We start from the raw sequence: 115,343 nt of genomic DNA on the forward strand, positions 1-115,343 counted from the left end.
CTTCTTTAAAATACCATTTATTGAATGAGGCAATAAAATAGGATTTATTGGTCGCATATACAGCCGAAATTCCAGATAAAGATTTAGGAGAAATAGTATCTGTTTTGTCTAGCTTGAACATCATCATCGGGATTGCTCCAAACATAAAATCAAGAGTACGATTGTAGTTAAGATAAGGCATTACATTAAAATCAATATTCTTGTTTTTTTTCTTGGATGTTCCGCTACTGTCAGCACTTTTTGTTTGTGTCCACGCCAGCGAACAATTTAAAAATAATACTATGCACAGGAAAAGTATTTTCTTCATAATTTTACTTTTGAGGTATAAAACAAAGCTAGTACATCGATTAAAAACAATCCTTTAATTTAAGTAATCATACGTTGCATATTCTAAAATGAAACCATCTTTACATCTACTTGAATCTAAAATTATTGAATAACTTGTAATGAACTCAAAAAGTAATTTTTACATTTACAATTCTGCTTTTAATATTATGAATCAAAAGAACATTCCTTTTAATGTTTTAGAAAAATGGCTTAAAGCATGGTCATTATCAAGAGAATTACCATTGCCTGTAAAATACAAATCAGGACTTATGGTAGAAGTTGGTTATGAAGATCAAAAAAGACGTTATGTTTTTACCGAACTAAATATTGATTTTTTAGAATTATCAGAATCTATAAATCAGCCTGGGATTTTTCTAAAAGTTTGCGCTTCTGCTGATACATTAAAAAACAGAATCTCTCAAAAATGGAATATTCAGCCACAAGGTTATATGATGACTTGTTTTCAACCAATGAATATTCCAAATCACAGTTTAAACGATAATTATAAATTAGAATTTGAGCACTATAATAGTACTTATTTGGTTCGAATTGTTACTCTAGAAGGCGAATTAGCTTCGACAGGACGCATTATTCTTGTCGATGATTTAGCAGTTTATGATCGAATTTCGACCGAACCTCAACATAAAAGATTGGGGCTTGCTTCTATACTAATAAAAGAACTCGAGAAGATTGCTTTAGCAAATGGTATACGCAATAATTTTTTGGTTGCAACCGAAGAAGGCAAATTATTATATGAATCTCTTGGATGGGAAGTTTACTGTCCTTATACCTCTATTGTAATTCCTGACGAGAATTAAAGCTATTTTTTGAACTATTAAGAATAAAAAAAACCGTTTCAAATTTTACTCTGAAACGGCTTATTTATATTAAAATTAAAATTTCATTTTCTGAATTCTGACGGCATTTAATATCGCCAATAATGCAACGCCAACATCGGCAAAAACGGCTTCCCACATTGTGGCTAATCCACCGGCGCCAAGAATCAGTACAAAAGCTTTTACAACAAAAGCTAAAGTAATATTTTGCCAAACGATTTTTTTAGTCTGTTTCCCAATATTAATCGCCATTGGAATTTTACTTGGTCTATCGTCCTGAATTACAATATCGGCAGTTTCGATTGTGGCGTCACTTCCTAATCCTCCCATCGCAATTCCAACGGTACTTAAAGCGATAACAGGCGCATCATTTACACCATCGCCGACAAAAGCTACGGTTTCATTTTTCGCTTTTATTTCGTTTAGTTTATCGACTTTCCCTTCCGGAAGTAAATCTCCAAAAGCATTTGAAATCCCTAATTTATCGGCAACAAATTGCACAACATTCGTTTTATCTCCGCTTAACATTGTTACTTTTACACCCAAAGCCTTAAGTTTGTTTACAGCTTCCTGAGCATCCGCTTTTATTTCGTCTGCAATGGTCAAATATCCGGCAAATTTCTTGTCGTAAGCAATTGCAATCGTCGTGTAAACTACTGAATTTGGATCAATATCATATTTAATATTGAATTTATCCATTAATTTAAAATTCCCAACGTGCAGTTCTTTTCCGTTAATTTCTGCTTTTAATCCATGTCCCGAAATTTCTTCAACATTTTTTAATTCTATAGAAGCATCTATTTTCCCTACATGATTATGAATCGCCGTTGCAACGGGATGTGTACTTTGACTTTCTAAGACATTGACGAATTTTAAGATTTCTTCTTTATCGAAATTATCAGCAATAATAACTTCCTGAACTTTAAAAACACCTTCGGTCATTGTTCCGGTTTTGTCCATCACAACATTCTGAATCGTTGAAATACTATCCAAAAAATTACTGCCTTTAAATAGGATTCCATTTTTACTTGCAGCGCCAATTCCGCCAAAATAACCCAACGGAATACTAATAACCAAAGCACAAGGACATGAAATTACCAAGAAAACTAAAGCTCTGTACAACCAATCACTAAAAACATAATTGTCAACAAAAAGCCATGGTAATACACAAATGGCAATTGCCAAATAAACGACAATTGGTGTATAAATCTTGGCAAATTTTCTAATAAAAAGTTCGGCTGGTGCTTTTTTAGTCGTGGCATTTTGTACCATTTCTAAGATTTTAGAAAGCTTACTATCATTATATGCCGTTGTTACTTTTACAAGAGCGATTGTGTTTCCGTTAATCATTCCGGCAAGAACAGTTTCACCTTTAACCTTGGTATCAGGTTTACTTTCTCCGGTAAGTGCCGCCGTATTAAACGAAGCTGTATCTGATAACAATTCGCCATCTAGTCCTAATTTCTCGCCCGCTTTAAGCTGAATAATCGATCCTATTTTTGCATCAGCTGCTTTGACTTTTGTAGCAACATTATTTTCTAAAATACTAACCTCGTCAGGACGTTGATCTAATAAACTTTTGATATTTGATTTTGCACGGCTTACCGCCAATCCCTGAAAGTTTTCTCCAATGGTATAAAATAACATTACAGCAACTCCTTCAGGATATTGTCCAATTGCAAAAGCACCAATTGTAGCAATGCACATCAGGAAAAATTCTGAAAAAACATCACCTTTCATAATGCTTTCATAAGCTTCTCTCAAAACAGGAAGTCCAACCGGCAAATACGCAATTACATACCATGCAATTCTAACATAACCCGAAAACCAGTCTTGCGGAAAATAATTGTCTAAACCAATCCCAATAAGTAATAAAACAAATGAGATTATCGCGGGTAAAAACATCTTAAATAAACTTCCATCAGCGTTATGTTCGTGGTCGTGTCCGTCTCCATGATCATGTCCATCATTTTCAGAGTGAACAGGTTCGTCATGTGAACAACAGCAGGTAGATTGTTTTGGTTTCTTTTTTATTATTTTTTCTTCTGTATGTGTGTGTTCCATAAAATGAGTTTCAAGTTTTATTTGTTTAAAGTTTAAAGTTCAAACTTTGTCGAAATAGATTCTAAATTTACGGATTTTGTCGCAAATGTTTATCAGTTGGGTTATTTTAATCTCGCAAAGACGCGAAGTCGCAGAGTTTTTTAAGTTTCTTCTGATTTTCGATATTAAAACTTAAAAACATAATACCCGAAAACTTTGCGACTTCGCGACTTTGCGAGTAATTCTACACCAGCTAAAAAAACCTCAGCACCTCAATATCTCAGTAACTTAGCACCTTTAAAAAAAATCAATGCTCATGCTCTCCTCCGCCCTTTAATGCCGATAGCAAATAAAACGCTCCTTTGGTCACAATTTTAGCATCAGACGCAATTTTATCTACAAACTTAACTTCAGTAAAACCAAGATCTGTTGTACCCGGAACCACTTCAATTGCTTTAAAGTGGATTTCTTTTTCGTGTGGTGTTCCTTTTTCGGTTGCCTTTTCCTCGTGTTTATCAGCATGGTCTTCTTCCTGAACAAAAACAAAATACTTATCTGCATTTCGCACAACGGCATCTTTTGGTAAAGCCGGAACCGTCGTATTTGTAATGTTGATGTTTGCCGAAACGTACATTCCCGGGATTAATCCTTTGGCATCAGCCGGATCAATTTTGGCGTGAACAGCAACGGTTTTACTTTCGTTAGAAAATGATTTATTGATTCCGAATATCTTTCCTTTAATAGATTTATTAGACTGATTTGTCAATACAAAATCAATTACTTGCCCTACCGAAATCGAACCTAAATCTTTCTCATAAACATTCAAATCAAGATGCATCTGAGTATTATCAACCACTTCAAACAATGTTACTCCGCTTTGTGCGAACGCTCCTTTTGCAATTTTTATATTCCCAACATAACCGCTGATTGGCGCTACTATTGGCACTAACGAAGTACTGCCTTTTGTACTCACATTCAAAGCGTCTAATTTATTCTTTGCTGCTTGCGCTCTCGCTCTTTCTGCAGCCAATTTTGATTTTACTTCCTGAAAAACTTTTCTCGGATTCACATTCTCATCACTCAATGTCTTCTGACGATTGTACTCTAATTGCAAATATTCGATATTGGCTGTAGCCGAATGATAATCTTCCTGCATTTCGATTACTTCAAGATTCTGAATTGTCGCCAGAACTTTGCCTTTGTTTACAAAAGTGCCTTCCAAAACAAAAATATCTTTTACTGTTCCTCCTATTAAAGTAGAAACTTCGGCAGAATTTTGCGGCGGAACTGTTGTATAACCATTTGCTTTTATGATCTTGTTCAGGTTTCGGTCTTCTACAATTCCAGTTTCAATCCCAACGGTTTTATATTGAGATTCGTTTAATGCAACTTCTGTTTGCGATTTTTCTTCTTCCGGAGCTTCTTCGGTTTTCTTTTCATTGCAGGATGCGAAGGATATAACCGCAAGGCACGCAAAGGCAAAAAAGCGCAATGCACGCAAGGAAATTAAACTTTGCGTCCCGATAGCCATCGGGATTGCGTCCTTTGCGGTTAAGTTTTTAACTATATTTTTCATTTTTAATTGTTTTTGATGGTTGGGAATTGTACTTCAATAGCGCTTTGATTATAATTATGAGTGGCTTCTGTATATTGCTTTTTAATATCAATTGCCTGATTTAAAAAACTGATATACGACCAATAACTCATATCGCCATTTGCATAACTTTTTTGTGCTGTATTGATAATCTGATCTGCATATTGCAAACCTTCTTTCTCATAATAATCTAATGCTTTTTGCTGCTTTTTGAAATTATTTTCCAATTCTTGCTTTTGCAAATTCAGCGTTAGTTTATTTTTATCTAAAGCCAATTGTGATTGCGAAATACTAATTGCCGAAGCTTGTGCCTTTGCAGTATTTACACCTCCAAACAACGGAATTTGCAATCCTGCCGTAAAGCCCTGAAACAAAGATTCGGTATTAATCGTCTGAGCAAAATATCCCAAACCAACTTTAGGTGTTCGCATTGCTTTATATGTATTTGCTTCTTTTTGATATACCGAAATTTGCTGCTGATAATAATCTGTCATTAAACCTTCGGGATTCAAATTTCCTGCTTCTTTGATAACCGAATATTGCAAAGGTGTTTTCTCATCAGGAATAACATTTTCATCTGTTTCAATGAAAAATTGTAATTGCTTTTGGTAAATCGCCAAATCATATTCTAATTGTGCTTTTTGCGTTTCAATCTCTTTTACTTTCGCTTTAGCACTAATAACTTCAATATTTCCGCTTTCTCCGGTTTGAAATCTAAGTTCGGCATTCTTTAGAAATTTGGTGTAAATGTCATTTAATTCCGAGTTTAATTTCTGAATCGAAAGTCCGTACAAATATTGATAATAAGCCAATGTAACTGCTTTTTCTATTTCGTAAGAAGATAAAGCTTTTCGTTTTTCCGCCAGTTTTATCAATTCTTCTTGTAGTTGTCGATTAGCTTTTGTGATATTCCCAACCGGAAAAAACTGCTGAATTGAAACATTATGATCGAAATCGGCGCTATTGAATTGTCCGCCTTGGTATTGCACCTGAAGCGGTTCGGGCTGAAATGCTGTCTTTTTTAGAACCGTTTGTCTTTCTATTTCTTTATCAGCAATTTTTAATTCGATGTTATTTGATTTGGCAAGTTCGATTGCTTTTTCAAGACTTATTTTTTCTTGTGCTTGCGAAATTGTGCTAACCAATAAAAGTCCAATTAACCGCAAAGTTCGCAAAGGAAGATTCGCAAAGTTCGCAAAGGCGTTTGTGTTTAAATTATATCTTGTGTCTTTCATCTTGTCTCTTTTTAATCTTCATTGCGTTCTTCGCGTAAATCTTCGCGTCCTTTGCGGTTAATTCCACGTTCCAACAGTAAGTACAAAATCGGTAAGACAATTAGTGTCAATAATGTCGCTGAAACTAAACCTCCAATTACCACGGTTGCCAAAGGTTTCTGAACTTCTGCTCCGCCGCTTGTAGATAATGCCATTGGCAAAAATCCTAACGAAGCTACTGCTGCAGTCATCAAAACGGGGCGCAATCTGGTTTTGGTTCCGATTAAAACTCTTTGCAACGGATCTAGAATTCCTTCGGTTTTTAATTGATTGAAATACGAAATCAATACAATTCCGTTTAAAACTGCGATTCCGAATAAAGCTATAAAACCAATTCCTGCCGAAATACTAAAAGGCATTCCGCGTAGCCAAAGCGCAAAAACTCCACCAATTGCTGATAACGGAATTGCAGTAAAAATTAATCCTGCTTGTTTGAAACTTTTAAAGGTGAAATAAAGCAAAACCAATATTAATCCTAAAGCGATTGGCAATGCGATCGAAAGACGTTTTGTAGCTTCGATCAAATTCTCAAACTGACCGCCATAAGTCACATAATAACCTGCGGGAAGTTTAAAGTTTTTGTCTAGCTTTTGCTGAATTTCCTCAACAACGCTTTTAATATCTCGTCCGCGAACGTTTAGTCCAACGGTAATTCTACGTTTTCCATCTTCACGAACTACTTGCACCGGACCTTGCTCATAATCTACAGTCGCAACTTGCGAAAGCGGTACTTGTTGTCCGTTTGGCAACGGAATAAACAAATTGCTTACATCTGTAATTTCGGCACGATTGTTCTCATTCATTCGAACCACAACATCAAATCGTTTGCTTTCGTCATAGATTTTTCCGGCACTTTCTCCTGCAAACGACGAACGAATTATTCGATTAATATCTGAAATATTCAGTCCGTATAAAGCGATTTTATTGTAATCGTATTTAATCGTAATTTGAGGTAAACCAGTTACTTTATCAGCTTTTAAGTCACCAATTCCTTTGATATTTTTTATTTTCGAAATTAACTCGTTGGCTTTCGTGTCAAGAATTTCAAGATCGTCACCAAAAATTTTAATCGCAATATCGCTTCGGCTTCCGGTCATTAATTCATTAAAACGCATCTGAATAGGCTGCGAAATCTCAATATTAGCGCCTGGAATTACTTCCATTTCTTCTTTCATCGCATTGGCTAAATCTTCCCAATTATGATATTTTCCTTTCCATTCTTTTTTGTCTTTCAAAACAATAATCAAATCGCCACTTTCGATTGGCATTGGATCTGTAGGGATTTCACCGCTTCCAATTTTGGTTACAATGGTTTTGATCTCCGGGAATTTAGCTTTTAGAATTTGTTCGTATTTAGTGGCAGTTTCAACCATCTGCGTAAGCGAACTTCCGGTCATAATTGTGGCATTTATAGCCAAATCGCCTTCTTCGATCGTTGGAATAAATTCTCCTCCCATCGTATTAAAAACAAAGACTCCAAGCGCAAATAAACCTAAAGAAATTCCTAAAACAATCTTCTTAAATTGCAGCGCTTTTTTGAGAAATGGCGTATAAATCGATTCTAACCAAGCCATCATTCTATCACTGAAATTTTCTTTGTGTTCTGTTTTTTTAGATAAAAACAAAGCGCTCATCACAGGCACATAAGTCAACGAAAGAACAAAAGCTCCCGCGACGGCAAAACCAACGGTCATTGCCATAGGTCTGAACATTTTTCCTTCGGTTCCTATTAAAGCTAGAATTGGTAAATAAACAATCAGAATAATGATTTCTCCAAAAGCGGCGCTATTTCTAATTTTTGAAGCGGAGTTATAAACTTCAAGATCCATTTCGCTTTGCGATAATTCTTTTTTGCGCTTGAGTTGTTGCAGATGATGCATTGTAGCTTCAACAATAATTACGGCGCCATCGACAATTATTCCAAAATCGATCGCTCCCAAACTCATTAAATTTCCGCTTACGCCAAAGGCATTCATCAAAATAATAGCAAACAACATCGCTAACGGAATTACAGAAGCAACGATTAAACCTGCGCGAAGATTCCCCAGAAATATAATAAGGACAAAAATCACGATTAATGCTCCTTCTAATAAGTTTTTTGTAACGGTTCCTATCGCGTTATCAACCAATTTTCCTCGGTCAATAAAAGCTTCGGCAACAACGCCTTCGGGTAAACTTTTATTAATCTGAATCATTCTTTCGTGGATTCTGTTGACTACAGCGCTGGAGTTTTCGCCTTTGAGCATTAAAACCATTCCCGAAACAATTTCGCCTTTACCATCTTTTGTAGAAGCGCCGTAACGCAAAGCAACACCTTCACGAACCTCAGCAACATCACGGACTAAAACGGGCGAACCATTTCGGTTTTTGACCACGACATTTCCTAAATCTTTTGTGCCTTTTGCCATTCCAACGCCACGAATAAAATAGGCGTATTGATCTTTTTCGATATAAGCGCCTCCCGTATTTTGATTGTTTTTTTCTAAAGCTTCAAAAATTTCGGTAATCGTAACGCCCAGACTGTTTAGTGTATTTGGGTTTACGGCGATTTCATATTGTTTAAGTTTTCCGCCCCAGGCACTTACATCAGCAACACCTTTGATTCCCTGCAATTGCGGAATAATAATCCAATCCTGAATGGTTCTTAATTTTACTGCGTCATATTTGTTTTCATAGCCTTTTTTGGCATAAACATCATATTGATAAATTTCACCTAATCCGGTAGAAATTGGTGCTAATTCCGGTGAACCAGCATAGGCGGGAATATTTTCTTCGGCTTGTTTAAGACGCTGAAATATTTGCTCTCGTGCCCAATAAATATCTACGTCATCTTCAAAAACAACGGTTACAACTGATAATCCAAAACGGGAAATACTGCGAAGTTCTATAATATCCGGAACTGTTTTTACAGCTTGTTCCAGCGGATATGTGATTAATTGCTCGACTTCCTGACTTGCCAATGTTGGTGCTGTCGTGATGATCTGCACTTGATTATTGGTAATATCCGGCAAGGCATCAAGTGGCAATTGTTTGAGCGAATAGCTTCCCCAAGCTATTAAAACGAGGGTAAATAATAGTATAACAAACTTGTTCTTTATACTAAACTGTATGATTTTATCTAACATTTTAATGGTATAATGATATGAGAAATGAGGCAAAGTTTTGCCTATTTAAATACTGTGGAAAATCCACAACTCTCTAACCCAAATCCCATTTTACAGGGTTGGGCTTCATTATGCTATTTGAGGCGGTTGCCAGATACTTCCGTAGAAATTGGAAGCAAAAACAGAATTATAACTTGGTAATTGTATTGAAATGATTGCTGTTACTACCTGAAAATCAAAAACTGAAGCGGTTTGATAAGTTAAAACCTGTGCTCCACAACAATTACAGGCGCAAAACGGAGAACATAAATCATTGTCTTTATCGTGCGAATGATTTGCTTCTGATGAAAATTGGGCTGTTTTATGGGCGGCACTATTTACTTCCATATCTGCACAAGGCATATTTGAAAGTGCTAATAAATAAACCGACAATATTATTGTTATCCATTTCACAGCACAAAAATACTATTTATTTCTATTCAAAAATCCAAAAAATGAAAAATGCTATTCTGTTAGAACAACAAATGCCTTACAAATCCAATTGAAATATTTTCGTTTCAAATGCGCACTTTCTTAAAAAATATTGTAAATGGTAAGAAAATTTATTTAACTTTAACAATAATTAACATTTATACAAAAACAAAATACCGCTCCATTTTTAATCCAATATATTGAAATACAAAAGATAAGAAGACTTTTCACATAAGAATACATTAGTACATATTTATTTTACGCAGTCCTATATTAATTAATTTTATAATACTACAAAAACGATGAAATGTAATACACTAATATTAGCCTTATTATTACTCTTTAGCATACAGATTTTTGGACAGGTTTACACCGATAAAATCGTTGGACAAAAAAACCAACTCCTAAAAGACAGTCTTAAAATCGAAAACTACCCTTATGCTTTACCGATTTGGGGAGAAAAAGTAGCTCAAAAAGGATATAAATTACCTTATTCTGCAGGACTTTCTGTAAACTATTTTTGGCAGGATTCTCAAATTAATATCAAAGATTTAGAAGTAGGTTTTAATAATGGTCCAATGTATAACTTAGACGAAATTGTTCGTTTTGATAAATCTTCTGTCGAAGCCGGAGCTTTAACGATAAGACCTGATATCTGGCTGCTTCCTTTTTTGAATGTGTACGGAATTTTTGGAAAAGCAAATACGGCAACTAAAATCAATGCAGGAATCTGGGTTCCCGATGATGCTAATAATTGGTCACAAGTAGCAAGTTTTAGCACTAAGGCAAATTTCAATGCAACCACTTTTGGTCTTGGTCTGACGCCTACAATAGGTATTGGCGGCGGATGGTTTGCACTCGATATGAATATGTCGTGGACTGATATAAGCTCTTTAGATAAACCGGCTTTCTCTTATATTTTTGGGCCTCGATTGGGTAAAACGTTTAAATTTCATAAAGAAGATCAAAATATAGCGCTTTGGGTTGGTGGTTTCAGAGTTCATATTTCAGGAGATACAAACGGAAATATCGCAATGTCTGATATTTTTGATTTGAATAATGCACAAGCAAAAGTTGATGATGGATTGGCAAAAGTATCCGAAAATCAGACAAAAGTTAATAACTGGTGGGATGGTTTAACTCCTGCACAACAAGCAAATCCTATAAATGTTGCGAAACATAATACCGCAAACCGCGCACTGGAAAGAGCCGGAACTTTTTTAACAAGTTTAGACGGAGCTTTGAGTACAGCAGATAATTCATCTGTACAATATTCACTTCAGAAATCACCAAAAGACATGTGGAACTTTCTAATAGGGACTCAATTTCAATACAACAAACACGTTATGTTTCGTGCCGAAGTTGGATTCTTAGGCAGTCGTACGCAAGTGTTAGGCGGACTTCAATATCGTTTTGGACTTTAAACCAATTATATGAAAAAAGGTTTATTATTGCTTCTTGCACTGCTTTGCTTTGCTCCTGCTCATTCGCAAGTTTTAATTTCCTTGATTTTTGGAGATAAACTGAATTCACCATTTTTAGAATTTGGTTTAGAAGGTGGTGTAAACTTCTCTACGATTTCTAATCTCGATACTTCCGGAACAGAACCGGGATTTAATCTTGGTTTTTATTTTGATATTCGTTCTCATAAAAATCCCGCATGGATGATTAACACCGGAGTTATTGTAAAATCACCGATGGGCGCGCATGGTTTACCTGTATATTCGTTAAACGATGCAACTCTTGATAATACCTTTGCCAACGGAAGTGTCAATCGTGAAATACGTTATTTTAATGTACCAATATTGATTAAATATCAATTCAAAAACGGAATTTACTTTAAAACCGGACCTCAATTTGGTTTATTGGCCAAAGCTTTTGATGAATTCAAGCAAGAATATGATAAAGATGATGTTGTTTATAAAAAAAATATCAGAGATCAGATTCGTGTCATAGATGCCGGAGTGGCTCTAGGCGCGGGTTATCATATGAATGTTGGGAACGGTTTGAATTTTACGGTTCAATATTACTACGGTTTGGTTCCTGTAATGAAAGGTGACGGTCCAAATGTTTACAACAGATCTTTGTATGTAACAGCGGGAATCCCAATTGGTAAAGGAAAAGCAGCGCAAAAAAGAGCTGAAAAAGAAGCTGAACTCAACAAAATAGTTCTGCCATCAGATGAAGCTCCTCAACCTAAAAAGTAATTTTTACTCAGTTGAGTTTAAAATCACACTAGGAGCTCCCTAACTATTTTCGCCAATTTTTGTAGAATTACTAGTGTAATTTCTCCTCCGTCGAAATGACAATATTGTGTTTAAACTTTGCGTCTTAGCGCCTTTGCGCGATTAATTTTATTTTCTAAAGAAGCTTAACTTAATTACATTGCCCGAAGCGTCGGGATGTATTTATATAAAAGTGAAATACCTTTTTAAGTAAAGAAAAGCTATATTTCTATGTCTTAAAACAATTATGCTTAATCAATTTACTTTCTAAGTATTGATTGAAAGGATGAATTCCAATAATTCTTCATTATTTAAAATAAAGTCAGGAGTAGTCTTTTCAATTGCATTATTGGGCATAAAAGGCATTTCGGCAGAAAGTGGGTTCTGAACTACAATAGTTCCTCCCGAAGCTTTTATTCTTTTTAAACCAGCAGTTCCATCTGTATTTGAACCTGATAATAAAATCCCGACTAAAGCTTTTCCATAAACTTCTGCCGCTGATTCAAACGAGACATCAATACTTGGCCGACTATAGTTTACTTTTTCTGAAGTGTCCAAAGAAAGTGTTTCATTTTTTTCGAACAGTAAATGATAATTTGACGGTGCAACATAAATAAATCTGGTTACAAACGGCACTTTATCTTCAACGGGTTTCACGGCAACTTTTGCTTTTAAAGCGATAAGATCTTCGAGCGTCTGATCATCAGTACTTTTTCTATGAACTACAATTACAATCGCAAAATCATTTAATTGGGGCAATTCCGGTAGAATTTGCATTAAAGCGCTTAAACTTCCTGCAGATCCACCTATAATTACAACTTTACAGCCTGATATTATTTTACTTTCCTCCATATTTTATCTTTATCGAGCTGTTTGTATTTACCAGGAGCAATAGAATATTTTATAGTTTCCTTGGTTCCAAGAGCCAAAAATCCTAAAACAGCCAAACTTTCATCGAATAAATTAATGACTCTTTTTTGGAGCTCATTATCAAAATAAATTAAAACATTACGGCATAAAATCATATCAAACTCATTGAATGAATTATCTGAAACTAAATTATGCTGAGAGAAAACCATCTTTTCGGCAAGTTCTTCATTAAACTTGGCAATACCATAATTAGCAATATAGTAACTCGAAAAATCTTCTTGTCCGCCCGCAGCACGATAGTTCTCTGAGTATTCTTTCATCATTCTTAAAGGAAAAATACCTTTTTTGGCCGTTTCTAATACAGTTGCATTTATATCAGTTGCATAAATTATGGATTTGTGAAGTAAACCGGCTTCTTTGAGCATAATTGCCATCGAATAAACTTCTTCACCTGTAGAACAGCCTGCATGCCATAATCTTATAAAAGGTTTTGTACCTAATAAAGGTAAAATTTCATTGCGAACAACAGCATAAAAAGCAGGATCGCGAAACATCTCGGTCACATTAACCGTGATTTCGTCTACCATTCTTTTATAATATTCAGGATCTGACCGAACTTTTGAAAGAAATTCATGAAAATGCTTAAAGCCATCTAACTGAATTACTCTGGTAACACGCCTTTTTAATGAAGCTCTGGAATAGTTTCCAAAGTCAAAACCATAATATTCGTAAACGTCATTAATAAGCGTTTCTAACTCGATATCCTCAATCATAATCCCTTCAAATTTTACCCAAAATAAGCAATAATTTATCTACATCAACCGGTTTCGAAATATATTCGTCTGCTCCCGCTTCCAGACATTTTTCTTTATCACCAACCATTGCCTGCGCGGTTACTGCAACAATAAAAGTAGATTCTCTTGACGGAATCTTTTTTATTAACGGAATAGCGTCATAACCATCCATATCAGGCATCATCATATCAATTAAAACACCGTCTATGATTTCATCAGATTCTAATAATTTCAAAGCTTCTTCGGCACTTAAACAAGACAAACAATCGAATGATTTTGCACGTAAAGTGTTTTCTAAAGCAAATATATTTCTAGAATCATCATCAATAATTAAGAGTCTTTTTTTATTCATATTCATTCACTTTTATTTTTTATATCAAGTATTAAGTTTGTTTTTCTTGCCACGAATTACACAAATTGGCACGAATTAATTGTTTTATGTTTGTGTAAAATATTTTTCTTTTGCCACAGATTAAAAGGATTAAAAGGATTTTTCTAAAAAATAGCATCACAAACATCTTACATCTATAATCTATTCTCTATAATCTATTCTCAACAACCTCTAATCTTGCCTCTTTCATCTTTCATCTATACTCTTTCCTCTACAAATCCCTAAATCTTATCATAAAGCCAAACTCTCAACAACGACAACAACTGATCAATATCAACCGGTTTCGTAATATAATCTGAAGCTCCCGCTTTGATACATTTTTCACGGTCCCCCGTCATTGCTTTTGCCGTAACCGCAATTACAGGTAAGTTTAGGAATTTAGGCATACTGCGTATTTTTTCTGCCGTTTCGTAGCCGTCCATATTTGGCATCATCATATCAAGCAAAACAACATCAGTATCAGGATGTTCACTTAGAATTTTAATCGCCTCTTTACCATCAAAAGCAGTGATTACATTCATTTTAAAAACTTCGAGAGCTTTTGTCAACGAATAAATGTTACGAACATCATCATCTACAATCAGAACTTTTTTCTCATGTAGAATATTGTTTAGTAAATTTAGCTTTTTATAACTTTCCTTTTTGTCTTTTGCGTCTTTTTTATCTTCTACTAAATGAAGAAAAAGCGAAACCTCATCAAGCATTCTTTGGTACGAATGTGCTGTTTTTACGATAATAGAATCCGCATATTTCTTAATTTTAACCTCTTCTTTCAATGACAGACTTTTTCCTGTAAATACAATTACCGGAAGATTCTCCAAACCAGGACTTTTCTTAACGCCATCCAAAATCTCATAAGCGTGTTTGTCCGGAATTCCCATATCAAGAATTACGCAATCAACTTCAGTTTTATTTAAAGCTTGCAAACCTGCAGAAACTTCGCTTTTTATCTCTGAATTGATATTATAGGTTTCTAAGAAAAAAGCCAATGCTTTTGCATGTTTTGGATTGTCTTCGATGATTAAAACCTTCTGAGCTTCTTTATTTATAATATGTTCGATTCGCAAAAACACATCCGGAATTTTATCAAATGCAACCGGTTTGTCTAAGAAATCTACAGCACCTTTTAGCAAACTTTCCTGTTTTAATTTATGCGAAGACATAATATGAACCGGAATATGCTTCGTTCCAACATGATTTTTTAATTCTTCGAGCACTTCCCAACCACTTTTTATTGGCAATTCAATATCTAATAAAACACCAACAGGTTTGTAAAGCAATGTAAAATTCAAAGCATAATCGCCTCGCACGGAAACAACACCTTTATATCCTTTTTTTCTGGTGAAAGTCAAAAGTGATTTCGCAAAATTGATATCATCCTCAACTATCAAAATGACTTTATCACCATTTTTAATGTTATCTCTGTCATCTTCGATTTCATCAGGAATTGTTGCGCTTATATATTTCTTTTTGGTCTCCGTTTTTTCTTCTGTTTCTACTTCAGCAAATTCAGTTGGAGGGATTTTATCGATATTCAATTTAGAAATCGCCGTTCCGTAAACCGGAAGACATAAAGTAAACGTACTTCCTTCTTTGACTTTACTATGCAAAATGATTTCGCCTCGAAGCAGTTTTGCCAATTCTCTACTAATTGATAATCCTAAACCAGTTCCGCCATATTTACGTTTTGTAGAACCATCAGCTTGTTGAAAAGCCTCGAAAACCAAAGGTTGTTTGTCTAACGGAATTCCAATTCCGGTATCTTTTACAATAAAACAAATGATTTTATCATCGTCTGTATTAATTTTTATTTCTAAACTTACAGTTCCTTTTTCTGTGAATTTAATGGCGTTCGAAATCAGGTTTTTCAAAATTTGCTCCAAACGCATTTTGTCTGTTTTAATGACAATTGGCGCATCTTTAGAAATAATTTCAAACGTAATTCCCTTCTCTTTTGCCACTTGATTAAACAAATTCCATAAAGCATCTGTGATTTCTTTTGTCGAAACATCCAGGAATTCAAGCTCCATTTTTCCTGCTTCAATTTTAGATAAATCCAAAATTTCATCAATCAAGCCCAATAAACTGTTTCCGGAACTCTGAATTACTTTTGCAAATTCAATTTCCTCATCAACCATACTTTTGTTATTATTCTCAGAAAGTAAACGGCTTAAAAGTAAAATCGAATTCAAAGGTGTTCTTAATTCATGCGACATATTCGCCAAAAACTCCGATTTATAGCGTGTCGTAAGTTCTAACGCTTCTGATTTTTTCTGGATTTCATTGTTTTTTTCTTCCAATAAAACACTTCTCTCCGATAATTCCTCATTCGTTTGTTCTAATTCTTCCTGTTGCACTCTAAGTTCTTCTTCAGAAGCCTGAAGTTTCTCCGTTTGCGCTTCCAATTCAGCGTTAATAGCTTCCAATTCGCTGTGTTGTACCTGAAGTTCTTCTGATTGAGATTTGGTTTCTTCTAACAATTCCATCACTCTTTTTCTATTTTGAGTTGATTTAATTGCAATTCCGATATTATTCGAAACCGTTTTTAAAAACTCTAAATGCAAGTCTGAAAAACCATAAATACTTGCCAATTCTATTGCACCTTCAATTCTGTTATCAAACAATGGAACTGCTACAATATGTGTTGGTTTTATTTGTCCTAAAGCATAATTTATCTGAATATCATCCGGAGACAAAGTTTTTAATTCTAATATTTTTCCGGAAGTAATCGCCTGACCAATTAATCCTTCGCCTTTTTGAATGCGTTCTCTGTTTTTACTCGGAATATAACTGTATCCACCTGAAACAAAAAGTTCATTATCTTCCAGAATATACAAAACTCCAGCGCTGCTATTGGTATATTGACACACAAATTCGATAACGTCTTTTGATAATTTCTGCATGGTTTTATCGCCAAGCATTACATTATTAAGATTAGCGATTCCGGTTTGAAGCCATTCTTTTTGAGACAATAAATCGAAAGAGCTTTTTAGCGAAACTCCCATATTATTCAACGATTCACCAACACTGCCCAAAGCATCAGATTTAGTATCGTCTACGCGAATGTCATAATTTCCACTAGAAATATTACTCGCAATTGTACTGATTACATCAATTCTCTCCTGGGTTTCACGGTCTTTTTTCTGCAATTCGTTCTGAAGTAAAGCGCGCTCATTGAAATCTTTTAGAATGCGAATCAAAAAGACAATCGAAATCAAAAATGCGATTATAAAAGCGACAACAATCAAAATGATACTATAAGTCCCGTAACGTTCAGAGTTTTCGTTTCTTTCTTTTAGAAGGCTTTGTTCTGTGCTTTCAATTCTTCTAATATTCGCACGCAAATCATTCATCATATTACGTCCTTCATTGAGATCAAATACAACGTTGTCCTTGCCTAATCGCTTTTTTACGATTTGATTATTCAGATACTTAAAAAAATTAGCACGAAGTTGTCTTAATTCTTTTAGTTCGTTTTGTTGCGACGGATTATCGACAGTAAGTTCTGTTACTTTTTCAAAATATGCGCTTGATTTTACTTCAGCATCATTGTATCTTTCTACAAACTGCTCGTCTCCGGTTATCAAATAACCACGCATACTTGTTTGCGCCTCCGTAATGATCGCCGATCCTTCGTTCAGATTATAAATTACTTCCTGAGTATGGTTTACCCAAAAATTACTGTTTAATAAGCTTTTGATGCTAAAAAATGAAGCTGTCGAACTGATCATCAAAACCAGTAATGAAACCAGCGAGCTTATTAGTAAATTCCTTTTAAAATTACTCTTCATATATTTTTGTTTCAGGTGTGTTTTTTTGTTTTGTTTCAGGTTTTACACTTTGTGTGTTTTGAAATTTTTGAATCCTGTATATTTTTTTGCCACAGATTACGATGATTTTAAAGATTAAAAAAACAATCTGTCAAATCTGCGAGAAATTTTTCGTTATCAATTCACGAATAGTTTAAAAAACAATCTGTGTAAATCCGTTTAATCTGTTTCATCCGTGGGCTTCCTTGTTTACTCATATTTCAAAGGCAATATTATAATAAAGCTTGCGCCCTTGCCTATTTGACTTTTTGCTGTGATTAATCCGTTGTGTTTTTCGATTATTTTTTTGGCAATAGCCAGACCAATTCCCGTTCCTTCATAAGATTGGCGGTCGTTTAAACTCTGAAAAATGATAAATATTCGATCCAGATAAATTTCATCAAAACCAATTCCGTTATCTTTTACTATGATTCGGCAAAATTTCCCTTCCGGGGAAGTTGGACTGTCAAATGATTTGTTTGCAATCAATTCAGAAGTAATTTCGATCAAGGGATGTTCAGAATTTGTGGAGAATTTCAAGGCATTTCCAATTAAATTCTGGAAAACCTGTCTCAACTGACTCGGAATACTGTCTATTGTGGGCAATTCGCTGGTTTTTATCGTAGCGTTTTTTCGTTCGATTAGATAATCAAAATCCGAAAGTACTTCCTGTAGAACCACATTTAGGTCTGTAACTTCAGGTTTTACCTGCGATGATAATCTCGAATATGCCAGAAGATCTGTGATTAAAGTCTGCATTCTCTCAGCAGATTTAATTGTTCGATCTACATAATCAACCGCTTTTGCATCATCGGCGAGATAAAGTTCTTTGATTATTTTTATAAAGATTTGAATTTTTCGGATTGGTTCATTCAAATCGTGCGAAACTACCCAGGAAAATTGTTGTAGTTCATGATTCTTCATCTCTAATTCTTCGTTTTTCAAAACCAGTTCTTTGGTTCTTTCTGCAATTTTGATTTCGAGATTATCCTGAGCTTCTTTTCTAATTTTGATTTCTTTAGAAAGCAGGTCTTTCATAGCTTTTAGCTCGTTTTGCTGCTCGTAAATTTTGAGGAATGTTTTTACTTTTAAAATCAGTAAATCACTATCAACCGGTTTGGTAATATACTCGACTGCACCGGTTTCATATCCTTTAAAGATGTATTTTTTCTCGATATTTAGTGCCGAAAGAAAAATAACAGGAATATCTTTTGTTCTTTGGTTTCCCGAAAGAATTTTTACAACCTCAAAACCATCAAGTCCCGGCATTTGGACATCCATTATGATGAGGCAATAATTAGTCTTGAGAATTTTCTTCAGAGCTTCCTCTCCGGACTCGGCTGTATCTACATCGATATTATGCAGTTCTAATGTTTTTTTTAAAGCAATTATATTTGCCTTTATATCATCTACTATTAATACCATGCTGTTGTGGGGGTAATAAAGCATTAGGGTTAAAATTATTCTTGATTTGGAACTCGTTCCCGGAAAATGTTATTTAAAACATAGCTGATCCTATTTTTAAATAACGTCAGATAAACCCTCAAATTTATGCAAAAAAAAACTAGCCTTTTTTTATTCAGAGTAAAAATCGTTACATAATTCCCATGTATGCTTCTATTTTATCCATTCTGTTTTATTGCGCTAATCTTTAATTTTTATCAGTTAACCTTTTCCGAAGCCTTTATCTACTTTAGAAATAGATTATTATCTAAAATAAAGACCATGAAAAAGATAAAAACATTCCCCGAACAAAAACAAGAACTTCCGGGTCACGAATATAAAATGAATCCCGAACCTGAAATTATTAGAGAAAACTATATTGGAAGTGGAAAACTCTTAGGAAAAGTTGCTTTTATAACCGGCGGCGACAGCGGAATTGGCCGAAGTATTGCCGTACATTTTGCAAGAGAAGGCGCCAATATTGCGATTGTTTATCTAAAGGAAGATAAAGATGCCTTGAAAACAAAGGAATTAATAGAAAAAGAAGGTCAGCAATGCTTATTAATAAGCGGTGATTTAAAAGAGGAAAAATTCTGTAAAAGTGCGGTCAAAAAATGCCATACTTTCTTTAAAAAAATAAATATTCTGGTGAATAACGCTGCAGTACAATTTCCGCAAAACGAAATAGAAAAAATAACCGCCGCACAACTACATAAAACGTTCGAAACCAATATTTATCCGTATTTCTATATTACGAAAGCAGCATTGCCTTTTCTTAAAGAAGGCGACACGATTATCAATACAAGTTCAGTTACAGCATATCGTGGCAACGAACATCTAGCCGACTACGCAAGCACAAAAGGCGCAATTGTAAGTTTTACAAGATCATTATCGACTATGCTGGCAAAAAGGCAAATACGCGTAAATGGTGTTGCCCCGGGACCAATTTGGACTCCTTTGATTGTAGCCACTTTCGACAAATTATCTGATTTTGGAAAAAACAATCCAATGGAAAGAGCCGGGCAACCCTCAGAAGTTGCGCCCGCTTATGTATTTCTGGCTTGCGAAGACAGCAGTTATATTACCGGACAGTTTATACACATAAATGGCGGAGAATTGGTAGGTGGGTAATTTTTTTGTTTCACAATAATTCTTTAAAGTCGCAAAGTTTTGTCATTTCTGTAAAGGTTACTTATTTCGGTAACGGATTTATCATTTCGATTGGTTTCTTTCCATCAATACCTTGATGTGGTCTTTCATGATTATAATAATATAGATATTGCAATAATTCTTCTTTTAATTCTTCATGAGAATCAAAATCTGTATCTCTCAATAAATCATCTTCCAGAGTTCTCCAAAAGCGTTCAACTTTACCATTGGTTTGTGGTCTGTATGGTTTTGTATACCTGTGCACAATTCCTAGTTCCATTAGCATTCTCTCAAAAGGATGATTGTTTTTTACTTTGCTTGTTTTAGGTCCAAATTCAGCTCCATTATCAGATAATATCTCTTCAAATTTTATTTCATAATGATCACTTAGGATGTTTAAACATTTCAATGCCGCAAACATAACTGTTAAACTGGTGATATCAGAAACTAATTCAGCCCAGGCAATTCGACTGTAATCATCTATTACACAAACTAAATAGCGATTTTTATTTTCCCCTTTAATTATACTTTTGCTCAAATAATGACAATCAATATGACCAAGTTGTCCCATTCTTTCCTTGATTATTTTTTGATGATTCTTTTTAATCTTCGGAGTTAATCTATTTATTTTATTGCGTTTTAAAATATTATAAACTCCAGAATATGATGGTGTATGCTTTCCTAATTTGGGTCTTAAGATACTAACAATTTCATATTTGTTGTTTCCTTTTTCTCGTAATTCAATTACTTTTTGCTCTATAAAAGGCAAAGGACGTCTGGTTTTATATTTAGGCCCTCTTTTTTGGGGTAATAAATCAATGGATTTCCCACTTTGTTTAAAGCGATTATAATACTTTAAAAAACTCTTTCGGCACGTATTATTTGCTGCATAAAAATCCAGTGCTTTTTTATACAAAGGATGAGTTTTATTTTTTACCTGTTCATATTCTTTTATTAAAAAACGATACTTCTCTAAATAGTTCCGCTCTAAAGTGGAATCCTGACTATTATTTCTCATTGTAACAAAATTTATTAAAGTTAAATTTTGTTACCGAAATATCTAACATCTACAATTTCGACGAAAGGATAAGATTGAATATAAATCTCTATAAATATAAACCTTAGCAACTCAGAATCTCAGAACCTTAGAACCTCAAAAAAAATGAACTTCATAGATATCATCGGTCTTTTTGCAGGAACTTGCGTAACTATTTCTGTAATTCCTCAGATTTTGAAAGTCTGGAAAACCAAGAAAGTCAAAGAGATTTCACTCAAAACTTTCGGAATTCTGACTTTCGGGATTTTGATATGGATTATTTATGGCTTCTTAAAAAATGATTTACCCATAATAATCACTAATAGTGTTTCTCTATTTCTGAATCTGGTTATGATTTATTTTATTGTTTATTATGAAAAGGAATAGGTTCTGAGGTTCTGAGGTTCTGAGGTTCTGAGGTTCTGAGGTTCTGAGGTTCTGAGGTTCTGAGGTTCTGAGGTTCTGAGGTTCTGAGGTTCTGAGGTTCTGAGGTTCTGAGGTTCTGAGGTTCTGAGGTTCTGAGGTTCTGAGGTTCTGAGGTTCTGAGGTTCTGAGGTTCTGAGGTTCTGAGGTTCTGAGGTTCTGAGGTTCTGAGGTTCTGAGGTTCTGAGGTTCTACCTTTGTCAAAGTTTTAAACTTTGACAAAGGTTTTGACAATCTTTGGCGAGCTACTTGCTAAGATCCCTCGTTCCTCGGGATGACAAAAAAATTAAACTCTCTTCTTCTACTTTTGTCAAAGTTTTAAACTTTGACAAAAGTCTATGCGTAGAAAAAGAAAATCCGTTTTTAATCCGTGTTTTCGCTTTAGCGAATCCGCGTCATCCGCGTGCTATTACATCATTTCGAACTACTAAAAATAAAAAAACAGCTCGTTAAAGCTGTTTTTTTCGAAATAAAGAAGTGTATTTAATGCTTGTTAGCTAACTAATTTTTGATTGAATGGCTTGTATGATAAATGGTATTTTTCTTTGAAAATACGTGGCAGATAGTTTCGTCCGGCTAATCCTGCAGTATAAATTACTTCTGTAAGATTCATATTTGATATTCTTTTTATTTCGTTTATAGGTTTGATCGCTAAATTCAAAATTTGATCAAACGTTTTTAAGTAATTATAACTATGTTGAGCTATCTCTAACGCAACAATTTCTTTGAGAATCAATTTCTTTACTAAATTTCTAACAATTCCTTGTTGCGGAATCGTTTTTAGTTCCTGCCATTTTTCGGCAACCTTATTATTTTCAGAAGCTACATAAATGTAATTTCCGGTTTCGTTCATAAACCTTTTTTTCAGATCAGCGATTAATTCCAGGTTCTCTTCTGTTCCTAAATTTTCTGTTGGAACCCCTATTAATGAAAACTGAATGTGTTTGTGACTATCAAAAGATAAAAGGCTGTTTACTTTTGATGTGTTATTCAAAATACCGGTTTGGTTCTTTGATAGATTCTTTTTCTCTCCATTTATACCAAAACTATGTGTCAGGGTTCCTTTTTCGCAATACGCAAAAAATATCGGCGCAGACTGAAAAGATTCTATACTTAAACTTACGTCACAATTAAATACAAGATCAAAAGTCAGATGTGATATTCTGTTTTCAAGACAAACGCCAGTAATCGTTCCTTTTGCCCATTTTGACTTAATTGCCAAATTGTATTCGTTATTATTGGTCGTCAAATCACCATTAAAACTATCTTTAAGATCATTAAAAATAGTATCAAATCCTCCTGTATTTAAGTAAAGTTTTTTCATTTTGGTTCAGTTTAAATAAAGTGGTTAGTACTTATTTACGTACAAAAAACTACTTTGGTTTTTATTGTATTTCTATAATTCAAATTTCGTACATATTATAAATCAAACCCTTATACAATTTCAGAGAGATATTTCATAATTATTATTACTAATTAGATAATGTGACAATTAGAGAATGTGTCAATTAGATAATTTATAAAATGGGGAAATGGGATGAATTGTGAAATGTGAAAATGTGAAGTGTGAAGTGTGAAATGTGAAATGTGAAGAATCAAAATTTAAGCTGCAGCATATATTTTAATTTGCAGAATTTAAGCATTCAGTAAATTTTCTAATTGACTAATTATCTAATTGGCACATTTCCTACTTAGAACCTTGGCAACTCAGAACCTTAGGACCTTCAAAGAAAAAAAGCAGCTGCTCCAGATAAATCTGAAACAACTGCTCCCCAGCAAAATAAAAATACTTCTCTATTTTATCTTATGTAAGTTCGTTGATATCGGCGTTTTTAGCGTAATTCGCTTTTGGGATATCTTTAAAAAATTCGGCTTCTTCGAGATCTGCTGTTGGTCCGTATCCTATTAGATGTGTTCCTTTCTTTTGATCTTTTGTTTCTATTATATACAAGATCGACATATCATCCGGATCACTCATTCCTTCATATCGATGGTGCGCTACAATGAATATTTCTTCAGGCTGATAAGCATATTTAGTTTCAGAATCTAAAAGCGATCCATCTGCAAACAAATAATTAGTAGTATAGCCTTCGTCTTGGTACTTTTTTATATAGTCGGTTTCGTGTTTTTGCTCTCTTTTCATGATTTTATTCCTTTTAAGATTTCCTGAATCTATTGTTTATTCAAATTTCAGGATTGAATCCAAATAAAATTAACTCAATAGATTTAATTATTAGCTCATTCAAAAATTCACAGAAATTCATTAGTATATTTTACTAATTTTAACAATTATCTAATTTTTTAGAAAATCAAAATACTTTATCAAAACCAAAATACAACCATCAATGAGTACAAAAAATCACGATTTCCTGGCAAACGGAGGTGAAATGGGCGCATTAACACGTGCAAAAGACTGGAGCAAAACTCCGGTTGGAAGTGTTGATTCCTGGCCACAAAGTTTACGTACTACACTGGGAATTCTATTGAACTCAAAATTTCCGATGTTTTTGTTTTGGGGTCCGGATCATATTTGCTTTTATAATGATGCTTATCGCCCAAGTCTTGGAAACGATGGAAAACATCCTGCAATATTGGGTCAAAAAGGTGCCGAATTCTGGTCGGAAATTTGGGATTTTATAAAACCTTTGATCGATCAGGTTCTCACTCAAAGTGAAGCGACCTGGCACGAAGATCAACTTTTACCCATATATCGAAATGGAAAAATGGAGGATGTTTATTGGACTTTTAGCTATAGTCCGGTGAATAATGATGAGGGAAAAATTGGCGGCGTACTTGTTATCTGCAATGAAACGACTGATAAAGTAAATATTCTGAAAAGCTTAGAAAACAGTAACGAACGTTATCGAAACAACATTCTGCAGACGCCAAATGCGATGTGCATTTTTAGAGGAAAAGATTATGTTGTCGAAATTGCCAATGAATTGATGCTTGAAATCTGGGAGCGTAAATTAGATGACGTAATTAATAAACCCGTTTTTGAAGCCTTACCAGAAGTTACAGGCCAAGGGCTTGAAGATATTTTGGAAACGGTTTATACAACCGGCGAAAAATTTATGGCTTATGAACTTCCTGTAAAACTAAACCGAAAAGGTAAAGTCGTAAACACTTTTATCAATGTAGTTTATGAAGCTCTAAAAGAACCGGACGGAACGATTTCGGGCATTGTGGCAATTGCAAATGATGTCACACTTCAGGTTATTTCCAGAAATGCTGTAGAGGAAAGTGAGAAACGATTTAAAGATACGGTAAAACAGCTTCCGTTGGGAATTGCAATTCTTAGAGGCGCCGATTTAACTGTAGAAATGGCTAATGCAACATACTTGCAAATTATAGATAAAATCGAAGAAGAGGTTTTGGACAGACCAGTTTTCGACTCTGTTCCTGAAGCCAGAGACACGGTTTATCCGTTGCTTTCTAAGGTTTATCAGGATGGAATTCCGTATTATACTGATGAATTATCAGTGACTTTAAACCGTTATGGCCGACAAGAAAATTGTTATTTTAATCTTGTTTTTCATCCGTTAAGGGAAGAAGACGGCACAATATCCGGCGTTATAATTGTTTCGCATGAAGTTACAGAAGCTGTAAAAGCAAAATATCTTCTGACAGAAAGCGAAACTGCTTTTAGAAAACTGGTTATGGACTCTCCTATTGCAATGGCAATTTTTAGAGGAAAGGATCATAAGATTGAACTTGCCAACAATACGATGATGAAAACCCTGTGGCATAAAACAAAAAAAGAAACTATTGGTTTGCCATTACTCGAAGTTTTTCCGGAGCTTCAAGGTCAAAAATATCCAGAACTTCTTGATGAAGTCCTGCATGAAGGAAAAATTGTTAAAGAAAAAGAAGCACTTGCTTATGTTGATATCAAAGGAAAATTGCAGAAATTTTATCTTGATTATCAATATACACCTTTGTTCGAAAAAGAAGGCAAAATATCCGGCGTGATGGTTACGGTAAATGATGTAACAGATAAAGTCAAAGCACGAAAAAAAGTAGAAAATGCAGAACAAAGAGCGCGTCTTGCTGCCGAAATTGCAGAAATCGCAACTTGGGATTTGAATGTTCCAACTCAAAAAATAATGTATTCTGAGAATTTACCGTCCGTTTTTGGTTTTGATAAATCAATAAAACTAACACGTGCGCAAATTTTAGAGCAAATACATCCAGAAGATTTGTCTATTTTAGAAAAAGCATACACAATAGCTCTTAAATCAAGCATTTACAAATATGAATGCCGCATTATTAAACCCGATGATTCTATCGCTTGGATTAGAGCGCATGGAAAAATATTTTTTGATGAGAATAAAGAGCCGATAAAAATGATTGGAACCGTAATGGATATTACGGATGAAAAAGAAGGTCAGGAAGTTTTGATGAAAAGTGAGCAAAAGTTCAGACTTCTGGCCGATTCTATGCCTCAGTTTGTCTGGACAAGCGATGCAATGGGAAATCTGAATTATTTTAACCAATCTGTTTATAGCTTTTCGGGGCTGACTAAAGAAGAAATTGATAAACATGGCTGGCTCCAAATTGTTCATCCTGATGATCGGGAAGAAAACGTAAATACGTGGATGGAATCTATAAAAACCGGAAATGACTTTTTACTAGAACATCGCTTTCGTCGCTCTGATGGCGAATACAGATGGCAATTAAGCCGCGCCATTGCGCAGAAAGATGCCGAAGGAAAAATCCAGATGTGGGTTGGTACAAGTACCGATATTCAAGATCAGAAAGATTTTACCAATCAACTTGAGAAAGAAGTTCATGAACGAACAGAACAGCTTGAAATTAAAAACAGAGATCTGATTAATATGAATATTGAGCTTCAGTCTTTTGCTTATATTTCGAGTCATGATTTGCAGGAACCTCTTCGTAAAATTCAAACTTTTGCCAGTCGATTAGCGGATTTGGATGAGCAAAATATTTCGGCGAATGCTAAAACTTACTTAAGCCGAATTGAATTTGCAGCAAAAAGAATGCAGACTTTGATTCAGGATTTATTAACGTATTCTCGAACAAACTCGGCAGAACGCGTTTTTGTAACCGTAAATCTCGATGATATTGCTGAGGAAATTAAAAGTGATTTTTCGGAGCGTATTGAAGAAAAAAATGCTCAGGTTAATTTTCAGCCTTTGGGCGAAGTAACCGTAATTCCGTTTCAGTTTAGACAATTATTGCATAATTTGATCGGTAATGCATTAAAATTCTCTCGCAAGGACATTGTGCCAATTATAGAGATTAAAGCCGAGAGAATTAAAGGAAATAGCTTAAAACAGCTTGTTGATTTTCCGGATAAGATTTATTACCACCTGAAAATTTCAGATAACGGAATTGGCTTTGATGAAGAATACAAAGAACGCATCTTTGAAGTTTTCCAGCGTCTAAATACTGAAACTGAGTTTGCAGGAACCGGAATTGGTCTTGCAATCGTTAAAAAAATCGTTGAAAACCATAAAGGAATTATCACAGCAAATAGTGAGAAAGGCAAAGGTGCCACTTTTGATATTTATATTCCTGAATTGCAATAGTTTTACTATTCAAAAACAATTCCTAAAATTTGCTTAAACACATAAAAACTTAGTCCGGACCAATACAAAAACCTGTCGAGAAACATAAAATATTTTGTATTGATAATTATTTTAAACGCAAAGTTCGCAATCCCGATAGCTATCGGGATTCTGTTGATTTAGCTTTGCGAACTTTGTGTTTTTTTTATAAAATCCGATATCGATATGTAAAAACTTTGCGGTAAAATTCATCTTTCTTACCCAGCGAAATTGTTCGTTTATGACTTATAAACAAAATCTTTTTCGCCTGGATTGAATTTTTCCCAATCAATTTCAATAGCGTGTTCAATAGATCTTACGATATCTTTCATTAAGATTGGCTTGGTTATAAAGTAACTTGCGCCTAGATTTCGGCACTTTTCAATGATACTTGGTTCGTTTGAAGTAGAGAAAATAATAACCGGAATATCATTTTTTTCTTCCGAATTTTTAAGTTCCGTCAGAACATCAAAACCATTTTTTCCGGGCATATTCAAATCTAAGAATACAACATGAGGCGTTGGCGGTGGATTATAAATAGCATTCAACAGCTTTTCTCCTCCGGTATAAGTCTGAAGTTTTATTTTTTTAGGCAATGATTCGACAGCATCAGTAAAAATACTCAAATCGTCTTCATCATCATCGGTATAAAAAATAGTAAATTCAGTCATATAGTGTTGTATAAATTGGGTTGTTATATTCCTCAAATATAGTTATAATATTCTGTTTTAATTTCGAATTTAAAGAAATTTAAATTGAAATATAATAAGTTTTAAATCAAATTCTATAACCCGAAAAAATATAAATAAACCAACTTTACTATTCTTAAGTTTTAAATGAAGCTAATCATTATATACCTCAAAAAATGAGGTGTTTATAAAAATAATTTTAGCAAATAACTAACTAAAAATTATAAAGTCATGGGAGATCACAAAGACCTTACGAACGAGTTTGCTGTAGATAAAATAAAAGATCTTGCAGCAAATATAAAAACATGTATGTTTTGCACTTACAACGATTACAGACTGCTATCGCGTCCAATGTCAGTTCAGAAAATTGACGATTTAGGACAGCTTTGGTTTTTATCAGACCGAAACAGCAGTCACAATGCCGAAATCACACTGAATCCACAGGTCGAGATTTTCTTTTCGGAACCGCACGATAAATTCCTTACACTGCATGGAAAAGCAAGTATTTCGTACGATCGCGAAACAATTAAAGAACTGTGGGATCCAATTGTTAAAGTCTGGATGCCAGGCGGCGAAGACGATCCAAACTTAAGTGTTATAAAAGTTGTACCGGAAGACGGTTATTACTGGAATAATAAAAACGGAAAAATGACGGCAATTGCAAAAATGGCTGTCGCTTTAGTAACCGGTAAAACCATGGATGACGGAATTGAAGGGAACTTAAAATTGCAGAGTTAAGAGCTAATTTTTTTAACCGCAAAGGTCGCAAAGATTTACGCAAAGGTCGCAAGGTTTAATTTCTTTGTGTTCTTTGCGTTTTTTTTTCTTTGCGAACTTTGCGGTTAAACTTTTTATCTCATCATTTTCTGCAACTCCAAAGCATTCAGAATACCTGCTTCGCTTGCTGTATTATTAAAGTAAATAAACGCTGATTTTAAACTAGTTTCATCCTTTATATAAAGTAATTCTTCAAGTGAATAACTGGAATAAAACATCTTTGGTTTTCCGTGAAGTCTAATATAAATCAAAGGAAAATCTCTAAAAATTGTATCGGGTAATTGCGGATGACTGACGCTGCAAAACGTAATATTATTATCCCGAAAAGCGTCCCAAACTTCCTGATTCCACCAACTTTCATGACGAAATTCGACCACATTTTTGAATTCCTGATCCAAATTTCCAATAATCTGATGAAGTTTTTCAGAACTGAAGTGATAACTCGGCGGAAGCTGAAATAAAACGCATCCTAATTTGTCTTTTAAACCTGTTTTACAAACTTTATAAAAGTCAGAAATTAGCGTTTCGCAATCCGTAAATTTTCTGATATGAGTGATTTCTTTTGGCGCTTTTACCGAAAAAATAAAATTTTCCGGCGTTTTATTGTACCAATTTTCAAAAGTTTTTACCGTCGGAAACCTATAAAAGCTTCCGTTGAACTCATATGTACTAAAGTACTGGTAATAAAACTCAAAGAGCCTTGAACCAGACAAAGTGTCAGGGTAGAAAATTCCCTTCCAAAGCCGATTATTGTAACTTGAACACCCTATTAAAACTTCATTTTTCATAAATGTAATTTTTGACAGTTAGTGCAGAAAAAACTTCTGCGATTTCTCTTTCCCGTATGCTTTTTTTTCATCGAAAGATTGCATCTTAAACAAGTTGGTTTTGTGTATGCCAACCAATGTTTTTTCAATTCGTAATTTTTTTTCCAATGCAAAAATTCAAAACTATAAATCGAACATTCTTCAATAATTTGTTTCAGATTTTTCGTTGGAATTTTACCAACCAAAGATTCGGGATGAATTTTACAGCGATACAAAACTTCATTTTTAATGATATTCCCTACTCCTGCAAAAATATTCTGATCTAAAACAGCATCACAAATCATCTCGTTCGGAATTATATCCAGACTTTGTTTTGCTTTTTTAGGGTTCCACTTCTCGTTCATTACATCTTCTTCCCAATCATAAAGCGCGTTGATATCACCTTCGAGAATTTTAATAGAACAGGTATAAAAATTAAGTTCTCCGTTTTTAAAAACCAGACTGAGCCTTGGCTTGGTTTCCTTGCGTTCGTTAACGCGATAAGTTCCAAACATGAGCATATGAATTTTGACTGTAAAACCTTCAAAACAAATTAAAAAATGCTTTCCCCAGGTTTTAAACTCAAGAATTGTTTTACCGCTGAGCCTTTGAATATCAATGCTGCTATTTCCCGAAACTGAAATCACTTTCTGTCCCGTAAACTGCTGTACTTCTTCTTTTAAAATAACTATTGACGGACCTTCTGGCATAATACTTTTGTTTTATAAACTAAAAAAGTGCCACTGTAATAGTCGCACTTTCTTAGTTGTTATTCTGTAATTAATCTGCTTCTGCAGCTTCAAGATTTATGGCATCAACGGCAATTATCGTTAATTTTTTGTCGGCGCCTTTTTCTTCTTCAAGGGTTTGTTCTAACAAAGTAGCAACTTCGGCCCAACCAAGAGTTTCGGCAAATTGTCTTAAAGTTCCGTAAGTGGCAATTTCGTAATGTTCAATTTTTTGTGCGGCTGCGATAATACCTGCATCACGTACCACTCCAATTTCAGTTTCTTCAATAATTCCCTTCCCTTCTTCGATTAAACCAGCCATTGCATCGCATTTTTTGGCGACTGCTTTTTGATCAATAAGTTCAAAAACTTTCTCTAATCGGATTACATGTTCTTCGGTTTCGGTCAAATGCGCGTTTAAAGCCTCTATTAAGTCCGCTGACGTTGCGTTTTTGGTCATAAGAGGTATTGCCTTAGTTAAGGCTTTTTCCGCCCAGTAAATGTCTTTTAATCCATCTTCAAACAATTCGGTTAATCCTGATGCTGCATCTGACTTTGGTTTTGTGGCTCCTTTTTTTACTTCTTGTTTAGAAGTTGTTTCCTTCTTACTATCTGTAGTTTTCATGGTAATAATTTTTTATGATTAATATTTGATAAAATTAGTCTCTTGATTATCAGACCGGTTATATCATTATTAATTAAAATTGTATTCTAAACACCTGATTATTATACAACGACATCTTAAAATTCTGTAAGAGATTTTTTGGTTTTGTAAGATAGATTTGTAATGTTGAAATTTAAAAAACATACTAAAATGAAATCACATACTACAGATACTATTTATCAGGAAGCGATACTTTTTTTTCATAAACAATATCAAAAAGGGCATTTAGACGTAGACACTGCAATTCTTATTGATAATGCGATTGATAATTTGCTTAAAAAAGATAATATCACAAGAAACGAGAATATTCCAAATGAGGAACGAATTATAGACGAAGATGATTTTATCGAAAAAAAAGAGCAAGATGATGATTCTGTAATCGAACCCGATGATTTTGATGAAGAAGAACATATCGAAGACGAAGATCATTTTGATGACGATGATTTAGAAAGAAACGACAATTAATATTTTTGAATTAGTATTATAAAACACCTGAAAGACCGTTATTTATTTAACGGTCTTTTTTATTAATAAATCTCAATAACAATCTGTTAATTATACAATTAGGCGTTGTAATTCTATAATACAATCCTGCCGTTTCAGTAGTAGATTTGTATATATAACATTAAAATTAAAGATCATGGATACTACAGATAATAAATACAGCACGATTAAAGGAAATAAAGATCCCAGAAATCAGAATCAAAATAAGGACGATAGAAGCACTCTTATGAACGAAGAGCTATATGATATCGATGACATGAAAGAAAGCGATAATAACACTCGAGAAATCGCTGAGCGTGGTTATACAATTAGAAATGGTCACAACCCAAATAAACCAAATCCGGATCAAATCGCAGACGAAGAGGATTTAGACGATGATTTTCATACCGAAAAAGACCTAAAACACGACAGCGACGATTTATATCTGGAAAAACTGGATTTAAGCGGCAACAACATTGCTGATGAAGTCAACGACGAATTCGATAATCCGTCAGATGTTCTGGAAGATGATTTTAATGAAACCGAGGAAGATTTAGAAGATCTCGGCCAGGACGATGAGGAAGAAGAAGAATATATTGAAGAAGATGTTCAGGAAGAGAAAGACGCTGAGAGAATAGATTATAGAGAATAGATTATAGAGAATAGAATAAAGAGGCAAGATTATAGAAGCAAGATGTAAGACTTGGGATTTTGGAGATTAAATTAAAAAACTTTGTATTGTTATTGTTTTGAAACTTTGTTGCGTTAAAGAAAAAACCGTTAATTACTTAACGGTTTTTTTATATCGAAATCTTTTACTTCTCAAAAATCTGAATAATAATTGTGATTTCGATTGTGAATGATGGATTAAAATCCATCCCTACAATATATTTTGTTCCTCCGGAACGCTTTTATGAAATTCCTCAAGAATTCATTATTTTTAAAACTAGGATTTCGATCCCTAAAAAAAATTTTGCTTTTATCATAGAAATCGAAATGACAAGATTGTGTTCCGAAGGAACAAGACATTTTATAACCTCAACTCCTGTAAGTAAACTTTAGTCTATTTTCTATAATCTTGCCTTTTTCATCTATCCTCTTGCCTCTATTTTCTATAATCTATTCTCTCCTTTAATCCCCAATAATCTCCAAAACCGGAATATCATCCATTTTTTGAAGGCGTTCTACTAATCCGGCTCTGGCTTCGGTTAATTCTGTTTCGGCTTTGCCCAATTCTTTGTACCATTCTTCTTTTCCGGTATTCGAATTTTCAATTTTGCGCATGATTTCATAGATTTCAGCTTCTGCTTCCATTACTTTTAATCTTTTGTAATACGTGAGACTTTCGGTCATGTGTGCGAGTGCGATCATTGCGGTCAAAAACGGATGATTGTTGGTTACGTTGACATCTTTAATTTTTCCGTGTTCCAGTTCCACTTTTAAAGCAAAAGCAAATTCTTCCATGTTGAAAGCTTCATATTTACTTTTCGGATTTAAATAAGCCTTTATTGACTCGACATTATTCATTGTAGACAAATCAACATCGGTTTCTTTTTTATCGTTTAAATCTTTAAAAACTACGTTTGCAATTGCTCTTGCTTCGGCAATTGTTGGATCATTTTTAGGATTTTCGAAATCGCGTTTCGACCAATCCCAGTTTTGAGGATGCACAGGTTTCAAGTATTTTTCACAAAAATCCGTTACATCATTTTTTAAGCTTACCATTTCATCGTCCCTTTTAACGTAAACATCCTGGTAAGCACCGCTCTTTGTTGCCATAATTCTATTTTTTATATATTGAAAATACAAACGACACATTTACCGAGATATATGTGCCGTTTTTTTACTTTTTTTATTTGTCTGAGGCTAAACGCTTCTTCTTCCGCTAATTAGTGATATAATGAATAAAACTAAGAATATAAAGAATAAAACTTTAGCAATACTTGCTGCTCCGGCGGCGATTCCGCCAAAACCAAATATTCCGGCTATGATAGCGAGAATAATAAAGATAACTGTATAACGTAACATAAGCTTGTGATTTTAGTTGATAATGATTTTGTTTGTTACTCAAATTTCATGCTTTTTAAAGAGATGCATTAACTCAAAAAAATCTATTTTTAACACTATTAAATCTCTTTTAAGCCAAGTTGATTTGATAGTTTTGTATAAGTTCTGAAAAGGCAATTTCGCTATGCGAAAAATTAGCTTTATTGCTACGGCATTTTTTGGCACGATCAAAGTATTGCTCAATCGAGCCGTCTTCATAAGTCGAAACCAATAACGGATGAACGTAATAATTGCGGCATACATTTCTGGTATTTCCCAAAGCTTCCGCCGTGGTATCAAAAGCCGACAAAATGTTCTTTTTGATTTCTTTTTCGTCAGTTGTAACTCCAATTTCCATTAAAGTTTCAAAAAACACAATCGATGCCGCCCAGGTTCTAAAATCTTTGGCGCTAAAATATTCTCCCGAAATTTCATGAAGATATTCATTGACCATATGACTGTCCAAAACCTTTCTTTCTCCGTTTTTATCATAATATTTAAAAACTTCCCAACCCGGAATTTCCTCACAGCGACTCACCAGTTTTACCAATTGTTTGTTTCTGGTTGTGATCGTGTGTTTCTTTCCTTTTTTTCCGATGAATTCAAATTTCAGCGAATTTTTATTGATATTGATGTGGCGTTTTCTCAAAGTCGAAAGTCCGTATGATTTATTGTCTTTAGCGTATTTCTCATTTCCGATTCTGATATGCGTTTCTTCCATTAACCGAATCACCAAAGCGATTACTTTTTCTTTCGACCATTCTTTTTGCTCCAAATCTTCGTCGACTTGTTTTCTAATCAACGGCAATTTGGTTCCAAACTCTGCTATTTTGTAGAATTTAGTCTGATTTCGAATCAAATTCCATTTTGGATGATATCTATATTGTTTTCTGTTTTTATCGTCTAAACCAACGGCTTGTAAATGACCGTTTGGCAAATCCGAAATCTGAACATTTACCCAAGCCGGCGGAAGTACTAAACTGCTAAAGCGTTTCAATTCGCTTTTTTGTTTAATGAAGCGTCCGTTCTTTTTATACACAAAACCTTCCTCGCCTCCGCATCGTTCAATTGGCAACTTTTGATTGTTGATATAAACTAAATCCAATTTATCAAGTACCAAATGTGGCGTTTTGATAAGCTGATTCATTAGTTTTTCGGTTTTGGCTGCTGCATTCATGGTCGTTCAATTTATATATAGCCACTCCCGATAGCTATCGGGATTAAAAACTTTAAAGAGATTATTTCCGATATTCAACTTATATTTTCTCCCGCTAACTATCAGGAATGGCGTATTTTTTAGTAATTATTGCGCATTTCAATTATTTCGTAAGGACTGAATAAGATTCTTCTTTGACATATAAGATCGTCCTGGAATCCCTACTTTTCGTGCTTGCTGATACAATTCGGCTTTCGTCCATTCGTCATAAGGTTTTGCGCGTCCGCCTTTTTCGGCAGCATCTGGCGTATTGGCAATTCGAGCCGATTTTTCTTTACTATATCCTTTTTCTACAAGTGCTCGATATTGTTCTTCATTTTTAATTCTTGAATCTGGCATGACTTGAAAATTTAAGATTAATAATTCTGTCAATATGTTATTCCAAAATTCGTTTATAAATAAGCACAACTCGTTATAGAATTTCTGTAATATTTTTCATAATTAACTATATGTTAGATTTTTAAAATTCAGACATAAAAAAATCCCAATTCGATATGAATTGGGATTTCTTTTAAATTATGTAATTAGACCATTACGTTATCCTTGTAATACATTATAAGCTAACCTAATTGCAAAAATTCCATTTATAATAATCAAAGTGAATAAATATCCTTTTAAATAACGTTTCTTATAAGGCATATCTTTATTAATAAAAATTGTAGTAATGAATGCTAAAAACAGGCACAATACAGGAAAACTAATCACAAGTCCTGCAATCCCACTAATTATCATTGCAGTACTATTAGCTGAATTGTAAGTACCGTCTAAATTGTACGTACCCATTATTCTTGACATGAGAATCATAAAAATTGAATTTAGAATTATCAAACCCAAAGTAATAAAAAAGAGTTTTTGATTTGAAATATTAACAATCTTATCTTTTAGATTTTTTTCTGAAGTAATAGTTTCCATTGGCTATTTTAGTTCTTTAAAGTTATTTATCTATTTCTAATTTTATATTATGAGAAAGAATAAGCAAAAACATCAAAATCAGCATTATTAAATTTAAAGCTGCTTACTTTTTTAATTCCCATTTTTTCATGCGCTCTCAAAGAAGCTTCATTATCGCCTTTTATGAATAATACCCCTTCCCGATTAGGTTCCTTCTGCAAAAGTTCTTTAAACATTAGTTGCGCCAAACCTTTTCCGCGTTGTGTATTATTAACACATACAGGACCATAAATATACGAATCCGGATTAGCTTTGTATGAAGTAAACATTGCATCGACAATCGCCAAATTCCTCTTTTTATTCACATTTTGCGAAGTCGTCAATAAAAAACCAACCACCTCATCATCAACAATTGCAACAATTTGTGGCATATCGCTCATCATTTCCTGAATTTGTTCCGGCGTAAGTTCTGCTGATAAACTTCCGCCTTGAGCGATTTGATTCTCTTTCTGAAGTTTTACAATTCCTGGTAAATCTTTAAGTGTTGCGGTTCTTATGATGATCTCTGAATTTTTCATAAAACTAAGATAAGATTTTTTATTAATTTTCTAAAAGTGCAAAAATACATTGCTCCTGTAAGGTAATTTTATCATTATAATTTTCAGGAGCTATTTCCTGCTGTCCTTCCAATCTTTTGTTCCGAACACCGGAACAAAAGGATTTTCCCTCCCATCAGGGCTAGGGCTTTTGGTTTCATAATAAAATTTGTTTTTTATAGAGATCCATTTAATTTTCTATCTATCATTTTATTGATTACATTTTTTGTAACATTACATTAGAAAACCTGAAAACATTAGTAGTTATCGTATAAAATAGTAGCATTTGAATATTAAGCAGGATTTAATTTGTAAGAAAAAGATTAATTAAAGTATTTTTCCTTATATTTGTGTTTCCTGTAATTACGACTTTACGGCTAAACAAAATTTTCCCTTGTATTATGTGTTCGGTATCGGAAACGACCGAAAATGCTGTCGTAAGCATTAGGATCACTAAGATACAAGGGTTTTATTATTCCTAATTTTACGACATTATGAGTACAAGCACAATTTCAAAAGAAGCCGAAACAAGGCTAATGGATTTTTTCAACAATACAATTGAGCCAAATGATATGGCAAAAGCAATTAGGCAATTAAACTATATACTTGCTTTAGGAATTATGAGAGAAGACAAAACTCTTAAAAATGAAATAGTAAATCTGGAAAACAGCTTTTACTGGCTAAACGAACTAGCCGAAATTTTAAATCCTTACTTGGATTTAGAGTAGATTTTTACACTTAGATTTTAAAATTCGATAATAAACAGAAAAAAGCCTTGATCTTAAGAAATCAAGGCTTTTTTAGTTTTTAATTTTTTTTTATGCTATTTATAAAATCAAGAAACTTTCTAATAAAATTAACTATTTGTAATCTATATTTTTTTTATTTTTTGATAAGTGCCAATAAAATCTTGAACATTTCCAGAAAGCAATATATTATTATATGACAAATATTTTCTAATAAAATCTTCATCTTCAGTTTTAGCAACTAGAAAATGCTGAAACCAGAATAACGGCACATTAGGAGCTAAGCTTTTAGTTGATAATTTTTCTATAAATATTTTTATAAAATTCAAATAATCTTTACTGTTTTCAGTAATTAAAGTTTGTAGTTCTTTTATATTTAAAACATTTAAAAATTCAAATTTATCTATTATGTCTGAATAATCATTTAGCGCGTCAAATGTAACATCAAACTCCTTGATAATATATTCTCTTGCTTTTTCAAATGTCTGATTACTTTTAACTAATGCATCAAGTGAAGCTTGATTTATTGAAACATTTTCTGGATCAACAGCAATAAGTTCAGAAACTTTACTCTCATAATCCGTTAATTCCTTCTTTAGTCTGTCAAATTCTAAATCTGCGGACTCTAACAAAGCTGCAACTCTATTAAAACTTCTAACATAAGAATCTGGAATTGAAGATTTTCCTTTATATCCTAAATCATGTTCTATTTCAGCCCAAGCATGTTGCAATACTGAGCGAATTTGAATTTCAAATTTAAGCCCTTTATATATTTCATATTCGGTAAGCTTTAATCGTGATTCATCTAAAGAACCTACAATATGTAATGATCTATATCCGAATTGATCCGTTTGTAATTTTCTTTTATCAATAGAATTTTTTTCATCAATTTTAAATTCTTTACGTATTAATTTCTCTACATTATCAACTTCACTTTCCAAATATGTAATTATCCTTATTCCTACTATATCTGTAATTTCATTTAAATCAGTATATTTATTTTTCTTAATTATTTTATTAGAAATACTATCAAATGCTTTAGTTCTACTATTAATTTGATGAATATTTATATCAGCATGCATTATCAAATCTTCTAAAAGATTTACGATCCTTTTTCTAAATGATTCATATATTTCTCGATTAACTTTAAACAATTCGATTAATTCTTCATTCATACTAATATTTTTAATAAGGTTTATTTTTATGTAATGTTAGCTTTTCAAAAACTAAATATAAACATATTGATTATTTAAATTATGCATTCTTTAAGAGAAAAAAAATAAGATCAAAAGATAGATTATGTATATTATATCATTCGAAAATTTATTCTTCAACAATTATAGCAATAAATAAAATCCTAGCAACAGGTATTTATACCTTTTTTTTAAACAAATATCCAAATCCTGTAACATTATCCAAAAATGCTGTAAGACATTCCTTTACAATCTGAATAATTTTACACTATAACATTTAAACTATAAAATCATGAAAAGAATACTAATAGCCGGAAAAGCAATTTTAGGAGCAGGACTACTTATATTATTCCTTAATTCTTGCAAAAACGAAACTAAACAAGAAGATCCAAAAGAAGTTGCTGAAGATACAAACGAAGCCAAATTTGACTCTATTGCGGAGAAAAAAGATGATTCGGAGTTTTTAGTAGATATCGCAGAAGTGAATCTTGCTGAAATCGAAATCGGAAAACTGGCTCAAACAAAAAGTACCAATCCTGAGGTTAAGAAATTTGGAAAAATGCTTGTTGATGAGCATACCAAATCGGCTTCTGAAGTTAGTGCTTTAGCTAAAGCTAAAAACTTCACTTTACCTACTTCGATTACCGAAGACGGAAAAGAGGAATACAAAAAACTAAATGAAAAATCAGGTCTTGATTTTGATAAAAAGTTCGCTGATATGATGATCGACGGACATGAAAAAGCAATTAAAGAATTGCAAAAAGCAACTGAAGATGCAAAAGACCAAGATGTTAAACTTTGGGCTTCTAATAATATAGCACCTCTTACAGCTCATTTAGAGCATGCAAAATTGCTTAAACAAGATTTAGATAAAAAGTGATCTTTTTAAAAAAGGTACTGAGATACTAAGGAACTGAGGATCTAAGGTTTTTACTTAGAAACTCGACAAAATAATCGATTGTTATTTATTTTCCAAAACCCCTCGAGAGTTGAATTGCTTGAGGGGTTTTTCTTTTTTAAGGTTCTGAGATATTGAGGTTCTGAGGTCCTAAGGCTTTTTTTTTAAGGGACAAAGGTTCAAAGCGACAAAGGAACAAAGGCTGAATGCTTAATTTTGTCAAGCAGTTCCAGAGGAACAAGATATATTGTAGAAATGGATTTTAATCCATCATACGTAAATAAGCAAAGGTTCAAAGGTACAAAGGTACAAAGGTACAAAGGCTTAATACGTAATTTTGTCAAGCAGTTCCAGAGGAACAAGATATATTGTAGGGATGGATTTTAATCCATCATATGCAAAGGTTCAAAGGAACAAAGGAACAAAGGAACAAATGCTGAATACGCAATTTTGTCAAGCAGTTCCGGAGGAACAAGATATATTGTAGAGATGGATTTTAATCCATCATACGCAAAGGATGTTAAATAAATATACAATCAGTAACAATAAAAATATACCCGTTAAACACAAAAAAAGACGCACCGCTGTGCGTCTCTACAAAAATTTTGTATTTTTCAATTCGAATAAAAACACAAAGGCGCAAAGGTTTTAACCTCTGAACCTTTGTGTCTCTGCACCTTTGAACCTTTTTAAGATAAAGAAGCCATATCAATTACAAAACGGTATTTAATATCTCCTTTAAGCAATCTTTCGTAAGCATCGTTTACCTCATTAACGCCAATTAATTCGATATCTGCGGTAATATTGTGTTCTGCACAAAAATCCAGCATTTCCTGAGTTTCAGCGATTCCACCAATCATTGATCCTGCAAAACTTCTTCTTCCTAATAATAGACTAAACGAAGTTACCGGAAGCGGTTCCATTGGTGCACCAACCAAAGTTAGTGTTCCATCTACTTTTAGTAAGTTCAAATATGAATCTATATTATGTTCCGCAGATACGCAGTCTAAGATAAAGTTTAGCGTTTTGGCATATTTTGCCATTTGTTCAGCGTCTGTAGATAAAACCACTTCATCTGCTCCAAGGCGTTTTGCATCTTCGGTTTTAGACAATGAAGTTGTGAAAACTACGACATGAGCGCCCATTGCTTTTGCCAATTTGATTCCCATATGTCCTAAACCGCCAATACCAACGATTCCAACTTTTTGTCCAGGTCCAACTTTCCAGTGTTTTAATGGAGAATAAGTTGTAATTCCTGCGCAAAGTAAAGGTGCAACTCCAGCAAGATCCAGTTTGTCTGAAATATGCAATACATAATTTTCATCGACTGTAATACTTTGAGAATAACCTCCAAAAGTTTGTCCGCCTAAATGTTTGTCCGGAGAATTGAAAGTCAACGTACTTCCTTCATCACAAAATTGCTCTAAATCATTTTTGCAATGCTCACATTCTCTACAAGAATCAACCATACAACCAACTCCGGCAAGATCCCCAACTTTGAAATGTTTTACGTGATCTCCAACTTTTGTTACTCGTCCAACAATCTCGTGCCCAGGAACTATCGGATAAACCGTTCCATGCCATTCGTTTCTGGCAGAATGCAAATCTGAGTGACAGATTCCGCAATATAAAATTTCAATCTCTACGTCATGCGCTAAAACCGCTCTACGTTTAATGTCTAATGTTTGTAAAGGTGCTTCTGCAGCTTCTGTACCAAAGGCTTTTATGTTTTTTGTTTCCATTTTTGTTTTTTTGTTTAAAGTTTCAGGTTTTGTTTGTTTGAGGTTTGATAATTATTGTCTTAAATAAGTTTCACGCAGATTGTGTTGTTTATTACATAAAACAATCATAATCATTGTCGTTCCGGGAGATGCTCGACAAAAATTGGCGACAATATTAGACGCGGATTCGCTTTGCGAAAACACAGATTAAAACGGATTTTATCAGCTTAATCTTGTCATTTCGGAACGAGAGCCGAGCAATAGCAACAGACGAAGTAAATCTTGGCGAGTAGCTCGACAATGATTGACAATATACTTTATGGAGTTTCTTGCGGAGATCCCTCGTTCCTCGGGATGACAAAAATGCGCGCAATAGTATTGATAAAGTTTTAGAATTATCTAATTATCTAATTATCTAATTGACTAATTTTCTAATTGCCAAATTATCTAATTTACTTCCCAACAATCTTTTGTAAATGCTCCGGATAACGTGATCCTTCGATTTTTATTTTTGAAGCGGCGTCTTCGATTGCTTCCAAATCTTGTGCGGAAAGTTCTAAAGTTACTGCTCCAAGATTTTCTTCTAAACGATACAATTTTGTTGTTCCGGGAATTGGAACAATCCATGGTTTTTGAGCTAAAATCCACGCTAATGCAATTTGAGCGTTTGTTGCGCCTTTTTCTGTTGCAATTTTTGCTAATAAATCTACTAAAGTCTGATTTGCTTTGCGCGCTTCCGGTGTAAAACGTGGTACAATGTTTCTGAAATCTGTACTATCAAATTTAGTATTTTCATCGATTTTTCCCGTAAGGAAACCTCTTCCAAGCGGACTAAAAGGCACAAATCCGATTCCGAGTTCTTCTAAAGTTGGAAAAACTTCTTCCTCGGGAGTTCTCCACCAAAGCGAATATTCACTTTGCAAAGCAGTAACGGGCTGAACGGCATGCGCACGACGAATACTCTCTGCTCCTGCTTCTGAAAGTCCAAAATGTTTTACTTTTCCTTCCTGAATCAAATCTTTAATCGTTCCTGCAACATCTTCTATCGGGACATTTGGATCAACTCGATGTTGATAATACAAATCGATAACATCTGTATTTAATCTTTTTAGAGAATCTTCAATTCTTTGTTTTATATATTCCGGACGGCTGTTTAAGCCTTTTTTAGAATCACCGTCTTCAAAACCAAATTTTGTCGCAATCACAACTTTATCACGAAATGGCGCCAAAGCTTCTCCTAAAAGTGTTTCGTTCAAAAATGGTCCATAACATTCGGCAGTATCAAAAAAAGTGATTCCTTTTTCATACGCTGAACGCAATAAAGCGATCATTTCTTTTTTGTCATGAGCCGGTCCATATCCAAAACTCATTCCCATACAGCCTAATCCCATAGTTGAGACTTCAAGACCGCTGTTTCCAAGCATACGTTTTTTCATCGTTGTTTTTTAGTTTAAGTTAATTGTCACGAAGGAATTAATACAGAATGTTTTTTTTTAGTTTCACATAGATTGTAGTGTTCGAATAAAACAACTACAATCATTGTCATCCCGAGGAACGAGGGATCTCCATGAGTAGCTCGACAAAGATTGAAAATATACTTTACGGAGTTTCTTGCGGAGATCCCTCGTTCCTCGGGATGACAAAAAATGTGCGTATTAATATTGAATATAAATCTTTAAATTAAAATTCAGTATTTATAAAGTTTTGAAATTATCTAATTATCTAATTGACAAATTATCTAATTAACCTACTTTCCAAAACTAAAGTATTCTTCATCTGTAACGCTTTCCAGCCAGATTCCTTTTCCTTTGTCAATTTCTGTAATGATGCTAATGTGCGAAAATCGACTAAACGGAGTTGCGCCATACCAATGTTCTACGCCTGGTAAAATGGTAATAACTTCGTCTTTATGAAGTAAACGAATTGCGTTTCCTTTTTCCTGATAATATCCAATTCCGTCAGTTGCGATAAACAATTGTAAACTTGAATTAATGTGCCATTTACATCTTGCGCCCGGTTCAAAAGAAACCTCTTTAATCATGGTATTATCGGGATGAATATTGCTGGTTTGTTTTTTATAAGAAACATCACCAGTCATAAAAGTATTTGGGACTTTTCCCTCTTCAATAGCGGAAGTATAAAGTGTTGACATAAAATTGATTTTTGAGATTGATTTTTATTTAAAAAAGATCTAACAAAACCGTTAATTATCGTTAGATCAACCAACAACACTTTTACTTTAATTATTTAAAGCTATTATATTGTTCGTCTGTTACCGGTTCAAGCCAGTCTACGATACCTTTTTCTGTATTTGTACTGATTGCGATATGCGTAAATTCACCATCTGGAGAAGCTCCGTGCCAATGTTTAATTTCAGGCTGAATGTTTACAACATCACCTTCTTTTAATAATTGAATTGGTTTCCCGACTTCTTGGTAAAAACCTGTTCCTTGGGTAACTATAAGAATTTGACCTCCGGGATGTGTGTGCCAGTTGTTGCGTGCACCGGCTTCAAAAACCACATTACCTACGGCCGTATTTAAAATCGGATCATTTGGAACCAACATCTTCACCCATGCTTTTCCTGTAAAATAATCCGCTGAAGCTAAGTCTCCTTTTGGGAAAATAGATTCATTTAATTGATTTTCTGGTTCTTTCATAATTTTTTGTTTTTTAATATCAGTGCCGGAAACTAAATCAGAAAGCCAGAATGCGCTTTATAGAAGTTATATTTAGTCAGCTAAAAACCGATAAGGGGTTAATACTAATTATTACAGGGCAAAATTACTTTAGCAATGACAATTAGAAATAACAATAATCAAACAAAAAATTAAGAATTTGAAACAATTTATGTTCTTAATGATTTTGGAATTGTTCCTGTAAGTCTTTTAAAGTAATTATTAAAATAGCTCGGATATTCAAATCCAAGCGAATATCCAATGTCTGAGATACTCCAATCTGTGTGATGCAATAATGCTTTTGCTTCGCTGATAATCCTTTCGGTAATATGCGCCGTTGTTGGCTTTCCGGTAATTTCTTTTACAGAACGATTGAGGTGATTTACGTGAACCGCAAGACTTTGTGCATAATCCTGAGGTGTTTTTAATGCCAAAGGTTCATTTTTTGTCTCAATTGGGAATTGTCTTTCTAATAATTCCAGAAATAAAGAAGTGATTCTCGAAGAAGCATTTTTATGTTTAAAGAAATTTTCTGACGGCTGCATTTTCATCGATTCATGAAGAATCAGGTTGATATAATTTCGAATTAAATCATCTTTAAAAACATAATCAGTATCTTGTTCTTCAATCATTTTCTTAAACAACGAAGTTATAAAAACTTCTTGTTCAGTTGATAAAGAAAATATTGGTGTTCCGCCTATTTTAAACAAAGGTGATTCATGAAGACTTTCTGAGCGATCATTTGCTTTTAAAAATTCTTCGGTAAAAACACATGCATAACCGTTATAGGCAGGCGAAATAATCTCCCATGAATATGGAATATGTGGATTTCCAAAGAATAATATTGTTCCATCAGTTTCTATTCCGCGATCTGCATAATGAATAAGACTTTTACTGGTATTAATGCAAATTTTATAAAAATCTCTGCGGTTATACGTTGGAATTGCGCTTACATCGTTACTTACCTCATAAACTTTAAAACCTTTTAGCTTTAAGTCAGAAGTATTAAAATCGGCTGTTTTAGAAACTATTTGATCACTCATGCAGCAAAGTTATGAAAATCAAACAAAAATAGGGTTTTGAAAATGTTAAAGAATAGAAACGCTTTTCAGCCGATTACATAAATTGCAATTTCTCTTCTTCTAAATCCAAATAAAGCAAATGTCTGCGGATAATTTCTTCATCAAGAATTTCTTCCTGATTTTTATCCAAAAGCCATTTTCGTTGATGTTCAAGTAAATTTAAATACACAACCTTGGTTTCATCAGACATTAGAATATTATCTTCGTTATTTACATGAATATCTTCCCATTTACGAGCAATTTGCTGTAAAATGGGTTGTCTTTCTAATTCGTTGCTATAAGTGCTTTTCAGATGATTTAAAGCGTGATCTGCAAGTTCTCTTTTAATCTGATTGTATATTTCGTCTTCCGGTAATGTATAATCCGGATCTTTCATGTGGAACTTCTTAATTAAATAAGGCAATGTCAATCCTTGCAAAAGCAACGTTGTCAGGATTACCACAAATGTGATAAACAAGATCAAATTTCGTTGCGGAAACGGCGCTCCATCCAATTGCACCGGAATAGATAAGGCTGCAGCCAAAGAAACGACACCGCGCATTCCGGTCCAGCCAATTAAAATTGGACCTCTGAACCCCGGATGTCTAGCATCGGCAACTTTTATAAAATTTCTTGCAATAAGAGTAGTAAAAACAGCTCCAAAAGCACATAGAATTCTACCAACAATAAGTACCGCTGTAATCAATAATCCGTAACCAATTGCTGATGAAAGACTCACGCCTTCTAATCCCGAAACAATCTCAGGCAAATCAAGTCCGATAAACATAAATATTAAACCATTCAATATAAAACAGAAACTTTCCCAGACATTAACGCCGCGCAAACGCGAACTGCTGCTTAAAAACGAAAGTCTGAAATGTGATAATAATAAACCTCCGCTTACAACGGCAAGAACTCCTGAACTGTGCACTTCTTCAGCGGCAATATATATGATATAAGGTGTAACGAGAGAAAGTATTATATCTGAATTAGCGTCGGTTGGCAAGTATTTGTGTAATTTCATGGCAATAAAACCTATTCCAACTCCAATTCCAACTCCGCCAAATAACATCCATCCAAAACTTGTTATCGCATCTTGCCAGATAAATTGCCCTGTTCCAACTGTAATCAATGCAAATCTGAAAATAATCAATGAAGATGCATCGTTTAATAAACTTTCGCCTTCCAAAATAGAGGATAATCTTCGTGGTACTTTTACAAATTTTAGAATTGCCCCTGCGCTAACAGCATCTGGAGGAGAAATGATTCCGCCAAGTAAAAAGCCTAATGCCAATGAAAATCCGGGTATAAAATGACTGGCTACCAAAGCCACAGAAAATGCGGTAATAAACACGACCAAAAAGGCAAAACTGCAAATAATACGTCGCCAGCGCCATAATTCTTTCCATGAAATATTCCATGCTGCTTCGTACAATAATGGCGGAAGAAAAATAACAAAAATAAGTTCCGGATCGATGCGCAACACCGGAATTCCGGGAATAAAACTAATGGCTAATCCTCCTAAAACCAACAAAACCGGATAGGCAACTTTGATCTTATTGCTCAGCATTATTAATAAAAGAATAACGATGACAAGGATTAAATAAAACGGAAAATCGTTCAGCATTTGATATGACTTTTTTGAGAAATAATATTGATTAAAGACGATACAGAATTACGCTATCGTCTTTGAACTATCAATATTAGGAAATATTTTTATATAAAATACATTCAAAATCCTGAAACGAAAAACATTGGCAGAAATTCTATTCTTTTCCTGAAATTGTAATAGTGTGTGGCTTTAATCCTTTCGCGGAAGCGGACAAAGCAACGGGTTTCTCACTATTTTCTTTCTGAATTATGATTTGCGCATAACCATTAAAAAGCTGTCTAATCCATGGTTTAGAAGGCGTTACAACCTGAATAATTCCAGGATCTGTATTCATAACATCCCAATCTTTTATTTTCTGCAATGGCGTTGCGATAATATAAATAGAGTTTTTACCTTCTTTTAGAATATTAGAATTCAGAATGTATTTTTCAGAATCTTCAGCACTTGAATTCACTTTATTTCCATTGACAAAAACTACAGCTTCAACTCCTATTTTCTTGTAAAAAAAGCTCACAATTTTGCTTGCAGAATAATCCTTTAATTCAAATTGACCGCGATAAACATACGAAGGCGCTTGTTTTTTATAATCTCTGTCTTTAAAAGCTATCGTCCAATCATTATCTGAATACGTAGGTAATTGTTGCGGCAAATTGCCCGTTGTTCCTTTTTGCTCTTCAAAATTTGTTATTGGAGCAAGCAAAATTTCGTCAATGAATTGGTCATTTTCCAAAGAAGTTGGATTTCCGTTACCAACGCCTAAAATTTTTCCACCTTTTATCGAAAATGTTATTTCGTTATTTGCAGTTGGAACATGAAGTCCTTTTTTGTCTGTAACCTCAACTGTTACTACAGAAACATTGGCATTCGCAGTATTTTCTTTATCTATAGAAAGCTTTATAGCTTCGGGATTTCCCGTAGTTTTCTGAATATCCGAAAGGACTTTTTTGCCATTTTTATATCCAATTGCTTCCAGACTTCCGGGCGTATATTTTACTTTCCATTCTAAATGTCCATATTGCTCCATTTTCTTTTTACCCAAACTCTTTTTATTCAGGAAAAGTTCTACTTCGTCGCAATTAGAATGTACCCAAACATCAATTTCCTGTCCTTCCTTTTCGCTCCAATTCCAATGTGGCATAAGGTGTAAAACGGGGTGATTTCCCCACCAGGATTTCAAATAAAACACATTGTCTTTCGGGAAACCGCAAACATCCATCATTCCAAAATAAGACGTAACCGACGGCCATCCATAAGGAGTTGGTTCGCCACGATAATCAAAACCTGTCCAGATAAACATTCCTGCCAGATATGGGCGCGTTGCATAAAACTTCCAGCCTTCTTCGATACTATAAAATGTTGGACGCGGTTTTTTATCATATGCGCTTTGATAATGTATTATATCATCTGTAAAATAAACACCGCGCGTTGCAAAAGTCGAACCTTCCTCCGTTCCCATTCCGGGTTGAGATTTAAACTCGTTTCTATGTGCATCAATATCGCCATTTCCCATATAATTGTAGCCCATAATTTCGACTACAGACGAAATTCCACTTTTAAAACCGCTGCTAATTCCAACCGTTACAGGTCTTGTCGAATCTATACTTTTTGCAAATCCCTGCATGACATTTGTAATGCGTTCGCCAACAATATTTCCTTCAATATTCCATTCTTCATTGCCCACAGACCAGCAAAATATACTTGGATGATTGCGATCACGCTCTATCATTTTCTTCAAATCATTGAGATGATAGTCATTAATTCCCATCAAACGTGTTTCGTCAATTACGAGCATTCCCAATTTATCGCAAGCTTCCAGCAATTCGGGCGTTGGCGGATTGTGCGAACAACGATAGGCATTTGAACCCATTTCTTTGAGCTTCTTAATTCTGTAATACTGAAGTTCATCCGGCAAAGCAGTTCCAATTCCGGCGTGATCCTGATGATTGTTTGTTCCTTTTAATTTTAAAGCTTTTCCGTTAAGGAAAAATCCATTTTCAGGATCAAACTTAATCGTTCTGATTCCGAAAGAAGTTTCATATCGATCTACGATTTTTCCTTCTTGCTTTATTTGCGTCACCAAACGGTATAAATTTGGTGAATCAATATCCCATAATAATGGATTATTCACCTTAAGTTTTGAAGAATATTTGGCTGTTTTATAAAAATTCGGCGCCGTAGCATTTTCTGAAACACTCGTAACTTCTTTACCCGAAGCATCCAGAATTGTTTGTGTTATTTCGACAGAATCTTTATAATTTCCTTTGTTTTCGATTGTAACTTCGGCACTAACTTCTGCATTATTATTTTGTATTTCTGAGGTTACATAAGTTCCGTTTTGAACAACATATAACGGATTTGTTTTCTGGAGATAAACATGTCTGTAAATTCCCGCGCCTTCATAAAACCAACCTTCTTCCATTGAAGCATCAACGCGAACAACAATTGTATTTTGACCGCCATAATTGACATAAGAAGTAACATCATATTCAAAACCGTTATAACCACTTTCGGCTGTTCCAAGGTAATAACCATTGAAAAAGACTTTGGAATTTCTAAAAACGCCATCAAATTTTAAAGAAATAACTTTTCCCAGATCACTTTCGGGAATTGTGATTTTTTTTCTGTACCAACCAATACTTTTTTCAGGAAAACCCTTTCCACCAGTTTTAAATCCATGGCTGTAACTCGCGCTTTCGCTAAAAGGTTGTTCTACGATCCAATCGTGCGGTAAATCGAGTGTTCTCCAGGCACGATCGTCAAATTGCAATGATGCTGGACCATCTGCAAAACCTGTTTTGGCTAAATATGAGAAGTAGCTTTCGGCGTGACCAAAATCTTTTTGTTTATCGTATGAATGTCCCAATGAAAAACGCCATTCTTTATCGATCAAAATCAATTGCCGCTCTGATTTGTTCTGAGCGAATGTGCAAATGGAAATCAAAAAAATAAAATAGTACAGAATTTCTTTAGGAGAAATGGTTTTCATAATAAGGTGGTTAGCTAGTGATGCTAAAATAACTTTTTTAGGCCTTAAAAGTTAATAGTATTTTATCAAAAGATGATCTATTTCTCTTTTAATTTCAAGCTAAAAAGTGGCAATTAAAATTTAGAATCATTCTATTGGCTATGTTTTGTTAAATAATTTTCTTTTGATGTAATTTTATACTAAAATTCAAATAAAAATAAGCCAATCATGAGTGTTATTAAAGATGAAGATAAACTTCTTAGCACTATTAAACGTATTGATCAGAAGATTGACAAGATCAACGATCAAAAGATAAACGCCTTTTTCGAATCTCTTGGATTAACGGAAAGAGAAGATGTGCCTAAGGATTACCTAAGTTGGGAAACGATTCTTATCGTAGTACCGGATCGTCATATCTCGCACGAATTGAAATATTATAAGTTTTCGATTTCAAGACTCTTTTTTGTTACGAATCCTTATGCCGATCAAATTCATATTTATGATTTTAACGAATGGAAAAACAGTACCCGAAATAAAACGCAACTCCAAATTAGAGAAATTCTCAAAACAAATTTTGGAGGCGTCAAAAAACCTCATACTGATTCACATTAAAAAGTCCGATTTCTACAAATCGGACTTTTTTATTCTCGAATTTCAAAAATTCTCAGAAACTTTTTCTCTAGTTTGTTCCTCTTTCGCTCCGTATTCCATCTGGAATAGAAAGCCATAAAAAGCAAAAACAAGTTGACAATTGTTGACGCTCGCCTAAGTCCTCTTGCAAAAAACAGAAAGAATATATTAATTGCAATTATAACAACTACGGGGAAAAATCTTGCCCAAATCTCCTGAAATTTACTATTTGGCTCAACAACATAATCTACTTTGAGCGTATTATTAATGTTCTTGTATTTCCCTTTTATAATATAAGGTGTTGGCGATTGTATTGAATTTATAGTCAGGTCAAAACTTTTATCATCAAAAACTCCGTAAAATGGTTTTGAAGTTCCATCAAATACAGTTAAAATGGCAAATGTGCTTAATTTTAATTTTGGAGAACCAATTTGAGTATTGTTTTCTAATCTTTTTCTGAATTCAGATAAGTTGAGTTTTGATTGCATTTGACTTCTAATTTCCTTTTTTATTTTGGAGATAATAAACTATTCACCAATTCATTCAAGGCGTTTCCGTGAATGTTTTTGGCAATAATGATTCCGTTTTTGTCTATTAAAAAGTTTAATGGTACAGATTGAAGCATGTAATCTGAAACTACTGGAGATTTCCAGTATTTTAAATCACTTACTTGTGTCCATGGAAGTTTTTGTTTTGTGATTGCACCTAACCAAAGCGGCTTTTTAGTATCCATTGAAACACTATAAATCGCAAATTTATCAGGATAAGCATTGTACAATTTTATCAATTCCGGATGTTCTTTTGTACATGGTCCACACCAGGAAGCCCAAAAATCAACCAGAACTAATTCTCCTCTAAAAGAAGAAAGTACAACATTGTTTCCTTTTGTATCTGGAAGATCAATTTCAGGAGCAATATCACCTACTTCAACGCCAACAACCTGAGCTTTTGAGTTGGTTATAAAACAAAATAAGAATCCTAAAATGAGTAAAGTTTTTTTCATAATTGATTAAGTTTATTTATTTGGGGAATGTTTTGAATCTCGCAAAGTTATCTCATTTTTGTCATTTCGCCGAAGGAGAAATCACACTAGAAACTCCTCATAGAAAATCGTCAATCTTTGTCGATCAACTCGTGTGATTTCTCCTTCGTCGAAATGACAAGTTTGTGTATACTCTTTGCAAAATCAATACACGAGCAAATATATATTTTCTTTATTAAATCTTCCACTGTTTTCTTTCTCCTATCTTAAATTTTTGCTAAATATTTTTTCTTTAATTGGTATATCGGGAAAAGTCGATATATTTGCGCCATGGAAAATATAGAAATCTTTAAAGCATTGTCTAATAAGTCCAGATTGCAAATGCTGGAATGGCTAAAAGAACCCGAAATAAACTTTCCGGATCAACTTCAGCATGCAGGATTTGAGCATGGAGTTTGTGTGGGGCAAATTCAAGCCAAAGCCGGACTGACGCAGTCAACTGTTTCTGAATACTTATCTATTTTACAACGTGCCGGATTTATAGAATCTAAACGCGTTGGACAATGGACCTATTATAAACGTAACGAAGGTGCCTTTGAAGCACTCAGTAAATTAATCCAATCTAATTTGTAAATTACTATGAGTACAAACAACCTGTTTTCGCCATTTAACTTAAAAACGTTAAATCTTAAAAACCGAATCGTAATGGCGCCAATGACGCGCTCATTTTCTCCAAACGGAGTTCCAACTGACGAAGTAGCTTCTTACTACCAAAAAAGAGCCGAAGGTCAAGTTGGTTTAATATTATCTGAAGGAACAGTTATCGACAGACCTTCATCTTCAAATGATGCAAATGTACCTCACTTTTATGGAGACGAATCTCTAAAAGGGTGGAAAAAAGTTATAGAGGAAGTTCACGCTGCCGGAGGTTCAATGGGACCACAAATCTGGCATATGGGAATCATGGATAATCACCATTCAGGTTGGGTTCCGCCAGTTCCTTTTGAAGGACCGTCAGGATTAAACCGTCCTGATTTCAGCAATGGTAATATCATGACTGAAAAAGATATTGAAGATACTATTATTGCTTTTGGAAAAGCTGCCGCTGATGCTAAAAGATTAGGTTTTGACACGATCGAAATTCACGGAGCACACGGTTATTTAATTGACCAATTCTTTAGAGCCGAAACTAATTTACGTACTGATATCTATGGCGGAAAAACACTTCCGGAACGTAATCGTTTTGCAATTGAAGTCGTAAAAGAAGTGAGAAAACAAGTAGGTAACGATTTTGCTGTTATCATGCGTTTCTCTCAATTTAAACCTTCTGACTACAATTATAAATTAGCTAAAAATCCACAGGAATTAGAAGCTTGGCTTACGCCTCTTGTTGATGCCGGAGTTGATATTGTACATGCTTCTCAACGCAGATTCTGGGAACCTGAATTTGAAGGTTCTGATTTGAATTTTGCTGGTTGGGCTAAAAAAGTAACCGGAGCTCCAACTATTACAGTAGGTTCTGTTGGACTTTCAGGAGATTTCTTTGGTGCTTTTGCCGGAGAAAGTTCTGAGCCAACTTCATTAGAAGAATTAAACAGACGTTTCGACAGAGGTGACTTTGATTTAGTTGCCGTTGGAAGACCTCTTTTATCTGATCCTAATTGGGTTGCAAAAATTGAAGCAGGAAAAACAGAAGACTTAAAAGGTTTTAGCAAAGAAGCTTTAGGTCAATTGGTTTTAGAATAAGTTTTTTTTAAAGGCTCAAAGTTGCAGAGGCTCAGAGGGACAAAGTTTTCCCTTTGAGCCTTTTGTTTTTTGGTGTCTAATATTGCCCACGGATTGTACGGGTTTTACGGATTTTCGCTGATTTTTTTAATCCTTTTAATCCTTTATAATCTGTGGCAAAAAAAAGATGCACTGCTGTGCATCTCTACGTGAAAATTGGAATAAATACAAAGGGATGAAACGCTACGTTTTCATCCCTTTTTTTGTCTTTGCGTTGCTTTACATTTTATCGTCATTTTTTCTCCGTAGAGGCGCACAGCAGTGCGTCTACTCAATGGACATACACAAATATGGGTTAAAAAATCATTTTAATCTTTATTAATCTGTGGCAAAAAAAAGATGCACTGCTGTGCATCTCTACATTTAAGATTGGGATAAAATAAAAAGGGACAAAACTTTAAAAGTTTCATCCCTTTTTTGAATATCTATAACTAACAAAATTTAGAGATTCAATATCTTAAAGAAGGTTCATAGACTTAGAGGTTCAAAGAGACAAAGTTTTTGCCTTTGAACCTTTGAACCTCTGTCCCTTTGCTACTTAACTAATTTTCTTTTTTGAAATTTATTCTGAAGCCAATTGCGTACAGGTTCATCGTAGAATTTCAAGCACAAATAAGCGATTACAACACTGGAAACAAAAACTCCGATTCCGACAACGTAACCGTCTTTTAGAGGGATTTTGTTTTCGAATACCCACGCTGTGTACCAATAAATCAGTGGATAGTGTATAATGTAAATTGGATATGAGATATCTCCTAAAGCTTTGCATATTTTTAGCGAAAGCGGATTTTTTATCTCTCCTCCTGCTCCAATTGCAACAATTAAAGGAAATAAAAGAATAATAACAAAAGATTCATACAAACCATTCATCCATAAACTGTTTTCGTCTCCAATTCTCGGAATACTGAATATCACGATAATCATAATGCTACAAATCCAGAAAGCACCTTTTAAGTGAATTAATTTTCCTAAACGTGAAAGTAAGATTCCAGCAAAGAATGGATATAATAAACGGGTAAAACCAACATTCATTTGCTCCAGATTTAATGACCAACCTCCAATTACGTCTCCTTTTGGTCCAAAAACGGTATAATTAATCAGCATTCCGGCAAAGATTACAACAAATACTCCCAAAACTTTATTAGAGAATTTACGGAAGAATAATGCGTACAGAATATTAGCAATATATTCAAAGAAAAGTGACCATGCCGGTCCATTTAACGGATGCATTTCGCCCCAACCTCTTATTTCTAATGAAGGCGGAATTGGCAATAATGTAAATCCAATGACCATTGTTAAGATTACTTTCCAAACTTCCATTCCGGCAATCATTGGAAAAACAGTGTCTGAAGCCTGAAAATAATAGAATATGGCTCCAATGATCATTCCCATAATTACCATGGGCTGTAAACGAATCAAACGTCGTTTGTAAAATTCCCATTGTCCCATTTTTCCCCAACGATCGTCATACGCATAAGCGACAACAAATCCTGATAACAGAAAAAAGAAATCAACGGCAAGATAACCGTGATTCATAATTTGTTTGAAACGGCTTCCTTCATTAAAAGTTTCTAAAATATGGAAAATAACAACTAATAGAGCGGCTACTCCACGTAAGCCGTCCAGAATTTCATAATGTTTTTTTGGTTGAATGTCCACCGAAATTGAACTCATAAAAATATTTTTTTTGTGGTTAAATAGTTAGTTTGTTTTTTGTTGTTTGTGAAATGTAAAATGTGAAACTCAAAATCTAATTATTGATTTCTTTCCAACTCCCAATATACATCTTTTTTACTTTTTTCTTACATTTCACTTTTTACAATTTACAATTTTTGCTACTGATGATTTTTAAGCCACTCTAATCGGCGTTGATCCGGTAAATGTGTTACTTTGAAATTTTCAAATTTAGCTTCAAAACCTTTTCCGTCTGGAGATGCTGCCATTAAACCTACCATAACCGGCGTATTGTCTTGTAATGGCGCGTTTCTGGTTAGAATATAATTTTTGTCATCATACGAAAAGAAAACTTCAACAGCATCTAATCTTCTTACGACTTTTATCCATACAAATGGCGGTGCTTTTTCTAAAGTTGTAACACTCCAATCGCTTTTATCGTGCGTTACAACAGTGCTGATATTAAATTTTCCATCTACAAATTCAACTCCGGTTTTAATGTAATTTTTCTCGTCAATACGAAGCATTAATCCCATTTGGTCAAAACGTGCGATATAATTACCGGTTAATTTTACTTTGGCTTCAAATTCTCCACCATAAGTTGCGTAGTAAAATGGTGCATCGTCAACCGTAAATCCGTAATGCGAAATACGCCAATAATCACTATTTGCAGTAACATTCATAATCAAAGCATTGTTTTTAATATCCCATTTTTCAGGCTCATTAAACCATTGCATTTTATTTAAGGTCTGCGCCGAAAGGTTTTGCGCTAAAAATAAAACCAAAGCACTAAGTACAATTTTTTTCATATCTAATTTTTTGTTTTTGAACCATTAAGATATTAAGTTAATTAAGCTTATCCTTATGGCAATTTTTTTTAAGTTTAATTAAGCATAGATCAATTTTCGTTTTTTTTACCATTAAGATATTAAGTTAATTAAGCTTTACGCATAATATCTTGGTGTTTTTTTTTAAAGTTTAATTAAGCACAATGCTTAACTTTCTTAATAATAAAACCAATTTTAAGTCTAGTAAACACAAAGCCTTAATTAACTTAATATCTTAATGGTGAAAAAATTTCTAAAAATAAAGCTGCAACCTTTTACAATTGCAGCTCTACAAACCAACCAATTTTAGAAATAATAAAATCTATTTAAGTGAGAAACCCACTTTAGATTTTATGTCGGTAGACGATGCGCCAATAATTGCTTCAAAGTCTCCAGGTTCAGCAACCCAGTCGTGTTTTTTATCGTCAAAAAAGCTTAAAGCAGTTTTGTCAATTGTAAAAGTTATTGTTTTTTCTTCTCCCGCTTTAAGCGAAATTTTCTCAAAACCTTTTAATTCTTTTATAGGTCGTGGCAAAGAAGATTTTAAATCGCTTATGTAAAGCTGAGCAACCTCAGAACCTTCACGTTTTCCAGTGTTTTTAACTTTAACAGAGAATGTAATCTGATCTCCCGCTGACATTTGTTTTTTATCTGCCGTTACTTTTCCGTATTCAAAAGTAGTATAGCTTAAACCGTGTCCAAAAGAGAATAATGGTTTTGCTTTTTGTTTGTCTGCCCAACGGTATCCAACAAAAATACTTTCTTTGTATGTTACCTCATCTCCACCAGGAAAATCTCCTAATGCATGCGCTCCGTTATCTGATAATTTTACAGGAAAAGTAAATGATAATTTCCCGGAAGGGTTAACATCTCCAACCAAAACGGCGGCCAAAGCATTTCCTGCTTCTGTACCTAAAAACCAACCTTGTACAATTCCCGGAACTTCCTTAACCCACGGCATCGCCACAGCATTTCCTGAGATATTTACAAAAACGATGTTTTTATTTACTTTAGTCAATTCATTAATCAACTGATCCTGCCCGTATGAAAGTCCTAATTGTTCACGGTCAAATCCTTCAGCATCTTGTTTGTCGCTTTTGTTTGTTCCTCCAATAAAAAGAACAATATCTGCATCTTTAGCCACTTTTATAGCTTCTACAGTTAATTCAGCAGGAGAACGTTTATCTTCTAAACTTACTTTTGCCACTACTCCATTATAGTTACTTGTTGGATCTCCAACATAACCACGAGCGTAAACGATTTCAGCTTGGTTTCCAATTCTTTTCTTTAATCCTTCAAGCGGAGTGATTTCGTATCTTGCTTTAAGCGAAGAACTTCCTCCACCAACAGTCATCATTTTAATAGCATTCTCTCCAATAACTGCAATTTTCTTAGTTTTAGAAAGATCAATTGGTAAAATATTGTTTTTGTTTTGAAGCAATACAATTCCTTCTTCAGCAATTTTTAAACCTGCCTGAGCATGTTCTGCAGTTCCAAAAGATCCAAAAGGTCTATTTCTGTCCATTGTAGTTAAGAAAGATAAACGTAAAATACGACGTACTTTTTCGTCTAATTCTTTAGTTCCAATTTCACCTTTAGCAATCATAGTCGAATATGGTTTTGCTAAATAATAGTTGTCATAAGCATTGCTTGTTCCCCAGGAAAGTCCGTTTGTCCAAGAACCAAATTCCATGTCCAAACCATTATGAATCGCTTGTTTTGTATCATGAACTCCTCCCCAATCTGAAACTACAACACCTTTGAAGCCCCATTCTCCGCGAAGAATATCATTCAATAAATACTCATTATGGCAACAATGTTGTCCTTTATATCTGTTGTATGCTCCCATAATTGCCCAAGCATCACCTTCTTGCACGGCAGCTTTAAAAGCAGGTAAATAAATCTCGTACAAAGCACGATCATCAACAATTACGTTTACTGAGTTACGACCAGTTTCCTGATTGTTTAAAGCGAAATGTTTTACACAAGCTGCAACTCCATTTGATTGTACTCCTTTAATATAAGGAACGACCATTTTTGAAGTTAGGAAAGGATCCTCTCCCATATATTCGAAGTTACGACCGTTTAATGGGCTTCTGTAGATGTTAACTCCAGGTCCTAACAATACATTTTTATTACGATATCTGGCTTCTTCTCCAATTGATTTTCCGTATAAAGAAGATAATTCTTTATTCCATGTTGCAGAAAGTGCTGTTAAAGCCGGAAATGCAATACAAGAATCATTTGTCCAACCAGCCTGATCCCATTCATCCCATTTAACTTCAGTACGAATTCCGTGTGGACCATCAGTCATCCAGTTTTCAGGAATTCCCAAACGCGGTACACCAGGTGAACTAAATTTTGACTGCGCATGAATCATCGCGATTTTTTCATCGGTTGTCATTTTAGAAAGCGCATCTTCTACACGTTCATTAATTGACTTTTTATCATCTAGATAAACCGGAACTTTATTCTGTGCATTTACACCGAAAGAGCCTAGCAAAAGTAAAACAACAATTGTTTTAACGTTTTTAAACATAACTATTAATTTATTAAAGCATTTAATTATTAGTAAAGGTTGCTGTTCTCGTAAACACCTTTAATAATATTGTAAAGCTAAAACGTTATAGTTCGTGTTGAATTTTTAAACGAAAAAAAGTAGTGAAATAAAAAATCAAAACATTTATTATCAATTACTTAACAAAAAATAATAGACAAAAAAAGTAGTGGTTTTAAAAAAAATAATTAGATTTTTAAGGTAATTAAGCCAATTTTCATGACCATTTCTTCGAAATCATTTCGGGAAACTGCGGCTTTATTTCTTGCTCTTGTGCGATAATTGTAAATTGTGCTTAAAGAGTATCTCAAAAATGCCGCAATTTTGACACTGTCTGTAATTCCAAGTCGGATTAAAGCAAAAATACGAAGCTCTGTATTTAGCAATTCTCCTTGTTTTAAAACAATCTGCTCTTCAGTAATTAGTAAAGCATTGAAATCTTTTACGAAAGTTGGATATAAATTCAGGAAGATAATATCGAAATTCTTGTACAATTCCTCCAGTTCATTATCAACCAAAGTTGTTGATTTTAAAATTTTATAAATCTCATCAAACTGTTTTGCCGTAGCTTTCTTGTTTAATATGATGCGATAATTTTCCAGTTTATTGATATAAGTCGAACACAGATTAAAGAAATGCGCAATATACTCTTCTTTAATATGATTCGATTCTGATAATTGCGCGTTACGTTCCTGCAACTGATTATTAGTTTGGGTAATATCCTGATTTAATTCGGCCAGTTTTTGACTTGTAATAAAAAGCTCTCCACGAATTCGGGACACTTTTTTCATTTGTTTGTAAACATAAATAATCGCCACAATCAAAAATGCCGTTAGAATACTAATGCACAAAAGATACATTTGCAATTGCATTTTTCTTTTGGCTTCTCTTTCTAAATAAGCGGTATTTATAATCGAATAAACTTCAGACATTTGCAGCGTTCGAAACTGTACATTACAAAACAAAGCATCGGCAATAGCAGATTGTGTTAGTTTGTAAGCCATATCTACATCGCCAATTTCGTAGAAAACAAGCGCCAATTCCTGCAAAGATGCATTGTCTTTTATCGCATGTTTAATATCTGAAAGTGCCGAAAGTGCGTAGTATTTCTTTCTTAATTCTAACTGATGTGTAGATTCATAAATACTTCCCAAAAGATATCCAATCATTGCATATTGTGTATCGTCCTGATTTGCGGTTTCTAATAAACGCATCAATTTTTTCTGGGCAATACCAAATTGCAGATGATGAATATGACGTTGAATCACATTGATTTTATATTTCAGCGTTTGAGGGTTTAAAACCGTCAATAAAGAATCACGATACATCGCAATTTGTTTGATGTATTTTATGTCGTAACTATTGGCAACATAATGCTCATAAAATTCCCGATACGATTCATAATATTCCGGAAGCACTTTTTTTGACAATTGCTTTTTATTGATCGATTTCAGAATAGCTTCTGATTCCCGATATTTTCCTGACGAAGAATAAAGTGTGGCTAATTCCAGATTTGCAAGATCTTCCAGCTCTTTATTTTGAAGTTCATTGGCCAATTTCAGATTTTTCTTGACGTAATGAATAGCGGAATCTGAATTGAATTTTAAATACTCTGTATATAAAGTCTTATTGTAGTTGTATTCCTGTTCTTTGGTTAAATTATCAGATTTGATTTTCTTGAAGTTCAAAATACGCTCTTCTTTTAACTGAACATAACGTTCCTTGTTTTTTAAAGCATTGTTTAACTGTGCTAAAATAGCATCTGTACTATCCAATGAATAAACAGGCAGATTGACAAGAACGATTAACAGAAATAGAAAATATTTTTTCAAGCTAAATAAAGATATTATGAGACTTACAAATATAATAAAGTCATGGTATAAAATTGAATTATTTATAAAGTCTGATCATTTTATAAGATATTAAAAAACATAACAAAATTTTGAAATATTAACCTTTATAAAAAAGCATTTTTCAGGCAATCGTGAGAATGTTTTTCTAAATTTGTTTAGACTATTCTTTTATCTAATCTAAACAATAAACACTTATGCCACACTTTGTTATTGATTGCTCTGAAAATGTTATCCGAATAAAATCTGCAGATGATATTATGCAGGAAGTTTATAATTCGGCATTATCGACAGGTCTTTTTCCTGCTTCTGAAATCAAGGTTCGTATAAATCCCTTTGCTTATTATAATAATGCTAATTCCTTAGAAGATTTCATTCATGTTTTCGCATACATTATGGAAGGTCGAAATACAGATCAAAAAGCAAATTTATCAAAAACGATTTTATCAAAATTAAATGCCATTATTCCCGAAGTTCCAATTATTTCGATTAATATTAGTGACTTTGAAAAAGCGAGTTATTTTAATAAAAATATGTTATTGTAATAGTTTTGTTTATTTATGATATAAAAATAATTATAGCATTAACGATTTTAGCATAACAAAATCTGCTATTTCACAATCTTGTCAATTTCGACGAAAGGAGAAATCACACAAGAAGCTCAACAAAGAGAATCGCCAATCTGTGTCGAGTTACGTGTGTGATTTCTCCTTTCGTCGAAATGACAAGATTGTCGATTATGATTGCGAAGGATGGATTAAAATCCATCCCTACAATATAATTTGTTCCTATGGAACGTTCTTAAAAAATTCTTTCAAATCCCTTTAATCTGTGGCAAAAAAACATAACGTTTAAATGAATTTACATCACTTAAATAGTTTAAATTAAAAAAAACTACACCGCAATTGGCGCCGCCAAACAACTCTCAGGAATATCAAAAGCATTTACAAGCGAAACCGCATCTGGTCGAATATCCCAACAAAGCTGATTAACAATTTTGCGGATTGCTTTGGTTTTTACTGCTTCCATATATCCGTCTTCAAGATACCACGCTTTATTTTTTTCTAATTGCGAAAGCGCATATAAATGATTCAGTTTTGTCAATATTTCTTTTGTCTTTTGATCTTCTATTGTTTTTATTGCCAGTTGAAATTGCTCTAAAACTACTCTTTCAAGATAAGCCTGAGCAACATCAATCATTTGATGCTGAACAACATTAAAAGCATCGTAAGGTTCTAAACCACCATCAACCAGTTTTTTGATACGTCTTGCTGCTGAAGCTAATATCGCTTTTTCACGATGGATAAATGCTTGCAAATGAAACTCTCCGTCAAGTAAATGTTCATCGTCTGTTCTGCGTGTTGCAATTGGATTTTTCTCTGTAATTGCCGTTTTTGCATTTTCAAATACATAATTGATGATTCCTGCAGCACCCATTTCTCCAAACGATTTTCTAAATTCAGATAAACGGTTTTTCGCTACCAATTGCATCAAAACGGTATTATCACCTTCAAAAGTAGTATAAATTTCGGTGTCATTTTTTAAAGCATCGATTCTGTTTTCAGATAAATATCCTTTTCCGCCGCAAGCTTCACGACATTCTTGCAGAATATCTCTTGTGCTCCAGGTTGAATATGATTTCATTCCTGCTGCCAAAGCTTCAATTTCCTGCATTTCTGCCTCGGTTCTGTTTAGAAAACGATTTGTAAGATATTGTAAAGCAAAATGAACGGCATAAGTTTTAGCCAAAGGCGGAATCAAGCGACGTTGATGCATTCTATAGTTTAAAATCGGAACTTCTGAACCTCCTTCCGGTCCAAATTGTCTTCTTTGATCGCTGTAGCGAATAGCAATCGTCAATCCTGATTTGGCTGCAGCCAAAGCAGAACGCGGAATACCAATTCGTCCTCCAACCAAAGTTCCTAACATAGTAAAAAAACGTCGATTGTCACTCGGAATCGGACTTTCGAATTCGCCTTTATCATTGACAGAAGCAAAACGATCCAACATATTTTCTTTCGGAATCACAACATTATCAAAACTTATGGTTCCGTTATCTACGCCGTTTAAGCCCATTTTATTACCACAATCCCCAATCGTAACTCCTTCTAATACATTTCCGTTTGTATCTCGAAGCGGAACCACAAATGCATTCACGCCATAATCATGATCGTCTATAATTAATTTCGCAAAAACGGTTGCCATTTGTCCATGAACCGCCGCATTTCCAATATATTCTTTTTGTGCGTTTTTGTTTGGTGTATGAATTACAAACGTCTGATCGCTATGATTGTAAGTTGCTGTAGTTTCCAATCCTTTTACGTTTGAACCGTGATGTGTTTCTGTCATCGCAAAACAACCCGGAATTTTTAACGTTCCAATATCTTTTAAGTATTTGGCATAATGTTTCTCGGTTCCTAACGATTGAACGCTCATTCCCCAAAGTCCAAACTGAACGCCAAATTTTATTACTAAACTTAAATCATGATAACTCAACGTTTCCATAATCGCAAAATAATCGGCTATGTTTTCTCCTCCGCCGTATTGTTTTGGATAGGCCATATTTCCCAGATTTTCTTCTGCCAAGATTTTACACCAATTGTAAACAGTTTGTCGGTAGACATTTATATCTGTTGAAGTTTCGTAAGCAAACTCAGGTTTTGAAATAATCGATTTGACTTTTTTAATAATCGCAGCTTCTTTTCCGTCCAGAAGTTCTGTTATTTTCTGAATATCAAAATCATTATTGGTTTGGGAATTTGCGGTAAAAGAACCCGCTTTTGTTTTGAAATTCTGAATTACTTCTTCTCCCAAAACTCCTAAATCATTTTCTAATTTTATAAAACTCGATTTCAGTTCCGATATATCTACGTCCTTTTCTGAAACTGCTTCTGCTATATCAAAAAGTGATTTTATGTCTGTTTTATTCTGAATACTTTTCTCAATATCTAATTTCCATTGAGAGAGTTCATTTCGCGAAGGCGGATTTGAAATGTCTACTTTCGAAAGAAGCTGTTGTTTTTCTTCGGGCGAAAGCCAAGTCAAATCGTTAATAAATTTCTGAATTTTGGTAAACTCTTTTTGAGTCAGTAAATCATCTGACCACACTAAATAAAACAACGGAGTAAAGGCTTGGAGCTTGGTATTTTTCATAAATATAGTTTCAGTTAATTGCCTGCTTAGGCTTAGTTTTTTTGCCACAGATTTCACAGATTAGAAAGATTTTTATTTACATGCTTTGTGCAATCATTTTAATCTGTGAAATCTGTGGCATATTTTTTCGCACTTAATTATTGCATAGAAAAAACAGGACTGAAAATACTCAATCCTGCTTACATATCCTGTTAAGATTCTGGTAATTTTAATTAAAAAGGAAAAAATGTTGCCACGAATTGCACGAATGAACACGAATTTTTATCTTAATCTGGCGATTAAAATGCATTAGAAAAGCAATTTTTAATTCGCGAAAATTCGTGTAATTCGCGGCAAAAAAATTCACAAAAAAACATAAAAAAACAGGAATGAAACTAATCATTCCTGTTTTGAATATCCTAAGATTCTGGTAATTTAACTTCTAAACCAATAAAAAATATAAACAACCTTTCGTTATTTTAGAACCTTTGGATATTGTAATAGTCTTTGCTTAATAGCAAAAATGTGATGTGAATTAAAAACTAATACTGCAAGAAAAACGATTCCATATGCCAGAATCTGTATTGGTCCAAAATTTTCTTTATATAAAAACATTGCTAATAGAAAGGCAATCATTGGATTAATATTTAAAAGCATTCCAACTGTTGATGAATTAATCCCAGAAAGGGCATATAAATTAAGGAACAACGGAAAGATTGTAAACAAAATTGCGATGGTTTCGATACAGAAATAAAACTTAAATTCTGTTGGAACCGGACCGCTATAAGCCGGATAAAATGGTACTAAAAACAAAGCTGCCATTGTAATATGGAACGTCAAAACTATAAATTTATCAAAACCTTTATTTATACGCTGACTCACTAAATAGGATGCATATGTAAACCCAATTATGATGCTAAAAAACATATCCATAATGTTCGCATACGATAAAAGTAAACATCCTGAAATACTTAATCCTACTGCCATCCATTGCGTTTTGCTCAATTTTTCATGCAAAATAAAATATGCTAATAAAGTCGTTAGAATTGGGCAAACTAAATACGCCAAAGAAGTTGCTTTTACGCTAACATGATTCATTACATAAATAAATGTGAACCAGTTTGCCATTAGAAAAACGCTTCCGCCAATGTTTAGCAAAATAGTTTTCTTTTTCTCTGCTTTCGAAAATCCTTCGAAGGTTTCGATGGCTTCTTTGACTTTTTTTCGTCTGAATGTAAAAGCAATCACCAACATTAGAATACTACAACTAAAGACGCGATAGAATAAAATATCTAAAGAGGCATAGTCGTGTATTGGTTTTAAAACCAAACTGAAAAATCCCCAGATTACAAAACAAGTAATTGCTGCGATGTAGTATTTTGTTGTTTTCACGAGTTGTTTTTTTTAATGATTTCCTGATGAAACAAATTTCTAAAAAATAAAACAGCAATACAGATACAGTTTTTGTAAATTGCACCATAACAGTTTTTATTTTTAGGATGAAAAATTCAAATTACTTATATCTTCAGTTTGCTGACAGAATCGAAAAACAGATTAAATCCGGCGTTTTAAATGTTGGAGACAAATTACCGTCAATCCGCGAAGTTTGTGCCGAAACCGGTTATAGCATGAGCACAGTTAGCAAGGCTTATTATGAAGTCGAAAGCCGTTCTTTGATCGAATCAAGACCACAATCCGGTTATTATGTAAGTAATACTTCGGCAAGAATAATTACTGAACCTTCGCCAAGCAGTCCTATTTTGAGATGTCAAAATATTGACAGACAAGACTTAATTGATCAGGTTTATGGTAATATGACGGATCAGAATATTACGATGCTTTCGCTGGGATTTCCGTCGAATGAATTGCTGCCAATTGCCAAATTAAACAAAGGAATGGTTCAGGCAATGCGTCAATTACCCAATAGCGGAACGAGTTATGAAGAAGTAAAAGGTAATCCGAATTTAAGACGTGAAATTGCCAGATGGTCTTTTACGTGGGGCGGATCATTGACCGAAGAAGATATTATAACAATGCCTGGATGTACGAGTGCAATTTCGCATTGTTTGATGACGCTGACCAAACCGGGAGATACTATTATTACTGAAAGTCCGGCGTATTTCGGGATATTGCAATTAGCGAAATCGCTTGGTTTATACATCATGGAATTGCCTACAAATATGACAACGGGAATTGAACTTGATGCATTGAAAAAAGCACTTTCGTCTAAGAAAGTAAAGCTTTGTTTGTTGATGAGCAATTTTAGTAATCCGTCTGGAAGTATGATGCCAAACGAACATAAAATAGAGGTTGTCAGATTAATGGAATTTTACAATATTCCTTTAATCGAAGATGATATTCACGGCGATTTGTACTTTGGCTCAAGCCGGCCAACGAATTGCAAAACGTATGACGAAAGCGGAATTGTACTTTGCTGTAGTTCGGTTTCTAAAACTCTGGCTCCGGGATATCGTGTGGGTTGGGTTTCACCTGGGAAATTTAAAAAGGAGATTTTAAGAAATAAAATTTATCACACGCTCTCCTCGCCTACTATTACGCATCAGGTTGTGGGAGATTTTCTTAAAAACGGGCGTTATGAGAACCATCTCAGAAAAATACGCACAATCCTGAATCAGAATTGTAATAATTATATCAATACGGTTTTGGAATCTTTCCCGACAGGAACAAAAGTAAGTCAACCTCAAGGTGGATTTTTCCTTTGGCTTGAACTTGATAAAAGCTTTGATACGGCGGCATTTTACCATTTGGCAATGAAACATAATATTAGTATTGCGCCGGGAAGAATTTTCTCTTTGCAGGATCAATTTTCAAATTGTATGCGATTGAGTTTTGGTTTACCTTGGACAAATGAATTACGTCAATCAATACAAACTTTGGGAAGATTGGCGGGGAAATAAATTTATTATCATGTTGTTTTTTTGCACGCAGATTTTAAAAGGATTTAAACAGATCTGCGCAGATTATTATCTCAAAATTGAATCTGCTATAATCTAGATAAAACACAATATTGTCATTTCGACAGAGGAGAAATCACAATAGAAATTCCGCAAAGAAAATCGCCAATCTTTGTCGAGTTACGTGTGTGATTTCTCCCTTCGCTCGAAATGAAATAAAATGCGAACACAAAATACAAACACAAAATGCGAATAAAAAACCCGCACCAATCTGTTTAATCCGCAAAATCCGTGGGCAAACTAATTAAATTTGTTCAAAAAAAAAACAAAAGACAACACCTATAAAGATGTTGTCTCACTAACAAATTAAAACCAATATTAATTTATAAAACGAAGTAAGCGTCGTTTTCCGCCTTTTTAATCTCTGGCTTAAGATCAAATTCTTTAATAATGTCAAATTCGCTTTGAAACTCATTTAGCATTTGCATCAGATTTTTTTCGATTGTATTAGAGATCGCTGTAACCGGCGTATCTGTTGGTCTGTTTTCGAAAGGATCCTGCAAGTGAATTGCCATTCTTTCGATCAAAAAGAAAGTTCCTCCAATCATTGTAATCAACGGAACCGCAAACCAGCTCAATAAACTAATCAAACCAAAAGGCAATAACAGAATGAATAAATACAACGTCATTCTAATATACAAGCTATAAGTCGTTGGAAAAATAGTGTTTTTAATACGCTCACATTTTCCCATTCCATCACATAATCTTGTCAAAGTTCTGTCGATTTCTACCTGTTGATATGCATTAATACGTTTGTCTTTTCTGGCAATTCTTAAATCTCTTGCGTGAAGCAACAATATCGCATTTGGAATATTTTGATGATTTTTTACAAAATTCAATTCTTCTTCGCTAATAAATTCTTTGATAGGCTTTATGGCATCTTTATTTCGCAAAGCTTGTCCAAGACTATAACACCACGCAATTTGCCTTTTGGTGAAATTTTCTTTAAACTCATTTGCTTCTACAGAAAAATCAGGGTCTTTGTAAAAAGTCAGCATTTGTCTTACCAAAGTTCTGGATTCGTTTACAATTGATCCCCAAATAATCCTTGCTTCCCACCATCTGTCGTAAGCCTGATTTGATTTGAAAGCTAATAATAAAGAGATAATTGTACCTACCATTGTTGGAATCGCGATTGGAATTTCGACTGCTACGTTTCTGAAATAATGGTGAACAATTTCAAACAAAATCGTATAAGTCATAACCAAGGCTAACTCGAGCTTGATCTTCCCCAACACATATCGCATTGGTATTCTTTTCTTTAATAACATATTTTTCGTTTTTTAATTAAAACTATATTTTAAAAGAAGATTCGGTTTTAAACCAATTCTTCATATAATGAAAGCACCGGAAGTCCGAGTTTCTCATTAATATTTTCTTTTTTTGTTTTCTTGAATTTGATTTTTTCTCCTTTGCGTGTTTCTACTAACAAATCAATGTCGTATTTAGAAATTGCTTCGGATAAATAAGGAGCAAAATTTTCGTAGTTATCATCAAAATTGGCTGTTTGGCTTACAATTTCATAAGAGAAATTCTCATTCAAAAATTGTTGAACATCCTTAACGTGCATATTTGCATTGCCATTTTCTATGTAAAGTGCTTTATTGAAATCGTTTTTAATTTGTTCAAGACCTAAATGTAAAATTGGACATTTTTGGTTTCCGGCTAATTGAATCAAATATTGATGAATACGTTTTGTTTCTTGTTTATAAGAATGCGTCAGAATTACCAATTTAACAGAGAAAACATCAATAATACGTTTAAAAATTGGTGAAGAAAGTCCGTATTGGTTGTGTACTTTAATTTTGCAGTTTGGCGTGTGCTCAATAATATATCTGCAAGTTTCCAGAACATCTTCCTGACTTTTGGTAAGTCCGGTTCTCATTTCACGCAAAAAAAGTGACGATGAGAAAGCATCTGGAGTATCCGAAACCATCATTAAAATGATTTCGCAATTTGATTCTTTTGCTTGGTTAACTGCAGATTTTACAGCACAAATAGTATCATCTTTTAAAGTGGTTGGTATAAGAAAATTTTTCATATGTATAATCTTTTAGTTTATACATACAAAATAACTCCGCGCAAATTAGAAGGGTCTTAATCTAATATTAGATTTTCCTAAGATTCAACATTAGAATTTTTAATGTTGTTTTTCTTGATGTTTGATTTATTAAAGACAATCGTTACAATTGTACCTTTATTTTGCTCTGATTGCACCTGAATTTCACCATCATGCATTCGAATAATTTTTGAAGCCAAAGGAAGTCCTAAACCGTAACCTATATATTTGGCAGCAATTTTTCCTCTAAAGAAAGGTTCATACAAATGCGGAATATCTTCTGGCGGAATTCCGATTCCTATATCATTTATCGAAATTTTAATCCAATCCTGATTGGCAGAAAGCGTAACGAAAACTTCATTATTATCAGAATATTTAACTCCGTTTGTAATAATGTTGTTTATCGCCAATTCAAGAAGCGGCTTATTGCATGGAATTAAAAACAAATTAGAATCTTTTGGCGCAAAATTAAGCTTGATGCTCACGCGATTATCCGGATAAATTTTATCTAAATCCGATTTTACATCCATTAATAATTCATCGATTCTCGCAATATCCAAGACTTGTTTTTTCCCGTCGTATCCCGTTTGCGTAAGCTTAAGCAAACTTTCGGTTAGGTTTCCTAATCTCGAAGCCTGACTGTAAATATTCTCTAAAGATTGAATGTATTCCGGAACTTCTCTTTCTTTAAGAAGCATAATTTCCGACTCGGCAATAATGGTTGTTATTGGCGTTTTTAATTCATGCGACGCATTATTGATAAAATTCGCCTGAATCTCAAAAGAGGTTTCCAAACGATCCAACATATCATTAAAAGTCTCTGTAAGATCTGATATTTCGTCTGAATTTTTCACTTCAGGTAATCTGTTATGAAGGTTTGAAGCACTAATTCTGTTTACTTCTTTGGTAATTCTTGCCACAGGATTAATAACACGTTTGGCTAGAAAACGTCCTAAAAAGAAGGCTAGAAACACAAATCCTATTCCTCCAAAAAGCATAATTTTTACGATATAAATTGTCGTTGTTGGGCCTCGACGATCACGCGCACCAACAATTACAATATAGCGCTGATTATTTTCTGTAAAAACTTGTCCTAAATAATACTTGTTATTTACTTCAAAGTAATCTTCACCAGTTTTTAGAATATTGGTATAAAACTCATTCGGAAGATTCAGTTTTGTATTATAATCAAAACTATTAGCGCTGTTTATTTTCAGCACAAATTCTTCTTCTTCAATAAGTTCCTCTAATCCGTTTTTCTTCAGATTGATGTAATACTTTATTTTCTCAGGATCTTTTTGAAAATGAATTGAAGCCACAATTTTAGCTCTGTCTTCCAGTCGTTTTAAGAAATGATAGCGATTATTTTCGCGAAACAAAACAAAAACGATGATACACAGTAATAGTGTACTAAAGGTCGAAAGTGCTACATATGTAAAAGTTATTTTTTTTCTTACATCCATTTTATGGCTTTAAAATATAACCTAAACCTTTCATTGTATGAATAAGTTTAGTAGAATAAGGCTTATCTATTTTCTTTCTTAAATACGTAATATAAACATCGACAACATTGGTATTCATGTCAAAATTAATATCCCAAACATTATCCAAAATCTGATCGCGAGACACAATTCTACCGGTATTTTTAGCTAAATAATACAGTAGTTTAAATTCTTTTGCGGTTAAAATAATCGATTCTCCATCTCTTTTTACAGATTTAGCTTTTCCATTTATTTCTAAATCGCTGATTACAATAGTATCAACTTTTTCTGTATCCTGATTTGCTCTTCTATTTAAGGCATTTACTCTGGCGTCGAGTTCTCCAAACTTAAATGGTTTTACCAAATAATCATCGGCGCCGGCATTTAATCCCGTTACGATATTCTCTGAAGTTCCAAGTGCTGTTAAAAGTAAAACCGGAACAAAATTTTTGCTGGCACGCAATCTTCTACAAATTTCGATTCCGTTTATATCCGGCAACATTACGTCGAGAATTACAACATCAAAATTGTAATTATGAATCATTTCAAGAGCTGTTTTACCATCAAGAGCAACGCTTACTTCGTTATTGTTTTCGGCAAAACCTTTTCGCAAAATCGATAAAAGATTTGGTTCGTCTTCGACTATAAGTAATTTCATCTCAATTTGTGTATGGTTAACAAAAATAACAATTGAGTTTAGAATATGAATGAGAATATTTTAATAATTATGATTTAATTATGAAGCGTGTAACTTTTTGCTGCTTAAAAGAAAGATCAACAATAGTCTATATCTCAAAAAGTTTCTCCGGCATTCAGATAAAATCCTTTAGAGTTATTTCCCCACGCATAATCCACAATAAGATTGGTTCTGGTTTTTTTATCGATTAAAATACGCAGACCAACTCCCGCCGCGGGCTGAATCGAACTAAAAAGATGTGTATCTGTTTCGGTATTGCTTGCGGTTACAAAATTTGTAAATACTGTCCCGCTAATCATATGATTACAGGTTATTGGAAATCGTAATTCTGTCGAAAGATAAACCAGATTTTCGCCTCTAAATAATCCTTGCGTATATCCTTCTCCGCTTCGGCTTCTTTGATCCCATCCTATTGCAGGCAAATTCAGATACGGAACTTTTCCTCTTGTCACAAATTGTCCATAAGTCCAAACAGCAAGAATGTAATTTTTGTTTTTATCCGAAAGCGGAAAAAAGCCCCGATATTCCGTATACAAAACATTGCTATATCGCTGGTTGTTAAACAATACCGGATTAAAACGATAATTAATATTAGCAAACCAACCGCGCGTTGCATTTACCTGATTATCTCTCGAATCGTGAACTAAATTAAGACTTACACCTGTCAAAAAATACTCTAAGTTATCAAAACCATATTTTTGGCTATAATTATAATGGTACGTTAAGTTTCCATTAGCAACATCGAGCTCGTCGTCTTTTATAGTCGAATACCAATCGATGTTTACGCCTCCTCCAACATAAAAATTCTTCTTTACCTCAAAGGAAACTGTTTGATGAAATTTGAAATAATTATAATCCATAGGTTCTGCAATAGAATCTATGCTAAAACCCGCTTTTTTGCTGTGACGTGGGATAATATCTGTTCCTAAACCGTAATTGGGTTGCGAAAAAATATACAATCTGTAATCGCCACTTAGAAAAATCTTATTATTTTTTAGCAATATATTATTCTTGACATTTACAAGCCATTGCTTTTTGGTTGTGTAAGTTATACCCAAATTGGCAATTGAATATTTGTCTGCTTCCTGCTTTCCTTTAAAAGTATATTGCGCCACTCCGCCAAAAAAGAATCCCGTTGCCGGCTGAGAGCCAATAGCGGGAATGACTAAGAAAAAATTATTTTTTGTGGGCTTAACAACATAAACGGAATCTTTCTTTTTGAAGATTTCTAATATTGTCTTAGGAGGACATTCTTCAGGATTAGTAATTTCCGTTTGTGCAATCGAATGAAATGAAATGAAAAAGAGTAACCCTAAGATTTTATATCGATGATGAAAATAAATATTTTTTAAAGATTTTATCATTTCAAAATTATTTTCTAAATAACATTTAATCCTCATGTAAATATATAGCTAATTTTCAATATTTTACCAAAGAATTCTTATTAAAAATAATGTGATATGCAATTAATTCAAATATACTTGGAGGTGTAAAATCACAAAGCCGCAAAGATTTTGTCATTTCGAGCAAAGGGAAAAATCTCCACGAGAAGCTCGACAAAGATTGCGATAATATAGAACGCGGATGACACTGATTCGCTATTGCGAAAACGCGGATTTACACGGATTTTAGTCGCATTTTTGTCATTTCGACGAAGGAGAAATCTTCACGAGAAGCTCGACAAAGATGAGATTCTCGTTGCGGAGTTACTTGCGAAGATTTCTCCTCCGTCGAAATGACAAACCAGACGAAAATGTTGTTATGAAAATGATTGATCTAGCCCCGATATAAGTGGAAATTCAAATGACAAAATTACGAGTAAAATCAGCGCAAATCCGTGTTTTCGCGATAGCGAATCAGTGTCATCCGCGTGCCATAAAAAACACATTGTAAATAAAAAAGCCGTCAATTTAAGACGGCTTGTTATTATATTTTTTATATCAAAATCTACTTTGTGATAAATTTTGGATGAATTAAATTATCCAAAGAGTAAATTTCATCCCATTTTTCCTGAGTGATTAATTTTCTTTCGACAACAACAATTTCATGAACGCTTTTATTCATTTTTAAAGCTTCTCCGGCAATGCTGGCGCTTTCTTCATAACCTAAAATTGGATTTAATTGCGTAACGATTCCTATGCTGTTCATTACCATATTATAACAATGATCAACATTTGCCGTGATTCCAACAATACATTTATCAATTAAAGTTTGAATGGCATTCGAAAGATAATCCAGCGATGTAAACATTGCAAAAGCGATAACGGGTTCCATTACATTCAATTGCAATTGTCCCGCTTCTGCTGCCATTGTAACGGTTAAATCCTGTCCAATTACATAAAAACAAGTCTGATTTACGACTTCCGGAATCACCGGATTTACTTTGCCTGGCATAATCGAAGATCCTGGCTGACGTGCTGGTAAATTGATTTCGTTGAAACCTGTTCTTGGTCCTGAACTTAATAATCTTAAATCATTACAGATTTTAGAAATTTTTACCGCCGTTCTTTTCAGCGTTCCCATAATTTGAACGTAAGCTCCGGTATCTACAGTAGCTTCAATTAAATCCGGCGAAAGCGTCAACGGAATTCCAACTTCTTTGGCTAAATAATTCACGCAGATTTCCGGATATCCTTCCGGCGCGTTTACTCTTGTTCCAATTGCTGTTGCGCCCATATTGATTTCTAAAACCAAACTTTGAGCTTCTTTTAATCTTCTAACATCTTCGCCAATTGTGGTCGCATATGATTTGAATTCTTGTCCTAAAGTCATCGGAACGGCGTCTTGCAATTGCGTTCTTCCCATTTTCAGAACGCTTTTAAACTCTTGTCCTTTTGCTGCAAAAGCTACTTCTAAACCTTCTAAGGTTTTAATGAAGCTTTCCATTTTCAAATAAAGAGCAATTCTAAAAGCCGATGGATAAGCATCGTTTGTAGATTGTGAACAGTTTACGTGATTATTGGGATGCAGAAAATTATATTCTCCTTTTTTATGTCCAAGATATTCTAATCCTATGTTTGCGATTACCTCGTTTGCATTCATATTTACGGATGTTCCTGCCCCACCCTGAATTAAATCGCTTACAAATTCCTGATCAAATTTACCGGCAATTACCTGATCGCTTCCGTAACAAATCGCTTCGGCAATTTTTGCGTCAAGAGCGCCACAATCTTTATTGGCAAGAGCTGCGGCTTTTTTTACATAACCTAAAGCTTTGATAAATAACGGCTCTTTTGAAATTGGAATTCCTGTAATATTAAAATTTTCTACAGCTCTAAAAGTTTGGATACCATAATACAGATGATTCGGAATGTCTAATTCTCCTAAAAAATCATGCTCTTTTCTTGTTGATCCCATATGATATAAATTGTTACGTTTTTACTTTAAAAATCAGTGTAAAGCTACATCAAATTAGAACTACAATAAAATAATGAATCTTAAAAAAATCATAGAATTTTCAATAATTTAATTAAATGTTTAGAAATGCAATATTCAAACGATCTCAAAACCTTAAATCATTAAGAATGTCATTAATACTAAAACACAACGCTCTGAAAAACATTGAATTGATTTTTAGTTCTGTTTTTATAAAAAAAACGAGTTTTGAATAATGCTTAAAATTAGTACCTTTCGAACTTTAATAAACATTAAAATCAGCATTGAAAAAAGAGTCCGAATATTTTCTTGATAAAGAATACGATACCAAAACTTATGGTAAAGATGCTCTTAATTTTAAGGATTTTGAATGTTGTACTTTTAATAATTGTAACTTTTCGGCTTGTACTTTTTTAGCCGTTACTTTTATTGATTGCGTTTTTAATGATTGCATTTTTAATGAATCAAAAATTAATTATGTAGCTTTTAGAACCGCCACTTTTAACCGTTGTGAAATCAAAGAAGTCAATTTTGCTATGTGCGATAAACTTATTTTTGAAGTTCATTTTCACGATTGCATTCTGGATTTTTCGAAGTTTTATACTTTAAAGATAAAAGGCACGACATTTACCAATTGCAGCTTGATTGCAGTAGATTTTATGGCAACAGATCTTACAAGTGTTTTGTTTGATAATTGCGATTTATACCGATCAGAATTTGACAAAGCAATCGCCAATAAAGCCGATTTTAAAACGAGTTATAATTACACTATTGATCCATCAAAAACAAAATTGAAGAAGGCTGTTTTTGCTTTGAAAGAAGTAAAAGGATTGCTGTTTAAGCATGATGTGATTGTGAGTTGAAACAAAAATTGAACAAGAATTTCACGAATTAACACAGATTAGTTTGTGTAATTAATTTCACAAACTAAATCAGATATTAAATTAGTGCGAATTCGTGAAATTCGTGTTCAATTTTAAATCTTTTTCTTCATCACATAATCTTCCATTAAATATCCTTTTCCAATATCAATGTTTACTTCGTCGATAACTTCAAAACCTATTTTCTTGTAGAATCCTAAAGCAGAATTAAATCGGTTTACGTTTAAAGATAATGCCGTTGAATTATTCTGTGAAGCTAATATTCCAATTTCGTCAATAACTTTTTTACCGATTCCTTTTCCTTGGGTTTCCGGTAAAAGATAAATTTTATGGATTTTTGTTACAGGTTCTCCTTTATAATTATGTTCAATTCCAATGAAACCAATATTTGTTTCACCTTCATAAATCATATAAAATAATTGTTCTCTTTTATTGTATTGCTCTGTTAAAGCTTCATTAGAATAAAAAAGATCCAACATATAATCCAATTGTTCTTTTGATAAAATTTCACCATAAGTAATTGGCCATGTAATATGTACTATATTCTGAATTTGCTTAATATCGCCTAAAGTTGCTTCTAAAACTGTGATCATATTGTATTTTAAATGCTTTTTATTATTTAGTAAAAATTTGATTTTCCTGTTCGCTTACTCTTATAAAGGTCGTTCGTTTTGTTAATTCTTTCAATCGTGAAGCGCCAACATATGTACAAGTGCTTCTTAAACCTCCCAAAATATCCAAAACTGTATTGATTACTTTTCCTCTAAAAGGTACCTGAACTGTTTTTCCTTCACTAGCTCTGTATTCAGCAACTCCGCCAACGTGTTTATCCATTGCGGTTGTAGAACTCATTCCGTAAAACTGTTTGAATTTTTCGCCGTTTACTTCGATCAGTTCTCCTCCGCTTTCTGTATGTCCGGCAAGCATTCCGCCCAACATTACAAAATCTGAACCTGCACCAAAAGCTTTTGCAACATCTCCCGGAGTTTTACATCCGCCATCGCTTATAATGTGTCCGCCTAAACCGTGAGCGGCATCGGCACATTCGATAATAGCCGAAAGTTGCGGATATCCAACGCCTGTTTTAACACGAGTGGTACAAACTGAACCTGGTCCAATTCCGACTTTTACTATATCGGCTCCAGCCAATAATAATTCTTCGACCATTTCGCCCGTAACTACATTTCCGGCGATAATAACTTTGTCAGGATATTGTTTTCGGGTTTGTTTTAAGAATTGTACAAAGTGTTCCGAATATCCGTTTGCAACATCTATACAAATAAATTTAAGTAACGGATTTGCAGTTATAACTTGACCAATTTTTTCAAAATCTTCTTTTCCGGTTCCGGTGCTTATGGCAATATAATTATAAAAATCTGGCGTTACTTTTTCTAGAAAACTGTTCCATTCTTCTAAACTATAATGTTTATGAATGGCTGTAAAAAGTTTTTCTTTAGCCAAGACTTCCGCCATTTCAAAAGTCCCTACAGTATCCATATTCGCGGCCATAATTGGGATTCCTGTCCAGATTGTGGTACTATGCAAAAATTTAAAATTTCGTTCTAGTGAGACTTCTGATCTGCTTTTGAGCGTTGATCTTTTTGGTCTAATCATTACATCTTTAAACCCTAATTTCAGATCCGTTTCTATTCTCATGGTTTTAAATTTTCTGTTACTTTCAAATATACAATTTTAGATTGTTGATTTTAGATTTTAGATTATTAAAACTTTGCCTATAATTTTGCACGCTGATGACACGGATTCGCTATCGCGAAGACGCGGATTTAAGACGGATTTTTTTTATTGGGAATGTTCTTGTTGGAGCGCGTTTCTCCCGATAACTATCGGGATCGCTCAACATGACAAACGTAAACTGAGACTGAAAACTTTTTAAATAGAGCGCTTCTTCTCTCAACGTGACAAGTACAAACTGAAAACTGAGACCGAGACTGAAAACTAAAATTTACCCGTGAATTGTTTCGCCTTTTCCGTAGTTTGTGATAATTGATTCTTCGTAGGCAAGCCATTCTCTCCAGCGCTTTTCAACGTCGATTCCTACTCCGTATTTTCTGGCGTAAGTGATGAATGTGGTGTAATGTCCCGCTTCGCTTTCCATTAATTCTCTGTAGAAAACTGCTAGTTCTTCGTCTTGAATGTTTTCAGATAAAACTTTGAAACGCTCGCAACTTCTTGCCTCAATCATTGCTGAGAATAATAATCTTTCTACAAGACCTGAAACACGACTTCCGTCTCCGCTTTTCTTCATATATAAATAAAGTTCATTTACATAATCGTCTTTGCGTTCGCGTCCTAATTTTAAACCTCTTTTGATAATAATATTGTGAACTTGCTCAAAATGATCGATTTCTTCTTTGGCTAAAGCCAATAAATCTTTGACCAAATCCTGATGTTCTGAGTTATTGGTAATAATCGTTATTGCGTTTGTTGCCGCTTTTTGTTCGCACCAAGCGTGATCTGTCAGGATTTCTTCAATATTTTTTTCTACAATATTTACCCATCTTGGATCTGTTGGTAATTGTAATCTTAATACGCCCATTTCTTTTAAGTCTTAAAGTTGTAAAGTCGAAAGTTGTAAAGTCAAAAAAAGTCGAAGATCAAAACTAAAATAGAAATTTACATTCCATTTCAAGACTTTCGACCTTCGACTTTAAGACTTTATGACTAATTTTTAGTATACGAAAATTGGTCTTTCGCTCATCATTTCGTTTACTTCGTTTGCTACTTCCTCGATAACCGCTTCATTTGTATGATCGGCAAGTACTTTATCGATAAGTGCTACGATAGTTTCCATATCTTCTTCAACTAAACCACGAGTTGTGATTGCAGCTGTTCCAACACGAATTCCAGAAGTTACAAATGGTGATTTATCATCAAATGGAACCATATTTTTATTTACAGTGATTTCTGCTTTTACTAATGCATTTTCAGCTTCTTTACCAGAAATGTTTTTATTTCTTAAGTCAATAAGCATCATGTGGTTATCAGTTCCACCAGAAATAATTTTGTATCCTCTTTTTACAAAAGCATCTGCCATAGCATTTGCATTTTTTTGTAATTGCATTGCATATGTAAAGAACTCATCTTTAAGAGCTTCACCAAAAGCAACCGCTTTAGCAGCGATAATGTGCATTAATGGTCCACCTTGATTTCCAGGGAAAACAGCAAGATCTAATAAAGAAGACATCATTCTGATTTCTCCTTTTGGAGTTTTTAATCCTTGTGGGTTTTCGAAATCTTTCCCCATTAAGATCAAACCTCCACGTGGTCCACGTAATGTTTTGTGAGTTGTTGTAGAAACAATATGACAATGTGGAATTGGGTCATTCATCAATCCTTTTGCAATAAGACCTGCAGGGTGAGAAATATCAGCAAATAAGATTGCTCCTACGCTATCAGCAATTACTCTGAAACGCTCAAAATCCATATCACGAGAATAAGCCGAAGCTCCTGCGATGATTAATTTTGGTTGCTCTTTAGTAGCAATTTCCTGAATTTTATCATAGTCTAAACGACCAGTTTCAGCATCTACACCGTAAAAAACAGGTTTGTATAAACGACCTGAAAAGTTTACAGGAGATCCGTGAGTTAAGTGTCCACCGTGAGATAAATCAAAACCTAAAATAGTATCACCAGGATTTAAACACGCGTGGTAAACTGCAGTGTTTGCCTGAGAACCTGAGTGAGGCTGCACGTTTGCATATTCAGCACCAAATAATTCTTTGGCTCTGTCAATTGCAATTTGCTCAATAACGTCAACTACTTCACAACCTCCGTAGTATCTTTTGCCAGGATATCCTTCAGCATATTTGTTAGTTAAAACAGAACCAGCTGCTTCCATTACCTCATCACTTACAAAATTCTCTGAAGCGATAAGTTCTAATCCGTGAATTTGTCTGTCTTGTTCCTCTAGTATAAGGTCAAAAATTTGTTCGTCGCGTTGCATTTTTTCGTTTTTCGTTAATTTCCTGCAAAAATACAAAAAAACGTTTGTCAAACTGTTAGATTATGATATATTTGACATAGAATTTTTCAACAAATAATTAACATTCACATGCCAATAACCGCCAACGATACCAAAAGAAAATCATGGTTAGAAGTACCAGAAAATAGTGACTTCCCTATTCAAAATATTCCTTTCGGTGTATTTCTTACTAAAGAAAATGTCGTTACAGTAGGAACGCGAATTGGCGATTATGCCATAGATTTAGGGGCTTTACAACAATTAAGCTATTTTGAAGGAATAGATTTAACCGATGATATGTTCATGCAGGACACGCTAAATGATTTTATTTCTGACGGAAAAAAAACATGGCGTCTCGTTCGAAATCGTATCGCTGATATATTCGACGAAAACAATCCTCAACTAAGAGATTCAACAAAAGATCGCGATATTGTTATTTTTAAAATCGATGATGTCGAGATGCAATTGCCTGTTTTAATTGGTGATTACACTGATTTTTACTCTAGTAAAGAGCACGCGACTAACGTAGGAAAAATGTTTCGCGACCCGGAAAATGCTTTATTACCAAACTGGTTACACATTCCGGTAGGATATCATGGAAGAAGCTCAACAATTGTTCCGTCTGGGATTCCGGTTCACAGACCAATGGGCCAAACTTTACCAAATGGAGAAAAATTACCCGTTTTTGGTGCTTCCCGTTTAGTAGATTTTGAACTTGAAACTGCTTTCATTACTACTGATGTAAACGTAATGGGGGAAAATATCCCAACTTATGAAGCCGAAGATTATATTTTCGGAATGGTTTTACTGAATGACTGGAGCGCGCGCGATATTCAGAAATGGGAATATGTGCCTCTTGGACCATTCTTAGCCAAAAACTTTGCAACTTCAATTTCTCCGTGGATTGTAACAATGGATGCTTTGGAACCTTTTAGAACTAAAGGTCCTAAACAAGATCCAACGCCGCTTCCTTATTTACAAACTAAAGGAAAAAAAGCTTTTGATATTCATTTAGAAGTTTCGATACAACCTGAAAACCAAGAGGAAACTATTGTTTCTAAATCAAATTTCAAATATTTGTATTGGTCAATGGCACAGCAATTAGCGCACCATACTTCAAACGGATGTCGTGTGAATTCTGGTGATATGATGGGTTCTGGAACCATTTCTGGTCCAACTCCTGATAGTTTTGGTTCTATGTTAGAATTAACTTGGGGCGGAAAAAACCCAATTAAATTGAAAGATGGCAGCGAACGTAAATTTATCGAAGATAATGATACTGTTATTATAAGAGGTTTCTGCGAAAGTAATGAAGTTCGTATTGGTTTTGGAGAAGTTTCAAGCCAATTATTAGCTCCTTTTGTGAGAGCTTGAAGAGAAGATAAAATATCTGAAGAGATATAGAAAATATAAAACCTTGGTTATCGCCAAGGTTTTTTTTATGTCTTTTTGCCACAGATTACACAGATTAAACTGATTTTTCCTCATTTTGTGTTTATTTCTCACGCAGATTTTGCAGATTTTGCAGATTTATTTTGAGTTTTTGAATCTCGCAATCCCGATAGCTATCGGGAGCAGAGGCGCAAAGTTTTATTTGAATTGCGTTTAATTTCAAAGCAGGTATTTATATGTTAAATGAAAAAGGCTTTAGCCAAAATAAAAATTTAGCTAAAGCCATTATATATTGACTTTATTTTGACCTCGAGCTAAAGCAGAAGGCTATTCAAAAAAAATATTATCTTAAAAAACTTTGCGCCTCTGCTCCCGATAGCTATCGGGATTGCGAGATTAAAAAATAAAACCCTGCGAAAATCAGTTTAATCAGTATAATCCGTGGCTAATAATATTAAGCAGGAATCTGTTGGCTTAAGCAATGCAATGTTCCGAATCCCCAGATAAAATCGATACAACTAATTCCGATTACTTCTCTGTCGGGGAAACATTCTGATAATATATTTAATGCAACTCTATCATTGCTGTCATTAAAAGTTGGAACTAAAACGCAATTATTCAAAATTAAGAAGTTCGCATAACTTGCCGGTAATCTTAAATCTTCAAAATCTACACGTTTTGGCATCGGCAACGCAACAATTGTTGGAGATTTTCCATCTTCAAGTTTTGCATTTTGCAAACGTTTCAAATTATCCTGTAATGGTTTATAATTAGAATCGTTTTTATCTGTTTCTACAATTGTTACAATCGTATCTTCGTTTACAAATCGGCATAAATCATCGATATGTCCGTGAGTATCATCACCTTCTATTCCATCTCCAAGCCAGATTACGTTTGTAACTCCCAGGTATTCTTTAAAAACAGCTTCGTAATCTTCTTTTGTGAAGTTTTTATTTCGGACCTGAATTGAAGGATGCATCAAACATTCTTCAGAAGTTAATAAAGTTCCTTTTCCGTTTACATCAATTGCTCCACCTTCTACAATAACCGGTTTTCCTTTGTACATTACCTGAGTTAAAGGAACATCGATAAAATCAGCTATTTTGCCTGGAACAAATTTATCTAATTGATAGTTTTTATATTTTGCCCAACCGTTGAAATTAAAGTTTAAAGCTTCTCTTTTCGAACCATTTTTTACAATAATTGGTCCTGAATCACGCATCCAGCTTCTGTTGGTTTTGTGAATAATAAAAGAAACATTAGCAATATTTACTCTTGCTCTTTCAAGCATTTCGGCAACTTTTTCTTTTAATTTTTCATCGGCTACGACCAAAAAAACAGTTTCAAAAGTGGCTACTTTTTTAATAAATTCTACAAAAGCCCATTGAACTGCTTCGTATTTTCCTGGCCAGTCGTTACCATTATGCGGAAAACACAATACGATTCCTTGTTGTTTTTCCCATTCTGCTGGAAATCTTCTATTATTTGACATAAAGAGGTTCTAAAATTTAAAAGTGTACAAAGATAATCATTCGGGAGGATTATAAAATAGTACAATGAAATCAAATTGGATTTATGCCAAAATATCTGATAAAAATTAAGTTAAAGATTAAATAATGAAGGCTTAATATAGGACGGTGTTCTGCGAATTAAATTTGGCAAAACTAAAAAAAACACTAAATGAAAAAACTAAGCATCACATTACTAGCAGCTCTATCTATCATGGTAAGCTGTAATAATGATGAAAATTCAAAAAATGAAACAGAAGTTGGAAGCAACGAAAATCCAGCAACTTTTAAAGAAATTGGTTCAATAACTATCGGTGGTGAAGGCGCAGCGGAAATCTCTGCATATGACGAAAAAACAAAAAAACTTTTTACAGTAAATAATAGCGGAACGAATCAAATTGATGTAATTGATTTATCTGATCCTACAAAACCAACTAAAATTGGTAAAATAGATTTAACTCCATATGAAGGTGCTTCAAACAGTGTTTCTGTTTTTGATGGAAAACTTGCTGTTGCTTTAGAATCAACAGTTAGCAAACAAGGAAACGGAAAAGTTGTTATTTTTAATACCAGCGATTTAAGCTTAATAAAACAAATTACTGTTGGCGCATTGCCTGATATGATTACTTTTTCGCCTGACGGAAAATTCATTATGACTGCAAATGAAGGAGAACCAAGCACAGATTATTTGCAAGATCCAAACGGAAGTATTTCTATAATTGAAGTTGCAAATGGTTATGCTGTTACGACTTTAAATTTTGAATCTTTTAGCGCTCAGGCAGCAACTTTGCAAAAAGATGGTTTCAGAATTTCAAAATTTGCAAAAAGTTTTGCTCAGGATATCGAACCTGAATATGTGACTATTTCTGATGATTCCAAAACTGCTTGGGTTACATTACAAGAAAATAATGGTGTTGCAAAAGTAGATTTGACTTCTAAAACTATTACGGCAATTTATCCTTTAGGTTTTAAAAATTTCAATACGGCTGAAAATGCTATTGATGTAAGTGACAAAGACGACAAAATTGCTTTTAATCCATGGAAAGTTAAAGGTATGTTTATGCCAGACGGAATTAGCCATTTTACTGCAAATAATACTCCTTATTTTGTTACTGCAAACGAAGGCGACGCAAGAGAATATGCTGCTTATTCAGATATTAAAAGAATGAAAGACCTGAAGCTTGACGCAACTGTTTTTCCTGATGCTGCGACTTTAAAATTGGAACCAAATTTAGGAAGACTTAACCTTATTACTGATATGGGAGATTCTGACGGTGACGGAGATCTTGATGAATTAGTAGCTTTTGGTGCTCGTTCTTTTTCTATCTGGAATGGAAATACTGGTAAAATTGTTTTTGACAGCAAAAATGATGTGGACAAAAAAACTCAGGAATTAGGAACTTATGATGACAAACGCAGCGATGACAAAGGTTCTGAGCCTGAAGCTGTAGTTGCTGTAAAAATGGGAACTCAAAATATTCTGTTTGTTGGTTTAGAAAGATCTGATGCTTTTATGACTTATGATGTAACAAATCCTGCTTCTCCTCAATATCTACAAACGGTAAAAACTGGTGATGCTCCAGAAGGAATTCTTTTTATTCCGGCTTCTAAAAGTCCAACGAAAAGAAGTTTATTAGTAGTTAGCAGTGAAGGCGATGGAACAATCAAAATCTTTCAGCCGGATTTAAAATAATTTTCACATTTAGCATATCAGAAAAGGATAAAACATTGATTTTATCCTTTTTTTTTGGCTTTTATTGCGCTTATTTTAACTAATTTACACAATTAAAAGCCAAAAGATGGGAATTATGTAAGAGGTAATACAACGCGAACTAAAATGTGTCGCATAATTTTGTCGTGAGTTTAAAATAAATAACAACTTAAATTTAGATATCATGAAAAAGAAATTAGCTTCCGTATCCCTCGTATTACTATCCTTTGCAGCAAATGCTCAAAATATGGCCACTACTTCAACTCAACCTTCAATTGACGCTCCTGCTTACAACAAATGGTCTATAGAACTAAATGGTGGTGTAAACAAACCAGTGCGAGCAATGACTCCGGGTTATTCCAGCGAAACCCTTGGTCTATTTCACACGGATTTAGGAGTGAGATATATGTTTAATCCTAAATTTGGATTGAAACTGGATGTTGGTTATGATCAACTTCAGGAACGAAATGATACTCCTGAGTTCGATAGCAAATATTACAGAGCAAGTTTACAAGGGGTTGTAAACCTTGGTAGAGCTTTAAACTTTGAAACATGGACGAACACTTTTGGTTTATTAGCGCATGGTGGTTTTGGTGTTTCTCAATTGAGCAACGACGATGGTTTTGATGGAAAAGATTACATGGCTCACGGAATCATGGGATTAACAGGACAAGTTAGATTAAGCAATAGAGTGGCTTTAACCGGAGATTTAACGGGAATTATTAACGGAAGACAAAATCACAACTTTGACGGACACGGAGTTCCTGTTAATAGTTCATTAGAAGGAGTATTATTAAACGCTTCTGTTGGTTTGACTTTCTACTTAGGGAAAAACGAGAAACATGCTGACTGGTATTCTGAAGATAATGAAAGATTAAATAAATTAGAAGACAGAGTTACTACAATTGAAACGAATCTAATTGATACTGACAAAGATGGCGTTGCTGATTTGTATGATTTAGAGCCAAATACCATTTCTGGAGTTGCTGTTAATACAAAAGGACAATCTATTGATACGAATCAAAATGGGGTTCCGGATGAATTAGAAAGTTATTTAGATAAAACTTATTCTAAAAAAGGCAGCGAAGGTGCAACAAACAATACTGTCGAAGAATTGATTAACGGTGGATATGTAAATGTTTATTTTGACTTTAACTCTTCAAAACCAACAAATGCTTCGTTATCAGGTGTTGATTTCTTAGTGAAATATTTGAAAAACAATCCTGGTAAATCTGCAGATATCATAGGTTATGCTGACGAAATTGGAAATTCTAGTTACAATACTGAATTATCAAGAAAAAGAGCTGAAGCTGTGAAAAAAGTAGCTACAAACGCTGGAATCGATGCTTCAAGATTGAATGTAATTGCAAACGGTGAAGACACTTCTGTGAATAAAAAATCTAAAGAAGCACGTCAAATCGTAAGAAGAGTTACTTTTCAAGTAAAATAATCTTATTATATATTATTAAAACTCCGCTTCAGAATATTCTGAAGCGGAGTTTTTTTGTTTTTAAGAAAAATAAAAAAGGACGAAATCTAAATTTCGTCCTTTTTTGTATTTATAAATTGACTGTATTAGTCTATTGCTCTTTTTGTAATATCTCCAAAAGCATCGATTCTTCTGTCTCTGAAAAATGGCCAGTTTTGACGCACATTTTCTTGTAAGTCTAAATCAACTTCGGCAATTAAAATTTCTTCCTGATCGTGAGAAGCCTGAGCTAAGATTTCACCTTGTGGACCCGCAATAAACGAAGCTCCCCAAAACTGAATTCCTTCTGTTCCTTCAATATATTTTTCTAAACCAATTCTGTTTGCAGCGGCAACAAAAACTCCATTTGCAACAGCGTGACCTTTCATAACATTCATCCACGCGCCATATTGGTTTTCTCCGTATTGTTCTTTTTCTTTTGGATGCCAACCAATTGCTGTTGGATAAAATAAAACTTCAGCTCCTTTTAAAGCAGTAATACGCGCTGCTTCCGGATACCATTGATCCCAACAAATTAGCGTTCCAATTTTTCCTTTTTTCGTTTCAATTGCCTGAAATCCTAAATCTCCAGGAGTAAAATAGAATTTTTCGTAGAAATGTGGATCATCCGGAATATGCATTTTACGGTATAAACCAGCTTCTGTTCCATCAGTATCAATAATATATGCACTATTGTGATAGATACCAGCCATTCTTTTTTCGAAGAAAGGAACAATAATTACTACACCTAATTCTTTTGCCAAAGCACTAAAAGCAATAAACGAAGTGCTGTAAAGTGGTTCTGCTAATGCAAAATTATCTACATCTTCACTTTGACAAAAATAATGACTGCTATATAATTCCGGAAGTAAGATAACTTCAGCGCCTTTATTGGCAGCGTCTTTTACCCAACTAATACATTTTTTTAGATTATTTTCGGCAACGTCATTTAGATTCAACTGAATAACGGCGATTTTATATTTTCTTTTCGGCATGACATAAAATTTAGAGTGCAAAAATAGTAATTTTTAAAGGAATGGCAAAGAGAGTTTAGTTTACTTACATCCATAAAAAAAAGAGCAATAAAACTCTTTTTTATAACTGTCTTATAGAATCTCGTTTTGAAGAAAATATTTTAATAATAAAAACTACACGTTCCTCTTCTAAATATAATATCTTGAAATCTCTAACAATAATTCTTCGGTATTCTGGTTCAATTTCATCTTTTTGATATTGTCCTGTAAAATGAATATCCTTTTTAATTTTTAAAATATCATTTTTAATATTATTCGCACCTTGAACTGATTTTTCTTTATAATAATTAAAAATATTTTTTAACTGATTTTTTGCTGAATCTGTCCAAATTATCTTCTTAACTTCACCCATTACCAATTCTCAGATTCTTTTTCTAAATCTTCCTGCGAAATCACGTTACCATTCTTAATATCTAACTTTGCAGCAGCCAATTCTTCTTTATAAATTGCTCTTGTAATAGGTTTTCCATCAACTGAAAATGCAACAATTTCTTCTTCCTGATAGCTTTCAATAACCGCTTTAACAACTTTCAAAAGACGTTCATCTGCAACATTTATATATTCTAAAATACTATCTCTTAATTCTAAAGCTCCCATAACTATGTTCTTTTAATAATTCAAAGATAGTCAATTTCAATCTTATTTGTTATAGCAATCCATAAACCACCTTGATAAAAAAACTAAAATAAAAAAAACCATCTTACATCAATTTAAAAAATTTAAATATCTGCAAGATGGTTTTTAACCTAAAAATTTATCGACTAAAAATACTAGTTTATAACTACTTTTTGAATTAAGAATTCAGTTGCTGATTTCTGAAATTTAATTTCAAAAGTTCCTTTTGCTGTCGCTTTAAATTTATAAACCGCTTTTTGAGGTTGCGGAATTTGTAATGTACAAACTTCTGCAGGATATTTAACTTCAACTCCAAATCCTTTTGATGCACCAATTGACACTTCTGTAAATTTACTGAATACACCACAAGCAGTTTCAGGAGTATAAGTTGCCTCATAGCTTAATTCGTCATTTACTTTTCCTGTTGCTGGTCCTGTAACTGCTGATACAAAAGAAATCTTTGTATTTGATGTAGGAGGAGTTGGTTTATCATCGTCGCTGCTACATGAAGTTAATGCAATTCCTAAAAATAATACTACTAAAACTGATTTAAGTTTAAAATTTTTCATATAAAATTATAATTAATTGTTAATTACTATGAAGATGCAGATGCGTTGCTTTGGTTGCTTTGCTAAAATGTTAAAAAAACAGAAAAAATTTCAAATAACTGTAAATCAAAAACTTACTTGATTAAAAAATTTTACGCAACTACAGTTATTTCTTATGAAAATTAAAATTTATCGCCTAGCCCCGGTAGAAACGGCATCCTTTTTTTTCGCTTTTTTGCGAAAAAAAAGATATAGTGGATGACGGGAATGGTGGTCTTTTGGAACTGATTATTTTGCTCCAAAAAAAAACACCACTCTTTCGAATGGTGTTTCTGAATATTTTTATAATGAGTTTATTCTGCTGAAACTTTCTTTGGAAGTACTTTTTTGATCAGATTTACGATTAATAAAACCACAAGTCCTAAAGCAAGTCCAATCACAAATTCTTTTATAATTGAAGGTAATGGTAATTCCGGAACGTAATGATGGAAAAAAGGAATGTAATGCACGAATATTCCGCCAGCAACCAAAAGCAATGCGATTGTACCAATTACAGTCAAACTTTTTATGACTAATGGAAGCGCTTTAACCAATATGTTTCCGATAAATTTTAATACACTTTTCTCTTTTTTACTGATTTGAATTAGCTTAAAACCAGCTTCATCCATTCTCACAATAAGAGCAACGATTCCATAAACTCCAATTGTTGCAATTACGGCAATTATTGAAACTACTACGATTTGTTGCGCAATTGGTTTGCCTATTACGGTTCCAAGAGCAATAATTACGATTTCTACAGAAAGAATAAAATCAGTTACAATTGCTGATTTTACTTTTCCTTTTTCGGCTTCGAGAATTTGTTCTTCGGTAAGGACTTCATCTGTAATTCCTTCTGATTTTTCGTGTTCGTGCGGGAATACAAATTCGTAGATTTTTTCTGCTCCTTCATAAGCCAGAAAAAGTCCACCAAGTACTAAGATTACAATGATTGCAACAGGAAAAAATGCACTTAATAAAAACGCGATCGGCAAAATGATTACTTTATTAAGAAGTGAACCTTTGCTGATTGCCCATAATACCGGAAGTTCTCTGGACGAGGCAAATCCTGAGGCTTTTTCAGCATTTACTGCTAAATCATCTCCTAAAATCCCTGCTGTTTTTTTTGCTGCAACTTTACTCATTACTGCAACATCATCCATAATTGCTGCGATATCGTCTAATAGTACGAAAAAACCTGATGCCATTATTCCTTTTTTGTTTTTAAAAACTGCGTAATTTACTGGCTTTTAGTCTCCAGTATAATTAGTGAGTTTGATTATTTATTAGTGCTAATCTAAGACTTTTTTGTCAATTTTTTCAACTAAAAATTAACTGCATTGTCCTAAAAGCACCCAAATAATTATGAAAACTAAAATAGTTCCAAAACATCCTCCGCCTAATTTCTTAGCGCCGTAACCTGCTATTAATCCTCTAAAAATATTGTTCATCGTTTTGCAATTAAGGTTATATTTCTTTTGATTGATCGTTAAATCAGTATTGTAAAGGTCAAGACTTTATTTGAAATTATTTTATATTACTTTTAAAAAAAGTTATATTATTTCCGAATTTTACTTCATCAATAAGCATAAAAAAAACACCATTCGCCGCAACGAATGGTGTTTCTATTAATTTATAAAGATGTACTTCAGTGCATCTTTACGGTAAATTATTTCGCCAGATGAGTTTGGTTTCTAAAAACCAATTGTCCATCAAAAGCATCAATTAAGATTATGCTGTCTGTAGTGATCTTTCCTGCCAAAATTTCTTTAGACAATTGATTCAGCACTTCTCTTTGAACAACACGTTTTACAGGTCTTGCACCAAATTGTGGATCATAACCTTTGTCTGATAAATATTTAATCGCTTCTGGCGTAGCATCCATTGTAATACCTTGTAATGCCAACATTTTTGTAACGCTCTTAAGCTGTAAACCAACAATTCTAGAGATATTATCGACCGTTAAAGGCGTAAACATCACAATCTCATCGATACGGTTTATAAATTCCGGACGTACGGTTTGTTTCAATAATCCCAAAACTTCCACTTTTGCAGATTCAGTTGCAGATTCTATACTTCCTTTTAAATTCTCAAATTTATCTTGTATAATCTGACTTCCCATGTTGGATGTCATGATGATAATTGTATTCTTGAAATCGGCCAAACGACCTTTGTTATCTGTCAAACGACCTTCGTCCAGAACCTGCAATAAAATATTGAAAGTATCAGGATGTGCTTTTTCGATCTCGTCCAGCAAAATTACTGAATACGGTTTTCTACGCACAGCTTCTGTCAATTGACCGCCTTCGTCATAACCTACATATCCTGGAGGCGCACCAACCAAACGGCTCACACTGTGACGTTCCTGATACTCACTCATGTCGATACGTGTCATTGCATTTTCGTCATCAAAAAGATATTCTGCTAAAGCTTTTGCAAGCTCGGTTTTACCAACTCCTGTTGTTCCTAAGAATAAGAAAGTTCCAACTGGTTTTTTCAAATCCTGCAAACCGGCGCGGCTTCTACGAACAGCATCACTTACGGCTTCAATCGCTTCTTCCTGACCTACTACACGTTTGTGCAATTCGTCTTCAAGATGCAAGAGTTTTTCACGCTCTGTCTGAAGCATTTTCATCACAGGAATTCCGGTCCATTTTGCTACAACTTCTGCGATATCTTCGCGGGTTACTTCTTCTTTAATCAAAGAATTACCCGATTGATATTCTTGCAATTGTTTCTGTAAAACATCAAGACGTTCTTGCGCTTCTTTAATTTTTCCATAACGAATTTCGGCTACTTTTCCGTAATCTCCGTCACGTTCTGCGCGTTCTGCTTCGTATTTAAAGTCTTCAATTTCTAATTTTACAGCCTGAATTCCGTCAACAACATCTTTTTCAGATTTCCATTTTGCATAGATTTCGTTGCGTTCTTCTTTTAAGTTCGCCAAATCCATGCGAAGGATTTTCAGCTTGCTTTCTTCTTTTTCACGTTTTATCGCTTCAATTTCGATTTCTAACTGCATGATTTTACGATCCAAAACATCTAATTCTTCTGGTTTTGAATTGATTTCCATACGCAGTTTCGAAGCTGCTTCGTCCATCAAATCGATCGCTTTATCCGGTAAGAAACGATTCGTAATATAACGTTGCGAAAGTTCAACCGCAGCAATAATTGCTTCGTCTTTTATCTGAACTTTATGATGCGTTTCATACTTTTCTTTGATTCCACGTAAAATCGAAATCGCACTTTCGGTATCTGGTTCATCGATTAAGATTTTTTGGAAACGACGTTCTAAGGCTTTATCTTTCTCAAAATATTTTTGATATTCATCTAAAGTCGTTGCTCCAATCGCTCTTAATTCACCACGAGCCAAAGCTGGTTTAAGGATATTTGCCGCATCCATTGCGCCTTCTCCTCCACCTGCGCCAACAAGCGTATGAATCTCGTCGATAAATAAAACGATATCACCTTCTGCAGCTGTAACTTCTTTTACAACCGCTTTTAAACGTTCTTCAAATTCTCCTTTGAATTTCGCACCGGCAATCAATGCTCCCATATCAAGTGAGAAAACGATTTTGTCTTTTAAGTTTTCAGGCACATCGCCGTCAACAATTCTATGCGCCAAACCTTCGGCAATAGCGGTTTTACCAACTCCGGGCTCTCCCACTAACATTGGGTTATTTTTTGTTCTACGGGTCAAAATCTGTAATACACGACGGATTTCTTCGTCACGACCAATAACTGGATCAAGTTTTCCGGTTCGTGCTAATTCGTTTAGATTTTTAGCATATTTATTTAAAGAGTTATAAGTTTCTTCAGCTGAAGCCGATGTTACTCTTTCTCCTTTACGAAGTTCTTCGATAGCTGCTTTTAAGCCTTTTCCGGTAACTCCCTGATCTTTTAAAATTTGTGAAACTTTACTTTTTGAATCAAAAATTGCCAAAATTAAATGTTCGATAGAAACATATTCATCGTTCATTTTTTGAGCAATAATCTCAGCTTCATTAAGCATTTTGTTTGCGTCTCTGGAAAGCATAATATCGCCTCCCGAAACTTTAGGAAAACTTTGAATTGTACTGTCTAATATTTGTAAAAACAACGGAACATTAACATTCAGCTTTTTCAAGATAAACGGCGCAACATTTTCGTCTACTTCAAAAATAGCCTTAAAAATGTGTTCGTTTTCTATCTGTTGCTGTCCGTTGCGTTGGGCCAATTGCTGTGATAGCTGAATGGCTTCCTGCGACTTAATTGTAAATTTATTTATGTTCATATGTATGTGATTTATGATTGATTTTACTTATAAATTTCGATACCATTAAAATTACAATTTATTGGATTAAATTTTTAACTTTAAATGATATAACTTTGCTTCAGATCTTTCAAATTATATTCCACACTAAAAATAAAGACAAAATGTCGCTAAAAATCAGATTTTCATCCATTTTTAACGTCAAAAAGTCATAAAACACGCCATAATATGAGTTTTTTAAATTCAATCTTCGGAAATTCAGAGAATACAGATTCTCCAAAAAGTAATGTAAACTGGACAGAATTAACTGATTTAGTTCAATTAGCAGAAATAGAAGCAATATCTAATGAAAAGCCAGTTGTGATTTTCAAACACAGCACAAGATGCAGCATTAGCCGAATGGCTTTGAAACAATTTGAACGCGAATTTGATTTGAATGAGACTGTCGATGCTTACTTTTTAGATTTAATTGCACATCGCGATATTTCAAATGAAATCGCAAACAGATTCAATGTTTATCACGAATCTCCGCAACTTATTCTAATTAAAAACGGAAAAGCTGTTTACGATGTTTCGCACAGTGATATCGATGCAATTGCTTTGAAAGAGAAAGTATAATTTTTTAATCGAAAAATGATTTTTGTAAAAAGTGAGATGTAGATTAAACAAACCTACATCTCACTTTTTACATTTTACATTTTACAAAAGACTTTTTACAAAAGACTTTTTACAAAACTAAAAAGTTCCTTCTGAACCACCGCCGCTAAAACCTCCGCCTCCAAAATCCATTGGAGATTCTGATTTTACTTCTGGTTTTAAACCAACTGTTGAAGCTACAATTAAGGCTTCGGCATTAAGGAAAACATTCGAACTATTGATTCTGTCCGGTTTAAAAGTCAAACCACTTTCTTTATTTTTTAAATTTCGAATAGAAAAATAAGCGATTGCAAACAAAACTAATCCTCCTAATGTCAATGCTATTTCTATAGGTAAAACCGAATAATAGAATCTAATCGTGTAAATTGAAAATCCTATTGCCAGAAAACTAATCCAAAGCATAATTCTATCTTTTGTTTTTAAAGCTTTCGCCAAATAAACAATAGGAACAATAAATGTAAATGCGTAAAAGAAAATCGCAAACGGAATATCTTTTCCGGAAGGAACTTCATTTCCTAAAAGCATTACCGAAAGCTCTCTAACAACGAGATAATTACAAGAAAGATAAAACAATATTAAACAGAAACTATTGGCAAGTAAAAGCCCATTATAGTAATACCTTTCCTTGAGATTGCTAATTAATTTTTTAGTGAAAAAGTAAAATACAGCAGAAACTATCATTGCTGCGAATGGCAAAATAGTCTTTCCGACAGGACCAAATTCAAATAAGCCATAAAATAAAACTGCAGCAGAAGCTAAACAAAAAACAAGCAAAGACAGTAGATGCAGATATCTTCTATACACTCCGAAAGAAGCAATTGCAACAAATATGGCAATTATCAATTCATAACCTTCTGTAGTTATAGCGATTGCAAACCCAACATTTAGAATCGCTCCCAAACAAAATGCATCTTCTAAACCGTGTCCATAATATTCTTGATTAGCTAATAATTCTGCACCTATAAAACCTACAATTGCAAAAAGATAACAGCAAATATTAAAAAAGGATTGTTCGCCACTAAGACCAAATAATGAAATTGCGCCGCATACCGATAAATACAAAAATGAGCCTAATAAAAAGAATCCTAATCGAACCAAAATATTACTGTTTACTTTAAAATCCGGAAGTTCTTTTTTAATTAAATCTCTTTGTTCTTTACTTATAAAACCTGCTTCTTTTAAAGAATTTGCTTCTTCAAGCAAAGCCAAATCATCTAAAAATTGTTTATCGTATACTATCATTTTGCAATTTCTTTATTGAAGTTTTTAATAAGTTTAATAAATAAGACTATTGAACCAATGAAATAAGCCGGTAATATCATAACAAACAACATCCAGACATCTGAAAAATCAATATGCTCAAAAACTCTGAACAAGAATATATTAAAACCTATATAAGCATAGACAATCATAAAAACATATAACGAAATCGCCTTGAGATTATGACTTACTTTATAAAAATAATACGATGAACCCGCCAAAACAAAAGCAAAAATTAACCAAATTCCTTCGTTGTAATAATCAAGTAAATTATGGATCGATGCTATACTTATAATATGCAAAGCAAATGTGAGATAGATAATATTGAAATGTGTTTTTAACTGAATTCTTGTGCTGTAAATAGTCCATAAAATCAGTAAAACGCCCAATATTATTGCAGAATAACTTAAACTTTGCTCAGCATAAAAATTTGTATTATTTAATAAATCCTGAGGTGTTACCGAAAGTCCAATATAAGCCGCCAAACCTGTAATAGCAATAGTCAGAACACTTTTATTATCGAAATAATACGCACAAAAGAAACTGACCACCGTTGGAATTAAAGTTGCTAATCCATAATGTGTACCGAAAGGTTTGTATTGAAATTGTAAATAACCTATAAAAATACAAGTCAGAATATTAGCCAATAAAACTAAATATTCCAGAACAGGATGTTCAAAAGTAGTTTCGGTTTTCTGAAAGCCTTTTGCGTCTTTAAAACAAAAATAAAAACAAATTGCAATGATAATTAACAATATCGAAAGTATCGCAATATGACCAATACTATCAATGTTTTTATAAATCAAAATCCCGATTCCTGATGTAAATAACAAAACCGATAAATAGAGAAAAAATTTCAATTCGGCGTTTAGCGAAAAAATATTCAGATTGCGATAGGAAGTTATTTCCTGATACTGATGCTCTGTTATCAGGTTTTTATCCAAAAGCGCTTTAGTGGCTTGGTCGTCAAACTTATTCATAGTTACTTTTATAAAAGTGTAAATCAAAAATAGTGTTTTTTTATCATCGATAAATTTTAATTTGTAAATAAAAACCTGCTTCAGATGAACGAAAAAAAAATGAATATTTATAAAAACATATAATTAATACCGGTAATTTTTAAAGATAATTTACCAAAATCCAAAAAATGTATTTTAAACATTTAAAATTAAACTTTATTAATTAATTTCGAACAATCGATTACAATAGATCCCAAATCTACTTTTATTAAACTTAAATTAATTAACTTAAAAATGAAAAGAAATCTACTTCTGTTACTATTTTTACTGAGCTTATCAGTTTCTTCACAAAATTATTACATGACTGCACCTGAAGGATTTGGTGCCGCAGCAACGGGTGGTGGAACTTCGACTCCTGTTACTGTTTCTAATTATTCTGATTTAGTAGCAAAACTTAAATTGACTACTAAACAAGTAATCCTGATCTCTGGATCAATAAACTGCAGTTTTACCAGTTTACTCGTTAATGACAAAACTATTATTGGACTACCGGGAGCAAGATTGATAAATACAGATCAAACTGCTGCGGGATCCGGAATTCTTAATTTGAAACCCGGATCTAATAATATCATAATAAGAAACCTGATTTTTGAAGGTCCGGGAGCTTATGATGTTGATGGTCATGATAATTTCACATCTGAAGCTACCAATATTTGGGTAGATCACTGTGAATTTCAAGACGGAATGGATGGTAATTTCGACAATAAAGGAGCAGCCGATAATGTTACTATTTCGTGGTGTAAATTTACCTATTTAAAAACACCTAAAGCCGGAGGTTCCGGTGGTGCAGATGATCATAGATTTTCAGATTTAGTAGGTTCTTCAAAAACCGATGCTCCTTCTGACGGTCATTACAGCATTACTTTTAAAAACTGTTATTGGGCTGAAGGTTGTAGAGAACGTATGCCACGTGGAAGAAATGCTGAACTTCACATTCTAAATTGTTATTATAATACGTCTGTATCCGGCTCATTGGGAATTGGTTTAGGCGGAGGAAATAACAATACAACTTGTTATGTAGAAGGTACAGATTTTGCTAAAATTGGTACCGTGTTCAAAAATTATATCAGCACTGATGGAGGAACGGTTGGTGTTACTTTTTCGGACTGTCTTAAAGCGCCCGAAGGTTATGGCGATGCTGTTAGTAAACCTTCATATGCGTATTCCAGCTTTCCGGCTACAGAAGTTGCTAACTATTTAACGAATACTTCATGCGGCGCTGGTGCAACTCTTCAGGTTACTGCTGATGGAAAAATAAGCTCGGCTTGTACCGCTTTTTTAGGAATTAGCGATAAAACAATTGATCTGGATTTTAAATATTATCCAACGCTTATTGATAGTTTATTAAATATCCAATTTTCTAATAGTGAAAACGGAACTGCTCTTATAAGTATATTTTCTTCAAACGGCTCTAAAGTCTACTCCAATTCAAGAAACATTTCATCTGAGGAAAATTTAGAATTAAATGTCGGAAATCTTGCTGAAGGAACTTATATCTGCAAAATTCAGATTGAAAACAGAATTAAAACATTTAAGGTTGTCAAAAAATAATTCCCAAATAAAAACCGATTTGTATCAGATACAAATCGGTTTTTTTATTTAAAAGCAAATTCTCTTAATAAGCTGCTTTCATTTTGTCTTTAATAGCATCTAAACACAAATTATTGATACTTCCTTCGTGCGTATGTTTTGTTTCTTTTGGAGATTGGTACGTTCCTGCTTCCAGTTGTTCAGCAACGGCTTTGTATGCATCTCTAAAAGGCATTCCTGCAACAACCATTTCATTTAAAGTATCAACTGTAAACAAATAATCGTATTTTTTATCTTTTAAAATATTATCTTTTACTGTGATATCTTTTACAGAGAAAATCGCAATATCTAAACACGCTTTCAGGTTTTGAAGTGCCGGAAATAAACCTTCTTTCAAAAGTTGTAAATCTCTGTGATAACCACTTGGCAAGTTATTCGTAATTAAAGTTATTTCGTATGGAAGTGCCTGAATCTTATTGCATTTTCCTCTGATTAATTCAAAAACATCAGGGTTTTTCTTGTGTGGCATAATACTAGAACCTGTTGTAAGATGTGCAGGTAAGCCAATGAAATCAAAGTTTTGGCTCATATACAAACAAACGTCCATTGCAAATTTTGATAAAGTTCCTGCAACACTTGCCATTGCAAATGCAACGGTTTTCTCTGCTTTTCCGCGGCTCATTTGTGCTGCAACAGCATTGAATTTCAAAGTTTCAAATCCTAATTCCTGCGTTGTAAATGTTCTGTTGATTGGGAACGAACTTCCGTAACCTGCTGCAGATCCTAACGGATTTTGATCAACAATTTTTGAAGCTGCGTTTAACATTGCAATGTCATCAATAAAACTTTCGGCGTAAGCAGAAAACCACATTCCGAATGACGATGGCATTGCGATTTGTAAATGCGTATATCCTGGCAATAAAACATTTTGATGTTTCTCTGCCGATTCCATTAACAAGTCAAATAATGTTTTTACTTGTTCTTTTAAGGCTTTTAATTCGTCTTTCAAATACAAATGAACGTCAACTAAAACCTGATCGTTACGAGAACGCGCGGTGTGGATTTTCTTTCCGGCATCGCCAAGTTTTACAGTCAATAAATATTCTATTTTGGAATGTACATCTTCAAAACTGTCTTCAATTTCGAAGTTTCCTTTTTCAACGTCAGCGATGATTTCATTTAAAGCATCAACCAAAGAAGTTGTTTCTTCTTCAGTTAATAAACCAATTTGACCCAACATTTTAGCATGCGCAATAGAACCTAAAGCATCGTATTTTGCCAAAACTAAATCCAGTTCACGATCGTTACCAACGGTGAAATGTTCGATTTGTTTATCTGTTGGTATTCCTTTTTCCCAAAGTTTCATAGGTTTTGTTTTTTAGACTTCTTAGATTTTTAGATTGTTAGACATCTTAGATTTCTGGACTATTTAGATTATTTTCTTTAAGCCGTATTTCTTTGAATTTGTTCTCTAATTTGTTCTAATGTTGTCGTTTATACAGTTGTGTTTCTAGCCCCCGATAGTCCCGAAGTCTCGGGAGAAATCCTTTTATTTTTTTCCTTTAAAAAAATAAAAGATTACTTCACTTAATTCTCATTTTAATCGGAGTTCAGGGAACTCCGTTTGGAACGAATAGCGGGAAATAGCTCCTAATCCTTCGACTTCGCTCAGGACAAAGATTAATATTATAATTTAAAGAAATCAGTTAGTATTTTGATATACAAGTCGATTCCTTCTTCGATTTCGTTGATGAAAATAAATTCGTCTGCTGAATGTGAACGCAAAGTTTCGCCTGGTCCAAGTTTTAAAGACTGACAACTCAAAACAGATTGATCTGAAAGTGTTGGCGAACCATAAGTTGTTCTTCCTAAAGCGATTCCGGCTTGTACTAAACCATGTTCAACCGGAATTGACGATGCATTTAAATGCATGGATCTTGGTGTTACTTCGGCATTTACGTTTGCTTTTACAACTTCTAAAATCTCAGTATTTGAATAACGATCTGTTACACGAATATCGACAACCAAATCGCATTCTGATGGCACCACATTATGCTGTTTTCCTGCATTGATTTGCGTTACGGTCATTTTTACAGGACCTAAAACATCAGAGATTTTGTCGAATTTATAGTTTTTAAACCATTCCATTACCGGAATTGATTTGTAAATTGAATTATCATCATTTTGATGTGCGGCATGGCTTGCAGTTCCTTTTACTTTTACGTCAAGAACTAAAAGGCCTTTTTCTGCAACAGCCAGTTGCATTAAAGTAGGCTCGCCCACAATCGCGCAATCTAACTCTGGCAAATGTTGTAAAACACTATTTAAACCGTTTTTTCCGCTGCTTTCTTCTTCTGCTGAAGCTACAATTACAATGTTATGAGATAAATTTTGGTTCTCATAAAAATGCACAAAAGTCGCCAATAAAGAAACCAGACATCCTCCGGCGTCATTACTTCCTAAACCGAATAATTTGCCGTCTTTTTCAATAGCTTTAAACGGATCGTTTGTGTACGCTTGATTTGGTTTTACGGTATCGTGATGTGAATTCAGTAAAAGTGTCGGTTTATTTTCGTCGAAATATTTATTGAAAGCCCACACATTATTATTTTCTCTTTTAAAAGGAATTTCGTTTTGATTGAACCAATTTTCTATTAAAAGTGCTGTTTGATCTTCTTCGCTTGAAAATGAAGGGGTTTCAATCAGGCTTTTTAATAATGCTATGGCTTCTTTGGTAAGCGTTTCTATTTTCTTCATAGTTGTGTAGGTTCTCTGCCGTGATCCCGATAGCTATCGGGACAAAGTCACAAAGTTTTTTGATTAAATCTGTGACGATTTTAATTTGCGCAAATTTCTTAAATTAAAATTTAAAAGTACTGCGCAGTTCTGTTTTTTTGCCACTAATTGCACGAATTTTCACAAATTATCTTTTTGTTAAAGATTTAAAATCAAAATAAACTTTTTAATGTACGACTAAAATTATTTTCTCTTTTAAAAGAAAAAATTAGAGTCAATTCGCGCAACATCTTTTATAATGTAATAGTTGTATGTAAAACGTCTGGATTTTGAAGCATCTTATGATGTCCAATTTTAATTTTCTGAACCCCTCTTGATAAACTATTGAAACAGTTATCCAGTTTTGGAATCATTCCGGAATGGATTACTTTTTCTTCTTTTAGTTTATTGTATAATTCTTCGTTAATTTCTGTTATTACAGATGAATCATCTTCTGAATCTTGCAAAACTCCTTGTTTTTCAAAACAATATGTCAATGTAACATCAAAAACTTCAGACAATGCGATAGATAATTCGCTTGCAATAGTATCAGCATTTGTGTTTAATAATTGTCCGTTTTTATCATGTGTGATGGCGCAGAAAACAGGAACAATTCCTGTTTCTAATAATGTCGTTAGTAATTTGGTATTAACCTGTTTTACGTCACCTACAAATCCGTAATCGATTGTTGGATGATTTCGTTTTACTGACTGAATTAAATTTCCGTCAGCTCCAGAAAAACCAATTGCGTTATTATCTTTAGCTTGCAATTGCGCCACAATATGCTTGTTGATTTGTCCGGCGTAAATCATCACGACAACATCAAGCATCGGCGCGTCTGTTATTCGACGTCCGTCGATCATTTGCGGAACCAAACCAATACTTTGAGCCATTTTTGTGGCCGATTTTCCTCCGCCGTGAACTAAAACTTTATGTCCTTCGATTTTCGAAAAATCAGTTAAGAATTGTTCTAACTCGGCTGGATTGTCGATGATGTTTCCACCAATTTTTATTACTTTAACTTCCATGAGGTTCTAAGTTACTAAGGTTCTAAGGGACTAAGATTTTATTCAATAGTTTCTTAGCATCTTAGAAACTTAGAACCTTAGTACCTCAAAAAATTACATTTTTTTCAAAATCTTTTGCAAAACTAATTGTGCCGAATACGTTCTGTTATTCGCTTGCTGAATTACGATTGAATTTTCGCTGTCAATCACTTCATCGCTTACAATTACGTTACGACGAACGGGAAGACAGTGCATGAATTTTCCGTTATTGGTTAGCGCCATTTTTTCGGCTGTAACAGTCCAATTTGGATCTATGTTAGTTACTTTTCCGTAATCATTGAAATTACTCCAGTTTTTTACGTAAACGAAATCGGCATTTTCGAAAGCTTTATTTTGATCGTATTCGATTTTGCAATCTTTCGTGATTTCAGAACTTAGTTCGTAACCTTCCGGATGTGTGATTACAAAATCCATATCTTTTTGCATTTGCATCATTTCTACGAATGAATTTGCAACGGCTTGTGGTAAAGCTTTTGGATGCGGCGCCCAAGACAAAACTACTTTTGGTTTGTGTTTTGTTTTGTATTCTTCCATTGTAATCGCGTCCGCCAAAGATTGCATTGGGTGACGAACAGCGCTTTCCATATTTACGATTGGCACTGTTGCGTGTTTTAAAAATCCCGAAATAACAGTTTCTTGATAATCTTTTTCCTTGTCTACTAAACCTGCGAAAGCACGAATGGCAATAATATCACAATATTGAGACACTACTTCTGCTGCTTCTTTAATGTGTTCTGAAGCACCAGAATTCATAACTGCTCCATCTTCGAATTCTAATGTCCATCCTTCGTTAGTGAAATTCATCACCATAACATTCATTCCTAAGTTTATCGCGGCTTTTTGAGTACTCAAACGCGTTCTTAAACTCGGATTGAAAAATAGCATTCCTAAGGTTTTGTTTTTTCCTAAGGCTTGATTTTTAAGCGGGTTCTTTTTGATTTTTAATGCGCTTTTTACCCATTTTGATAATGAGTCTATATCTTTTATTGAAATATAATTCATGTCTTTTTGTTTTTTTCTTATTTAACTATCTAAAAATTTGACGCGGATTTTACTGATTCGCTTTGCGAAGACGCGGATTTGTACGGATTTTTTATATTCTTAACTTTCTAGTGTTTTCGAATATTTTCCGTTTGAATTCTGGCTTTGTTCCAAAATTCAAAAGTAAACCTACTTCGCAATTTGTTCCTTTTAAATAATTCAAAATTTGATTTTCAAATTCTACTATTATACAATTAGCTGCTTTTAATTCTAATATGATTAAATCTTCCACAATTAAATCCGCATAATATTCTCCAACTTCACTTCCTTTATAATATACTTTAATCTTCTTTTGTGCTTCAACTTTAAGACCTTTATTTTTAAGTTCTAAATACAACGAATTTTGATAAACTCTTTCTAAAAATCCATGCCCTAATTCATTATATACTTCATAAAAAGTTTTAATAATGATATCTGTCAAATCTTGATGTAATAATTTCATTTTTAATTTTGAATGAAATATACTACATTAAAATCAAAGCCAAATATAAAATCCGTTTAAATCAGCGTCTTCGCAAAGCGAATCCGTTTCATCCGCGTTCAATATCACACAATTCGAGTAAAAGGAATTTCGCCTTCTAATGCTTTTAAAATAAAATTATCATTTAAGCCGTTGACGATCCAGGTTTCGATGTTGGCGGCTTTTGCGATTCCGGCAGCTTCAATTTTTGATTGCATTCCGCCTGTTCCGTGTGATGATTTTGATTCTCCTATTTCTTTTTCTAAGACTTTTAAATCATTTACTAATTGAATCGTTTCAGGATTTTCATCATGAATAGAATCTTTCGTGTAAATTCCGTTTGTATTAGTGGCAATAATCAGAATATCAACATTTAAAAGAACCGCTGTCAATGCCGCTAATTTATCGTTATCTCCAAACCTGATTTCATCAGTGGCAACAGTATCATTTTCATTAATAATCGGAATGTAATTGTTCTCGACCAAAACGTTTATGGTATTGACAATATTTACTTTTGACTGATCTTTTTCAAAATCTGAATAAGACAATAAACATTGCGATGTCAATAATCCTAAATCGCTGAAATTCTCATGGAAAATCCGCATTAAATGTGGCTGTCCAATTGAGGCTAAAGCTTGCTTTAATGCAATTTCTTTTCCTTTACTTTCAAGTTTTACAAATTGTTTGGCGGCTGCAATGGCTCCGGAACTCACGATTACAAATTCGTAATCTTTGTTAAGAGCGGCAATTTGCATGCCTATATCTTCGATCTTTCCCCGCGAAATATGATTGGTTTCTTTGGTTAAAGTATTACTTCCTATTTTTAATAAAATCCTTTTTTTCATTGTTGTTGTTTTTGCCACGAAGGCTCAAATGCACTAAGTTTTTATATTGTAAGCGTTTTTTACCGCAAAGTTCGCAAGGTTTTTACATTGTTCGTGTTTACAAACGCTAATAAGTTCGCAAAGCTTTGTCTTTATATAAATCCAGTAATCTAAAATTCTAAGAAGTCTAACAATCTAAGAAAGTCTAACTATCTAATTTGTCCTTCTCCGTAAACGTACCATTTGTTTGTTACCAAATGCTGTAAACCAATTGGTCCTCTTTGATGTAATTTATCTGTGCTTATCGCTAATTCTCCGCCTAATCCAAATTGCCCTCCGTCTGTGAAACGGGTTGAAGCATTTTGATAAACTGCGGCTGTATCAACGGCATCCATAAATTCTTGAGCTGCTTTGTCGTCTCTGGTAATAATTACCGCCGAATGTCCGCCACAATATTTATTGATTTTATCAATTGCATTTTCTTCAGAATCAATGGTTCCGATTACGATTTTATAATCCAGAAACTCTTCATACCAGATATCTTCGTTTTGAAGTGTTTCTGTATCTTCAAAACTCTCTAAAGTTTTATCAACGATTACTTCTACATTAGATTCTTTTAAAGTTTCGATCAAAATAGCTGTAAAACCCTCAAAATTGGGTAATTTAGAATCTATTAAAACTTTATCAACTGCATTACAAGCCGAAATTTTAGAGGTTTTGGCATTCAAAATTATTTTTAAAGCCAAATCTGTATCTGCATCTTTATGAACATAAACAAAATTGTTTCCGCGTCCGCTTACAATTACCGGACAAGTTGCGTGGGCTTTTACAAACTCGATTAATTTTTCTCCTCCTCTTGGAACAATTAAATCTACTTTTTGAGTTGGTTTTTCTAAGAAAGCCTGAGTTTCTGTTCGATTATAATTCAAATATTCAACCCAATCTTTTGAAACTCCGTTTTCTTCTAAAGCTTTATGCCATAAATCAACAATTTTTAAGTTTGATTTTAAAGCTTCTTTTCCTCCTTTTAATAAAATCTTATTTCCGGATTTAAAGGCAATTCCTCCCGCTTCAATTGTAACATCTGGGCGAGATTCATAAATGATTAAAATCGTACCAAAAGCTGCCGTTTTATTAATGACTTTTATTCCATTATCATGAACAAAATGAAAACGTTCTACTCCAACCGGATCTTCCTGAGAAGCTAGTTGATTTAAAGATAAAATCATCTCGTCGACTTTTTTATCATCTACTTTCAAGCGTTCTTCCATCGCTAAATCTGAGCCGTCGTAATCTGCAAGATCTTCCTGATTAGTCAAGATAATCTGACTCCGCTCCTGCTCGACCAGCTTTGCCATAGCGCGCAAAACCAGATTGCGTTTTTCAATTGATAATGGATTCATAATTTGTAGTTGGTTGGTTGTTTTTTTGGTTGTTTCTTTTTAATTGAAACTTATCTTATACCTAACAGGTTTTGGAAACCTGTTAGGATAGTCAAATTTAGTTTTGAAGTTCTTGTAAACTTTCTTTTAAAGCTACAATAAAAGTATCAATATCAGCTTTTTTCACTGTCAATGGCGGCAAAATTCTTAATAGATTTTTGTTGTTTGCACTTCCTGTAAAAATGTGTTTTTCGATGATTAGCTTTTTTCTTAAAGCTGCAACATCAAAATCAAATTCTACTCCAAGCATTAAACCTTTTCCTTTTACTTGTTTGATTCCGGAAACTTCTTTGATTTTTTCTAAGAAATATTCATAAACTTCGTTTACATTTTTTTGTAAATCTAGTTTTTCAATTACGTCTAAAACTGCAATTCCTGCTGCACAAGATAAATGGCTTCCACCGAAAGTAGTTCCTAATAATCCGAAACTTGCTTCAAATTTTGGTGAAATTAAAATCGCTCCAACCGGAAATCCATTCCCCATTCCTTTTGCAACTGAAATAATATCAGCGTTGATTCCGTGATGTTGAAACGCGAAGAATTTTCCGCTTCTTCCGTATCCTGATTGTACTTCGTCTAAAATTAAAACAACATCATGTTTTTTACATGCTTTTTCTAAAGCCTGAAAAAATTCTGTTGTTCCCTGATCTAAACCTCCAACTCCTTGAATTCCTTCGATAATTACTGCTGTAACATCTCCTTTAGCCAATTCAGCTTCAACTAATTCGATTTGGTTTAGAGGTAAAAAAGTAACTACTTGTTGTGCATTAATTGGTGCTACAATTTTTTTGTTATCTGTAACAGCAACGGCTGCAGAAGTTCTTCCGTGGAAAGAATTATCAAAAGCTACAACTCTTGATTTTCCATTATGGAAAGAAGCTAATTTTAAGGCATTTTCATTGGCTTCAGCTCCTGAACTGCATAAAAACAGTTCGTAATCTTCTAAACCAGAAAGTTTTCCTAATTTCTGAGCCAATTCAACCTGCAACGGATTCTGAATAGCATTCGAATAAAATCCTAAATGATCTAATTGATTCTTTAGTTTTTCTACATAATCAGGTTGCGTATGGCCAATTGAGATTACACCGTGTCCGCTGTATAAATCTAAATATTCTACTCCTTTGTCGTCTATAATTGTACAATCAATTGCTTTAACTGGAGTAATATTGTATAATGGGTAAACGTTGAATAAGTTCATGTTTTTTTGTTTATTTTTTAGGTTTCAAGTTTTGCATACAACACTATTTTAACCAGTTTTTTAATTCATCAATTTTTTCTTTTGCCGATTTTAAATATTCCAAATAAATAGTTCCATAAACATCAAGTTCATTCGCTCTATTTTCTTCATTTAAAAGAGGAATCGCAAGTATTCTATGTTTCTCTGCAAATTCTAAATCAATAGAAATAGAATAAATAGATTCTCGTAAATAATCTTTCAAATTTAAAAGTAAATCTAGCTGTGTAATCATTTTAAAATTAGGAATTTCATTAATCGAAATGCCATTAAATTCCCTAATTTCTCCGTCCGGCAATATTATTTTATTTTTTTCTATTAAAAATGGAGTAATTAATTTATCAATTTTAAAGATTTCAACTTTTAATAAGTTGAGAGCTTTTCTCCGTTGAGAATATTCTTGATATTTTAAAGTTCCTATCGATGATCCAAATCCAAGAACAACACCAAGTATTAATAAAATTATTTCATTTGTCATTTTTTTATTTTTATCAATTTTTAAATAATATATAGAACTAAAAAAACTTGAAACTTGAAACTTTAAACAATTTTTCCTAAAATCCGCTTGGTTTCAAATGTAAACCTGTGGTTTCTTCTAATCCGAACATTAAATTCATATTTTGAATTGCTTGTCCTGAAGCACCTTTGGTTAAGTTATCAATGATTGAAGTGATTAAAATCCGGTTTCCTTTTTTCAATAAACTAATGATACATTTGTTGGTTTGAACGACTTGTTTCATATTGATATTTGTCGTTGTAACCGTTACAAAAGGCTCATTTTTATAGAAATCTTGGTATTTGTCTACTAAATCTTCTAAGCTTTCTTCAGAAGTTGTATATAATGTTGCAAAAATTCCTCTTGTAAAATCACCTCTATTCGGAACAAAAATTAATTCATCTGAATAATCTGCTTGCAATTGATTTACACTTTGATTGATTTCTCCCAAATGTTGATGTTCAAAAGCTTTGTAATGAGACATATTATTGTTTCTCCAACTAAAATGCGAAGTTTCAGCAAGACTTACACCTGCACCTGTACTTCCGGTTGTGGCATTAATATGAACGTCAGATTTTAATAGATTATTTTTTGCTAATGGCAATAAAGCCAATTGAATCGCTGTTGCAAAACAACCTGGATTTGCTATATAGTTTGCTTTTTTAATCTCTGATTTATTCAATTCAGGTAATCCGTAAACGAATTCTTTTCCATCGAAAATAGCGTCTTTAGTTAGTCTAAAATCATTTCCTAAATCGATAATTTTAGTATGACTCGCAAACTTGTTTTCTTCCAAAAATGAAATAGATTTTCCGTGACCTAAACACAAGAAAACTACATTTACATCAGGATTTACAACATCTGTAAAGTTCATTTCGATATCTCCCATCAAATCATGGTGCGCCACAGAAAGCGGTTTACCCGAATTTGTCGTGCTGTAAACAAAGTCAATGTTTACCTTGGGGTGATACATCAAGATTCTGATAAGTTCTCCGGCCGTGTAGCCCGAACCACCAATTATTCCAACATTAATCATGAGTCAAATGGTTTACTGATGAAAATATATTTTGTGCATTTCCAAGAATTTTAATAAATCCTTTAGCATCGTCAGAAGTCCACGCATTATTCATTTCTCCGTATTGACCAAAACCTGTGTTCATCAAATCGTTTTTAGATTCGATTCCGTCAAGCGAAAAATGATATGGTTTTAATGAAACTGTTACGGTTCCGTTTACTGTTTTTTGAGTGTCTTGAAAGAAAGTTTCGATGTTTCTCATTACAGGATCCAAAAACTGACCTTCGTGAAATAACATTCCGTACCAGTTTCCTAGTTGTTCTTTCCAGTATTGTTGCCATTTACCAAGTGTGTGTTTCTCTAATAAATGATGCGCTTTGATAATGATTAAAGGTGCAGCAGCTTCAAAACCAACCCTTCCTTTGATTCCGATAATAGTATCTCCAACGTGAATATCTCTACCAATTGCATAAGCATTTGCCAGTTTTTCAAGTTTTACAATATTATTTTCAGGTAAGTCTTTTTTACCATTTAATGCTACTAATTCTCCTTGTTCGAAATGTAAAGTCACTTTTTCTTCTCCTTCTTTTTGCAATTGCGAAGGATAAGCTTCACTTGGTAACGGTTGGCTTGAAGTTAAAGTTTCTTTTCCTCCAACGCTTGTTCCCCAAAGTCCTTTATTGATTGAATATTGTGCTTTTTCCCAAGAATAATGTACTCCATTTTGAGCCAAGTAATCTACTTCTTCTTGTCTTGATAATTTTAAATCTCTAATTGGTGTAATAATTTCAATTTCCGGAGCAATGGTTTGGAAAATTAAATCAAAACGAATCTGATCATTTCCTGCACCTGTACTTCCGTGTGCAATTGCGCTTGCTCCTACTTTTTTAGCATATTTTATAGCTTCAATTGCCTGAAAAACACGTTCTGCACTTACTGATAATGGATATGTATTGTTTTTTAATACGTTTCCGAAAATCAAATATTTTATAGCTTTATCATAATATTTGTCAATGATAGTCAAATTGGCGTGTTGTGCGCTTCCTAATTCGTAAGCTCTTTTTTCAATTGCTGATAATTCTTCAGCATCAAATCCTCCTGTATCTACAAGTACGGTGTGAACTTCGTATCCTTTTTCATTTTTTAAATATTTCAAACAATACGAGGTATCTAATCCTCCACTATAAGCTAATACAACTTTTTTCATTTTTTATAATTTAGGCTAATACTTTCGTATGTAGCAAGTTTGAGATTTCTTTTTTAATTTATTCTTAGGTTAAAAAGATAAACGACAATAGTTTATTTAAGAATAAGGCTTGTTTTATTTTCTTTAATCTGCTTAAAACAGCTTCGTTAAAAGGATGTCTTGGCGGATCTTTTTGTTTTTCTTTCGGGTCGTACAACATTCCGGTGCAAAGACACATTTTGTTTTCTTTGCTTTGCAAAATTTGGTAATTGGTACATGTTTTACAACCTGCCCAAAAGCTAGGATCTGTTGTAAGTTCAGAGAAAGGCACAGGTTTATATCCTAAATCAGAGTTGATTTTCATTACAGCCAAACCGGTTGTAATTCCAAATATTTTAGCATCTGGATATCTTTTTAGAGAATAGTCAAAAACCTTGGATTTGATCTTTTTTGCCAAGCCTAAACTTCTATAATCCGGATGTACAATTAAGCCCGAATGTGCCACGAACTTGCCGTGTTGCCAACTTTCGATATAACAAAAACCTGCAAATTTTCCATCTGCTAAAGCAATCATTGCATCACCACTCGACATTTTTTTCTGAATGTATTCAGGAGTTCTTTTAGCAATCCCAGTACCTCTTAATAAGGCAGATGATTCTATTGTATCGCAAATTTCCTGTGCGAATTTAAAGTGTTCTTCCTGAGTAACAACAATAGAGATTTTCATTTCAATAGTTGAAGTTAGAGTTAAAAATTAAAACGTATTGTTTAGTTTGAAATCCTGAATTCAATCCAATAAAAATAGACAAAAAAGAAGTAACATTCTCAAAATCAAAAACTTGACTAAGAAAATTCAAAAAATAATATATACTTTTAGGATATGTTTGTCCAATGGACAAATTATGTGATTTCAAAATGAAAAATGAATATAAATAAATACGCGGCGAAAAACTCTGTGAATACTATAGAGATAGTATCCGTACTTCGGGAGAAGTTACAGGTGAGTTTGTCCGTGACAAAGAAGTTATATGTAAACTTATTTTATTCATCGCTTGCAAAAGTACACTATTTTTTAATTCACAAAACAAAAAATTAAAATTCTAACATTTTTTTAATGTAATGTTATTTTTTTTAAGGCTCTGAGGTTCTGAGGTACTGAGGTTCTAAGTTTTTTTTAAAACCTGAAACTTGAAACCTGAAACTTAGAACTTGAAACTTAGAACTTGAAACTTAGAACTTGAAACTTAGAACTTGAAACTTAGAACTTGAAACTTAGAACTTGAAACTTGAAACCGGAAACTTGGAATCTAAAACAAAACAAAAAACCCGATAGTTACAGAATAACTATCGGGTTTTAAATATTTTAGTATTGGATATTTCTAATTCTTACTTAGTAAACGGAATCGATTGTCCGTTGCCTAAAATTATCATATCAAAACCTGTTTTTGCTTCATTAAACTTAAATTTTAATCCAGCAGAAGTTGATTCAAATGTATCTTTTTCGTTCTCTACCGGTGTTACAGGAAACTTTGGATAGTTTGTAATCTCAGCAGTTAATGTGCTGTTTTTTTCTGTAAATTCAATTTTAAGCGGCGCTTTAGTTGTTGAATATACTCCTAAATAACCGTCTAAAATTATGTCTTTTTCTATTGTACTTTTTCCGGCTGTCCAGATATTATTTGCTTCATTATGATCCGGAAAAACATGATCAGGATCAAGCGTTATACTTTGAATTTCTTCTGTAGAATCATGTTTAAATGACCACACATTGTTACGTTGCCATACTTCTACAGGAACCGTAACTCTTGAAACTTTACCACTTTTTCCTTTAACATCTACAACGATTGGCATTGGCATTTTATCAAAATTTTCAACTGTAATTACAACTCCTTTTGACGGATCGTTTTTTACATATTTAATTGAATTTATACCTTGGTCAAAACGCCAGTTGTTAACGTACCAGCTTCTCCAGAACCAACTTAAGTCTTCACCTGCAACATTCTCCATAGATCTGAAAAAGTCATCCGGTTGTGGATGTTTGTAAGCCCAACGCTCTACATAAGTACGGAAAGCAGTATCAAAACGCTCTTTTCCTAGTATTTGTTCTCTTAAGATTATTAATCCTGAACTTGGCTTGAAATAACATAACATACCAATATTTGCTTCCTTCATATTATCAGGAGAACTCATGATAGTTTCTAAATCAGGTCTTGTAAAAGGCTCTGCTTCTTTGTGCAAATCTGATGGTGGATCATTATATTCGCCTTTATTAAATTCTGCAGTACTTAATGAGTTTATAAAAGTATTAAAACCTTCGTCCATCCAGGCAAACAATCTCTCGTTTGAACCTACAATCATAGGAAACCAAATGTGTCCGAATTCGTGATCTGTAACTCCCCATAAATCTTTTCCTTTAGATTCCCATCCGCAGAAAACAATCCCTGGATATTCCATTCCACCTTCATTTCCTGCTACGTTTGTTGCTACAGGATAAGGATATTCAAACCATCTTTTAGAATAGTTTTCAATCGCTGCTTTTACATATTCGGTAGAACGACCGTAACCATCTTTTCCGTCACTTTCAACAGGATAAGCTGATAATGCTAATACTTTTTTACCACTTGGTAAGTTAATTTTAGCTCCATCTAAAATAAAAGCCGGAGATGATGCCCAAGAAAAATCACGTGCATTTTTTATTTGATAATGCCATGTTTTTACAGCCGTAGCATTTGTAGTCGCGGTTGCAGCGACTTCAGAAGCAGAACGAATCGTAACTGTTTTATCGCTTTGAGAAGCTTCTTTGTAACGCTTAAATTGTTCAGCAGGTAATACTTCTGCTCCATTTAATAGTTCTCCAGAACCTACAACGTAATGATTTGCAGGAGTTGTAATTTTTACATCAAAATCTCCGTACTCCAAATAAAACTCAGAAGCACCTAAATAAGGAGCTGTATTCCAACCTCTTACATCATCATACACACACATACGTGGGTACCATTGTGCAATTGTGAAAATCTTACCATTTTTAGTTTCTAAAACTCCCATTCTGTCAGATCCTTCAAAAGGAGCGATGAACGAAAATTCAATTTTAATTTTTACAGAACCTCCTTTTGAAGCTAATTCTTCAGGAAGAAAAACTTGCATTCTGGTATCTGTAATTACATATTTTGCTTCAACTTCTGTTTTTTTCTTTCCAACAGAAATTACTTTTACTGATTTTATTTTATTTCCTCCGTCAAAAACCTGACCTTGAGCTCCGTTACGACTTCCTGTTAAAGGCACAATAGCGTTTCCTCTTGAATCTGCTTTGAATAAATTTTGATCTAAATACATCCAAACAAATGACAATTTATCCGGACTATTATTAGTATATGTAACTTCGTCTGTACCAATAATTTCGTTTGTAGTTCCGTTTAGCTTTGCTGTAATCTGATAATCAGCTCTGTTTTGCCAATACTCAACTCCTGGCTGACCGCTTGCAGAGCGCGTAGGCGTACCGTTTTTAGTGTAAAAATTTGGTGCAAACGCATCATGATAATTGTAATTATTAACTGGATTTACTGCTGTCCCCGCAGGCGTTTGTTGCGCCCAAACAGAAGAAATTCCAACAAAGAAAGCCATGGTTAAAAGGCCTTTTAAGGAATGCTTTTTCATATTTTTTAGCTGTTTATGTAGCAAATTAATGAAAAAAAAAGCTATCTACAGAGAAAACCTAAAAGATAAATTTAATTTTAGCAAAAATTTATCAAAAAAATATTTTAAGGCTTTTTCTTAGAAAAATAAAATTTATAAAATACATTTACATTCCTATAAAATTTAATTCACTTCAACTATAAAAAATTGAATACAACTATTTCAAATTCACAGATAAGTGCTTCTATTAAACATGCCGGAGCAGAATTATTTTCATTAAAAAACAATCAGAATAAAGAATTCATCTGGGAAGGTAATCCTGATTTCTGGGGAAAACATTCTCCTGTTCTTTTTCCGATTGTAGGAACTTTAAAAAACAACACTTATACTATTAACGGAACTGAATATCAATTACCAAGACACGGTTTTGCTCGTGATATGGAATTTCAATTGATCGAAAAAACCGAAAATAGTGCCGTTTTTTCATTAAAATATAATGAGGAAACATTGAAAAAATACCCTTTCTCATTTGAATTACAACTTATTTATACGCTTCAGGAATCTACATTAGACATTGAATACAAAGTAATTAATGAAGGTGATTCTAAAATGCCTTTTTCTATTGGAGCTCATCCTGCAATAGCTTTACCTGAAGCTTTTGAAAATTATGCGCTTGATTTTGAAGTAAATGAAGTTCTGGAATATTATATTTTAGAAAATGATTTAATTTCAAACAAAACAGAGGTTTTAGAAAGCACCGATAGTTTAGTTCCTTTAAATTATAAATTATTTGAAAACGATGCTTTAATCTTCAAAACATTACAATCAAATTCACTTACAATCCTCGAGAATTCGAAACCTTATGTAAAAGTTGCTTTTGAAGATTTTCCTAGTTTAGGAATCTGGACTAAAGAAAATGCTCCATTTATCTGTATTGAGCCTTGGCTTGGATATTCAGACACAGCTGAAAAATCTGGTGATTTATTTGAAAAAGAAGGCATTTTAGTTTTGGATGCTAATCAAACTTTCCAAGCAAAATTTAGTATACACATATTATAAAAAGTAAAGAAATGCTAGAATTCAATTTTAATCCATTTCCGGTTATAGAAACGGAACGTTTGATATTAAGAAGAGTTTCAAATGATGATGCTCATGATATTTTCATATTGCGTTCAAATCCTGAAACAATGAAATTCATCCCAAGACCTTTGTTGAAAAGTGCTGAAGATGCTCTTGTTCTTATTCAAGAGATTGAAGGTAAGATAAATACAAATATTGGTATAAATTGGGCAATTACACTAAAAGACAACCCTAAACTACTTGGCATAATTGGCTATTACAGAATGCAACCTGAAAATTATCGTGCTGAAATTGGATATATTTTGTTACCTGAATTTCATGGAAAAGGAATAATTCCTGAGGCTGTAAACCGATTAATTAAATTTGGTTTTGAAGATTTAAAATTACATTCGATAGAAGCCGTTATTGATCCTGAGAATTTTGCCTCTGAAAAAGTACTGCAAAAATGCGGCTTTGTAAAAGAAGCTCATTTAAAAGAATCTGATTTTTATGAAGGACGTTTTTTAGATAAGGTAATTTACTCATTATTAGAAAAGTAATTCCACTGGCTGTTTCTTACAGAAAAAACTTTATTAAAAATAGAGACCACGAAACAATAGTAAGTATTCTTATGCGTTATATTTGCACCCAAAATAATTAATGCAGCCTGCATTTCTTTATAATATGCCACATGAAAAAATTACTGATTCTTCTTGTTCTTTTCTTTACAATACATTCACAAAGTCAAACTTTTATTAAATTTAATGCGGCTACAGCTTTAATAGGTGTGCCAAATGTTGGTATTGAAACCAGTATTGGAGAGAAAACTACTTTTAGTTTTGATGTAATGGCTTCTTTTTGGAAATCATTTAATGGCCATAACCCTATGGAATTCTATACGTTCACTCCTGAAATTCGTTATCATTTCAAAGAAAAGTATAATGGTTTTTATGCTGGCTTTAATGCTGGTCCTGACTTTTATCAAATTCAAAAATGGAATTACTGGGACACGAACAAATACGAACACGGTTTTGGTTATCGAGTAGGTGTTACAATTGGATACAATATCAAATTAAGCGATAAATTTTTACTAGATATTTTTGCAGGTGGTGGCTGGCATCAAGGTTTTTATCATGGATATTACAATGATGGAACTCCGGGAAGATATGAAAAAGCTCCAAACTGGAACAAAAGTGGCGAATGGCTTCCGTATCGTGGCGGTGTTATGATTTCTTATAAATTGTAATTATTTTGTAAACTTAGGCAGTGATTTTACATATAAATCTTCTACTTTTTTACGAGCCCAATCCGTTTTTCTTAAGAATGTTAAACTTGATTTTACACTAGGGTTTGACAAAAAGCATTTTACGGGAATCAACTCTCCTAATGTGTCAAAACCATAATGTTCAACTAATGATTCTAAAATTTTTTGAAGTGTAATTCCGTGTAAAGGATCTTTAGATTGATTCTGCATTTTATACTTTTTAGATAATAATAAAAAGACCGTGCTTTAAAAAAGTACGGTCTTTATTTTTTACAAAATTAGTAAATTGAAATCTAAATCAATTAAATCTTTAATTATCTTTAGACATATCAAAGTTTTCCAATTTTGTTTACATTTGTACTTATGTTAAAAACAGTCAATATACTTAATAAAAGAGCTCGATTTGATTATGAGATAATCGACACTTATACTGCCGGAATTGTTTTATCCGGAACTGAAATTAAATCAATACGATTAGGCAAAGCTAATATTACCGAAAGTTTCTGCGAATTTAGTAATCTCGAACTTTTTGCGATCAATACCTATATAGAAGAATATTCTTTTGGAAATCAATTTAATCATAAATCCAGAAGTGAGAGAAAATTACTTTTGAATAAAAAAGAATTAAAAACTCTTCATAAAAATGTGCAGGCAAAAGGACTTACAATAGTTCCTTTAAAATTGTTTACCAATGAAAAAGGATTAGCAAAATTGCAAATTGGTCTTTGTAAAGGAAAGAAAAATTACGATAAGCGTGAATCTCTTAAAGAACAGGATACCAAACGTGATTTAGATCGAATAAAAAAAGCTTATAACTAAAAGTTATTTTTACCAGAACTAGTATTCTTTATCATTTTATACGTATTTTTACTACAATAATTCTAAAAAAATGTAATATGAAGAAGTACTTATTTTTATTAATCATTGTTTTTGCGCTTTCAAGTTGTGGTAGCAATACTTCTATCGTCAACAGTTGGAGAGATCCTAAAGTAACTGTCGCTCAGGAAAATTTCAAAAAAGTATTAGTTGTTGTTCTGGTAAAAGATGAAGCTTCGAGAAGAGTTGCCGAAAATAGAATTGCAGCAAGTAATCCTATTTTTAAAACTTCTTATGAATACCTAAACGAAACAGTCAAAGATCTTACTAAAGAACAAAAATTAAAAATTCTACAAGACGAGAATTTTGATGGAGTAATTACAATGCGATTAGTAAGTACAGACAAAGAAACTACTTATGTTCCTGGAACTTATACCGGAATGTATTACGGTGGGTTTGACGGAATGTACACTGGAATGTATGGTTATGGTTTTGGAAATTGGTACGGAATGTACTCTCCTAACTTTTACGATCCGGGATATTATCAGGAAACAACTTCGTATATGGTAGAAACGAATATTTTTTCATTAAAAGAAAACAAACTTATCTGGACAGGAACCACAAAATCAGATTACGTTACTGATTTAGGCCAAACAGTTGATGCAATTATGCAAACAGTTGTAAAAGAAATGAGAAAAGACGGATCACTTCCTCCTAAATAAAAAATATGATCAAAAGCAATAGTTACCTATTGCTTTTTTTATCTAAATAAAAATGACTAAATCTGTCAAGACATTTTAAATCATTAAAAAAATGAAAACACTTCTTAAAAACGCAAGAGAACAAAAAGGATTAAAGACCCGAGAAGTGGCACAAATACTTGGTATTGACCAAGCCTTAATAAGTAAATTTGAATCTGGAACAAGAAAACCAACTAAAGATCAAATTTCTAAACTTTCTCAACTTTTAGAAATCGATTACGAAACTTTGATGATTGCATGGCTTAAAGAAAAAATTCTCTACGAAATTGGAGATGATGACTTTGCTTTAAAAGCTTTAATACTAGCCGAGCAAGAAATAAAATATAATAAAACAGTTTCAAAATTAAAGATTTCCAATACTTTAGAAAAACTTTTAAAAGAGATCGATCTTTTAAAAGAAAAACTAGATAGTTATCGACAATATGATAGCTTTAAAATCACTCAGGCATTAGAGTTAGAATATACTTTTGAAAGTAATCGGATTGAAGGCAATACGATGACACTTCGAGAAACAGATATGGTTATCAATGAAGGTTTGACTATTTCCGGAAAAAGTATGCGAGAGCATTTAGAAGCAATCAATCATCACGAAGCGATTGGATTTATTAAAGATTTGATGCAAAGAAATGTTTCGCTAAACGAACGTGACCTTTTATCAATTCATAATTTAATTCTACGTGGGATAATTCCAGAAGATGCTGGTCGTTACAGAAAAGTTCAAGTTATGATAAAAGGAAGTACGCATATGCCGCCACAACCTTTTATGGTTGCAAAAGAAATGGAAGACTATTTTATTTGGTACGAAATCAATAAAAACAAATTACATCCTGTTATTCTAGCTGCCGAAATGCACGAAAGATTAATCACAATTCATCCTTTTATTGATGGAAACGGACGAACTTCTCGTCTTGTCATGAATTTAATTCTATTACAAAAAGGTTACATAATTGCTAATATAAAAGGAGATTACGATAGTCGCACGCATTATTATCAAACTCTTGAAACTGCTCAAACCAAGAATAACAAAGAAGACTTTTTACTTTTTGTTGCTCAAATTGAAAAAGAAAACCTTGAACGATATATTAGTATTATTGCTCAATAAAAAAAGCCCAACTAAATTGGGCTTTCTATTAATTTTTATCTTCTAATAAAGGAACGAATCGAAATTCTCCAAACTCATGTTTTTCGAATTGAGTTTCATTTTTTCGAATCAGCAAAGTC

101 protein-coding genes and 1 pseudogene (2 of these 102 only partly in view) are annotated in these 115,343 nt (G+C 33.5%); 28 read left to right on the top strand and 74 right to left on the bottom strand.

Annotated features, from left to right (window positions below; translation table 11 throughout):
• Positions 1 to 307 carry the beginning of a BamA/TamA family outer membrane protein gene (locus C8C83_RS24840; RefSeq protein ID WP_121331211.1) on the bottom strand. Its footprint begins 770 nt before the window's first position, so the window shows 307 of its 1,077 coding nt (coding positions 1–307); the start codon lies at positions 305 to 307; the stop codon falls past the left edge of the window.
• A gap of 187 nt (positions 308 to 494) precedes the next feature.
• Here C8C83_RS24840 and C8C83_RS24845 point away from each other — a divergent pair, with 187 nt between their 5' ends.
• Positions 495 to 1,145: a GNAT family N-acetyltransferase gene (locus tag C8C83_RS24845; RefSeq protein ID WP_121331467.1), complete on the top strand. Its 651-nt coding sequence runs from the start codon at positions 495 to 497 to the stop codon at positions 1,143 to 1,145.
• 75 nt (positions 1,146 to 1,220) lie between these two features.
• Here the strand turns inward: C8C83_RS24845 and C8C83_RS24850 are convergent, their stop codons facing one another.
• The 5 genes from C8C83_RS24850 to C8C83_RS24870 form a co-directional block, all read right to left on the bottom strand.
• Positions 1,221 to 3,227, bottom strand: coding sequence for a heavy metal translocating P-type ATPase (locus C8C83_RS24850; protein ID WP_121331212.1), 2,007 nt, complete (start codon positions 3,225 to 3,227; stop codon positions 1,221 to 1,223).
• 286 nt (positions 3,228 to 3,513) lie between these two features.
• Positions 3,514 to 4,782, bottom strand: a complete 1,269-nt coding sequence (locus tag C8C83_RS24855) for an efflux RND transporter periplasmic adaptor subunit (RefSeq protein WP_121331213.1) — start codon at positions 4,780 to 4,782, stop codon at positions 3,514 to 3,516.
• Positions 4,783 to 4,784: 2 nt separating this feature from the next.
• Positions 4,785 to 6,035 (bottom strand): TolC family protein, encoded by a 1,251-nt coding sequence (locus C8C83_RS24860; protein ID WP_121331214.1) that lies wholly within the window; start codon positions 6,033 to 6,035, stop codon positions 4,785 to 4,787.
• A gap of 11 nt (positions 6,036 to 6,046) precedes the next feature.
• On the bottom strand, positions 6,047 to 9,199 hold the full coding sequence (locus tag C8C83_RS24865) for a CusA/CzcA family heavy metal efflux RND transporter (RefSeq protein WP_121331215.1): 3,153 nt from the start codon (positions 9,197 to 9,199) through the stop codon (positions 6,047 to 6,049).
• A 108-nt stretch (positions 9,200 to 9,307) separates the two neighbouring features.
• A complete protein-coding gene (locus C8C83_RS24870; protein ID WP_233566212.1) occupies positions 9,308 to 9,631 on the bottom strand; it encodes a DUF6660 family protein in 324 nt (107 codons plus the stop codon).
• Between the two features lie 320 nt (positions 9,632 to 9,951).
• On the opposite strand from C8C83_RS24870, the gene C8C83_RS24875 reads away from it, so the two are divergent.
• Both C8C83_RS24875 and C8C83_RS24880 read left to right on the top strand, forming a co-directional pair.
• Entirely contained in the window at positions 9,952 to 11,073 is a 1,122-nt protein-coding gene (locus C8C83_RS24875) for a hypothetical protein (protein ID WP_121331216.1), read from the top strand.
• A 9-nt stretch (positions 11,074 to 11,082) separates the two neighbouring features.
• Entirely contained in the window at positions 11,083 to 11,856 is a 774-nt protein-coding gene (locus tag C8C83_RS24880) for a porin family protein (protein WP_121331217.1), read from the top strand.
• A gap of 285 nt (positions 11,857 to 12,141) precedes the next feature.
• On the opposite strand, the gene C8C83_RS24885 is transcribed toward C8C83_RS24880, so the two are convergent.
• The 5 genes from C8C83_RS24885 to C8C83_RS24905 all read right to left on the bottom strand — a co-directional run bounded on the left by C8C83_RS24885 (position 12,142) and on the right by C8C83_RS24905 (position 19,163).
• Entirely contained in the window at positions 12,142 to 12,726 is a 585-nt protein-coding gene (locus C8C83_RS24885; RefSeq protein ID WP_121331218.1) for a chemotaxis protein CheB, read from the bottom strand.
• Positions 12,708 to 13,517, bottom strand: a complete 810-nt coding sequence (locus tag C8C83_RS24890) for a protein-glutamate O-methyltransferase CheR (RefSeq protein WP_121331219.1) — start codon at positions 13,515 to 13,517, stop codon at positions 12,708 to 12,710. The genes C8C83_RS24885 and C8C83_RS24890 overlap by 19 nt, the downstream gene beginning before the upstream one ends.
• Positions 13,518 to 13,524: 7 nt before the next feature.
• Positions 13,525 to 13,890 (bottom strand): response regulator, encoded by a 366-nt coding sequence (locus C8C83_RS24895; protein WP_121331470.1) that lies wholly within the window; start codon positions 13,888 to 13,890, stop codon positions 13,525 to 13,527.
• 260 nt (positions 13,891 to 14,150) lie between these two features.
• Positions 14,151 to 17,720, bottom strand: coding sequence for a response regulator (locus tag C8C83_RS24900; RefSeq protein WP_121331220.1), 3,570 nt, complete (start codon positions 17,718 to 17,720; stop codon positions 14,151 to 14,153).
• A 228-nt stretch (positions 17,721 to 17,948) separates the two neighbouring features.
• Complete coding sequence (locus tag C8C83_RS24905) at positions 17,949 to 19,163, bottom strand: response regulator (protein ID WP_132011950.1); 1,215 nt, start codon at positions 19,161 to 19,163, stop codon at positions 17,949 to 17,951.
• A gap of 300 nt (positions 19,164 to 19,463) precedes the next feature.
• Between C8C83_RS24905 and C8C83_RS24910 the strand changes: the two genes are divergently transcribed.
• On the top strand, positions 19,464 to 20,312 hold the full coding sequence (locus C8C83_RS24910) for an SDR family oxidoreductase (RefSeq protein ID WP_121331221.1): 849 nt from the start codon (positions 19,464 to 19,466) through the stop codon (positions 20,310 to 20,312).
• Between the two features lie 61 nt (positions 20,313 to 20,373).
• Here the strand turns inward: C8C83_RS24910 and C8C83_RS24915 are convergent, their stop codons facing one another.
• Positions 20,374 to 21,348, bottom strand: a complete 975-nt coding sequence (locus C8C83_RS24915) for an integrase core domain-containing protein (RefSeq protein ID WP_121331222.1) — start codon at positions 21,346 to 21,348, stop codon at positions 20,374 to 20,376.
• A gap of 144 nt (positions 21,349 to 21,492) precedes the next feature.
• Here C8C83_RS24915 and C8C83_RS24920 point away from each other — a divergent pair, with 144 nt between their 5' ends.
• Positions 21,493 to 21,753, top strand: a complete 261-nt coding sequence (locus tag C8C83_RS24920; RefSeq protein WP_121331223.1) for a SemiSWEET transporter — start codon at positions 21,493 to 21,495, stop codon at positions 21,751 to 21,753.
• A 529-nt stretch (positions 21,754 to 22,282) separates the two neighbouring features.
• Here the strand turns inward: C8C83_RS24920 and C8C83_RS24930 are convergent.
• A complete protein-coding gene (locus C8C83_RS24930; protein ID WP_121331225.1) occupies positions 22,283 to 23,113 on the bottom strand; it encodes a hypothetical protein in 831 nt (276 codons plus the stop codon).
• Between the two features lie 480 nt (positions 23,114 to 23,593).
• Positions 23,594 to 23,932, bottom strand: a complete 339-nt coding sequence (locus tag C8C83_RS24935; RefSeq protein WP_121331226.1) for a hypothetical protein — start codon at positions 23,930 to 23,932, stop codon at positions 23,594 to 23,596.
• Positions 23,933 to 24,134: 202 nt separating this feature from the next.
• Between C8C83_RS24935 and C8C83_RS24940 the strand changes: the two genes are divergently transcribed.
• On the top strand, positions 24,135 to 27,344 hold the full coding sequence (locus C8C83_RS24940) for a PAS domain-containing protein (protein WP_121331227.1): 3,210 nt from the start codon (positions 24,135 to 24,137) through the stop codon (positions 27,342 to 27,344).
• A 257-nt stretch (positions 27,345 to 27,601) separates the two neighbouring features.
• Here C8C83_RS24940 and C8C83_RS24945 read toward each other — a convergent pair whose 3' ends face one another.
• Positions 27,602 to 28,033 carry a response regulator gene (locus C8C83_RS24945; RefSeq protein WP_121331228.1) on the bottom strand — a complete coding sequence of 144 codons (432 nt, stop codon included), beginning with the start codon at positions 28,031 to 28,033 and terminating at the stop codon, positions 27,602 to 27,604.
• Between the two features lie 249 nt (positions 28,034 to 28,282).
• Between C8C83_RS24945 and C8C83_RS24950 the strand changes: the two genes are divergently transcribed.
• Positions 28,283 to 28,789: a pyridoxamine 5'-phosphate oxidase family protein gene (locus tag C8C83_RS24950; RefSeq protein WP_121331229.1), complete on the top strand. Its 507-nt coding sequence runs from the start codon at positions 28,283 to 28,285 to the stop codon at positions 28,787 to 28,789.
• 113 nt (positions 28,790 to 28,902) lie between these two features.
• Here the strand turns inward: C8C83_RS24950 and C8C83_RS24955 are convergent, their stop codons facing one another.
• The 3 genes from C8C83_RS24955 to C8C83_RS24965 form a co-directional block, all read right to left on the bottom strand.
• A complete protein-coding gene (locus C8C83_RS24955) occupies positions 28,903 to 29,616 on the bottom strand; it encodes a DUF72 domain-containing protein (RefSeq protein WP_121331230.1) in 714 nt (237 codons plus the stop codon).
• The gene (locus C8C83_RS24960; protein WP_121331231.1) at positions 29,613 to 30,344 is read right to left on the bottom strand and encodes a DNA-formamidopyrimidine glycosylase family protein; all 732 of its coding nucleotides are present in this window, start codon (positions 30,342 to 30,344) and stop codon (positions 29,613 to 29,615) included. Before C8C83_RS24960 ends, C8C83_RS24955 begins: the two co-directional genes overlap by 4 nt.
• Before the next feature lie 70 nt (positions 30,345 to 30,414).
• On the bottom strand, positions 30,415 to 30,987 hold the full coding sequence (locus C8C83_RS24965; protein WP_121331232.1) for a ferritin-like domain-containing protein: 573 nt from the start codon (positions 30,985 to 30,987) through the stop codon (positions 30,415 to 30,417).
• A 189-nt stretch (positions 30,988 to 31,176) separates the two neighbouring features.
• Here C8C83_RS24965 and C8C83_RS24970 point away from each other — a divergent pair, with 189 nt between their 5' ends.
• Together C8C83_RS24970 and C8C83_RS24975 are read left to right on the top strand one after the other, a co-directional pair.
• Positions 31,177 to 31,491, top strand: a complete 315-nt coding sequence (locus C8C83_RS24970; protein ID WP_132011952.1) for a hypothetical protein — start codon at positions 31,177 to 31,179, stop codon at positions 31,489 to 31,491.
• Positions 31,492 to 31,666: 175 nt separating this feature from the next.
• Positions 31,667 to 32,161 carry a hypothetical protein gene (locus C8C83_RS24975; RefSeq protein ID WP_121331234.1) on the top strand — a complete coding sequence of 165 codons (495 nt, stop codon included), beginning with the start codon at positions 31,667 to 31,669 and terminating at the stop codon, positions 32,159 to 32,161.
• 479 nt (positions 32,162 to 32,640) lie between these two features.
• Here C8C83_RS24975 and C8C83_RS24980 read toward each other — a convergent pair whose 3' ends face one another.
• From C8C83_RS24980 to C8C83_RS25005, 6 genes are all read right to left on the bottom strand, one after another.
• Positions 32,641 to 33,288 carry a DUF5661 family protein gene (locus tag C8C83_RS24980; protein WP_121331236.1) on the bottom strand — a complete coding sequence of 216 codons (648 nt, stop codon included), beginning with the start codon at positions 33,286 to 33,288 and terminating at the stop codon, positions 32,641 to 32,643.
• Positions 33,289 to 33,375: 87 nt separating this feature from the next.
• A complete protein-coding gene (locus C8C83_RS24985; protein WP_099711916.1) occupies positions 33,376 to 33,537 on the bottom strand; it encodes a DUF1328 family protein in 162 nt (53 codons plus the stop codon).
• A gap of 109 nt (positions 33,538 to 33,646) precedes the next feature.
• Positions 33,647 to 34,732: a DNA topoisomerase IB gene (locus tag C8C83_RS24990; protein WP_121331237.1), complete on the bottom strand. Its 1,086-nt coding sequence runs from the start codon at positions 34,730 to 34,732 to the stop codon at positions 33,647 to 33,649.
• 138 nt (positions 34,733 to 34,870) lie between these two features.
• Positions 34,871 to 35,110: a Rho termination factor gene (locus C8C83_RS24995; RefSeq protein ID WP_121331238.1), complete on the bottom strand. Its 240-nt coding sequence runs from the start codon at positions 35,108 to 35,110 to the stop codon at positions 34,871 to 34,873.
• Positions 35,111 to 35,308: 198 nt separating this feature from the next.
• A complete protein-coding gene (locus C8C83_RS25000) occupies positions 35,309 to 35,683 on the bottom strand; it encodes a hypothetical protein (protein WP_121331239.1) in 375 nt (124 codons plus the stop codon).
• A gap of 47 nt (positions 35,684 to 35,730) precedes the next feature.
• Positions 35,731 to 36,240 (bottom strand): GNAT family N-acetyltransferase, encoded by a 510-nt coding sequence (locus C8C83_RS25005; RefSeq protein ID WP_121331240.1) that lies wholly within the window; start codon positions 36,238 to 36,240, stop codon positions 35,731 to 35,733.
• A gap of 512 nt (positions 36,241 to 36,752) precedes the next feature.
• Here C8C83_RS25005 and C8C83_RS25010 point away from each other — a divergent pair.
• Positions 36,753 to 36,986 carry a hypothetical protein gene (locus tag C8C83_RS25010; RefSeq protein ID WP_121331241.1) on the top strand — a complete coding sequence of 78 codons (234 nt, stop codon included), beginning with the start codon at positions 36,753 to 36,755 and terminating at the stop codon, positions 36,984 to 36,986.
• 143 nt (positions 36,987 to 37,129) lie between these two features.
• Here C8C83_RS25010 and C8C83_RS25015 read toward each other — a convergent pair whose 3' ends face one another.
• Entirely contained in the window at positions 37,130 to 38,179 is a 1,050-nt protein-coding gene (locus C8C83_RS25015; RefSeq protein ID WP_121331242.1) for a (p)ppGpp synthetase, read from the bottom strand.
• Positions 38,180 to 38,489: 310 nt separating this feature from the next.
• On the opposite strand from C8C83_RS25015, the gene C8C83_RS25020 reads away from it, so the two are divergent.
• Positions 38,490 to 39,077, top strand: a complete 588-nt coding sequence (locus C8C83_RS25020; RefSeq protein ID WP_121331243.1) for a DUF4142 domain-containing protein — start codon at positions 38,490 to 38,492, stop codon at positions 39,075 to 39,077.
• A 707-nt stretch (positions 39,078 to 39,784) separates the two neighbouring features.
• Here C8C83_RS25020 and C8C83_RS25025 read toward each other — a convergent pair.
• The 7 genes from C8C83_RS25025 to galA all read right to left on the bottom strand — a co-directional run bounded on the left by C8C83_RS25025 (position 39,785) and on the right by galA (position 49,153).
• Positions 39,785 to 40,837, bottom strand: a complete 1,053-nt coding sequence (locus tag C8C83_RS25025; protein ID WP_121331244.1) for an NAD(P)-dependent alcohol dehydrogenase — start codon at positions 40,835 to 40,837, stop codon at positions 39,785 to 39,787.
• 431 nt (positions 40,838 to 41,268) lie between these two features.
• Complete coding sequence (locus tag C8C83_RS25030) at positions 41,269 to 42,252, bottom strand: aldo/keto reductase (RefSeq protein WP_121331245.1); 984 nt, start codon at positions 42,250 to 42,252, stop codon at positions 41,269 to 41,271.
• A 311-nt stretch (positions 42,253 to 42,563) separates the two neighbouring features.
• Positions 42,564 to 42,968: a cupin domain-containing protein gene (locus tag C8C83_RS25035; RefSeq protein WP_121331246.1), complete on the bottom strand. Its 405-nt coding sequence runs from the start codon at positions 42,966 to 42,968 to the stop codon at positions 42,564 to 42,566.
• Between the two features lie 91 nt (positions 42,969 to 43,059).
• Positions 43,060 to 43,476 carry a cupin domain-containing protein gene (locus tag C8C83_RS25040; RefSeq protein ID WP_121331247.1) on the bottom strand — a complete coding sequence of 139 codons (417 nt, stop codon included), beginning with the start codon at positions 43,474 to 43,476 and terminating at the stop codon, positions 43,060 to 43,062.
• A 188-nt stretch (positions 43,477 to 43,664) separates the two neighbouring features.
• Positions 43,665 to 44,537 carry a helix-turn-helix domain-containing protein gene (locus C8C83_RS25045; RefSeq protein WP_121331248.1) on the bottom strand — a complete coding sequence of 291 codons (873 nt, stop codon included), beginning with the start codon at positions 44,535 to 44,537 and terminating at the stop codon, positions 43,665 to 43,667.
• A 73-nt stretch (positions 44,538 to 44,610) separates the two neighbouring features.
• Positions 44,611 to 46,182: a Na+/H+ antiporter gene (locus C8C83_RS25050; protein ID WP_121331249.1), complete on the bottom strand. Its 1,572-nt coding sequence runs from the start codon at positions 46,180 to 46,182 to the stop codon at positions 44,611 to 44,613.
• Positions 46,183 to 46,321: 139 nt separating this feature from the next.
• On the bottom strand, positions 46,322 to 49,153 hold the full coding sequence (gene galA, locus C8C83_RS25055) for a beta-galactosidase GalA (protein WP_121331250.1): 2,832 nt from the start codon (positions 49,151 to 49,153) through the stop codon (positions 46,322 to 46,324).
• 207 nt (positions 49,154 to 49,360) lie between these two features.
• On the opposite strand from galA, the gene C8C83_RS25060 reads away from it, so the two are divergent.
• A complete protein-coding gene (locus tag C8C83_RS25060) occupies positions 49,361 to 49,744 on the top strand; it encodes a hypothetical protein (RefSeq protein ID WP_121331251.1) in 384 nt (127 codons plus the stop codon).
• A 29-nt stretch (positions 49,745 to 49,773) separates the two neighbouring features.
• Here the strand turns inward: C8C83_RS25060 and C8C83_RS25065 are convergent, their stop codons facing one another.
• Together C8C83_RS25065 and C8C83_RS25070 are read right to left on the bottom strand one after the other, a co-directional pair.
• On the bottom strand, positions 49,774 to 50,250 hold the full coding sequence (locus C8C83_RS25065; protein ID WP_121331252.1) for a hypothetical protein: 477 nt from the start codon (positions 50,248 to 50,250) through the stop codon (positions 49,774 to 49,776).
• 20 nt (positions 50,251 to 50,270) lie between these two features.
• Positions 50,271 to 50,765: a TlpA disulfide reductase family protein gene (locus tag C8C83_RS25070; RefSeq protein WP_121331253.1), complete on the bottom strand. Its 495-nt coding sequence runs from the start codon at positions 50,763 to 50,765 to the stop codon at positions 50,271 to 50,273.
• 309 nt (positions 50,766 to 51,074) lie between these two features.
• Here C8C83_RS25070 and C8C83_RS25075 point away from each other — a divergent pair, with 309 nt between their 5' ends.
• Together C8C83_RS25075 and C8C83_RS25080 are read left to right on the top strand one after the other, a co-directional pair.
• On the top strand, positions 51,075 to 51,377 hold the full coding sequence (locus tag C8C83_RS25075; protein WP_041518777.1) for a metalloregulator ArsR/SmtB family transcription factor: 303 nt from the start codon (positions 51,075 to 51,077) through the stop codon (positions 51,375 to 51,377).
• A 6-nt stretch (positions 51,378 to 51,383) separates the two neighbouring features.
• Positions 51,384 to 52,490: an NADH:flavin oxidoreductase gene (locus tag C8C83_RS25080; RefSeq protein ID WP_132011953.1), complete on the top strand. Its 1,107-nt coding sequence runs from the start codon at positions 51,384 to 51,386 to the stop codon at positions 52,488 to 52,490.
• A 573-nt stretch (positions 52,491 to 53,063) separates the two neighbouring features.
• Here C8C83_RS25080 and C8C83_RS25085 read toward each other — a convergent pair.
• The 4 genes from C8C83_RS25085 to C8C83_RS25100 form a co-directional block, all read right to left on the bottom strand.
• The gene (locus C8C83_RS25085; RefSeq protein WP_121331254.1) at positions 53,064 to 54,203 is read right to left on the bottom strand and encodes an acyltransferase; all 1,140 of its coding nucleotides are present in this window, start codon (positions 54,201 to 54,203) and stop codon (positions 53,064 to 53,066) included.
• Positions 54,204 to 54,364: 161 nt separating this feature from the next.
• Positions 54,365 to 55,012, bottom strand: coding sequence for a DUF1349 domain-containing protein (locus C8C83_RS25090; protein WP_121331255.1), 648 nt, complete (start codon positions 55,010 to 55,012; stop codon positions 54,365 to 54,367).
• Positions 55,013 to 55,352: 340 nt separating this feature from the next.
• The gene (locus C8C83_RS25095; RefSeq protein WP_121331256.1) at positions 55,353 to 57,569 is read right to left on the bottom strand and encodes a glycoside hydrolase family 3 C-terminal domain-containing protein; all 2,217 of its coding nucleotides are present in this window, start codon (positions 57,567 to 57,569) and stop codon (positions 55,353 to 55,355) included.
• A 206-nt stretch (positions 57,570 to 57,775) separates the two neighbouring features.
• The gene (locus tag C8C83_RS25100; RefSeq protein ID WP_121331257.1) at positions 57,776 to 59,419 is read right to left on the bottom strand and encodes a DUF6377 domain-containing protein; all 1,644 of its coding nucleotides are present in this window, start codon (positions 59,417 to 59,419) and stop codon (positions 57,776 to 57,778) included.
• A gap of 215 nt (positions 59,420 to 59,634) precedes the next feature.
• Here C8C83_RS25100 and C8C83_RS25105 point away from each other — a divergent pair, with 215 nt between their 5' ends.
• Entirely contained in the window at positions 59,635 to 59,982 is a 348-nt protein-coding gene (locus C8C83_RS25105; protein WP_121331258.1) for a 5-carboxymethyl-2-hydroxymuconate Delta-isomerase, read from the top strand.
• A 349-nt stretch (positions 59,983 to 60,331) separates the two neighbouring features.
• On the opposite strand, the gene C8C83_RS25110 is transcribed toward C8C83_RS25105, so the two are convergent.
• Both C8C83_RS25110 and C8C83_RS25115 read right to left on the bottom strand, forming a co-directional pair.
• The gene (locus tag C8C83_RS25110; protein WP_121331259.1) at positions 60,332 to 62,590 is read right to left on the bottom strand and encodes an acyl-CoA dehydrogenase; all 2,259 of its coding nucleotides are present in this window, start codon (positions 62,588 to 62,590) and stop codon (positions 60,332 to 60,334) included.
• A 453-nt stretch (positions 62,591 to 63,043) separates the two neighbouring features.
• Complete coding sequence (locus C8C83_RS25115; RefSeq protein ID WP_121331260.1) at positions 63,044 to 63,961, bottom strand: EamA family transporter; 918 nt, start codon at positions 63,959 to 63,961, stop codon at positions 63,044 to 63,046.
• A gap of 107 nt (positions 63,962 to 64,068) precedes the next feature.
• Between C8C83_RS25115 and C8C83_RS25120 the strand changes: the two genes are divergently transcribed.
• Positions 64,069 to 65,487, top strand: a complete 1,419-nt coding sequence (locus C8C83_RS25120; protein WP_121331261.1) for a PLP-dependent aminotransferase family protein — start codon at positions 64,069 to 64,071, stop codon at positions 65,485 to 65,487.
• A gap of 380 nt (positions 65,488 to 65,867) precedes the next feature.
• Here C8C83_RS25120 and C8C83_RS25125 read toward each other — a convergent pair whose 3' ends face one another.
• The 6 genes from C8C83_RS25125 to aspA all read right to left on the bottom strand — a co-directional run bounded on the left by C8C83_RS25125 (position 65,868) and on the right by aspA (position 73,138).
• On the bottom strand, positions 65,868 to 66,815 hold the full coding sequence (locus tag C8C83_RS25125; protein ID WP_121331262.1) for a bestrophin family ion channel: 948 nt from the start codon (positions 66,813 to 66,815) through the stop codon (positions 65,868 to 65,870).
• Between the two features lie 47 nt (positions 66,816 to 66,862).
• The gene (locus C8C83_RS25130; protein WP_121331263.1) at positions 66,863 to 67,585 is read right to left on the bottom strand and encodes a hypothetical protein; all 723 of its coding nucleotides are present in this window, start codon (positions 67,583 to 67,585) and stop codon (positions 66,863 to 66,865) included.
• Between the two features lie 77 nt (positions 67,586 to 67,662).
• Positions 67,663 to 69,066, bottom strand: a complete 1,404-nt coding sequence (locus C8C83_RS25135) for a HAMP domain-containing sensor histidine kinase (RefSeq protein WP_121331264.1) — start codon at positions 69,064 to 69,066, stop codon at positions 67,663 to 67,665.
• Position 69,067: 1 nt separating this feature from the next.
• Positions 69,068 to 69,742: a response regulator transcription factor gene (locus C8C83_RS25140; protein WP_099711882.1), complete on the bottom strand. Its 675-nt coding sequence runs from the start codon at positions 69,740 to 69,742 to the stop codon at positions 69,068 to 69,070.
• A gap of 134 nt (positions 69,743 to 69,876) precedes the next feature.
• Positions 69,877 to 71,145 carry a BamA/TamA family outer membrane protein gene (locus C8C83_RS25145; protein WP_121331473.1) on the bottom strand — a complete coding sequence of 423 codons (1,269 nt, stop codon included), beginning with the start codon at positions 71,143 to 71,145 and terminating at the stop codon, positions 69,877 to 69,879.
• A 583-nt stretch (positions 71,146 to 71,728) separates the two neighbouring features.
• The gene (gene aspA, locus C8C83_RS25150) at positions 71,729 to 73,138 is read right to left on the bottom strand and encodes an aspartate ammonia-lyase (RefSeq protein ID WP_121331265.1); all 1,410 of its coding nucleotides are present in this window, start codon (positions 73,136 to 73,138) and stop codon (positions 71,729 to 71,731) included.
• A gap of 302 nt (positions 73,139 to 73,440) precedes the next feature.
• Here aspA and C8C83_RS25155 point away from each other — a divergent pair, with 302 nt between their 5' ends.
• Positions 73,441 to 74,019, top strand: coding sequence for a pentapeptide repeat-containing protein (locus C8C83_RS25155; RefSeq protein ID WP_121331266.1), 579 nt, complete (start codon positions 73,441 to 73,443; stop codon positions 74,017 to 74,019).
• 113 nt (positions 74,020 to 74,132) lie between these two features.
• Here C8C83_RS25155 and C8C83_RS25160 read toward each other — a convergent pair whose 3' ends face one another.
• The 4 genes from C8C83_RS25160 to glyA all read right to left on the bottom strand — a co-directional run bounded on the left by C8C83_RS25160 (position 74,133) and on the right by glyA (position 78,001).
• A complete protein-coding gene (locus C8C83_RS25160) occupies positions 74,133 to 74,630 on the bottom strand; it encodes a GNAT family N-acetyltransferase (protein ID WP_121331267.1) in 498 nt (165 codons plus the stop codon).
• A 22-nt stretch (positions 74,631 to 74,652) separates the two neighbouring features.
• Entirely contained in the window at positions 74,653 to 75,693 is a 1,041-nt protein-coding gene (locus tag C8C83_RS25165; protein ID WP_121331268.1) for a GMP reductase, read from the bottom strand.
• Between the two features lie 307 nt (positions 75,694 to 76,000).
• Positions 76,001 to 76,594: a tRNA-(ms[2]io[6]A)-hydroxylase gene (locus tag C8C83_RS25170; protein ID WP_055097892.1), complete on the bottom strand. Its 594-nt coding sequence runs from the start codon at positions 76,592 to 76,594 to the stop codon at positions 76,001 to 76,003.
• 132 nt (positions 76,595 to 76,726) lie between these two features.
• A complete protein-coding gene (gene glyA, locus C8C83_RS25175) occupies positions 76,727 to 78,001 on the bottom strand; it encodes a serine hydroxymethyltransferase (RefSeq protein WP_056251471.1) in 1,275 nt (424 codons plus the stop codon).
• A 108-nt stretch (positions 78,002 to 78,109) separates the two neighbouring features.
• Between glyA and fahA the strand changes: the two genes are divergently transcribed.
• Positions 78,110 to 79,393: a fumarylacetoacetase gene (fahA, locus tag C8C83_RS25180; RefSeq protein ID WP_121331269.1), complete on the top strand. Its 1,284-nt coding sequence runs from the start codon at positions 78,110 to 78,112 to the stop codon at positions 79,391 to 79,393.
• A 472-nt stretch (positions 79,394 to 79,865) separates the two neighbouring features.
• Here fahA and C8C83_RS25185 read toward each other — a convergent pair whose 3' ends face one another.
• Positions 79,866 to 80,903: an agmatine deiminase family protein gene (locus tag C8C83_RS25185; RefSeq protein WP_121331270.1), complete on the bottom strand. Its 1,038-nt coding sequence runs from the start codon at positions 80,901 to 80,903 to the stop codon at positions 79,866 to 79,868.
• A 188-nt stretch (positions 80,904 to 81,091) separates the two neighbouring features.
• Between C8C83_RS25185 and C8C83_RS25190 the strand changes: the two genes are divergently transcribed.
• Both C8C83_RS25190 and C8C83_RS25195 read left to right on the top strand, forming a co-directional pair.
• The gene (locus tag C8C83_RS25190) at positions 81,092 to 82,612 is read left to right on the top strand and encodes a choice-of-anchor I family protein (RefSeq protein ID WP_121331271.1); all 1,521 of its coding nucleotides are present in this window, start codon (positions 81,092 to 81,094) and stop codon (positions 82,610 to 82,612) included.
• Positions 82,613 to 82,814: 202 nt separating this feature from the next.
• Positions 82,815 to 84,080 carry an OmpA family protein gene (locus tag C8C83_RS25195; RefSeq protein WP_121331272.1) on the top strand — a complete coding sequence of 422 codons (1,266 nt, stop codon included), beginning with the start codon at positions 82,815 to 82,817 and terminating at the stop codon, positions 84,078 to 84,080.
• 125 nt (positions 84,081 to 84,205) lie between these two features.
• On the opposite strand, the gene C8C83_RS25200 is transcribed toward C8C83_RS25195, so the two are convergent.
• From C8C83_RS25200 to clpB, 6 genes are all read right to left on the bottom strand, one after another.
• Positions 84,206 to 85,093 carry a carbon-nitrogen hydrolase gene (locus C8C83_RS25200; RefSeq protein WP_099711870.1) on the bottom strand — a complete coding sequence of 296 codons (888 nt, stop codon included), beginning with the start codon at positions 85,091 to 85,093 and terminating at the stop codon, positions 84,206 to 84,208.
• A gap of 100 nt (positions 85,094 to 85,193) precedes the next feature.
• The gene (locus C8C83_RS25205; protein ID WP_121331273.1) at positions 85,194 to 85,484 is read right to left on the bottom strand and encodes a type II toxin-antitoxin system RelE/ParE family toxin; all 291 of its coding nucleotides are present in this window, start codon (positions 85,482 to 85,484) and stop codon (positions 85,194 to 85,196) included.
• Positions 85,484 to 85,729: a hypothetical protein gene (locus tag C8C83_RS25210; RefSeq protein ID WP_121331274.1), complete on the bottom strand. Its 246-nt coding sequence runs from the start codon at positions 85,727 to 85,729 to the stop codon at positions 85,484 to 85,486. Before C8C83_RS25210 ends, C8C83_RS25205 begins: the two co-directional genes overlap by 1 nt.
• A gap of 173 nt (positions 85,730 to 85,902) precedes the next feature.
• A complete protein-coding gene (locus C8C83_RS25215; RefSeq protein ID WP_121331275.1) occupies positions 85,903 to 86,316 on the bottom strand; it encodes a hypothetical protein in 414 nt (137 codons plus the stop codon).
• A 332-nt stretch (positions 86,317 to 86,648) separates the two neighbouring features.
• Positions 86,649 to 87,539 carry a DUF808 domain-containing protein gene (locus C8C83_RS25220; RefSeq protein ID WP_121331276.1) on the bottom strand — a complete coding sequence of 297 codons (891 nt, stop codon included), beginning with the start codon at positions 87,537 to 87,539 and terminating at the stop codon, positions 86,649 to 86,651.
• Between the two features lie 461 nt (positions 87,540 to 88,000).
• Positions 88,001 to 90,604 carry an ATP-dependent chaperone ClpB gene (gene clpB / locus C8C83_RS25225; RefSeq protein WP_121331277.1) on the bottom strand — a complete coding sequence of 868 codons (2,604 nt, stop codon included), beginning with the start codon at positions 90,602 to 90,604 and terminating at the stop codon, positions 88,001 to 88,003.
• Positions 90,605 to 90,811: 207 nt separating this feature from the next.
• Between clpB and ytxJ the strand changes: the two genes are divergently transcribed.
• Positions 90,812 to 91,201, top strand: a complete 390-nt coding sequence (gene ytxJ, locus C8C83_RS25230) for a bacillithiol system redox-active protein YtxJ (RefSeq protein WP_121331278.1) — start codon at positions 90,812 to 90,814, stop codon at positions 91,199 to 91,201.
• A gap of 117 nt (positions 91,202 to 91,318) precedes the next feature.
• Here the strand turns inward: ytxJ and C8C83_RS25235 are convergent, their stop codons facing one another.
• Entirely contained in the window at positions 91,319 to 92,482 is a 1,164-nt protein-coding gene (locus C8C83_RS25235; RefSeq protein WP_121331279.1) for a hypothetical protein, read from the bottom strand.
• The gene (locus tag C8C83_RS25240) at positions 92,479 to 93,480 is read right to left on the bottom strand and encodes a DUF2157 domain-containing protein (protein WP_121331280.1); all 1,002 of its coding nucleotides are present in this window, start codon (positions 93,478 to 93,480) and stop codon (positions 92,479 to 92,481) included. Before C8C83_RS25240 ends, C8C83_RS25235 begins: the two co-directional genes overlap by 4 nt.
• A 273-nt stretch (positions 93,481 to 93,753) precedes the next feature.
• On the opposite strand from C8C83_RS25240, the gene C8C83_RS25245 reads away from it, so the two are divergent.
• The gene (locus C8C83_RS25245; protein WP_132011954.1) at positions 93,754 to 95,070 is read left to right on the top strand and encodes a T9SS type A sorting domain-containing protein; all 1,317 of its coding nucleotides are present in this window, start codon (positions 93,754 to 93,756) and stop codon (positions 95,068 to 95,070) included.
• Positions 95,071 to 95,134: 64 nt separating this feature from the next.
• Here the strand turns inward: C8C83_RS25245 and argH are convergent, their stop codons facing one another.
• The 13 genes and pseudogenes from argH to C8C83_RS25310 all read right to left on the bottom strand — a co-directional run bounded on the left by argH (position 95,135) and on the right by C8C83_RS25310 (position 110,243).
• Entirely contained in the window at positions 95,135 to 96,415 is a 1,281-nt protein-coding gene (argH, locus tag C8C83_RS25250; RefSeq protein WP_121331281.1) for an argininosuccinate lyase, read from the bottom strand.
• Between the two features lie 320 nt (positions 96,416 to 96,735).
• Positions 96,736 to 97,806 carry a M20 family metallo-hydrolase gene (locus tag C8C83_RS25255; protein ID WP_121331282.1) on the bottom strand — a complete coding sequence of 357 codons (1,071 nt, stop codon included), beginning with the start codon at positions 97,804 to 97,806 and terminating at the stop codon, positions 96,736 to 96,738.
• Positions 97,807 to 98,078: 272 nt separating this feature from the next.
• Positions 98,079 to 98,852, bottom strand: a complete 774-nt coding sequence (argB, locus tag C8C83_RS25260; protein ID WP_121331283.1) for an acetylglutamate kinase — start codon at positions 98,850 to 98,852, stop codon at positions 98,079 to 98,081.
• Positions 98,853 to 98,945: 93 nt separating this feature from the next.
• Positions 98,946 to 99,893, bottom strand: coding sequence for an N-acetylornithine carbamoyltransferase (locus C8C83_RS25265; protein WP_121331284.1), 948 nt, complete (start codon positions 99,891 to 99,893; stop codon positions 98,946 to 98,948).
• A gap of 91 nt (positions 99,894 to 99,984) precedes the next feature.
• Positions 99,985 to 100,374 (bottom strand): GxxExxY protein, encoded by a 390-nt coding sequence (locus C8C83_RS25270; RefSeq protein ID WP_121331285.1) that lies wholly within the window; start codon positions 100,372 to 100,374, stop codon positions 99,985 to 99,987.
• 104 nt (positions 100,375 to 100,478) lie between these two features.
• Entirely contained in the window at positions 100,479 to 101,237 is a 759-nt protein-coding gene (gene proB / locus C8C83_RS25275) for a glutamate 5-kinase (RefSeq protein WP_121331286.1), read from the bottom strand.
• Between the two features lie 188 nt (positions 101,238 to 101,425).
• A pseudogene (locus C8C83_RS25280) lies at positions 101,426 to 102,637 on the bottom strand (glutamate-5-semialdehyde dehydrogenase); the annotation flags it as partial.
• Between the two features lie 79 nt (positions 102,638 to 102,716).
• A complete protein-coding gene (locus C8C83_RS25285; RefSeq protein ID WP_121331288.1) occupies positions 102,717 to 103,856 on the bottom strand; it encodes an aminotransferase class III-fold pyridoxal phosphate-dependent enzyme in 1,140 nt (379 codons plus the stop codon).
• A gap of 43 nt (positions 103,857 to 103,899) precedes the next feature.
• Positions 103,900 to 104,370, bottom strand: coding sequence for a hypothetical protein (locus tag C8C83_RS25290; RefSeq protein WP_121331289.1), 471 nt, complete (start codon positions 104,368 to 104,370; stop codon positions 103,900 to 103,902).
• A 76-nt stretch (positions 104,371 to 104,446) separates the two neighbouring features.
• The gene (argC, locus tag C8C83_RS25295) at positions 104,447 to 105,424 is read right to left on the bottom strand and encodes an N-acetyl-gamma-glutamyl-phosphate reductase (RefSeq protein ID WP_121331290.1); all 978 of its coding nucleotides are present in this window, start codon (positions 105,422 to 105,424) and stop codon (positions 104,447 to 104,449) included.
• Positions 105,417 to 106,610 (bottom strand): argininosuccinate synthase domain-containing protein, encoded by a 1,194-nt coding sequence (locus C8C83_RS25300; RefSeq protein ID WP_121331291.1) that lies wholly within the window; start codon positions 106,608 to 106,610, stop codon positions 105,417 to 105,419. The genes argC and C8C83_RS25300 overlap by 8 nt, the downstream gene beginning before the upstream one ends.
• 64 nt (positions 106,611 to 106,674) lie before the next feature.
• Positions 106,675 to 107,316, bottom strand: coding sequence for a GNAT family N-acetyltransferase (locus C8C83_RS25305; RefSeq protein ID WP_121331292.1), 642 nt, complete (start codon positions 107,314 to 107,316; stop codon positions 106,675 to 106,677).
• A 659-nt stretch (positions 107,317 to 107,975) separates the two neighbouring features.
• Positions 107,976 to 110,243, bottom strand: a complete 2,268-nt coding sequence (locus C8C83_RS25310; protein WP_121331293.1) for a M1 family metallopeptidase — start codon at positions 110,241 to 110,243, stop codon at positions 107,976 to 107,978.
• A gap of 186 nt (positions 110,244 to 110,429) precedes the next feature.
• Here C8C83_RS25310 and C8C83_RS25315 point away from each other — a divergent pair, with 186 nt between their 5' ends.
• The 3 genes from C8C83_RS25315 to C8C83_RS25325 all read left to right on the top strand — a co-directional run bounded on the left by C8C83_RS25315 (position 110,430) and on the right by C8C83_RS25325 (position 112,527).
• Positions 110,430 to 111,281, top strand: coding sequence for an aldose 1-epimerase family protein (locus C8C83_RS25315; RefSeq protein WP_121331294.1), 852 nt, complete (start codon positions 110,430 to 110,432; stop codon positions 111,279 to 111,281).
• Between the two features lie 11 nt (positions 111,282 to 111,292).
• Positions 111,293 to 111,841: a GNAT family N-acetyltransferase gene (locus C8C83_RS25320; protein ID WP_121331295.1), complete on the top strand. Its 549-nt coding sequence runs from the start codon at positions 111,293 to 111,295 to the stop codon at positions 111,839 to 111,841.
• Between the two features lie 131 nt (positions 111,842 to 111,972).
• On the top strand, positions 111,973 to 112,527 hold the full coding sequence (locus C8C83_RS25325) for a DUF3575 domain-containing protein (RefSeq protein WP_121331296.1): 555 nt from the start codon (positions 111,973 to 111,975) through the stop codon (positions 112,525 to 112,527).
• Here C8C83_RS25325 and C8C83_RS25330 read toward each other — a convergent pair whose 3' ends face one another.
• Positions 112,528 to 112,755 (bottom strand): VF530 family protein, encoded by a 228-nt coding sequence (locus C8C83_RS25330; protein WP_121331297.1) that lies wholly within the window; start codon positions 112,753 to 112,755, stop codon positions 112,528 to 112,530.
• Positions 112,756 to 112,908: 153 nt separating this feature from the next.
• Between C8C83_RS25330 and smpB the strand changes: the two genes are divergently transcribed.
• From smpB to C8C83_RS25345, 3 genes are all read left to right on the top strand, one after another.
• Positions 112,909 to 113,364, top strand: a complete 456-nt coding sequence (smpB, locus tag C8C83_RS25335; protein ID WP_099711846.1) for an SsrA-binding protein SmpB — start codon at positions 112,909 to 112,911, stop codon at positions 113,362 to 113,364.
• Positions 113,365 to 113,441: 77 nt separating this feature from the next.
• A complete protein-coding gene (locus C8C83_RS25340) occupies positions 113,442 to 114,083 on the top strand; it encodes a membrane lipoprotein lipid attachment site-containing protein (protein ID WP_121331298.1) in 642 nt (213 codons plus the stop codon).
• 91 nt (positions 114,084 to 114,174) lie between these two features.
• Positions 114,175 to 115,224 carry a Fic family protein gene (locus tag C8C83_RS25345; protein ID WP_121331299.1) on the top strand — a complete coding sequence of 350 codons (1,050 nt, stop codon included), beginning with the start codon at positions 114,175 to 114,177 and terminating at the stop codon, positions 115,222 to 115,224.
• 28 nt (positions 115,225 to 115,252) lie between these two features.
• Here C8C83_RS25345 and C8C83_RS25350 read toward each other — a convergent pair whose 3' ends face one another.
• A protein-coding gene (locus C8C83_RS25350; protein WP_121331300.1) for a protein-L-isoaspartate(D-aspartate) O-methyltransferase crosses the window boundary here: on the bottom strand, positions 115,253 to 115,343 show its 3' portion. The gene runs 551 nt beyond the window's last position; 91 of the gene's 642 nt are visible here — the last part of the coding sequence; the start codon falls outside the window, past its right edge; the stop codon is at positions 115,253 to 115,255.

The sequence above is a fragment of the Flavobacterium sp. 90 genome, assembly GCF_004339525.1.
In the GTDB taxonomy this organism is placed as follows: Bacteria; Bacteroidota; Bacteroidia; order Flavobacteriales; family Flavobacteriaceae; genus Flavobacterium.

What these genes read in the sequence shown, in the direction of transcription:
- glyA (WP_056251471.1), bottom strand. Translation starts at nt 78,001, where the DNA reads ATGCAACGCGACGAACAAATTTTTGACCTTATACTAGAGGAACAAGAC.
- C8C83_RS24985 (WP_099711916.1), bottom strand. Translation starts at nt 33,537, where the DNA reads ATGTTACGTTATACAGTTATCTTTATTATTCTCGCTATCATAGCCGGA.
- C8C83_RS24845 (WP_121331467.1), top strand. Translation starts at nt 495, where the DNA reads ATGAATCAAAAGAACATTCCTTTTAATGTTTTAGAAAAATGGCTTAAA.
- C8C83_RS24940 (WP_121331227.1), top strand. Translation starts at nt 24,135, where the DNA reads ATGAGTACAAAAAATCACGATTTCCTGGCAAACGGAGGTGAAATGGGC.
- C8C83_RS25240 (WP_121331280.1), bottom strand. Translation starts at nt 93,480, where the DNA reads ATGAATAAGTTTGACGACCAAGCCACTAAAGCGCTTTTGGATAAAAAC.
- C8C83_RS24960 (WP_121331231.1), bottom strand. Translation starts at nt 30,344, where the DNA reads ATGCCAGAAGGTCCGTCAATAGTTATTTTAAAAGAAGAAGTACAGCAG.
- C8C83_RS25265 (WP_121331284.1), bottom strand. Translation starts at nt 99,893, where the DNA reads ATGAATTATATTTCAATAAAAGATATAGACTCATTATCAAAATGGGTA.
- C8C83_RS25170 (WP_055097892.1), bottom strand. Translation starts at nt 76,594, where the DNA reads ATGGGCGTATTAAGATTACAATTACCAACAGATCCAAGATGGGTAAAT.
- C8C83_RS25290 (WP_121331289.1), bottom strand. Translation starts at nt 104,370, where the DNA reads ATGACAAATGAAATAATTTTATTAATACTTGGTGTTGTTCTTGGATTT.
- C8C83_RS24905 (WP_132011950.1), bottom strand. Translation starts at nt 19,163, where the DNA reads ATGGTATTAATAGTAGATGATATAAAGGCAAATATAATTGCTTTAAAA.
- C8C83_RS25245 (WP_132011954.1), top strand. Translation starts at nt 93,754, where the DNA reads ATGAAAAGAAATCTACTTCTGTTACTATTTTTACTGAGCTTATCAGTT.
- C8C83_RS25015 (WP_121331242.1), bottom strand. Translation starts at nt 38,179, where the DNA reads ATGAATGAAGAATTAATCGAATTGTTTAAAGTTAATCGAGAAATATAT.
- C8C83_RS24855 (WP_121331213.1), bottom strand. Translation starts at nt 4,782, where the DNA reads ATGAAAAATATAGTTAAAAACTTAACCGCAAAGGACGCAATCCCGATG.
- C8C83_RS25200 (WP_099711870.1), bottom strand. Translation starts at nt 85,093, where the DNA reads ATGCCGAAAAGAAAATATAAAATCGCCGTTATTCAGTTGAATCTAAAT.
- C8C83_RS24880 (WP_121331217.1), top strand. Translation starts at nt 11,083, where the DNA reads ATGAAAAAAGGTTTATTATTGCTTCTTGCACTGCTTTGCTTTGCTCCT.
- C8C83_RS25345 (WP_121331299.1), top strand. Translation starts at nt 114,175, where the DNA reads ATGAAAACACTTCTTAAAAACGCAAGAGAACAAAAAGGATTAAAGACC.
- C8C83_RS25050 (WP_121331249.1), bottom strand. Translation starts at nt 46,182, where the DNA reads ATGCTGAACGATTTTCCGTTTTATTTAATCCTTGTCATCGTTATTCTT.
- C8C83_RS25340 (WP_121331298.1), top strand. Translation starts at nt 113,442, where the DNA reads ATGAAGAAGTACTTATTTTTATTAATCATTGTTTTTGCGCTTTCAAGT.
- C8C83_RS24955 (WP_121331230.1), bottom strand. Translation starts at nt 29,616, where the DNA reads ATGAAAAATGAAGTTTTAATAGGGTGTTCAAGTTACAATAATCGGCTT.
- argH (WP_121331281.1), bottom strand. Translation starts at nt 96,415, where the DNA reads ATGAAACTTTGGGAAAAAGGAATACCAACAGATAAACAAATCGAACAT.
- C8C83_RS24850 (WP_121331212.1), bottom strand. Translation starts at nt 3,227, where the DNA reads ATGGAACACACACATACAGAAGAAAAAATAATAAAAAAGAAACCAAAA.
- C8C83_RS25095 (WP_121331256.1), bottom strand. Translation starts at nt 57,569, where the DNA reads ATGTTTAAAAACGTTAAAACAATTGTTGTTTTACTTTTGCTAGGCTCT.
- smpB (WP_099711846.1), top strand. Translation starts at nt 112,909, where the DNA reads ATGTTAAAAACAGTCAATATACTTAATAAAAGAGCTCGATTTGATTAT.
- argB (WP_121331283.1), bottom strand. Translation starts at nt 98,852, where the DNA reads ATGGAAGTTAAAGTAATAAAAATTGGTGGAAACATCATCGACAATCCA.
- proB (WP_121331286.1), bottom strand. Translation starts at nt 101,237, where the DNA reads ATGAAAAAAAGGATTTTATTAAAAATAGGAAGTAATACTTTAACCAAA.
- C8C83_RS25070 (WP_121331253.1), bottom strand. Translation starts at nt 50,765, where the DNA reads ATGAAAAAAACTTTACTCATTTTAGGATTCTTATTTTGTTTTATAACC.
- C8C83_RS25255 (WP_121331282.1), bottom strand. Translation starts at nt 97,806, where the DNA reads ATGAAGAAAATAGAAACGCTTACCAAAGAAGCCATAGCATTATTAAAA.
- C8C83_RS24965 (WP_121331232.1), bottom strand. Translation starts at nt 30,987, where the DNA reads ATGAAAACTACAGATAGTAAGAAGGAAACAACTTCTAAACAAGAAGTA.
- aspA (WP_121331265.1), bottom strand. Translation starts at nt 73,138, where the DNA reads ATGGGATCAACAAGAAAAGAGCATGATTTTTTAGGAGAATTAGACATT.
- C8C83_RS25110 (WP_121331259.1), bottom strand. Translation starts at nt 62,590, where the DNA reads ATGAAAAATACCAAGCTCCAAGCCTTTACTCCGTTGTTTTATTTAGTG.
- C8C83_RS24860 (WP_121331214.1), bottom strand. Translation starts at nt 6,035, where the DNA reads ATGAAAGACACAAGATATAATTTAAACACAAACGCCTTTGCGAACTTT.
- C8C83_RS25320 (WP_121331295.1), top strand. Translation starts at nt 111,293, where the DNA reads ATGCTAGAATTCAATTTTAATCCATTTCCGGTTATAGAAACGGAACGT.
- C8C83_RS25130 (WP_121331263.1), bottom strand. Translation starts at nt 67,585, where the DNA reads ATGAAAAATTTTCTTATACCAACCACTTTAAAAGATGATACTATTTGT.
- C8C83_RS25325 (WP_121331296.1), top strand. Translation starts at nt 111,973, where the DNA reads ATGAAAAAATTACTGATTCTTCTTGTTCTTTTCTTTACAATACATTCA.
- C8C83_RS25075 (WP_041518777.1), top strand. Translation starts at nt 51,075, where the DNA reads ATGGAAAATATAGAAATCTTTAAAGCATTGTCTAATAAGTCCAGATTG.
- C8C83_RS25305 (WP_121331292.1), bottom strand. Translation starts at nt 107,316, where the DNA reads ATGAAAATCTCTATTGTTGTTACTCAGGAAGAACACTTTAAATTCGCA.
- C8C83_RS25090 (WP_121331255.1), bottom strand. Translation starts at nt 55,012, where the DNA reads ATGAAAAAAATTGTACTTAGTGCTTTGGTTTTATTTTTAGCGCAAAAC.
- C8C83_RS24970 (WP_132011952.1), top strand. Translation starts at nt 31,177, where the DNA reads ATGAAATCACATACTACAGATACTATTTATCAGGAAGCGATACTTTTT.
- C8C83_RS25205 (WP_121331273.1), bottom strand. Translation starts at nt 85,484, where the DNA reads ATGGGTGAAGTTAAGAAGATAATTTGGACAGATTCAGCAAAAAATCAG.
- C8C83_RS24900 (WP_121331220.1), bottom strand. Translation starts at nt 17,720, where the DNA reads ATGAAGAGTAATTTTAAAAGGAATTTACTAATAAGCTCGCTGGTTTCA.
- C8C83_RS25010 (WP_121331241.1), top strand. Translation starts at nt 36,753, where the DNA reads ATGAGTACAAGCACAATTTCAAAAGAAGCCGAAACAAGGCTAATGGAT.
- C8C83_RS24950 (WP_121331229.1), top strand. Translation starts at nt 28,283, where the DNA reads ATGGGAGATCACAAAGACCTTACGAACGAGTTTGCTGTAGATAAAATA.
- C8C83_RS24980 (WP_121331236.1), bottom strand. Translation starts at nt 33,288, where the DNA reads ATGGCAACAAAGAGCGGTGCTTACCAGGATGTTTACGTTAAAAGGGAC.
- C8C83_RS24895 (WP_121331470.1), bottom strand. Translation starts at nt 13,890, where the DNA reads ATGAATAAAAAAAGACTCTTAATTATTGATGATGATTCTAGAAATATA.
- C8C83_RS25020 (WP_121331243.1), top strand. Translation starts at nt 38,490, where the DNA reads ATGAAAAGAATACTAATAGCCGGAAAAGCAATTTTAGGAGCAGGACTA.
- C8C83_RS25000 (WP_121331239.1), bottom strand. Translation starts at nt 35,683, where the DNA reads ATGGAAACTATTACTTCAGAAAAAAATCTAAAAGATAAGATTGTTAAT.
- C8C83_RS24945 (WP_121331228.1), bottom strand. Translation starts at nt 28,033, where the DNA reads ATGACTGAATTTACTATTTTTTATACCGATGATGATGAAGACGATTTG.
- C8C83_RS25125 (WP_121331262.1), bottom strand. Translation starts at nt 66,815, where the DNA reads ATGTTATTAAAGAAAAGAATACCAATGCGATATGTGTTGGGGAAGATC.
- C8C83_RS25030 (WP_121331245.1), bottom strand. Translation starts at nt 42,252, where the DNA reads ATGAAAAAACGTATGCTTGGAAACAGCGGTCTTGAAGTCTCAACTATG.
- clpB (WP_121331277.1), bottom strand. Translation starts at nt 90,604, where the DNA reads ATGAACATAAATAAATTTACAATTAAGTCGCAGGAAGCCATTCAGCTA.
- C8C83_RS24990 (WP_121331237.1), bottom strand. Translation starts at nt 34,732, where the DNA reads ATGAATGCAGCAGCCAAAACCGAAAAACTAATGAATCAGCTTATCAAA.
- C8C83_RS25060 (WP_121331251.1), top strand. Translation starts at nt 49,361, where the DNA reads ATGAGTGTTATTAAAGATGAAGATAAACTTCTTAGCACTATTAAACGT.
- C8C83_RS24885 (WP_121331218.1), bottom strand. Translation starts at nt 12,726, where the DNA reads ATGGAGGAAAGTAAAATAATATCAGGCTGTAAAGTTGTAATTATAGGT.
- C8C83_RS25105 (WP_121331258.1), top strand. Translation starts at nt 59,635, where the DNA reads ATGCCACACTTTGTTATTGATTGCTCTGAAAATGTTATCCGAATAAAA.
- C8C83_RS25035 (WP_121331246.1), bottom strand. Translation starts at nt 42,968, where the DNA reads ATGTCAACACTTTATACTTCCGCTATTGAAGAGGGAAAAGTCCCAAAT.
- C8C83_RS24920 (WP_121331223.1), top strand. Translation starts at nt 21,493, where the DNA reads ATGAACTTCATAGATATCATCGGTCTTTTTGCAGGAACTTGCGTAACT.
- C8C83_RS24910 (WP_121331221.1), top strand. Translation starts at nt 19,464, where the DNA reads ATGAAAAAGATAAAAACATTCCCCGAACAAAAACAAGAACTTCCGGGT.
- C8C83_RS24930 (WP_121331225.1), bottom strand. Translation starts at nt 23,113, where the DNA reads ATGAAAAAACTTTACTTAAATACAGGAGGATTTGATACTATTTTTAAT.
- C8C83_RS25195 (WP_121331272.1), top strand. Translation starts at nt 82,815, where the DNA reads ATGAAAAAGAAATTAGCTTCCGTATCCCTCGTATTACTATCCTTTGCA.
- C8C83_RS25005 (WP_121331240.1), bottom strand. Translation starts at nt 36,240, where the DNA reads ATGAAAAATTCAGAGATCATCATAAGAACCGCAACACTTAAAGATTTA.
- C8C83_RS24890 (WP_121331219.1), bottom strand. Translation starts at nt 13,517, where the DNA reads ATGATTGAGGATATCGAGTTAGAAACGCTTATTAATGACGTTTACGAA.
- C8C83_RS25235 (WP_121331279.1), bottom strand. Translation starts at nt 92,482, where the DNA reads ATGATAGTATACGATAAACAATTTTTAGATGATTTGGCTTTGCTTGAA.
- C8C83_RS25285 (WP_121331288.1), bottom strand. Translation starts at nt 103,856, where the DNA reads ATGAACTTATTCAACGTTTACCCATTATACAATATTACTCCAGTTAAA.
- C8C83_RS25165 (WP_121331268.1), bottom strand. Translation starts at nt 75,693, where the DNA reads ATGAGAATAGAAACGGATCTGAAATTAGGGTTTAAAGATGTAATGATT.
- C8C83_RS25040 (WP_121331247.1), bottom strand. Translation starts at nt 43,476, where the DNA reads ATGAAAGAACCAGAAAATCAATTAAATGAATCTATTTTCCCAAAAGGA.
- C8C83_RS24995 (WP_121331238.1), bottom strand. Translation starts at nt 35,110, where the DNA reads ATGCCAGATTCAAGAATTAAAAATGAAGAACAATATCGAGCACTTGTA.
- C8C83_RS24865 (WP_121331215.1), bottom strand. Translation starts at nt 9,199, where the DNA reads ATGTTAGATAAAATCATACAGTTTAGTATAAAGAACAAGTTTGTTATA.
- C8C83_RS24935 (WP_121331226.1), bottom strand. Translation starts at nt 23,932, where the DNA reads ATGAAAAGAGAGCAAAAACACGAAACCGACTATATAAAAAAGTACCAA.
- galA (WP_121331250.1), bottom strand. Translation starts at nt 49,153, where the DNA reads ATGAAAACCATTTCTCCTAAAGAAATTCTGTACTATTTTATTTTTTTG.
- ytxJ (WP_121331278.1), top strand. Translation starts at nt 90,812, where the DNA reads ATGAGTTTTTTAAATTCAATCTTCGGAAATTCAGAGAATACAGATTCT.
- C8C83_RS25120 (WP_121331261.1), top strand. Translation starts at nt 64,069, where the DNA reads ATGAAAAATTCAAATTACTTATATCTTCAGTTTGCTGACAGAATCGAA.
- C8C83_RS25065 (WP_121331252.1), bottom strand. Translation starts at nt 50,250, where the DNA reads ATGCAATCAAAACTCAACTTATCTGAATTCAGAAAAAGATTAGAAAAC.
- C8C83_RS25210 (WP_121331274.1), bottom strand. Translation starts at nt 85,729, where the DNA reads ATGGGAGCTTTAGAATTAAGAGATAGTATTTTAGAATATATAAATGTT.
- fahA (WP_121331269.1), top strand. Translation starts at nt 78,110, where the DNA reads ATGCCAATAACCGCCAACGATACCAAAAGAAAATCATGGTTAGAAGTA.
- C8C83_RS24875 (WP_121331216.1), top strand. Translation starts at nt 9,952, where the DNA reads ATGAAATGTAATACACTAATATTAGCCTTATTATTACTCTTTAGCATA.
- C8C83_RS25185 (WP_121331270.1), bottom strand. Translation starts at nt 80,903, where the DNA reads ATGTCAAATAATAGAAGATTTCCAGCAGAATGGGAAAAACAACAAGGA.
- argC (WP_121331290.1), bottom strand. Translation starts at nt 105,424, where the DNA reads ATGATTAATGTTGGAATAATTGGTGGTTCGGGCTACACGGCCGGAGAA.
- C8C83_RS25140 (WP_099711882.1), bottom strand. Translation starts at nt 69,742, where the DNA reads ATGAAATTACTTATAGTCGAAGACGAACCAAATCTTTTATCGATTTTG.
- C8C83_RS25215 (WP_121331275.1), bottom strand. Translation starts at nt 86,316, where the DNA reads ATGAAAAATTTTAAACTTAAATCAGTTTTAGTAGTATTATTTTTAGGA.
- C8C83_RS25160 (WP_121331267.1), bottom strand. Translation starts at nt 74,630, where the DNA reads ATGATCACAGTTTTAGAAGCAACTTTAGGCGATATTAAGCAAATTCAG.
- C8C83_RS25330 (WP_121331297.1), bottom strand. Translation starts at nt 112,755, where the DNA reads ATGCAGAATCAATCTAAAGATCCTTTACACGGAATTACACTTCAAAAA.
- C8C83_RS24975 (WP_121331234.1), top strand. Translation starts at nt 31,667, where the DNA reads ATGGATACTACAGATAATAAATACAGCACGATTAAAGGAAATAAAGAT.
- C8C83_RS25310 (WP_121331293.1), bottom strand. Translation starts at nt 110,243, where the DNA reads ATGAAAAAGCATTCCTTAAAAGGCCTTTTAACCATGGCTTTCTTTGTT.
- C8C83_RS25045 (WP_121331248.1), bottom strand. Translation starts at nt 44,537, where the DNA reads ATGAGTGATCAAATAGTTTCTAAAACAGCCGATTTTAATACTTCTGAC.
- C8C83_RS25085 (WP_121331254.1), bottom strand. Translation starts at nt 54,203, where the DNA reads ATGAGTTCAATTTCGGTGGACATTCAACCAAAAAAACATTATGAAATT.
- C8C83_RS25145 (WP_121331473.1), bottom strand. Translation starts at nt 71,145, where the DNA reads ATGATAAAATCTTTAAAAAATATTTATTTTCATCATCGATATAAAATC.
- C8C83_RS25190 (WP_121331271.1), top strand. Translation starts at nt 81,092, where the DNA reads ATGAAAAAACTAAGCATCACATTACTAGCAGCTCTATCTATCATGGTA.
- C8C83_RS24915 (WP_121331222.1), bottom strand. Translation starts at nt 21,348, where the DNA reads ATGAGAAATAATAGTCAGGATTCCACTTTAGAGCGGAACTATTTAGAG.
- C8C83_RS25080 (WP_132011953.1), top strand. Translation starts at nt 51,384, where the DNA reads ATGAGTACAAACAACCTGTTTTCGCCATTTAACTTAAAAACGTTAAAT.
- C8C83_RS25135 (WP_121331264.1), bottom strand. Translation starts at nt 69,066, where the DNA reads ATGGATGTAAGAAAAAAAATAACTTTTACATATGTAGCACTTTCGACC.
- C8C83_RS25220 (WP_121331276.1), bottom strand. Translation starts at nt 87,539, where the DNA reads ATGGCATCAGGTTTTTTCGTACTATTAGACGATATCGCAGCAATTATG.
- C8C83_RS25025 (WP_121331244.1), bottom strand. Translation starts at nt 40,837, where the DNA reads ATGGAAACAAAAAACATAAAAGCCTTTGGTACAGAAGCTGCAGAAGCA.
- C8C83_RS25270 (WP_121331285.1), bottom strand. Translation starts at nt 100,374, where the DNA reads ATGAAATTATTACATCAAGATTTGACAGATATCATTATTAAAACTTTT.
- C8C83_RS25300 (WP_121331291.1), bottom strand. Translation starts at nt 106,610, where the DNA reads ATGAAAAAAGTTGTATTAGCTTATAGTGGAGGATTAGATACCTCGTAT.